This window comes from Pseudomonas kermanshahensis (assembly GCF_014269205.2).
GTDB classification, from domain to species: domain Bacteria; phylum Pseudomonadota; class Gammaproteobacteria; order Pseudomonadales; family Pseudomonadaceae; genus Aquipseudomonas; species Aquipseudomonas kermanshahensis.
Genome location: NZ_JABWRY020000001.1, coordinates 4,506,049 through 4,621,391, shown reverse-complemented (window position 1 = coordinate 4,621,391; position 115,343 = coordinate 4,506,049). Strand labels below are relative to the sequence as shown.

Annotated in this window: 96 protein-coding genes and 1 tRNA gene (2 of these 97 only partly in view); 41 read left to right on the top strand and 56 right to left on the bottom strand. The window is 62.1% G+C overall.

The genetic code is table 11. From position 1 onward, the window contains the following. Window positions 1–508: the 3' portion of a TPM domain-containing protein gene (locus tag HU764_RS20680; protein WP_186702534.1), read on the top strand. The gene continues 110 nt to the left of window position 1, outside the view; 508 of the gene's 618 nt are visible here — the last part of the coding sequence; its start codon lies beyond the left edge, outside the window; its stop codon occupies window positions 506–508. A 95-nt stretch (window positions 509–603) separates the two neighbouring features. Next, window positions 604–1,824: a class I SAM-dependent methyltransferase gene (locus HU764_RS20675; RefSeq protein WP_186677619.1), complete on the top strand. Its 1,221-nt coding sequence runs from the start codon at window positions 604–606 to the stop codon at window positions 1,822–1,824. 309 nt (window positions 1,825–2,133) lie between these two features. Here HU764_RS20675 and HU764_RS20670 read toward each other — a convergent pair whose 3' ends face one another. After that, window positions 2,134–3,144: a DUF4917 family protein gene (locus HU764_RS20670; RefSeq protein WP_186702535.1), complete on the bottom strand. Its 1,011-nt coding sequence runs from the start codon at window positions 3,142–3,144 to the stop codon at window positions 2,134–2,136. Window positions 3,145–3,278: 134 nt separating this feature from the next. On the opposite strand from HU764_RS20670, the gene HU764_RS20665 reads away from it, so the two are divergent. From HU764_RS20665 to HU764_RS20650, 4 genes are all read left to right on the top strand, one after another. Further along, window positions 3,279–3,818 (top strand): RNA polymerase sigma factor, encoded by a 540-nt coding sequence (locus HU764_RS20665; RefSeq protein WP_186677616.1) that lies wholly within the window; start codon window positions 3,279–3,281, stop codon window positions 3,816–3,818. Then, entirely contained in the window at window positions 3,811–4,773 is a 963-nt protein-coding gene (locus HU764_RS20660) for a FecR family protein (protein ID WP_186702536.1), read from the top strand. Before HU764_RS20665 ends, HU764_RS20660 begins: the two co-directional genes overlap by 8 nt. A gap of 72 nt (window positions 4,774–4,845) precedes the next feature. Continuing rightward, window positions 4,846–7,227 carry a TonB-dependent receptor gene (locus tag HU764_RS20655; RefSeq protein WP_186677611.1) on the top strand — a complete coding sequence of 794 codons (2,382 nt, stop codon included), beginning with the start codon at window positions 4,846–4,848 and terminating at the stop codon, window positions 7,225–7,227. Between the two features lie 7 nt (window positions 7,228–7,234). Continuing rightward, on the top strand, window positions 7,235–8,833 hold the full coding sequence (locus tag HU764_RS20650; RefSeq protein ID WP_186702537.1) for an alpha/beta hydrolase-fold protein: 1,599 nt from the start codon (window positions 7,235–7,237) through the stop codon (window positions 8,831–8,833). 154 nt (window positions 8,834–8,987) lie between these two features. On the opposite strand, the gene HU764_RS20645 is transcribed toward HU764_RS20650, so the two are convergent. From HU764_RS20645 to HU764_RS20620, 6 genes are all read right to left on the bottom strand, one after another. Then, window positions 8,988–10,688 (bottom strand): SulP family inorganic anion transporter, encoded by a 1,701-nt coding sequence (locus HU764_RS20645; protein ID WP_186702538.1) that lies wholly within the window; start codon window positions 10,686–10,688, stop codon window positions 8,988–8,990. Window positions 10,689–10,915: 227 nt separating this feature from the next. After that, a tRNA-Gly gene (locus HU764_RS20640) sits at window positions 10,916–10,989 on the bottom strand. A gap of 124 nt (window positions 10,990–11,113) precedes the next feature. Continuing rightward, on the bottom strand, window positions 11,114–11,998 hold the full coding sequence (locus HU764_RS20635) for an alpha/beta fold hydrolase (RefSeq protein WP_186677605.1): 885 nt from the start codon (window positions 11,996–11,998) through the stop codon (window positions 11,114–11,116). Window positions 11,999–12,494: 496 nt separating this feature from the next. Further along, window positions 12,495–13,187 carry a pseudouridine synthase gene (locus HU764_RS20630; protein ID WP_027594126.1) on the bottom strand — a complete coding sequence of 231 codons (693 nt, stop codon included), beginning with the start codon at window positions 13,185–13,187 and terminating at the stop codon, window positions 12,495–12,497. A 33-nt stretch (window positions 13,188–13,220) separates the two neighbouring features. Continuing rightward, a complete protein-coding gene (locus HU764_RS20625; protein ID WP_027594127.1) occupies window positions 13,221–13,442 on the bottom strand; it encodes a cysteine-rich CWC family protein in 222 nt (73 codons plus the stop codon). After that, window positions 13,435–14,925, bottom strand: coding sequence for a sensor domain-containing diguanylate cyclase (locus tag HU764_RS20620; RefSeq protein ID WP_085273583.1), 1,491 nt, complete (start codon window positions 14,923–14,925; stop codon window positions 13,435–13,437). The genes HU764_RS20625 and HU764_RS20620 overlap by 8 nt, the downstream gene beginning before the upstream one ends. 212 nt (window positions 14,926–15,137) lie before the next feature. On the opposite strand from HU764_RS20620, the gene HU764_RS20615 reads away from it, so the two are divergent. Then, a complete protein-coding gene (locus HU764_RS20615) occupies window positions 15,138–15,578 on the top strand; it encodes a hypothetical protein (protein ID WP_186702539.1) in 441 nt (146 codons plus the stop codon). 137 nt (window positions 15,579–15,715) lie between these two features. Here the strand turns inward: HU764_RS20615 and HU764_RS20610 are convergent, their stop codons facing one another. Then, window positions 15,716–16,822 carry an enoyl-CoA hydratase/isomerase family protein gene (locus tag HU764_RS20610; protein ID WP_186702540.1) on the bottom strand — a complete coding sequence of 369 codons (1,107 nt, stop codon included), beginning with the start codon at window positions 16,820–16,822 and terminating at the stop codon, window positions 15,716–15,718. Between the two features lie 126 nt (window positions 16,823–16,948). On the opposite strand from HU764_RS20610, the gene ung reads away from it, so the two are divergent. Beyond that, window positions 16,949–17,641, top strand: a complete 693-nt coding sequence (gene ung / locus HU764_RS20605; RefSeq protein ID WP_027594131.1) for a uracil-DNA glycosylase — start codon at window positions 16,949–16,951, stop codon at window positions 17,639–17,641. Between the two features lie 36 nt (window positions 17,642–17,677). On the opposite strand, the gene HU764_RS20600 is transcribed toward ung, so the two are convergent. The 5 genes from HU764_RS20600 to HU764_RS20580 form a co-directional block, all read right to left on the bottom strand. Continuing rightward, window positions 17,678–18,709: an AbrB family transcriptional regulator gene (locus tag HU764_RS20600; protein ID WP_186677592.1), complete on the bottom strand. Its 1,032-nt coding sequence runs from the start codon at window positions 18,707–18,709 to the stop codon at window positions 17,678–17,680. Beyond that, on the bottom strand, window positions 18,702–20,216 hold the full coding sequence (locus HU764_RS20595) for a tripartite tricarboxylate transporter permease (RefSeq protein WP_027594133.1): 1,515 nt from the start codon (window positions 20,214–20,216) through the stop codon (window positions 18,702–18,704). The genes HU764_RS20600 and HU764_RS20595 overlap by 8 nt, the downstream gene beginning before the upstream one ends. Window positions 20,217–20,219: 3 nt before the next feature. Continuing rightward, window positions 20,220–20,678 carry a tripartite tricarboxylate transporter TctB family protein gene (locus HU764_RS20590; RefSeq protein WP_027594134.1) on the bottom strand — a complete coding sequence of 153 codons (459 nt, stop codon included), beginning with the start codon at window positions 20,676–20,678 and terminating at the stop codon, window positions 20,220–20,222. Window positions 20,679–20,817: 139 nt separating this feature from the next. Beyond that, complete coding sequence (locus HU764_RS20585) at window positions 20,818–21,798, bottom strand: Bug family tripartite tricarboxylate transporter substrate binding protein (protein ID WP_016488839.1); 981 nt, start codon at window positions 21,796–21,798, stop codon at window positions 20,818–20,820. A gap of 32 nt (window positions 21,799–21,830) precedes the next feature. Then, window positions 21,831–23,120, bottom strand: coding sequence for an OprD family porin (locus tag HU764_RS20580; protein WP_186677586.1), 1,290 nt, complete (start codon window positions 23,118–23,120; stop codon window positions 21,831–21,833). A 200-nt stretch (window positions 23,121–23,320) separates the two neighbouring features. Here HU764_RS20580 and HU764_RS20575 point away from each other — a divergent pair, with 200 nt between their 5' ends. Both HU764_RS20575 and HU764_RS20570 read left to right on the top strand, forming a co-directional pair. Continuing rightward, window positions 23,321–23,992: a response regulator gene (locus HU764_RS20575; RefSeq protein WP_027594137.1), complete on the top strand. Its 672-nt coding sequence runs from the start codon at window positions 23,321–23,323 to the stop codon at window positions 23,990–23,992. Continuing rightward, window positions 23,985–25,364 carry a sensor histidine kinase gene (locus tag HU764_RS20570; RefSeq protein ID WP_027594138.1) on the top strand — a complete coding sequence of 460 codons (1,380 nt, stop codon included), beginning with the start codon at window positions 23,985–23,987 and terminating at the stop codon, window positions 25,362–25,364. Before HU764_RS20575 ends, HU764_RS20570 begins: the two co-directional genes overlap by 8 nt. 166 nt (window positions 25,365–25,530) lie before the next feature. On the opposite strand, the gene HU764_RS20565 is transcribed toward HU764_RS20570, so the two are convergent. Together HU764_RS20565 and ygfZ are read right to left on the bottom strand one after the other, a co-directional pair. Further along, the gene (locus HU764_RS20565; protein ID WP_027594139.1) at window positions 25,531–26,337 is read right to left on the bottom strand and encodes an HDOD domain-containing protein; all 807 of its coding nucleotides are present in this window, start codon (window positions 26,335–26,337) and stop codon (window positions 25,531–25,533) included. A gap of 55 nt (window positions 26,338–26,392) precedes the next feature. Further along, the gene (gene ygfZ / locus HU764_RS20560; RefSeq protein ID WP_186677583.1) at window positions 26,393–27,334 is read right to left on the bottom strand and encodes a CAF17-like 4Fe-4S cluster assembly/insertion protein YgfZ; all 942 of its coding nucleotides are present in this window, start codon (window positions 27,332–27,334) and stop codon (window positions 26,393–26,395) included. Between the two features lie 133 nt (window positions 27,335–27,467). On the opposite strand from ygfZ, the gene HU764_RS20555 reads away from it, so the two are divergent. Beyond that, window positions 27,468–27,722 (top strand): FAD assembly factor SdhE, encoded by a 255-nt coding sequence (locus tag HU764_RS20555; protein WP_027594141.1) that lies wholly within the window; start codon window positions 27,468–27,470, stop codon window positions 27,720–27,722. After that, complete coding sequence (locus HU764_RS20550; RefSeq protein ID WP_186677581.1) at window positions 27,706–28,170, top strand: protein YgfX; 465 nt, start codon at window positions 27,706–27,708, stop codon at window positions 28,168–28,170. The genes HU764_RS20555 and HU764_RS20550 overlap by 17 nt, the downstream gene beginning before the upstream one ends. 296 nt (window positions 28,171–28,466) lie before the next feature. Here HU764_RS20550 and nadB read toward each other — a convergent pair whose 3' ends face one another. Then, window positions 28,467–30,071 carry an L-aspartate oxidase gene (nadB, locus tag HU764_RS20545; protein WP_186702541.1) on the bottom strand — a complete coding sequence of 535 codons (1,605 nt, stop codon included), beginning with the start codon at window positions 30,069–30,071 and terminating at the stop codon, window positions 28,467–28,469. A 433-nt stretch (window positions 30,072–30,504) separates the two neighbouring features. Here nadB and rpoE point away from each other — a divergent pair, with 433 nt between their 5' ends. From rpoE to rdrB, 12 genes are all read left to right on the top strand, one after another. After that, window positions 30,505–31,086, top strand: a complete 582-nt coding sequence (gene rpoE / locus HU764_RS20540) for an RNA polymerase sigma factor RpoE/AlgU (RefSeq protein ID WP_003252049.1) — start codon at window positions 30,505–30,507, stop codon at window positions 31,084–31,086. Window positions 31,087–31,117: 31 nt separating this feature from the next. Next, window positions 31,118–31,711 carry a sigma-E factor negative regulatory protein gene (locus HU764_RS20535; RefSeq protein WP_027594143.1) on the top strand — a complete coding sequence of 198 codons (594 nt, stop codon included), beginning with the start codon at window positions 31,118–31,120 and terminating at the stop codon, window positions 31,709–31,711. Between the two features lie 8 nt (window positions 31,712–31,719). Beyond that, window positions 31,720–32,685, top strand: coding sequence for a MucB/RseB C-terminal domain-containing protein (locus tag HU764_RS20530; RefSeq protein WP_027594144.1), 966 nt, complete (start codon window positions 31,720–31,722; stop codon window positions 32,683–32,685). Window positions 32,686–32,894: 209 nt separating this feature from the next. Further along, entirely contained in the window at window positions 32,895–34,301 is a 1,407-nt protein-coding gene (locus HU764_RS20525; protein WP_371097684.1) for a DegQ family serine endoprotease, read from the top strand. 272 nt (window positions 34,302–34,573) lie between these two features. Then, window positions 34,574–36,373: a translation elongation factor 4 gene (gene lepA, locus HU764_RS20520; protein ID WP_024717450.1), complete on the top strand. Its 1,800-nt coding sequence runs from the start codon at window positions 34,574–34,576 to the stop codon at window positions 36,371–36,373. Between the two features lie 5 nt (window positions 36,374–36,378). Then, entirely contained in the window at window positions 36,379–37,233 is an 855-nt protein-coding gene (lepB, locus tag HU764_RS20515; protein ID WP_027594147.1) for a signal peptidase I, read from the top strand. 161 nt (window positions 37,234–37,394) lie between these two features. Beyond that, window positions 37,395–38,084 carry a ribonuclease III gene (rnc, locus tag HU764_RS20510; RefSeq protein WP_027594148.1) on the top strand — a complete coding sequence of 230 codons (690 nt, stop codon included), beginning with the start codon at window positions 37,395–37,397 and terminating at the stop codon, window positions 38,082–38,084. Then, window positions 38,077–38,979, top strand: a complete 903-nt coding sequence (era, locus tag HU764_RS20505) for a GTPase Era (protein WP_027594149.1) — start codon at window positions 38,077–38,079, stop codon at window positions 38,977–38,979. The genes rnc and era overlap by 8 nt, the downstream gene beginning before the upstream one ends. 149 nt (window positions 38,980–39,128) lie before the next feature. Continuing rightward, window positions 39,129–39,812, top strand: coding sequence for a DNA repair protein RecO (gene recO, locus HU764_RS20500; RefSeq protein WP_027594150.1), 684 nt, complete (start codon window positions 39,129–39,131; stop codon window positions 39,810–39,812). Window positions 39,813–39,873: 61 nt separating this feature from the next. Beyond that, window positions 39,874–40,596 carry a pyridoxine 5'-phosphate synthase gene (gene pdxJ / locus HU764_RS20495; protein ID WP_189662533.1) on the top strand — a complete coding sequence of 241 codons (723 nt, stop codon included), beginning with the start codon at window positions 39,874–39,876 and terminating at the stop codon, window positions 40,594–40,596. Window positions 40,597–40,653: 57 nt separating this feature from the next. Further along, window positions 40,654–43,317, top strand: coding sequence for an antiviral RADAR system adenosine triphosphatase RdrA (gene rdrA, locus HU764_RS20490; RefSeq protein WP_186702542.1), 2,664 nt, complete (start codon window positions 40,654–40,656; stop codon window positions 43,315–43,317). Next, complete coding sequence (gene rdrB / locus HU764_RS20485) at window positions 43,314–46,070, top strand: antiviral RADAR system adenosine deaminase RdrB (protein ID WP_186702543.1); 2,757 nt, start codon at window positions 43,314–43,316, stop codon at window positions 46,068–46,070. The genes rdrA and rdrB overlap by 4 nt, the downstream gene beginning before the upstream one ends. A gap of 4 nt (window positions 46,071–46,074) precedes the next feature. Here rdrB and HU764_RS20480 read toward each other — a convergent pair whose 3' ends face one another. Continuing rightward, window positions 46,075–47,457 carry a heavy metal sensor histidine kinase gene (locus HU764_RS20480; RefSeq protein ID WP_186702544.1) on the bottom strand — a complete coding sequence of 461 codons (1,383 nt, stop codon included), beginning with the start codon at window positions 47,455–47,457 and terminating at the stop codon, window positions 46,075–46,077. After that, window positions 47,454–48,128 (bottom strand): heavy metal response regulator transcription factor, encoded by a 675-nt coding sequence (locus HU764_RS20475; RefSeq protein ID WP_027594153.1) that lies wholly within the window; start codon window positions 48,126–48,128, stop codon window positions 47,454–47,456. Before HU764_RS20475 ends, HU764_RS20480 begins: the two co-directional genes overlap by 4 nt. Before the next feature lie 239 nt (window positions 48,129–48,367). Here HU764_RS20475 and HU764_RS20470 point away from each other — a divergent pair, with 239 nt between their 5' ends. From HU764_RS20470 to HU764_RS20455, 4 genes are all read left to right on the top strand, one after another. Continuing rightward, window positions 48,368–48,571: a hypothetical protein gene (locus tag HU764_RS20470; protein WP_186677555.1), complete on the top strand. Its 204-nt coding sequence runs from the start codon at window positions 48,368–48,370 to the stop codon at window positions 48,569–48,571. A 200-nt stretch (window positions 48,572–48,771) separates the two neighbouring features. Continuing rightward, a complete protein-coding gene (locus tag HU764_RS20465) occupies window positions 48,772–49,935 on the top strand; it encodes an alpha-xenorhabdolysin family binary toxin subunit A (RefSeq protein WP_186702545.1) in 1,164 nt (387 codons plus the stop codon). A 13-nt stretch (window positions 49,936–49,948) separates the two neighbouring features. Continuing rightward, on the top strand, window positions 49,949–50,944 hold the full coding sequence (locus HU764_RS20460; RefSeq protein WP_186702546.1) for an alpha-xenorhabdolysin family binary toxin subunit B: 996 nt from the start codon (window positions 49,949–49,951) through the stop codon (window positions 50,942–50,944). Window positions 50,945–51,013: 69 nt separating this feature from the next. After that, window positions 51,014–52,159: an alpha-xenorhabdolysin family binary toxin subunit A gene (locus HU764_RS20455; RefSeq protein ID WP_186702547.1), complete on the top strand. Its 1,146-nt coding sequence runs from the start codon at window positions 51,014–51,016 to the stop codon at window positions 52,157–52,159. Between the two features lie 3 nt (window positions 52,160–52,162). On the opposite strand, the gene cmoB is transcribed toward HU764_RS20455, so the two are convergent. From cmoB to HU764_RS20420, 7 genes are all read right to left on the bottom strand, one after another. After that, window positions 52,163–53,119, bottom strand: coding sequence for a tRNA 5-methoxyuridine(34)/uridine 5-oxyacetic acid(34) synthase CmoB (gene cmoB, locus HU764_RS20450; RefSeq protein WP_186677508.1), 957 nt, complete (start codon window positions 53,117–53,119; stop codon window positions 52,163–52,165). Continuing rightward, window positions 53,116–53,859, bottom strand: coding sequence for a carboxy-S-adenosyl-L-methionine synthase CmoA (gene cmoA, locus HU764_RS20445; RefSeq protein WP_027594159.1), 744 nt, complete (start codon window positions 53,857–53,859; stop codon window positions 53,116–53,118). The genes cmoB and cmoA overlap by 4 nt, the downstream gene beginning before the upstream one ends. Window positions 53,860–53,991: 132 nt before the next feature. After that, window positions 53,992–54,384, bottom strand: a complete 393-nt coding sequence (locus HU764_RS20440) for a protease inhibitor I42 family protein (protein WP_186702548.1) — start codon at window positions 54,382–54,384, stop codon at window positions 53,992–53,994. 108 nt (window positions 54,385–54,492) lie between these two features. Further along, window positions 54,493–56,913: an endopeptidase La gene (lon, locus tag HU764_RS20435; RefSeq protein ID WP_085273573.1), complete on the bottom strand. Its 2,421-nt coding sequence runs from the start codon at window positions 56,911–56,913 to the stop codon at window positions 54,493–54,495. A gap of 148 nt (window positions 56,914–57,061) precedes the next feature. Continuing rightward, window positions 57,062–59,473: a glucose/quinate/shikimate family membrane-bound PQQ-dependent dehydrogenase gene (locus tag HU764_RS20430; RefSeq protein ID WP_186677504.1), complete on the bottom strand. Its 2,412-nt coding sequence runs from the start codon at window positions 59,471–59,473 to the stop codon at window positions 57,062–57,064. 31 nt (window positions 59,474–59,504) lie between these two features. Continuing rightward, complete coding sequence (locus tag HU764_RS20425; RefSeq protein WP_186702549.1) at window positions 59,505–60,839, bottom strand: carbohydrate porin; 1,335 nt, start codon at window positions 60,837–60,839, stop codon at window positions 59,505–59,507. Between the two features lie 320 nt (window positions 60,840–61,159). Further along, window positions 61,160–63,211 carry a TonB-dependent receptor gene (locus HU764_RS20420; RefSeq protein ID WP_186702550.1) on the bottom strand — a complete coding sequence of 684 codons (2,052 nt, stop codon included), beginning with the start codon at window positions 63,209–63,211 and terminating at the stop codon, window positions 61,160–61,162. A 164-nt stretch (window positions 63,212–63,375) separates the two neighbouring features. Here HU764_RS20420 and HU764_RS20415 point away from each other — a divergent pair, with 164 nt between their 5' ends. Both HU764_RS20415 and HU764_RS20410 read left to right on the top strand, forming a co-directional pair. Beyond that, on the top strand, window positions 63,376–63,597 hold the full coding sequence (locus HU764_RS20415; RefSeq protein ID WP_027594165.1) for a VF530 family protein: 222 nt from the start codon (window positions 63,376–63,378) through the stop codon (window positions 63,595–63,597). Between the two features lies 1 nt (window position 63,598). Beyond that, window positions 63,599–64,240 (top strand): Pr6Pr family membrane protein, encoded by a 642-nt coding sequence (locus HU764_RS20410; protein ID WP_186702551.1) that lies wholly within the window; start codon window positions 63,599–63,601, stop codon window positions 64,238–64,240. Window positions 64,241–64,412: 172 nt separating this feature from the next. On the opposite strand, the gene HU764_RS20405 is transcribed toward HU764_RS20410, so the two are convergent. The 3 genes from HU764_RS20405 to HU764_RS20395 form a co-directional block, all read right to left on the bottom strand. Then, the gene (locus tag HU764_RS20405; protein ID WP_085273569.1) at window positions 64,413–65,174 is read right to left on the bottom strand and encodes a siderophore-interacting protein; all 762 of its coding nucleotides are present in this window, start codon (window positions 65,172–65,174) and stop codon (window positions 64,413–64,415) included. Further along, window positions 65,167–65,712: a PadR family transcriptional regulator gene (locus HU764_RS20400; protein WP_027594168.1), complete on the bottom strand. Its 546-nt coding sequence runs from the start codon at window positions 65,710–65,712 to the stop codon at window positions 65,167–65,169. The genes HU764_RS20405 and HU764_RS20400 overlap by 8 nt, the downstream gene beginning before the upstream one ends. 87 nt (window positions 65,713–65,799) lie before the next feature. Then, window positions 65,800–68,937, bottom strand: a complete 3,138-nt coding sequence (locus HU764_RS20395; protein WP_186702552.1) for a transglycosylase domain-containing protein — start codon at window positions 68,935–68,937, stop codon at window positions 65,800–65,802. 419 nt (window positions 68,938–69,356) lie between these two features. Between HU764_RS20395 and HU764_RS20390 the strand changes: the two genes are divergently transcribed. Further along, complete coding sequence (locus tag HU764_RS20390; protein ID WP_099455156.1) at window positions 69,357–70,775, top strand: amino acid permease; 1,419 nt, start codon at window positions 69,357–69,359, stop codon at window positions 70,773–70,775. Between the two features lie 38 nt (window positions 70,776–70,813). Here HU764_RS20390 and HU764_RS20385 read toward each other — a convergent pair whose 3' ends face one another. From HU764_RS20385 to HU764_RS20375, 3 genes are all read right to left on the bottom strand, one after another. Continuing rightward, a complete protein-coding gene (locus HU764_RS20385) occupies window positions 70,814–72,433 on the bottom strand; it encodes an FMN-binding glutamate synthase family protein (protein WP_027594171.1) in 1,620 nt (539 codons plus the stop codon). Window positions 72,434–72,759: 326 nt separating this feature from the next. Continuing rightward, window positions 72,760–73,707, bottom strand: a complete 948-nt coding sequence (locus tag HU764_RS20380) for an RHS repeat-associated core domain-containing protein (protein WP_186702553.1) — start codon at window positions 73,705–73,707, stop codon at window positions 72,760–72,762. A 175-nt stretch (window positions 73,708–73,882) separates the two neighbouring features. Continuing rightward, window positions 73,883–78,163, bottom strand: a complete 4,281-nt coding sequence (locus HU764_RS20375) for a DEAD/DEAH box helicase (RefSeq protein ID WP_186702554.1) — start codon at window positions 78,161–78,163, stop codon at window positions 73,883–73,885. A 127-nt stretch (window positions 78,164–78,290) separates the two neighbouring features. Between HU764_RS20375 and HU764_RS20370 the strand changes: the two genes are divergently transcribed. Further along, window positions 78,291–78,704 (top strand): NUDIX hydrolase, encoded by a 414-nt coding sequence (locus tag HU764_RS20370; RefSeq protein WP_186702555.1) that lies wholly within the window; start codon window positions 78,291–78,293, stop codon window positions 78,702–78,704. Here the strand turns inward: HU764_RS20370 and metR are convergent. Beyond that, complete coding sequence (metR, locus tag HU764_RS20365; protein WP_027594174.1) at window positions 78,688–79,605, bottom strand: transcriptional regulator MetR; 918 nt, start codon at window positions 79,603–79,605, stop codon at window positions 78,688–78,690. The two genes, HU764_RS20370 and metR, sit on opposite strands and share 17 nt — an antisense overlap. Before the next feature lie 196 nt (window positions 79,606–79,801). On the opposite strand from metR, the gene HU764_RS20360 reads away from it, so the two are divergent. Then, the gene (locus HU764_RS20360; protein WP_186677487.1) at window positions 79,802–80,797 is read left to right on the top strand and encodes an alpha/beta fold hydrolase; all 996 of its coding nucleotides are present in this window, start codon (window positions 79,802–79,804) and stop codon (window positions 80,795–80,797) included. A 36-nt stretch (window positions 80,798–80,833) separates the two neighbouring features. Here the strand turns inward: HU764_RS20360 and aauR are convergent, their stop codons facing one another. The 6 genes from aauR to HU764_RS20330 all read right to left on the bottom strand — a co-directional run bounded on the left by aauR (window position 80,834) and on the right by HU764_RS20330 (window position 87,340). Further along, window positions 80,834–82,162, bottom strand: a complete 1,329-nt coding sequence (aauR, locus tag HU764_RS20355) for a two-component response regulator AauR (RefSeq protein ID WP_085273564.1) — start codon at window positions 82,160–82,162, stop codon at window positions 80,834–80,836. Next, complete coding sequence (gene aauS / locus HU764_RS20350) at window positions 82,159–84,063, bottom strand: two-component sensor histidine kinase AauS (protein ID WP_186702556.1); 1,905 nt, start codon at window positions 84,061–84,063, stop codon at window positions 82,159–82,161. The genes aauR and aauS overlap by 4 nt, the downstream gene beginning before the upstream one ends. Window positions 84,064–84,130: 67 nt before the next feature. Beyond that, window positions 84,131–84,865: an amino acid ABC transporter ATP-binding protein gene (locus tag HU764_RS20345; protein ID WP_027594178.1), complete on the bottom strand. Its 735-nt coding sequence runs from the start codon at window positions 84,863–84,865 to the stop codon at window positions 84,131–84,133. After that, complete coding sequence (locus HU764_RS20340; protein WP_099455152.1) at window positions 84,862–85,533, bottom strand: amino acid ABC transporter permease; 672 nt, start codon at window positions 85,531–85,533, stop codon at window positions 84,862–84,864. The genes HU764_RS20345 and HU764_RS20340 overlap by 4 nt, the downstream gene beginning before the upstream one ends. Further along, a complete protein-coding gene (locus tag HU764_RS20335; protein WP_027594180.1) occupies window positions 85,534–86,280 on the bottom strand; it encodes an amino acid ABC transporter permease in 747 nt (248 codons plus the stop codon). A 142-nt stretch (window positions 86,281–86,422) separates the two neighbouring features. After that, on the bottom strand, window positions 86,423–87,340 hold the full coding sequence (locus HU764_RS20330) for a glutamate/aspartate ABC transporter substrate-binding protein (protein WP_027594181.1): 918 nt from the start codon (window positions 87,338–87,340) through the stop codon (window positions 86,423–86,425). 319 nt (window positions 87,341–87,659) lie between these two features. Here HU764_RS20330 and HU764_RS20325 point away from each other — a divergent pair, with 319 nt between their 5' ends. After that, the gene (locus tag HU764_RS20325; protein ID WP_186702557.1) at window positions 87,660–92,057 is read left to right on the top strand and encodes an NEL-type E3 ubiquitin ligase domain-containing protein; all 4,398 of its coding nucleotides are present in this window, start codon (window positions 87,660–87,662) and stop codon (window positions 92,055–92,057) included. 39 nt (window positions 92,058–92,096) lie between these two features. Here the strand turns inward: HU764_RS20325 and glpD are convergent, their stop codons facing one another. The 4 genes from glpD to HU764_RS20305 all read right to left on the bottom strand — a co-directional run bounded on the left by glpD (window position 92,097) and on the right by HU764_RS20305 (window position 97,447). Further along, a complete protein-coding gene (glpD, locus tag HU764_RS20320) occupies window positions 92,097–93,635 on the bottom strand; it encodes a glycerol-3-phosphate dehydrogenase (RefSeq protein ID WP_186677483.1) in 1,539 nt (512 codons plus the stop codon). 451 nt (window positions 93,636–94,086) lie between these two features. After that, window positions 94,087–94,842 (bottom strand): DNA-binding transcriptional repressor GlpR, encoded by a 756-nt coding sequence (gene glpR / locus HU764_RS20315; protein WP_186677481.1) that lies wholly within the window; start codon window positions 94,840–94,842, stop codon window positions 94,087–94,089. Window positions 94,843–95,044: 202 nt separating this feature from the next. Next, complete coding sequence (gene glpK, locus HU764_RS20310; protein WP_186702558.1) at window positions 95,045–96,544, bottom strand: glycerol kinase GlpK; 1,500 nt, start codon at window positions 96,542–96,544, stop codon at window positions 95,045–95,047. A gap of 51 nt (window positions 96,545–96,595) precedes the next feature. Further along, window positions 96,596–97,447 (bottom strand): MIP/aquaporin family protein, encoded by an 852-nt coding sequence (locus tag HU764_RS20305; protein ID WP_186702559.1) that lies wholly within the window; start codon window positions 97,445–97,447, stop codon window positions 96,596–96,598. Between the two features lie 303 nt (window positions 97,448–97,750). On the opposite strand from HU764_RS20305, the gene ybaK reads away from it, so the two are divergent. After that, the gene (gene ybaK, locus HU764_RS20300) at window positions 97,751–98,221 is read left to right on the top strand and encodes a Cys-tRNA(Pro) deacylase (protein WP_054899441.1); all 471 of its coding nucleotides are present in this window, start codon (window positions 97,751–97,753) and stop codon (window positions 98,219–98,221) included. 224 nt (window positions 98,222–98,445) lie between these two features. Here the strand turns inward: ybaK and HU764_RS20295 are convergent, their stop codons facing one another. Then, a complete protein-coding gene (locus HU764_RS20295; protein ID WP_186702560.1) occupies window positions 98,446–99,555 on the bottom strand; it encodes an ABC transporter ATP-binding protein in 1,110 nt (369 codons plus the stop codon). After that, a complete protein-coding gene (gene argF / locus HU764_RS20290; RefSeq protein WP_085273557.1) occupies window positions 99,552–100,472 on the bottom strand; it encodes an ornithine carbamoyltransferase in 921 nt (306 codons plus the stop codon). The genes HU764_RS20295 and argF overlap by 4 nt, the downstream gene beginning before the upstream one ends. A gap of 364 nt (window positions 100,473–100,836) precedes the next feature. Here argF and HU764_RS20285 point away from each other — a divergent pair, with 364 nt between their 5' ends. Beyond that, window positions 100,837–102,945, top strand: a complete 2,109-nt coding sequence (locus HU764_RS20285; protein WP_186702561.1) for a molybdopterin-dependent oxidoreductase — start codon at window positions 100,837–100,839, stop codon at window positions 102,943–102,945. Between the two features lie 91 nt (window positions 102,946–103,036). Then, window positions 103,037–103,372: a Grx4 family monothiol glutaredoxin gene (grxD, locus tag HU764_RS20280; protein WP_012313029.1), complete on the top strand. Its 336-nt coding sequence runs from the start codon at window positions 103,037–103,039 to the stop codon at window positions 103,370–103,372. Between the two features lie 56 nt (window positions 103,373–103,428). On the opposite strand, the gene bfr is transcribed toward grxD, so the two are convergent. Beyond that, entirely contained in the window at window positions 103,429–103,902 is a 474-nt protein-coding gene (bfr, locus tag HU764_RS20275; RefSeq protein ID WP_027594191.1) for a bacterioferritin, read from the bottom strand. 201 nt (window positions 103,903–104,103) lie between these two features. Then, window positions 104,104–104,322: a bacterioferritin-associated ferredoxin gene (locus tag HU764_RS20270; protein ID WP_099455144.1), complete on the bottom strand. Its 219-nt coding sequence runs from the start codon at window positions 104,320–104,322 to the stop codon at window positions 104,104–104,106. A 210-nt stretch (window positions 104,323–104,532) separates the two neighbouring features. Here HU764_RS20270 and HU764_RS20265 point away from each other — a divergent pair, with 210 nt between their 5' ends. Next, window positions 104,533–105,135, top strand: coding sequence for a peroxiredoxin (locus HU764_RS20265; protein ID WP_186702562.1), 603 nt, complete (start codon window positions 104,533–104,535; stop codon window positions 105,133–105,135). A gap of 177 nt (window positions 105,136–105,312) precedes the next feature. On the opposite strand, the gene rnt is transcribed toward HU764_RS20265, so the two are convergent. After that, window positions 105,313–105,924 (bottom strand): ribonuclease T, encoded by a 612-nt coding sequence (rnt, locus tag HU764_RS20260; RefSeq protein ID WP_371097688.1) that lies wholly within the window; start codon window positions 105,922–105,924, stop codon window positions 105,313–105,315. Between the two features lie 59 nt (window positions 105,925–105,983). After that, entirely contained in the window at window positions 105,984–107,030 is a 1,047-nt protein-coding gene (pyrC, locus tag HU764_RS20255; protein WP_186702563.1) for a dihydroorotase, read from the bottom strand. 130 nt (window positions 107,031–107,160) lie between these two features. Here pyrC and HU764_RS20250 point away from each other — a divergent pair, with 130 nt between their 5' ends. Together HU764_RS20250 and HU764_RS20245 are read left to right on the top strand one after the other, a co-directional pair. Next, window positions 107,161–108,117, top strand: coding sequence for an OmpA family protein (locus HU764_RS20250; RefSeq protein ID WP_186702564.1), 957 nt, complete (start codon window positions 107,161–107,163; stop codon window positions 108,115–108,117). Between the two features lie 487 nt (window positions 108,118–108,604). Next, on the top strand, window positions 108,605–109,822 hold the full coding sequence (locus HU764_RS20245) for an argininosuccinate synthase (protein ID WP_027594196.1): 1,218 nt from the start codon (window positions 108,605–108,607) through the stop codon (window positions 109,820–109,822). 69 nt (window positions 109,823–109,891) lie between these two features. Here HU764_RS20245 and HU764_RS20240 read toward each other — a convergent pair whose 3' ends face one another. Further along, window positions 109,892–110,326, bottom strand: coding sequence for a hypothetical protein (locus tag HU764_RS20240; protein WP_186702565.1), 435 nt, complete (start codon window positions 110,324–110,326; stop codon window positions 109,892–109,894). A gap of 367 nt (window positions 110,327–110,693) precedes the next feature. Here HU764_RS20240 and HU764_RS20235 point away from each other — a divergent pair, with 367 nt between their 5' ends. Further along, window positions 110,694–111,320: a response regulator transcription factor gene (locus tag HU764_RS20235; protein WP_027594198.1), complete on the top strand. Its 627-nt coding sequence runs from the start codon at window positions 110,694–110,696 to the stop codon at window positions 111,318–111,320. 43 nt (window positions 111,321–111,363) lie between these two features. Here the strand turns inward: HU764_RS20235 and HU764_RS20230 are convergent, their stop codons facing one another. From HU764_RS20230 to metG, 7 genes are all read right to left on the bottom strand, one after another. Then, complete coding sequence (locus HU764_RS20230) at window positions 111,364–111,540, bottom strand: PA3496 family putative envelope integrity protein (protein ID WP_027594199.1); 177 nt, start codon at window positions 111,538–111,540, stop codon at window positions 111,364–111,366. Window positions 111,541–111,644: 104 nt separating this feature from the next. Next, the gene (nth, locus tag HU764_RS20225; RefSeq protein WP_027594200.1) at window positions 111,645–112,283 is read right to left on the bottom strand and encodes an endonuclease III; all 639 of its coding nucleotides are present in this window, start codon (window positions 112,281–112,283) and stop codon (window positions 111,645–111,647) included. A gap of 4 nt (window positions 112,284–112,287) precedes the next feature. Next, complete coding sequence (locus tag HU764_RS20220) at window positions 112,288–112,800, bottom strand: Rnf-Nqr domain containing protein (RefSeq protein WP_186682755.1); 513 nt, start codon at window positions 112,798–112,800, stop codon at window positions 112,288–112,290. Next, entirely contained in the window at window positions 112,793–113,392 is a 600-nt protein-coding gene (locus HU764_RS20215; protein ID WP_186702566.1) for an RnfABCDGE type electron transport complex subunit G, read from the bottom strand. Before HU764_RS20215 ends, HU764_RS20220 begins: the two co-directional genes overlap by 8 nt. After that, window positions 113,389–114,372, bottom strand: a complete 984-nt coding sequence (locus HU764_RS20210) for an RnfABCDGE type electron transport complex subunit D (RefSeq protein ID WP_225935670.1) — start codon at window positions 114,370–114,372, stop codon at window positions 113,389–113,391. Before HU764_RS20210 ends, HU764_RS20215 begins: the two co-directional genes overlap by 4 nt. Beyond that, window positions 114,369–114,917, bottom strand: a complete 549-nt coding sequence (locus tag HU764_RS20205) for an Rnf-Nqr domain containing protein (RefSeq protein WP_186682751.1) — start codon at window positions 114,915–114,917, stop codon at window positions 114,369–114,371. Before HU764_RS20205 ends, HU764_RS20210 begins: the two co-directional genes overlap by 4 nt. An 87-nt stretch (window positions 114,918–115,004) precedes the next feature. After that, window positions 115,005–115,343, bottom strand: the final stretch of a protein-coding gene (metG, locus tag HU764_RS20200; protein WP_186702567.1) for a methionine--tRNA ligase. Its footprint extends 1,701 nt past the window's final position; 339 of the gene's 2,040 nt are visible here — the last part of the coding sequence; its start codon lies beyond the right edge, outside the window — the gene reads right to left on this strand; the stop codon is at window positions 115,005–115,007.

Genomic DNA, 115,343 nt, shown 5'->3' with positions numbered 1-115,343 from the left:
TTACGCCTACCTGCCACTGTTCTGGGCCGCGGTGCTGGCGCTGGCCGTGCCGGGCTTGCTGCAGATGCTGCTGGGCTGGCCCGGTATCCGTGGCCTGCTGGTGGCCAACGTCGTGCTGTTCATCGGCTTGTGCCTGCTGCTGCGCCACCCGCGCCTGGCCGGCTGGCTGATCCCGCGTGCCTGGCGCCGCTGGCGGGCGTCGAGCCTGGCCCGCCAGCAGTTTCGCGAGCAGAACCTGCAGCGCACCCGCGGTGCCACGGGGGTGCTGATTTTCGTCAGCGAAGCGGAGCGGCACGTGGAAATCCTAGTCGACCAAGGGGTGGAGCAATACCTCGATGCCAGTGCCCGTGCGGCCATCGTAGGGCGCTTTGCCGAACAGGTGCGTCAGGGCCGGACCTTGCAAGGCTTTGTCGATTGCATCGACACCTGCGGTGAGTTGCTCAGTGAGCACGTGCCGCGCACCCATGCCCGCAACGAACTGCCCAACCGTTTGGTGATTCTGGACTGACAAAAGCGGGCGTATGGATTGGGGGGCCAGCCTCACACCTGTAGAATGCGTGGCATTGCGCAACGCGCTCCCCGCAACTCGAGGCACCGTTTTTCATGTCCGCCAGTCCTTCCGCTTCCACCGCGCCAGAGGCGCGCGCCCAGTTCCTTGAGCTGCTGAGCGCTGCCCTGCACGGCAATACCTTGGTCAAACTGGTGCTGGCGCGCCATGTGGGTGCCGATCAGACCCTGCAGCGGATCATCGCCAAGCCACTGCAGGTCAAGGGCCAGCCCTGCCTGTCATTGGTGTATCGCCACCAGACCCGTGACATCACCCGCAACCTGCCACTGGAGCAGGCCGAAGCGCTGGTTGCCGAGCTGCTGCCTGACAGCTTTCGCAATGCGCACCTGTTCGATGCGGACGGCGAAGTGCAGCTGACCTTCAGCAAGAAAGGCAAGCCCATGCTCCAGCGCCACGGCGCCCAGGCGCCGCGTGATGCGGCTGCGAGCAGTGGCCATGACCGGGAGAAAAAGCGTTACCTGGAGCTGTCGCGGCCCTTTTTGCGTGACCTGGGCGTGACCGATGCGCAAGGTGCGCTGATCCCGTCGATGTCGCGCAAGTGGAAGCAGATCAACAAGTTCATCGAGGTGTTCGAGCACGCCCTGGCCAGCGCGCCGCTGCCGGCCGAACAGGCCCTGCGCGTAGCCGACTTTGGCTCGGGCAAGGGTTACCTGACCTTCGCCATGCACGACTACCTGCGCAACACGCTGGGCCGCGATGCCCAGGTGACCGGCGTGGAGCTGCGCCAGGAGATGGTCGACCTGTGCAACGCCGCGGCCTCGCGCCTGGACCACCCAGGCCTTGAATTCCAGTGCGGCGATGTACGCAGCGTGGTGCCCGAAGCCATCGAGGTGATGATCGCCCTGCACGCCTGCGACATCGCCACCGACTACGCCATCCACACCGGCATCCGCTGCAACGCCGCGATCATCATGTGCTCGCCGTGCTGCCACAAACAGATCCGCCCGCAACTGCACAGCCCAGGCTTGCTACAGCCGATGCTGCAGTATGGGTTGCACCTGGGGCAGCAGGCCGAGATGCTCACTGACAGCCTGCGAGCGCTGTACCTGGAAGCCTGTGGCTATGAAACCAAGGTGTTCGAGTTCATTTCGTTGGAACACACCAACAAGAACAAGATGATTCTCGCGGTGAAGCGCAAACAGCCGGTGGATAACGCGGCGCTGCTGGAGAAGATTGCGCAACTCAAGGGGTTTTATGGGGTGCAGGAGCATTGCCTGGAGACGTTGTTGCGGGGGGATGGGTTGATTGAGGGTTGAGGGGTGGGCTTTTGTGCGCATGCCGTGAGTACTGCAGCGGCTGTAAGACCGAGCGCCGCCCGCGCGGCGCTTCGCAGCACAAGGCTGCTCCTACAATCTGTTTCGGGCCAATTATTCCTGTGGCATGGTCGCGCGGCCCCTTCGTGCCCGCCTCAATATCGAGTCGGACCAAGAAGGCGTTCGCGCGCCGCCTTCACAGGCGTGACTGGCCCGAAACAGATGTAGGAGCAGCCTTGTGCTGCGAAGCGCCGCGCGGGCGGCGCTCGGCCTCAAAGGCGCCAAAAATGTTGTGGCGAACAGATACCTAACTCAACGCCGAGCAGCCGGCACGTCGATCGCCAAGTCAGCCAACCCCAACGGGTGCGTACTCGCATCGAAAAAGTGCAGCGCAGTCGCCGGTAAATCCCCGAACCGGTCGATGAAGTGCTGCTTCTGATTGATCACCGACGCCTCCCCCAACGGCCGAATGGCAATCGACAAATGGCGAGGGTGTGCCTGTCGAACCGCCTCGACGAGGTGCTGGTCACTGCTGTCCAGATGCTGCCCGAACAGGCATAGCCCCTGGCTCTCCTGCGCCAATTGCGCCAAGCACCAGCTGAGGTAGTCCGAGTGACGAATGGCGCGCAGCTTTTCGTCGCTGCGGTCTTCATTGATGAACAAGGGCACTTCACCCGGAATGTTCACGGCAAAGCCATCGAGCAACTCGGCGCTCTCTGCGCTGCGTTGGCGGGTGGTGCCATCCGGCAGTTTCAACAGGTGCAGGCCGCCATGCAGGTGCAGCACGCGGGTGCCTTCACTGCGGGTGCGGCGTACGTCGAAAAAGCCTTGCTCATCGAACAGCTCGGCAAAACCTTTGGGGGCGTGCTGCACGGCCCAAGGCACGATCAGGTCGTAGTTGCTGGTGTAGACGTTGCGATAGCCGCGCAAGGCCTGGTTCAACATGGCCAGCGTGGCGGCTGGCATCAAAGGCCATGGCAGGTGCACCGTGCGCACGGCATGAATCAGCGCTTCCTTGATCGAGTAGTAGCGGTTCAGCGGTGCCGTGGAGTTGATGGCCAGGGCCGCGTTGACCCGCACCGTGCTGTTGAGGGCACTGAGCACGGGCTCGAACAATTCGGTGGCGAGTGACTTGAACAAGGCTTGGTCGCTGATCGCCAGGCCTTTTTTGCGGCCCGCGCGCTGCGCTTCCTCGAACAGCGAGAAATAGCCAAACGGCTTCCACAGTGCACGGCTGGCGCCGTTGCCCAGCAGCAGGGCGTCGCAAGGGTGGCGTTGGTCGAGTTCTGGCCAGGGGGTGAGGTAAGCGTCAAGTGCGGGCATGCGGGGTCCGTTGGGCGGAGCGGAAAACGGGGCGACTGTAGCATGTCATTCAAGCGCGAGGTGATTGAGGCTGGCGAGGACAAGAAGTCATGTGTGAGAATGATACGGATTCCTATTAGCGACGCTCACCTTCAATGACATCCTTTTCCACACCCTGGAGCGGCCCTGCGCCGGCCTTGCAGGCGGTCGTCGATGATCTGCTGGCCAACTACAGTGACCTGCGTCGCTACCTCAGCGGGCGCCTACGCAACCCCGACGACGCCGCTGACATCGCTCAGTCCAGCTTTGCCCAGGCCTATGCTCACGCGCTGAATGCGCCGGTACTCAATGCGCGCGCGTTGTTGTTCCAGGCGGCGCGTAACTTGTGCATCGATCAGTACCGGCGGCGCAGCACCGAGTTGACGGCGCTGGAGGACTGGCTGGTGCGCGTCGACGGCTTGAGCCCCAGCGTCGAGGACATCCTGATCGCGCGCGAGCAGTTGCAGCAACTGATTGCACTGATCGAGCGCATGCCGCGCCTGCGCCGTGAAGTGTTCGTGCGGGTGCGGCTGTATGGCCAGAGCCACCGCGAAGTGTGTGAGGCGCTGACGCTGTCGGCCAAGTCGGTGGAATTGCACATCGCCCGCGCGGTGTTCGACCTCTCCGAACTGCGCCTGGCCAGCCGCCATGGCTGACCCGGTTGCCGCACGCAAGGTGCAACAGGCCTTGGTCTACCTCGCGGCGATGCATGGCGACGACCCCACGCGTGTGCGCGAAGCCAGCGGCCAGGCGCTGCGCTGGCGGCGTAAGAGCGACGAACATGAGCGCGCCTGGCTTGAGGCCGAGCAGCGCTGGCAACTGGTGCATCGCCTGGCGCCGCAATTGCGCGGTGCCCTTCAGCCGCAGCCGCATGACCCGAGCCGTCGGCGCCTGCTGCGCCAGGGCGGCGCGTTGGCGGTACTGCTGGCGGCAGGTGGCTGGCTGGGCTGGATGTGGCAGCGCACCGGCGCATTCCAGCAAGACCTGCAGACCGCGCACGGCGAACAGCCCCGCAGCCTGGCCTTGCCCGATGGCAGCCAACTGCTGGTGGCGGCCGAGAGCAACCTGCGTATCCGCTTCGACCATGGCCAGCGCCAGGTGATGCTGCTGCACGGCAATGTCTTCTTCGACGTCGCCCATGAGCACTGGAGGCCCTTCCATATCAGCACCCGTGTGGGCAGTGTGCAGGTGCTGGGCACCGCCTTCACGGTCAGCGACCGGGGTGACCGGGTGTTCGTGGCGGTGGCCCGCGGCCGGGTTCAGGTGCGTGACCTGCACGGTGGCGAGCGCACCCTTGGCGCTGGCGAACGCGTCTGCATTGATGGTCAGGGGCGCCTGAGCAACCTGCATGCGCAGGGGCAGCTCGGCCCGGACGTCGACCATTGGCAACGCGGTTGGTGGTCTTACACCGACCAGTCGCTGCGTGAAGTGATCGGCGAGCTCAATGCCTATCTGCCGCGGCCCGTGCTGCTGGCGCCGGAAGTCGCCGAACTGAAGCTGACCGGCAGCTTCCCCATCGACCAGCCGCAGAAACTGCTGGATGCGTTGCCACGCATTCTGCCGGTGCGCCTGAGCGAACGGCAGGGCAGGGTGGAACTGTTGGCGCGCTGAAAAAAGTTTTGAGGGGTAAGCCACTGGAGCGGCGTCATCAACGGTGAACCCCTCCAAGAGCAAGGACCCTTCATGTCGTTCGCCTCCACCCGTTTATCCGTGCCACTGCGCCACCTGGCCCTGGCCTGTGCCTTGGGCAGCCTGTTGTCGCCGGGCATGGCCCTGGCTGACAGCCAGCCACTGGCCCTGGATTTTCCGAGCCAATCGCTGGAAACCACGGTGCACGCGCTTGCCCGCCAGTCCGGTGTGGCCATTGCCGCTGACAGCCGGGTACTCGCGGGCCGTACTGCGCCAGCCCTGCATGGGCGCTTCAGCGTGCTGCAAGCCTTGCAGCAGTTGCTGATCGGCACCGACCTGGTGGCCGAGGAGCACAACGGCGTGGTGACCCTGCGCAGCACCGCCGAGGACGGCGCCTTGACCCTCGGCGCCACCAACGTCAACGCCGCCGGTTTCAACAGTGAACTGCCCGAGGCCTACAGCGGCGGCCAGGTGGCGCGCGGTGCACGGCTTGGCATGCTGGGCAATCGCGACATCATGGACACGCCGTTCAACATCACCGCCTACACCGCCAAGACCATCGCCGACCAGCAGAGCGGCACGGTTGGCGCCGTGCTGCGCAATGACCCGTCGATCCGCTTCAGCACCGGCGAAGGCCATGCCTACGAGAACTTCATGATCCGTGGCTACGGCCTGGAATCCTCGGAGCTGGCGGTAAATGGCTTGTACGGCCTGGCGCCGGATGGCCATGTGCCGACCGAATTCCTCGAACGGGTCGAAGTGCTTAAAGGCCCAAGCGCATTGCTCAGCGGCATGGCGCCCAATGGCGGGGTGGGCGGCAATGTCAACCTGGTACCCAAGCGTGCCGGCGATGCTCCACTGACCCGGCTGACCACAAGCTACGTTTCCGACGGCTACTTTGCCCAGCACATCGACGTGGCCCGACGCTTTGCGGATGGGCGCTTGGGTGTCCGCTTCAATGGGGTGTATGGCAGTGGCGACATGGGCGTCGACGAACAGTCGAAGGACCGCACGCTGGCCGCCCTGGCGCTGGATTACCGAGGTGACGACTTCAAGCTCGAATTGGATGCCTACGAGACCCATGAGAAACTCGACAACGGCAGCCCGATGATGGCGGGCTTCAGCGAGCTGGGATACGTGACCAAGGCGCCCAAGCCCGATACCAACGTGCTGGAAGGCATCTATGCCAAACAAGTCAGCAAGGCAGTGGTGCTGCGTGGCGAGTACCAGCTCAACGACGACTGGACGGCATTTGCCAGTGTGGGTGGGGCGCGCACGTACTACGACGGCTTCCTGAACGGCACCCGCATCCGAGTACAGGCGGCCGATGGCAGCGCCAAGGGGCAGACATACAACCAGGCCGGCTACACCCACAGCCTGGCCAGCGAGGCCGGCCTGCGTGGAAACTTCATGACGGGGCCGGTCACCCACCAGCTGGTGTTGACGACGTCGCTGCTGCACCAGGACATCGGCCGAGCGCCCACGGTCACCGGCGCCACCTACGACACCAACCTCTATCGCCCGGTCAAAGGGGTGATTGCCGGTGATCACGGCTCGAACGACAAGACCGGCGACAATACCTTGTCCAGCTTCGCCCTGGCCGACACCCTCGGTTTCTTCGACGAGCGTGTGTTGCTGACCCTGGGTGCGCGTGCCCAGCGGGTTCGGCAGAAGATGAGCAAACCAACGGCCTATGACGAACGCAAACTGACCCCGGCCTTTGGCATCGTGGTCAAGCCTTGGGATGCGCCGGTGTCGCTGTACGCCAACTACATCGAAGGCCTGACCCAAGGTGGCACGGTGACCGAGGTGGGGGCCCTGAACAAGGACGAGCAATTTGCGCCGTACGTGGCCAAGCAGATGGAAGCGGGCGTGAAGTGGGACCTGGGCACGTTCAGCCATACCCTGGCAGTGTTCCAGATCGAGAAACCCAGCATGGTCAAGAACACCCGCGGCGACACCTTCTGGTACACCGATGATGGCGAGCAGCGCAACCGTGGCGTGGAATGGAACATGTTCGGTGAAGCCGCCCCTGGCGTACGCCTGCTGGGCGGGGTGACCTACACCCGCGCCGAACTGAGCAAGACGGCCAACGGTACCCTGGATGGCAACACCGCCCGCGGTGTACCGGCCTGGTCGGCCAACCTCGGCGCCGAGTGGGACCTGCCCTGGGTCGATGGCCTGACCCTGACGGCACTGGGCATTCACAGCAGCTCGCAGTACCTGGACGACGAGAACACGCTGAAAATCCCACAATGGACGCGCTACGACCTGGGCGCTCGCTACGCCACCCGCGTGCTGAGCAAGGACGTGACCCTGCGCGCCAGCCTGGAGAACGTCGAGAATCGTGCCTACTGGGCGGGGGTGTTCAACCCGGGGTATGCCACCGTCAGCGAACCGCGCACCTTGAAGCTGTCCGCCAGCGTCGACTTCTGAGGTGCGCATGAACCGCATCTCTCTCATCCGTTGCGCCTTGCTGCTGGCGTTGACCAGCGCCGTGGCGCAGGCTGCAAGCGAAGCCACGCTGCAGCCCGGTCAGGCTGTCAACGGCCAGGCCATGTCCGCAGGCAGCACGGTCTGGCACGTTGGGCTCAAGGCGGGCGACCTGGTGCGCGGCCGGGTCGACGGCGACGTCAGCCTGCGCCTGCTGGACCCGCAGGGCAGGCCCTTGCGCCTGTTGATCGACGGCCAGGACCAGCCGCGCGCGTTCATCTTTGTCGCCGACAGCCCGGGGGCATACGGCTTGCGTGCAGAGCCACTGGACGGGCGCCCGGGCGCCCCTTTCAGCCTGCGCCTGGAGCAGGTACTGGCGCGTGCCGAGCAGCAGCAAAGCCCACCACGGCTGGCCAGCCCGGCCCTGGCCGAGTTGGCCGGGCAGCTTGCCCAGGGCGGTGATACCGAGGCGTTCTGGAACGCGCGAAAGGCCCAGGGCACGCCACTGGTCGAGCGGCTACCGGGCCAGCCGCAGCAGCGCCTGGTGACGTTTCTGTGGCGCGGCGCCCAGCACAATGTGCGGATGTTCGGCGCGCCTTCGGGCCGTCACGAAGCGCTGCAACGGCTTGGCACCAGCGATGTCTGGTACGCCAGTTTCGAGGTCCCGGCCAGCACCCGGCTCAGCTACCAAATGGCGCCTGATGTGCCACCGTCGGATGACCGCCGGGTGATTCTTGCCACCACGCGCCGCGACCCGCTCAACCCTGCCACCTTCGCCGACAGCAGCGGTGATGCCTGGCTGTCGCGTTCACGCCTGGAATTACCGGATGCGCCGCCGCAACCCTGGGTAGCCGAGCGGCCGGGTATCGCCCGTGGCACGCTCGAACGCAAGCGCCTGGCCAGCGACGAGCTGGGCAACACGCGCGATGTCTACCTGTACCGACCGGCTGGCTGGCGCCCGGGTGCTGCAGGCCAGGCCTTGCTGGTGCTGTTCGATGCCCACGCCTATACCCGCCAAGTGCCTACGCCGACCCTTCTCGACAACCTGATCGCCGATGGCCTGATCCCGCCCACGGCAGCCATCATCATCGCCAACCCCAGCGACCTCAGCCGCCAGCAGGAGCTGCCACCCAACCCACGGTTCGCCCGCTTCATGGCTGAAGACCTGATGCCCTGGGCGCGACAACACGGCTTGAGTGCACCCGCGGCCCGTACGGTCATCGCCGGCTCCAGCTACGGGGGGCTGGCCGCGTCCTACCTGGGCCTGATGCACCCTGAGCTGTTCGGCAATGTGCTGAGCCTGTCGGGGTCGTACTGGTGGGCCAAGGACGGGGAAGAGCCAGGCTGGCTGACCCGTGAGTACGTCAAGGCAACCCCCAAGCCGCTGCGTTTTTACCTGCAATCGGGGCTGTTCGAAGGCCCGACGATTCTGGATACCAACCGCCACCTGCGCGATGTGTTGCGTGCCAAGGGCTATGCGGTGGAAGCGGTGGAGTACCCCGCGGGGCATGATTACCTGCAATGGCGCGGGTCACTGCCGTGTGGCCTGGTGAGCCTGATCGGCAGGCCGGGTGAGGCCAGTTCCCAGGCGTGCGCTGAATACCGTTGATGCCCTGCATCCCCTGTAGGAGCAGCCTTGTGCTGCGAAGAGGCCAGCGCTAACAGCGAAGGGTATGTGTTGTCACTGGCCTCTTCGCAGCACAAGGCTGCTCCTACAGTAGAGGGTGATTGGCCTGGATTCAGCGTAAGCACGTTGACGCGTTTTACTCCGGCGTTGACACGTGGCGACTCCTGTTCCGCCATACCCGATACGCGCGGATCCCGGCGCGTACCGAGCCGAACAGCAGTTTGTCTTCCATCTCCCGTGCCATCCCTGAGCGCACCAGCATGCGCAGGAAGGTGCCGCGGGCGCGGGCGATGGCGAAGAAGATGCCTTGGGCAGCCAGGGTGTCGCGGACTTCGCGCAGCGCGGCAATGCCGCTGACGTCGATGCTGGTCACCGCTTCGGCATCGAACAGCACGACCTTGGGCTGGGCCTGGCTCTGCACGGCTTCCAGCAGGCGCATCTTGAAGTAGTCGGCGTTGAAGAACAGGATCGCGTCGTCGAAGCGGTACACCACCAACCCCGGTACGGTGCGGGCGTCCTTGAATTTGCGGATGTCGACTTGGCCCTCGGTGCCCGGCAGCCAGCCCAGCACTGCGTCGGTGGGCTGGTAGATGCTGTACAGCAGGCGCAGGATCGCCAGGGTCACGGCAAACACGATACCCGGCAGCACGCCCAGGCCCAGCACGCCGACCGTGGTCAGCAGGCAGAGCCAGAACTCGAAGCGGCTCAGGCGCCGGATGCTCTTCAACGACTTGATGTCGATCAGCCCCCAGCCCGCCATCAGCAACACGGCCCCCAGCGCCGCCTGGGGGATCCAAGCCATAGGGGCGGTGAAGAACAGCAGGATCAGGGCGATCACCAGCGCAGCGATGATGCCGACCAGTTGGCTCTTGCCGCCGACCATGTCGTTGACTGCGGTACGCGAGTCGGCGCCACTGATGGCAAAGCCTTGGGACATCCCGGCCGCCAGGTTGCTCACCCCGAGTGCCACGAATTCATGGTTGGCGTTGATGGCGTAGCCATGGCGTGCGGCAAAACTGCGCGCTGTGAGCATGGCGCTGCAGAAACTGACGGTGGCAATACCCAGGGCGTCGCGCAGCAGGCTTTTCATTTCTGCCAGGTTGCTCTGTGGCCAAGCCAGTTGCGGCATGCCGGCCGGTACCGGGCCGAGGATGGCGACACCGAAGCGGTCCAGGCCGAACAGGCCTACCACAACCGTGAACAGCGCCACCGCCACCAGCGCCGCCGGTAGCCGTGGGTAGCGCCGCGGTAGCCAGATCAGCAGCGCCAGCGCGGACAGGCCGATGGCCAGGGTCACCCCATGAATCTCGCCCAGGCGCTGGAGGAAGTTGACCAGGCTCAGGATGAACCCATCGCCCTCGATCTTGAACCCGACCACCTTGGACAACTGCCCGGCGATCAGGCTCAGGCCAATGCCATTGAGGTAGCCGATCAGGATCGGCCGTGAGAAGAAGCTGGCGATGAACCCGGCCCTGGCCAGGCCCGCCCCGATCAGCATCACGCCCACCAGCACGGTGACAATTACCGACAGCTCGGCAATACGCTGCGGGTCGCCCAGCGCCAACGGTGCCACGGCCCCGGCGATCATCGCGCAGGTGGCGGCATCCGGGCCGACCATCAGCTGACGCGAGCTGCCGATCAGCGCATACACCATCATCGGCAGCACGCAGGCATACAGGCCATATTGCGGCGGCAGGCCGACGATTTGTGCGTAAGCGATGGCGATGGGGATCTGGATAGCCGCCACCGAAAGCCCAGCCTGCAGGTCGGCATGAAACCACTCACGGCGGTAGTGCAACAGGTTGGCGAGGCCAGGTAGCCAGCGGGACAGAAACATGCGCGGTCCTTTCGAAATGTTTCACGAATCCCTCAAGCATATGCGCTTCAAGCCGTTTCGCTTGCAAGCGGATTCGCCGGCCGCGCATTCAAGCGCAACGGCTGGGAAGTGGCCATGGGCCAGATCAACAAAAGGGGCATGAAAACGAATAGGCAGAAACGAAAAAAGGAGCCGAGGCTCCTTTTGACAGCGATGACGTTACTGGAACGCCATGCGGGAATGCGAGGTGGAGCGGGTAGAGGGAATCGAACCCTCAACTAAAGCTTGGGAAGCTTTCGTTTTGCCACTAAACTATACCCGCGTCTGCGTTCGACTTTTTACCAGAACCCTCATTGAATTAGAAGCCCAAGTTATAAAAAGGGCTATAAAAAAGCTTGTCGGCGACCCATAGCCTGCGGGTAATGGGCTACAGGACGCCGAGGCGCTCAGATGGCCAGTGCATGCTGCCCCTGTACGTGCTGGTAGCGTTGACGTGGCTCACGCACGGTCGGCTTGAGGAAGCCGAGCAGCGCACTGCGGGTGTCTTCGCAGGCCGCCTTGGTCTCCATGTCGAGGAAGTGCCCAGCATCGCGAATCACGCTGAAGTGGCTCTTGCCCACATGGCGACCAAACTCGCGTGCATCTTCAGCCGTGGTGTACTCATCGCGGTCGCCGTTGATGAACAGCACCGGGATATCGATGTTGCGCGCACCACTCAATGCCCGTTCCAAGTCATGTTGCAGCACTTCGTTGATGTGGAAGTGCATCTGCGCGTACTCGTGGCTGTCCAGGCTGCTCACGTGGCGATAGTTGAAGCGCTTGAACAGCGACGGCAGGTGCTTGCCGATGGTGTCGTTGACCAGATTGCCGACCTGGTAGCGATCACAGGCGGCCAGGTACTGGCAGCCACGGTCGAGGTAGTCGCGCATCGGCTCGTTGATCACCGGCGAGAACGAGCTGACCACGGCCTTCTTCACTCGCCGCGGCTGGTGCGCCAGCGCCAGCAGCGTGCTCGCACCGCCCCACGAAAACGACATCACGTGATCGGCCTGGAAGTGCTCGATCAGCTCAAGGAGGATATGCGCCTCGGTCTCCTTGGTGATCAGCCGTTCCTGGCGGTTGTGCGGTTTGGATTTGCCGGCGTACGGCTGGTCGAACAGCACGACGTTGAATTGTGGGTGCAGGTTCCGCACTGTCTGGGCGAACGAGGCCGTGGTGGCCAGCGAACCGTTGATCAAAATGATCGTCTTCTCGGCTTCATCCGCGCGATGGAACTCCGTGTAAACCCGATACTGACCTTGGATATCAAGTACAGCGATTTCTGGCCTCATGTCATCGACTCCTGGCGCAAAAAGGGTATTCGCGTCACCTAGGGTGCACGTTCTTTATGACAGGTAGGCATTTGCCTTGAAGAGTAACCGCGGGCCCTGTGTCGATCCTTGGCACACATGTCGACGGTATTGTTTTTGGCGGGCAATTTGCCGTGCCCCAAGGCATCTAGGCGTTGGGTGGCCGGCAAAAAGGTGTCTTCGACTGCGGGCGTGACTAATGAGTCACATGCAGACTGACGATTTGGATTCAAGCAGTGGGCTGGGGATCCTGCAAGTGCCGTTTGGGGAAAAATGTGACTTGGGCCGCCGGGCGGTCGTGTGACACTGCCAGTGTTGCCTTTTCTGGCCTCTTCGCGGGCAAGCCCGCTCCCACAAGATCTCCACAGCGCTGGAAGCCTGTGCAGTACCTGTGGCTCCCACAGGACTCCACAGCTTTGGAAGCTTGTGCAGTACCTGTGGGAGCGGGCTTGCCCGCGAAGAGGCCAGTGCAAATACCCTAGACCGAGGCGATTTCCTCGGTCGTCAACGCCCTGAATGCCCCCGGTGCCAACGCCGGATCCAGGCGAATCGCGCCCATGCTTTCGCGGTGCAGCCCCACCACCTTGTTGTCGAAATGGCCAAACATGCGTTTGACCTGGTGGTACCGCCCCTCGACGATTGCCAACCGAGCCTGGCGGGGGCCCAGAATGTCGAGTTGGGCGGGCAGGGTGGTAAGGTTTTCGAAGGCGAAATACAGGCCTTCGTGGAACTTGGCAGCATAATGCTCGCCAATCTCGTCCTCGGTCTCGACCAGGTAATGCTTGGGCAGTTTGGTCGTTGGTTGGGTCAGGCGACGCGACCATTGGCCGTCGTTGGTCAGGATCAGCAGGCCGGTGGTGTTGAAGTCCAGGCGCCCGGCGATGTGCAGGTCGTCGCGCAGTTCGGCGGGCAGCAACTCGAGGACCGTGGGGTGTTGTGGGTCCTGGGTGGCGCTGACGCACCCGGTCGGCTTGTTGAGCATCAGGTAGCGCGCCGGCCGCCCGGCCTGCAGCAGTTGCTCATCCACTTCGACGCGGCTGAACTCACGCACGTCCGTCAACGGGTCGACCGCCACTTGGCCATCGACCCGCACGCGGCGCTGCACCAGCAGCAGACGAACGTGCTGTCGGTTGTAGCAGGGCAAGTTGGCAAGAAAACGGTCGAGGCGCATGGCGAAGGGGGCTGAAGTTAAAAGCCGCGCAGTCTAGCGCTTTGTGCCGGGCGGCGCTGCCTGCAGTTGCGCTTCGACCGCTGCGCAGCGCGGGCACAGGCAGGCCTTGTCACGCAACTCGGCGGGCAGGGCCTGGAGCACGGCGGGGTCGATGGTCACGCTGTAGCACCAACAGGCCTGCGTGGCGCTGCGGGGGTCGGCCAGGCTGCACTGGTTGAGGGCGCCGCAGGCGGGGCAGTGCTGGCTGTCATTCATGGTCGGGTCCGGAAACTTCGCTGCAGACGCGGTTGCGGCCGGCCTGCTTGGCACGATAGAGCGCACGGTCGGCGCGGGTCAGCAGGGCATGCAAGGTATCGCCCGGTTGCAGGCTGCTCAGGCCGATGCTGGTGGTCAGGCGCAACGGTCGGTCGTCGTAGCTGAAGGTCAGCTGTTCGGTGCGGCGGCGGATTTTTTCCGCCACTTCCACCGCTTGCCGGCCTTCTGCCTCTCGCAGCAGCACGATGAATTCCTCACCGCCCCAGCGGCAGAGTATATCCGACTGGCGCAGGCTGCCCTGCAGCACATTGGCGAACTGGCGCAGCACTTCGTCGCCGGCCAGGTGGCCATGGGTGTCGTTGAGCACCTTGAAGTGGTCAAGGTCGATCAACAAGGCCACCAGCGGGCCGCTGTCGCGCTGGGCCTCATGCAGGGCCTGGGCGGCCAGGAGGTCGAAGCTGCGCCGGTTGGGCAGGCCGGTGAGGCTGTCGAGGGTGGCCAGTGCCTCGGTGCTGGCCTGGTGGCGCTTGACCATCGCATGCACCAGTAACAGCACCACCAGGGTGATCATCGCGCAGATTGCCAGGTTCAGGTACAGCGAGTGGCGGATGCGGTCCAGGGTACCGGTTTCGCGCTTGTCCACCAGCAGGTACCAGTCCAGCTCGGGCAGGTGCCGCACATTGAGAAAGTGGCTGTGGTTGTCGCTGTCGCGGTATTCGTGGCTGCCTTCGCCAGGTACCGGTTGCTGTGCCAGCAGGTCGCTCAGCTCGGGGTTGTCGCTCAGCGGCTGGCCGACGCGCAAGCCGTGGGGGCCACCTTCGGAGCCGGTCAGCAGGACCTTGCCCTTGGCATCGGTGAACAGCACCGAGCGCTGGTAGCGGCGCTGGTACTCGTCGATCAGCTTGACCACCGACGACACACTCAAGCCCACCCCGGCCGCGCCGATGAAGCGGTGTTGGTAGTCCAGCACCTGGTAGTTGATGAACACTGTCAGGCTGTCCTGGTTGGCCATGTCCAGGTCGACGTTGATCTCATAGGGCGCCTTGAGGTCGCGCAGGCGAAAGTACCAGGCATCGCGCCAGCTGCCGGGCGTGATCTGCTTGAGTACGCCCTTGGCCTGGTAGTAGGTAAGGCTGCGGTCGGAGACGAAGAATGAGGTGAAGATGTCCTGCTTGCCCATGATCTCGCCCAGGTAGCGGGTGATGCGCTGGGTGTCCTGCTCACCGGACAGTACCCAGTCCCGCAAGAAGGTGTCCTGGGCCATCATCGAGGCGATCAGCACAGGGCGGATCAGGTCTTTCTGGATTTCCGAATAGACCGTGTCGGAGGTCAGTGGCAATTCGGTATTCACGATGCCATCGCGAATGGCACTGCGTGAGGCGAAGTAGCTGAGCAGGGAAGTGGCGAGAAAGCCGCTGGCCAGCAGCATCAGCAGGGTGACGATCAGCGAACGCTGCGAAAACAGAGCGGAACGTGCAGGCATGATCTTCCCGTGATGTGTGCCAAGGCGGTCATTCTAGTGAGATGACCGGTAAATGACTGCAAGTTTTTCAGGGTTATCGCACCTGTTTCAAATTATTGCAAAAATGGCACTGCACCTCGGTATGGCGGTCTTATTCGGTGTCGATGAACGCGTTTTGCATCGACGCTCGCCAGCGCCGCTGTTCGGGCACTCCAGCGGTCCAGGAGGCCGCCATGTCCTATCGAATACTGTTGATCGCCCTGTTGGGTCTGATGACGTCTGCCTGCGCCCCTTACTACGGCGGCGGGGGCTACTACCGATCGGATTACTACGCCACCGACCGTTATGTGTCGCCGGGGTATTACCGATACGACCGCTACTATGTAACGCCGCAGCCGCGTTACTACTACCAGCCTGCTCCACGTTATTACCGCCCGGCGCCGGTGCCGCAGTACAGGCCCCACCCGCAGCCAGGCATGAACCAGTGGCATGGCAACCCGCGGTATGACTACGGCAATCGCCAGCGCTATGACTATGGGCGTGACCGTGATCGCCATGACTATCGTGATGGCAGCCAGCGGTATCAGAATGATCGTTGGCATTCCAATGGGCGAGGGGACCGTGACCGCAGGCCAGATGGCGGCCGGGGGCAGGGCCGCAACTGGCAGCGGTGATGAATTGGGGCCGCTGTGCGGCCCAATCGCCGGCAAGCCGACTCCCACCCGTACTGTATAGCCTCCAAGGCTAGCGCCGCACCTGTGGGAGCCGGCTTGCCGGCGATTGGGGTGCGCAGCGGCCCGGTTGCAGATAATCAATCCAAATCCGCCAGTGGATGGCGCCCCTCCCAGACCTTGGTAAAATGCGCCTCGACCACCGCCGCTGGTACCTGCGCCACATCCGGCCAGTGCCAGCGCGGCTGATTGTCTTTGTCCAGCAGGCGCGCGCGCACCCCTTCGCTGAATTCCGGATGACGGCAGCAATTCAGGCTCATGCCGTACTCCATCTGGAATACCTGCGCCAATGACAGGTGCCGGGCCCGGCGGATCTGTTCCCACACCAAGTGCGCGGTCAACGGGCAGCCCTCATGCAGGCGTCCACCCGCTTCGGCCAGCAGAGGGTCGTTGTGATATTTCAGGCCTTGCAGCGCATGCCACGCGCCGGCGGGGTCGGCGACATCAAGCAGCTCATCGATCACTTGGCGCCGGGGCAGCCATTGTGCCTCGGGTAGCTCCTCGCAGGCGCGATGCTGCTCAGCCTTGAGCAGGCTGTTGAGCTGCAACTCGGTCTGCTCCTGCCAGTTCAGCTGCAACAACTCTTCGATCAGCTCCTCCTGCTGGTGCTCGCCGAAGCAACGATCGGCGAGCCCCAGGTCGAGGGCATCGCGGGCATTGATCGGGGCACCGGTCAGCCCCAGGAACAGCCCCAACTTGCCCGGCAGGCGGGCGAGGAACCAGCTGGCCCCGACGTCGGGGTAGAGGCCGATGCTGATCTCTGGCATCGCCAGCCGGCTGCTGGGCGTGACGATGCGCACATTGGCGCCTTGCAGCAGCCCCATGCCGCCACCCAGCACATGCCCGTGCCCCCAGCACAGCAGCGGCTTGGGGTAGGTGTGCAGCAGGTAATCGAGGCGATACTCGGCCGCGAAGAAGGTGGCGGCCAGCGGCGGCACGCTGCCCGGGTGATCGCGGCAAGCCTGGGCCAGCGCCCTGACGTCGCCCCCGGCACAGAACGCCTTGGCGCCATTGCCTCGCAGCAGCACGCAGACCACACCAGGGTCGCGGGCCCAGGCGTGCAACTGCTCGCCGAGCACTTCGATCATTCTCAGGTTCAGCGCATTGAGCGCCTTGGGTGCATCCAGGGTGGCGATGCCGATACAGGCGCCATCGGCACCGGTGAGTACCTCGCAATGAATAGACATGGACTACCTCTCGCAGGTCATCGCACAAGTATGGCCTGCCTGCGCGATCATGCCGGTCGTCGGTCGGATCGTTTGACAAGCGGAGGAGGCTTACCTAGTGTCGCGCCATTGTTTACGGATGGCCCCATGACTGACGACGATCGCATCAAACTCGAACCCAGCTGGAAAGCCGCATTGCGCGACGAATTCGACCAGCCCTACATGCATCAGCTGCGCGAATTCCTGCGCCAGGAGCACGCGGCCGGCAAAGAGATCTACCCCCCAGGCCCGCTGATCTTCAATGCCCTTAACTCGACGCCGTTGCAGCAGGTCAAGGTGGTGATCCTCGGCCAGGACCCGTATCACGGCCCAGGCCAGGCCCATGGCCTGTGCTTCTCGGTGCAGCCGGGCATCGCCACGCCGCCGTCGCTGGTCAATATCTACAAAGAGCTGCAGCGCGACCTGAACATTCCGATCGCCAGCCACGGCTACCTGCAGAGCTGGGCCGAGCAAGGCGTGCTGCTGCTCAACACGACCATGACCGTGGAACGCGCCAATGCGGCTTCACATGCCAAGAAGGGCTGGGAGTTCTTTACCGACCGGGTCATCCAGGTGGTCAGCGAGCAGTGCCCGAACGTGGTGTTTCTGCTGTGGGGCGCGCATGCCCAGGGCAAGCAAAAGCTGATCGATGGCACCAAGCACCTGGTGCTGAAGTCGGTGCATCCGTCGCCCTTGTCGGCGTATCGAGGCTTCCTCGGTTGCGGGCACTTCAGCCGGGCCAACAGCTTCCTCGAACAGCGTGGGTTGGCACCGATCAACTGGGCCTTGCCGCCGCTTTGATGGCATGAAACACCGCGAAGCAGGCGACGCGGTGTTTCAGGCTTTTCCTGCATTCCAGCGCCGGAACAGCGGCTCTGCCAAAAACAACACGAGCAATAAGCGCATTACCTGCAAGGCCGTCACCAACGGCACCGACAGCTGCAGGGTCTCCGCCGTCAGGCTCATCTCCGCAATCCCGCCGGGCATCATCCCCAGGGTCAGCGAACGCAGGTCTAGCGCCGTCATCACGCTCAGCGCCCACGCTGCGCTGCCGGCAATCAACATGCACAGCGCCGTGGCCAGCAACGTACGGCCCAAAAACGAAGGTGCGCGGCGGAAAAACGCGCGGTTGAAGTGGCAGGCCAGGCCGCTGCCAATCAGCCACTGGCCGATTTGACTGGCGCCATCAGGCAGGCCGATCTGCAGGTTGCCCGCCAGGCTAACCGTCGCCGCCACCAGCAGCGGCCCGAACAGCCAGGGGTTGGGCTGGCGCAGCCGCTGCCAGATAAAGCCCGCGGCTATACCCAGCGGGGCGATCAACGCTAGCCAGCCCCAGCTCACACTGCCGGCATGATTGAGCGGTACGCCGTTACCCATCAAGAACTTGAACAGCGCCGGCACGCACAGCACCACTGCCAACACACGCAGGCTTTGCGCTGCCGCCACCTGGCTGAGCACCGCGCCATTGCGCGCGCCCAGGTTGACCATCTCACCCGAACCGCCCGGCATGCTGGCGAAGAAGGCGGTTGCGCGGTCTTCGCCGGTACGTCGCAGCAACCACACGCTGATCACGCTGGACAGGGTAGTGAACAGCGCGCCAAAGAAGATCAGCAGAAAATGGCTGCCCACCTGTTCGATCACGGCGGGGGTGAAGTGCAGGCCGATGCCCAGGCCGATGATGCATTGCCCGCATTTGCGCCCATTGGGGATTTCCGACAGCTGCCAGGGGGTCAGGCAGCGCACCAGGATGATCGCCAACAACGCGCCGACCATCCAGGGCAAAGGCCAGCCGACCTTGCTGGCGAGATACCCGCCAGCAAGGCCGACCAGCCCGGTCGCCCAATACAGGGGCAAGGACCGATCAGGCATCAGCCATGGCCCGGCGCTGCAGGCTGCGCTTGCGCCAGATACGCAGCAGCGGCAGGCACAGCATGCACACCACCAGTACCCACACGCCCATGCTGATCGGGCTCGACCAGAGGATGCCCAGCTCACCGTTGGAGATCGACAGCGCACGGCGCAGGTTTTGCTCCATCAGTCCGCCGAGGATGAAGCCGAGCAGGATCGGCGACAGCGGGAAGTCCAGCTTGCGCAGGATGTAGCCCATGATGCCGATGCCGACCATCAGGAACAGGTCGAAGGTGGTGGCGTGCACGGCATACACGCCGATCCCGGTGATGATCGCGATCACCGGCACCAGCGCCCAGTTCGGCACGGCGAGGATGCGGGTGAAGATGCGGATCATCGGGATGTTGAGGATTACCAGCATGATGTTGGCGATGAACAACGAGGCGATCAGGCCCCAGACGATGTCTGGCTGCTGTTCGAACAACAGCGGGCCGGGGGTGATGTTGTACAGGGTCAGTGCGCCGATCATCACCGCGGTGGTGCCCGAACCTGGCACGCCGAGGGTCAGCATGGGGACCAAGGCGCCGCAGCAGGAGGCGCCGATAGCGGTTTCTGGCGCGGCCAGGCCACGGGCATCACCCTTGCCGAACTTGCCGCTTTCGCCAGCGATACGCTTCTCGGTCATGTAGGCCACGGCACTGGCCAGGGTCGCACCGGCACCTGGCAGCACGCCCATGATGAAGCCGAGCAGGCCGCAGCGGATGTTCACTGCGAACACCGAAGCCGCTTCCTTGACGTTGAACAGCATGCGCCCAGTGGCCTTGACCGCCTGGTGGCCATGGTGGGTCTTTTCCAGCAGCAGGAGGATTTCGCTGATCGAGAACAGCCCCAGCACCAGCACCACGAACTGGATGCCGTCGGCCAGGTGCACGCTGTCACCGGTGAAGCGGTAGACGCCGCTGTTGGCGTCGATGCCGACCGCCGACAGGAACAGGCCGATCAGCGCAGCGATGAAGGTCTTCAACGGTTTGTCGCCGGCCATGCCGCCCAAGGCGACTATGGCGAACACCATCAGCACGAAGTATTCCGCCGGGCCGAAGGCGATCGCCCACTTCGCCAGCAGCGGGGCGAACAGCACCATGCCGCAGGTGGCGATGAAGGCGCCGATGAACGAACTCCAGGCAGACAGCGACAAGGCAACGCCTGCCAGGCCCTGGCGGGCCATCGGGTAGCCGTCGAGGGTGGTCATCACGGTCGAAGCTTCGCCCGGGATGTTCAGCAGGATCGAACTGATGCGCCCGCCGTATTCGCAGCCCAGGTACACCGCAGCCAGCAGAATCAGCGCCGACTCAGGCGGCAGGCCCAGGGCAAAGGCGATGGGGATCAGCAAGGCCACGCCGTTGATCGGGCCCAGGCCCGGCAACAAGCCGACCACGGTGCCGATCAGGGTGCCACTGAGGGCGGTGACCAGGTTGTACGGGCTCAGGGCGACGCCGAAGCCCTGGCCCAGGTAGCTCAAGGTATCCATGTGTCAGTTCTCCAGTACGCTCAGCAGGCCAAGGGGCAGGGGCACGTCCATCACGCGGTCGAACAGCCAGTAGAGGAACAGGCTCATGCCGACCACGACGATGGCGCTGTGCAGCCAGCGGCCGCCGTACAGCCGAGCCATGGGCAGGCCGACCAGGATGGCGCTGAGGATGAAGCCCAGCGGTTCGAAGGTGGCAGCGAAGACGATCAGCAGGCCGACGCAGGCGGCGATCTTGATCAGGGTTTCGCGGTCCAGTTCTGGCTCGTCATCCTTGCGCACGATGGGCGTTGGGCGGATGGCCAGGTAAAGCAGGCCCAGGCCCATCAGGCCGAGCATCAGCAGCGGATAGGCCCGTGGGCCAACCGGTTCGTAGGAAAACGCAGCCTGGTACGGCCAGGCCATCACGGCCAGGGCGGCGCACACCGCCAGCAGGACCAGGGCGAAGAGGCGTTGCAGGATCATCGGGGAATCCTCGTTGGACGCGGACTCTGTGGGAGCGGGCTTGCCCCGCGAACACCGGCAAAGCCGGTGCCATGCACCGAGGTGCCAGCTTCGCGGGGCAAGCCCGCTCCCACAGGGATCTGTTCAGGTAGTCGGCGAGTTACTGAATCAGGCCGAATTCCCTGGCCAGTGCCTTGTAGTCAGCCACCTGCTTCTTCACATAGCCGTCCAGCTCTTCGCCGGTCATGGCGAACGGGAACAGCTCGCGCTGGTCACGCAGCTTGGCGAAGTCTTCCGAGGCCAGCATCTTGTCGAACGAGGCCTTCCACCAGGCGTAGTCCTCGTCGCTCACCTTCGGCCCCAGGTAGAAGCCGCGTACCACCGGCCAGACGATGTCGTAGCCCTGCTCCTTGGCGGTAGGGATGTCTTTCATCTCTGGCTCGTCCAGGCGGTTTTCGGAGAACACCGCGAGGATGCGCATGTTGCCGCTCTGGATGTGGGGCATGGAGTCGGAGATGTCGGTGGAGCCGACCTGGATGTGCCCACCCAGCAATGCAGTGGCAATTTCACCGCCGCCTTCCAGGGCCACGTAACGCAGGTCACGCGGGTTGATGCCGGCAGCCTTGGCGATCAGCGCGGTTTGCATCCAGTCTTGGCTGCCGACCGTGCCACCGGAGCCGATCACGACCTTGCTCGGGTCTTTCTTCAGGGCAGCAACCAGGTCGTCCAGGGTTTTGTAGGGCGAATCGCTCTTCACGGCGATGGCCCCGTAGCTGGTGCCGACGGCTGCCAACCACTTGACCGCGTTCTCGTCGAAGCGGCCGAACTTGCCTTGGGCCAGGTTCAGCAGCGAGCCGCTGGACCACGCCACCAGGGTGCCGGCATCCGCTGGGCGCTGGGCCACCACGGCGTTGTAGGCCACCGCGCCGACGCCGCCGGGCATGTAGGTGACACGCATGGGCTTGCTGAGGATCTTCTCCTGCACCAAGGCGCTCTGCACCAGTTTGCAGGTCAGGTCGAAGCCACCGCCGGGCGAGGCAGGGGCGATGCATTCGGGGCGTTTCGGTTCGGCAGCGAGGGCGTTGCCGGCCAGCAGCAGGCAGCCGGTAGCGAGGACGAGGCGGCGCAGTGAAAAGGTCATCGTCAATCTCCGTGAGCGTTGTTGTTATTGGGTTACCACAGGGCCACGCTGTAGCTCACCAGCAGCCGCACTTCGTCGGCGTCGCGGGCAAAATTCGAGCGGAAGGTGGCGTTGCGCAAGCGCACGGCGACGTTTTTCAACGGGCCGCTTTGTACCACGTACTTGAACTCGGTGTTGCGTTCCCACTCCTTGCCCTCGCTGCCATCGGCGCGGCTGACGTTGTCGCCGCTGATGTAACGGGTCATGAAGGTCAGGCCGGGGATGCCCAGGGCCGCGAAGTTGTAGTCGTAGCGCATCTGCCAGGAGTGCTCGTCGGCACCGGCGAAGTCGTTGATCTGCACGAAGTTGACCAGGTACGGGTCGGCGCCATCGATGTAGGGGAAGGCGCTGTCGCCGGACAGGTGCTGGTAGGCGGCACTGACCTTGTGCCCGCCCAGGGCGTAGCTGAGCATGCCGTTGACGGTGGTGTTGTCGATGTTGCCGGCCTTGGCGGCGCCGGCATCGTCACTCACGGCAAGGCGCAGGTCAGCGCCCAAGGTGCCCGGCCCCCACGGCTGGGTGGCGACCATGCCGAGGAAGTGCTGGCGGTAGATGTCGTCGAGTTGGGCGAAGTGGTAGCTGCCGGTGATGCGATCGGTGAACTGGTAGTCCAGGCCCGCGAGGTCGAGGTTGTCGGCGGTGAAGGTGCCACCGAAGCGGCCGTTCTTGTTGTTGAGGGCCAGGTCTTCCCAGTTGGTATCGTTGCGGTCCTTGGCCTTTTCCAGGCGCCCGCCGGTGAAGGTCAGGTGGCTGATTTCTTTCGAGGTGAGCAGGCCGCCTTCGAAGGTTTGCGGCAGGATGCGCCCGTCGTTGGGCTGCAGGGTCGGCAGCTCGGGGATCAGCGTGCCGATCTTCAATTCGGTCTTGGACACTTTGACCTTGCCGGTCAGGCCGAGCTTGGCGTACTCGTCGGCGGCCTTGCCGTCGTCATGGGTCGGCAGCAGGCCGGTGTCGGTGCGGTCGGGGCTGGAGTCGAGCTTGATGCCCAGCATGCCCAGCGCATCCAGGCCAAAGCCCACGGTGCCGTCGGTGTAGCCAGACTCGAAGTTGAGCATGAAACCCTGGGCCCATTCGTCGCGCTTGGATTGCTGCGCGCTGGTGCCGTCGCGAAAGTCGCGGTTGAAGTACATGTTGCGGGTTTCGAAGGTCGCCGTGCTGTCTTCGAAGAAGGCGGCCTGGCTCATGGGCGCGACACCGGCGAGCGCAAGGGCGCTGGCGATGGCAGAAGGGCGTGCGGCAAAGGAACGGGTAGGCACGAATGCCTGCGGCTGCGATGACAGCATCGTCGATGACTCCGTTTATTGTTCTTATTCGTTGCACCTTGCTGGTGCTTTTTTCGGCGCGTGGGGCGACCGTGGTGCGATGCTAGGTAACGAACCTTTCGCTAACCTTTCAGCGTGAAAGGTTTGTCAGAAGGGGCTTCACAGGCCGGTCGACAGCGGTACACTCCGCGCCACCGCCCCACCCGAGCAGGGAGAATCCGATGCGTGTGCTGCTGGTCGAAGACCACCTGCAACTGGCCGAAAGCGTGGCCCAGGCCTTGAAAAGTCACGGCCTGACCGTGGATGTACTGCATGACGGCGTGGCTGCCGACCTGGCCCTGGCCAGTGAGGAATATGCCGTTGCCGTGCTCGATGTCGGCTTGCCGCGCATGGATGGCTTCGAAGTGCTGGCGCGTTTGCGTGGCCGCGGCAAGACCCTGCCGGTGCTGATGCTGACCGCGCGCAGTGACGTCAAGGACCGGGTCCACGGGCTGAACCTGGGGGCTGACGATTACCTGGCCAAGCCGTTCGAACTGACTGAGCTGGAAGCCCGGGTCAAGGCCTTGCTGCGCCGCAGCGTGCTGGGTGGCGAACGCCAGCAGCGTTGCGGGCCGTTGGTGTACGACCTGGATACCCGGCGCTTCAGCCTGGGCGAGGACAACCTGACCCTGACCTCGCGTGAACAGAGCGTGCTTGAAGCGCTGATCGCCCGCCCAGGCCGGGTGATGAGCAAGGAGCAACTGGCCGCCCAGGTGTTTGGCCTGGACGAAGAAGCCAGCCCCGACGCCATCGAAATCTACATCCACCGCCTGCGCAAAAAGCTCGACGGCCACCCGGTGGCGATTGTCACCTTCCGTGGCCTGGGGTATCTGCTCGAGCATCGCGATGCGTGACAACGGTAGCTTGCGCGGGCGGCTGTTGGGCAACCTGGCACTGTTGCTGGTGGTGCTGATGCTGGCCAGCGGCCTGAGCGCCTACTGGAACGGCCGCGAAGCCGCCGACACGGCCTACGACCGGACCTTGCTGGCCTCGGCACGGACCATCGCCGCGGGCTTGTCGCAACGCGACGGCTCGTTGAGCGCGGACGTGCCCTATGTGGCGCTGGATACCTTCGCCTACGACAGTGCCGGGCGTATCTACTACCAGGTGCTGGACATCAAGCAGCGCTTGATCTCGGGCTACGAGAACCTGCCAGCGCCGCCGCCTGGCACGCCGCGCACCGACGACTACCCGGCGCTGGCGCGGTTCTACAATGCGACGTACCTCGGCCAGGACGTGCGCGTGGTCAGCCTGCTCAAGCCGGTCAGCGAGCCGAACATGAACGGCATGGCGGAAATTCGCGTGGCCGAGACCGAAGAAGCGCGGGTGCGCATGGCGCGCGGGCTGATGGCCGATACCCTGCTGCGCCTTGGGATGCTGGCACTGGGCGCCTTGGTGATGGTGTGGTTTGCGGTCAGTGCCGCGCTACGCCCGCTGGAGCGCCTGCGCACCGCCGTGGAAGAGCGCCAACCCGATGACCTGCGGGCTTTGCCGGTGGTGCAGGTGCAGCGCGAACTGGGCCCACTGGTGCGGGCCTTGAACCACTTTACCGAGCGCTTGCGCGGGCAGTTCGAGCGCCAAGCCCAGTTCATCGCAGACGCCGCCCACGAGTTGCGCACGCCCTTGGCGGCGCTCAAGGCGCGGGTCGAGTTGGGCTTGCGTTCATCCGAGCCGCAGGAGTGGCGGCAGACGTTGGAATCAGCTGCCCAAGGCACGGACCGCTTGACCCACCTGGCCAACCAGCTGTTGTCATTGGCACGGGTCGAGAATGGCGCCCGGGCAATCGCCGAAGGTGGCGCGCAGCGCCTGGACCTCAGCCAGTTGGCCCGCGAACTGGGCATGGCCATGGCGCCCTTGGCGCATAACCGTGGCGTGGCATTGGCCCTGGAGGCCGAGGCGCCCGTGTGGCTCAAGGGTGAGCCGACCTTGCTCAACGAACTGCTGAGCAACCTGGTGGATAACGCCTTGGCGCATACCCCGGCCGGTGGCAACGTGATCCTGCGGGTGCTGGCGCCGGCGGTGCTGGAGGTCGAGGATGACGGCCCGGGTATTCCCGAGGATGAGCGCGAACGGGTGTTCGAGCGCTTCTACCGCCGCAGTGCCCAAGGCAGTGGGCTGGGGTTGGCGATTGTCGGCGAGATCTGCCGCGCGCACCTGGCGCAGATCAGCCTGCACGATGGCGAGAAGGGCGGCTTGCGGGTGCGGGTGAGCTTCATCGCTGACTAGGGTTTTACTGTCTATTGGCCCGTCGGCACCGTAGGAGCAGCCTTGTGCTGCGAAAGGGCCAGTGACTGCAGCGAAGATTTGCTGTGCTGTTACCGGCCTCTTCGCAGCACAAGGCTGCTCCTACCTGAATCGCGCAGGAGGGTAGGTGTAGCGGGCTTTCGGCGGCCTAGCGCAACAGGCTCCGCGCCTCGAGCAGCTCTTCGACTTCCAGTTCGGTGCCGAACGGCAGCCCCAGGTGTCGGTACGCCGGCAACGCGGCCAGTGGCCGGCTACGCCCACGTTGGCTGATGCAGCGGGCGATCTGCACGACGTCGATATAGTCGACCTTGTCGGTCTGCCGGTCGAGGTCCTGAACCTGGCTCGGCAGGTTGACCAATTGCTCGGGAAACTCCCACGCCTTGAGGATCTTGTCACCCAGCACGGGCTGTATCTGCTCGATCACGTAGTGCAGGCAGACCGGGTCGGACAGCAGCTCGTTGTGTTCTTCGGCGTAAATCAGCACCGGCAGGGCACCGATCTGGTTGACCAGCCCACCGAGGGTCGCCTGGTCGGGTTTGAGGTGGGTGAAGCGGCGGCAGATTTCGTAGCTGATGCCTGCCACTTCCAGGCTGTTGACCCAGATATCGCGCAGCTTTTGCTCAACAGCCGGCGAGCGAGCATGAAAGATCTGTTCGATCACCAGGCCGATGGCCAGGTTGCAGCTGTAGTTGATGCCCAGGCGAGTGATTGCGGTATGCAGGTCGGTGACCTCGACCGCAGCGCGCAACAGTGGGCTGTTGACGACTTTGATCAGGCGCGCCGAGAGGGCCGCGTCGCGACCGATCACCTTGCTCAGGGCCGACACGCTGATCTCGCTATCCTCGGCGGCCTCGCGGATGCTCAAGGCAACCTCGGGCAGGGTCGGCAGGACCAGGTCATCCTTTTCGATGGCATCGAGCAACTGTGCTTGAACCATCTCGGCCAGCTTGTTCATGGACTTCTCTACCGCAGTGGTGGTGCGGCCCCGTCACGCGGACGGGGCAGGCTGGTCAGCGCTGGATTTCCCGGTCGCGGTCCAGTTCGTAGGGCAGGCTCAGCACGTGCAGGCGTGGCCCTTCCAGGCTGCCCAGGTGCAGGTTGTCGTCGGCCACCGCATCGGCGCTGATTACCGCGAGCAACTCGCAACCGGTACCCGTATTGGCCGCCATCACCACTTCACCGACCGACGAGCCATGGGTGGGTGAGAAGATCTCGGCACCTGGCGCGGGGATGTCCTGCTGATCGAGCGCCAGGCGATACTGACGGCGCTTTAGCTTGCCCAGGTACTGCATGCGGGCAACGATTTCCTGGCCGGTGTAGCAGCCCTTCTTGAAGCTGACGCCGTCCACGGCCTGCAGGTTGATCATCTGCGGGATGAACAGCTCGCGGGTAGGGCCCATGACTTGGCCAATACCTGCGCGGATCTGGCCCAACAGCCAGTCGTTGAGGCTGCCCTCAGGCAGGCTGGCGGCGAGTGCCGCGCCTACGTGGGCGGCCTGCTCGGCAGGTACCCACAGCTCGACGCGGCCTGCGGACACGGCGATGGCGATCAGGCCCTCATGGCGCACGGTGGCGCCCGCTTCGACCGGCGGCGTCAAGCCCAAGGCTTGCAGAGCCGCCTCGCCACCCTGCAGGCCAAAGCGCGCCCAGGCGGCGCTCTCGTCGCTTAAGGTGGCCTTGGAGAACACGGCGTACTTCTTGAGGTCGGCCAATTGGGCATCGAGCAGCTCACTGGCCATGGCCAGCAGGTAACCGTTGCCTTCGGGCACGATACGGAAACTCGACTGCATGCGCCCTTTGACCATGCAGCGGGCACCGAGGCTGGCATGTTCCTGACTGAGGTAGTTGATGTTGCAGGTCAGCTGGCCCTGCAGGAACTTGCCTGCGTCGGAGCCGCGGACGGCGAGGATGCCCTCGTGGGACAGGGGGCTGAAGAAAGCGGAATCGGCCATGGGTCATCGCGGTGGCTAAAGACTGGCGGCCATCATAGAACGCCAGTAACAAAATAGGTAGGTGACTAGACCAACGCCCTGTGCCGCTTCGCTCGCCTGGCTGTATACTGGCGGGCCATTCGAGGAGGGCCCCATGGTCGAACAAACTGAACTCAACCGGCTTTTCTGGCACAGCCGCCGCGGCATGCTGGAACTGGACGTACTGTTGGTGCCTTTCACCCAAGAAGTCTACGCCACCCTCAACGAAGCCGACCGCGAACTCTATGTACGCCTGTTGAGCTGCGAAGATCAGGACATGTTCGGCTGGTTCATGGAGCGTACCGAGTCTGAAGACCCGGAGCTGCAGCGCATGGTCCGCATCATCCTGGACCGTGTCCAGCCCAAGTGAGTTTTTCGAAAGCCGTTGGCAAGGCTCGCGCCTGCTGCTGACGGCATACTTGAGTTGCCAGGTGCTGGCGCTGTTCGCCGTATGGGTGAGCGCGTTGCCCTGGTGGCTGTCCCTGGCGGCCACTGCCGCGTCTGTCGCCCACGCCTGCTGGGCCATCCCCCGACGGATTTTGCTCACGCATCCGCATGCGGTTACCGGGCTGCGCCGAGACCTGCTTGGTTGGCGGGTGTTCACCTGCGCCCAGGGTTGGCAGCCGGTGCGTTTGTGCCGGGACAGCGTTGCGTTGCCGGGGATGGTGGTGTTGCGGTTTGTGCGGGAAGGGCGTTGGCTGGGGGAGGGGCAGTGCGTTCCCTGGGATGCCCTCGGGGCTGATGAGCATCGGCGGTTGCGGGTAAGGCTGAAGTTCAGCCGGCGCAGGTGGGCTGAGGTGGGAGCGATTCAGGGCTGAAAGGTTTTCACCGTGGCAGGTTCAGTGCCTGTGAGATCGAGCGCCGCCCGCGCGGCGCTTCGCAGCACAAGGCTGCTCCCACATCTGTTTCGGGCCAATTATTCCTGAGGCATTGGCGCGCGGCCCCTTGGCGCCTGACACGATATCGAGTCGAACAAACAAGGCGGTCGCGCGCCTCCCTCACAGGCTTTACTGGCCCGAAACAGATGTGGGAGCAGCCTTGTGCTGCGAAGCGCCGCGCGGGCGGCGCTCGATCTCACAGGCGCTGCAACTTTCAGACCAGACCGCTGCAGCTTTCAGACCGGGCTGAGGATGGTGTCTTTAGCCTCGTCCAGCATCCCCGGATAATCCAGCGTGTAATGCAACCCGCGGCTTTCCTTGCGCTGCATCGCCGAACGAATCATCAGCTCCGCCACTTGCGCCAGGTTGCGCAGCTCGATCAGGTCGCGGCTGACCTTGTAGTTGCTGTAGAACTCGTCGATTTCGTCGAGCAGCAGGCGGATGCGGTGTTCGGCGCGCTGCAGGCGCTTGCTGGTGCGCACGATGCCGACATAGTCCCACATGAAGCGCCGCAGCTCGTCCCAGTTGTGCGCGATGATCACATCCTCGTCCGAGTCCGTTACCTGGCTGGCATCCCAGCCGGGCAGGGCTTTGGGCATGTCGACCTGTTCCAGGTGCGCCTGGATGTCGGCGGCAGCGGCGCGGCCATAGACGAAACATTCGAGCAGCGAGTTGCTGGCCATGCGGTTGGCGCCATGCAGGCCGGTAAAGCTGGTCTCACCGATGGCATACAGCCCAGGCACATCGGTATGCCCGCGGTCGTCCACCACCACGCCGCCGCAGGTGTAGTGGGCTGCGGGTACTACCGGGATCGGCTGGCGGGTGATGTCGATGCCGAAGGCCAGGCAGCGTTCGTAAACGGTGGGGAAGTGGCCCTTGATGAAATCGGCCGGCTTGTGGGTGATGTCCAGGTACACGCAGTCCACGCCCAGGCGTTTCATCTCGTGGTCGATGGCGCGGGCCACGATGTCGCGTGGGGCCAGTTCCTCGCGGGGGTCGAAGCGCGGCATGAAGCGCTCGCCGTTGGGCAGGCGCAACAGGGCGCCTTCACCGCGCAGTGCCTCGGTGATCAGGAAACTCTTGGCTTGGGGGTGGTACAGGCAGGTCGGGTGAAACTGGTTGAACTCAAGGTTGGCCACCCGGCAGCCCGCGCGCCAGGCCATGGCGATGCCGTCGCCGCAGGCACCGTCCGGGTTACTGGTATACAGGTAGACCTTGGCTGCGCCTCCGGTGGCGAGCACGGTGAAGCGCGCCCCGTAGGTGTCTACTTCGCCCGTATTGCGGTTTAGCACATAGGCACCCAGGCAGCGCTCGCCGGGCAGGCCCAGGCGGCGCTCGGTGATCAGGTCGACTGCCACGCGCTGCTCCAGCAGCTGGATGTTCGGGCGTAGGCGGGCCTGGGCCAGCAAGGTGGTGAAGATCGCGGCGCCTGTGGCATCGGCGGCGTGGATGATGCGCCGGTGGCTGTGGCCACCTTCGCGGGTCAGGTGGAACTCGAAGCCCCCATCGTCGACGCCGTGATGCTCATCCCGGGTAAAGGGCACGCCTTGCTCGATCAACCACTGGATGGCTTCGCGGCTGTGCTCGACGGTGAAACGCACGGCATCTTCATGGCACAGGCCGCCGCCGGCATTGAGGGTGTCCTCGACATGCGACTGTACGGTGTCGGTGTCGTCCAGCACAGCGGCCACACCGCCCTGGGCCCAATAGGTCGAGCCATTGGCCAGGTCGCCTTTGCTGAGCACGGCGATACGCAGGTGGCTGGGGAGGTTCAGTGCCAGGCTGAGACCGGCGGCGCCGCTGCCGATCACCAGGACATCATGTTGGAATTGTTGGCTCATGTCGGGACACTAGTAATCTACGGAAGGGGCACGGCACAATAGTCACGCGCCGATGGCATTGTGAAACTATCGTTAAACCAGGCCGGGTTGCCTTTATAGCAGCCCCGGGTGGCCAATTTCCATGCCACTTGCCAGGAAGCAGCGACCTTGTGGGAACTTTCCGACAGCTACGGAAATCCTATGAAGGCTGCCCGCACGCCACAAATGTCGCGGCGACGCACGGCGGCAGCTCTATTCGGGCTGACACCTGCGTATTCGAAACCTGATTATTGACGTTGCCGGCCGTGACCGCGCCGCGTCTTCCGTGCGAGCCGACCAAGGGCTGCAGGAAACTTGCTTGGAGGGGAGAACTTTTGCGCAAAGCCCGAGTCTATGTTTGCAAGCCTGAACGATGGCTGTTGCAACGCTCCTTCGAGTCTACCGAGGAGTGTTCATGCTAACCCAGGAAGAGGATCAGCAGCTTGTCGAGCGCGTGCAGCGCGGTGACAGGCGAGCTTTCGATCTGTTGGTGCTGAAGTATCAGCACAAGATTCTCGGGTTGATCGTGCGGTTCGTTCACGATACCCACGAGGCCCAGGATGTGGCACAGGAAGCCTTTATCAAGGCCTACCGTGCGCTTGGCAATTTTCGCGGAGACAGTGCGTTTTATACCTGGCTGTACCGCATCGCCATCAACACGGCGAAGAACTACCTGGTGTCCCGTGGAAGACGGCCACCAGACAGTGATGTGAGCTCCGAGGATGCGGAGTTTTACGACGGCGATCATGGTCTCAAGGATCTCGAGTCCCCAGAGCGCTCGTTGTTGCGGGATGAAATCGAAGGCACGGTCCATCGCACCATCCAGCAACTGCCCGAAGACCTGCGCACGGCATTGACCCTGCGCGAGTTCGACGGATTGAGTTACGAAGACATTGCCAGTGTCATGCAATGTCCGGTGGGTACCGTGCGCTCTCGAATCTTCCGCGCTCGGGAGGCCATAGATAAAGCCCTGCAGCCGTTGTTGCAGGAAACCTGAGACAGCGGCTACAGCCAAGAGAGGAACCGCCATGAGTCGTGAAGCGTTGCAGGAATCGCTGTCCGCGGTAATGGATAACGAAGCGGACGAACTGGAATTACGTCGGGTACTGAGTGCCGTCGACGATGCCGAAACCCGTGCCACCTGGTCGCGTTACCAGGTCGCTCGCGCAGCGATGCACAAGGAACTGCTGCTGCCCAACCTCGATATCGCCTCGGCGGTGTCGGCAGCGTTGGCCGACGAAGCGGTACCGGCCAAGGTCAATAAAGGCCCATGGCGCAGCGTCGCTCGCCTGGCAGTCGCTGCCTCGGTGACGGTTGCCGTGCTGGCGGGTGTGCGCATGTACAACCAAGATGAAATCACCGGTGCAGAGCTTGCTTCCCAGCAACCGCAGCAGGGGCTGAGCGTGCCACAAACTCAAGGCCCGGCGGTATTGGCAGGCTATAGTGAAAGCAGTGAGCAACCGACCGGGCCGATGGCCAACGGTGTGCTGCAGAACCAAGCCGGCTGGGATCAGCGTCTGCCAGGCTACCTGCGCCAGCACGCCCAGGAATCTGCGCTCAAGGGCAGCGAAACCGCGTTGCCGTATGCCCGCGCCGCCAGCCTGGATAACCCCGCTAAGTAAGGAGGATCATGCGCGCGCTACCTCTCCTGTCGCTGCTGATAGGCAGCTGCATGACGGTGCCAGCGTTGGCGGCCAATTCTTCGCCCGAGGCGAATGAGTGGCTGAACAAGCTGGCACAGGCCGAGCAAAAGCAAAGCTACCAAGGCTCTTTCGTCTACGAGCGTAACGGCAGCTTTTCTTCCCACGATATCTGGCACAGGGTTGAGGACGGCAAGGTCAGCGAGCGGCTACTGCAGCTCGATGGCACTGCCCAGGAAATCGTGCGCGTGGATGGCAAGGTTGCATGCGTCAGTGGTGCCTTGGTCAACGGCGTTACGACGCCGCCCGATGCGGCGCCGCGTGCGCTGGATCCCCTCAAATTGATGGGCTGGTACGATCTGGGTGTGGCGGGCAAGTCACGTGTCGCCGGGCGCGACGCGGTGATCGTCACCCTCACACCGCGCGACCAGCACCGTTATGCGTTCGAATTGCACCTTGACCGCCGCACCGGCTTGCCGCTGCGCTCGTTGATGCTCAACGACAAGGGGCAATTGCTTGAGCGCTTCCAGATGACCCGCCTCGATACCGATGACCTGCCTACCGCGGATGACTTGCGCCCCAGTGCCGCTTGCAAACCGGTGGAACGTGGCACCAGCACCGGCCAGGAAACCGTCGCCGGATGGCGCTCAGACTGGCTGCCGCCGGGTTTTGAGCTGGTCAACAGCTCGGTGCGCCGCGACCCGGCCCGCAACAGCACAGTTAGCAGCCTGATGTATGACGATGGTCTGGCGCGCGTTTCGGTATTCCTCGAGCCGGTCAACGACAACTCAGGCACCGATACACGCGTGCAACTCGGGCCAACCGTGGCGGTATCGCGCCGTCTGAACACGCCGAAGGGCAAGGTTCTGGTCACTGTGGTAGGTGAAATACCCCTGGGTACTGCAGAGCGCATTGCGCTGTCGATGCGGCCTCAGGATGCCCAGGCGCGGCAATGATGGCGTGCGCTTTTCAGGTGGTTTCCGGCGTGAGAGACATGCTCCTGAAATGAAATTAAAGCATTGTCATTTGCAATCTTTCCGTAAATTTTCTATAGGTCAGGCTTCTTGGAGCCTGGCCTTTCCTGCTTGTGCAGGGGCCTTACGCTAACCACGCTCGTTGTGACGGGAGCCGTATGTCTATACCACGCTTGAAATCCTACCTATCGATGTTCGCCGCCGTGCTCATGCTCGGCCAGGTGCTCACCGCCCAGGCCGAGGAAGCCCTGCCGGACTTCACCACGCTGGTCGAGCAAGCCTCGCCGGCCGTGGTCAACATCAGTACCAAGCAGAAGCTGCCGGACCGCCGCATCGCCGCTGGGCAGATGCCGGACCTCGAAGGCCTGCCGCCGATGTTCCGCGAATTCTTCGAGCGCAACATGCCGCAACAGCCCCGCTCGCCGCGCGGTGATCGTCAGCGTGAAGCCCAGTCGCTGGGTTCGGGTTTCATCATTTCCAGCGATGGCTACGTACTGACCAACAACCATGTGGTGGCCGACGCCGACGAGATCATCGTTCGCCTGTCGGACCGCAGCGAGCTGCAAGCCAAGCTGGTCGGCACCGACCCGCGCACCGACGTCGCGCTGCTCAAGGTCGAAGGCAAGAACCTGCCGACCGTCAAGCTGGGCGACTCCGAGAAGCTCAAAGTGGGTGAGTGGGTGCTGGCCATCGGTTCGCCGTTCGGCTTCGACCATTCGGTGACCAAAGGTATCGTCAGTGCCAAGGGCCGTACCCTGCCTAACGACACCTACGTGCCGTTCATCCAGACTGACGTTGCCATCAACCCGGGCAACTCCGGCGGCCCGCTGTTCAACATGCAGGGCGAGGTCGTGGGTATCAACTCGCAGATCTTCACCCGCTCGGGCGGCTTCATGGGCCTGTCGTTCGCCATCCCGATCGATGTGGCGATCGATGTATCCAACCAGCTGAAAAAAGACGGCAAGGTCAGCCGTGGCTGGCTGGGCGTGGTGATTCAGGAGGTCAACAAGGACCTGGCTGAGTCCTTTGGCCTGGACAAACCGGCCGGTGCCCTGGTGGCCCAGGTGCTGGAAGATGGCCCAGCCGCCAAAGGTGGCCTGCAGGTGGGTGACGTGATCCTGAGCATGAACGGCCAGCCGATCGTCATGTCGGCCGACTTGCCGCACCTGGTCGGCAGCCTCAAGGACGGCGACAAGGCCAAGCTCGAGATCATCCGCAACGGCAAGCGCCAGAACCTGGACGTGAGCGTCGGTGCGCTGCCGGACGATGACGCTGACATTGGCACCGGGACCGGTGCAGATGGCAGTGCCGAGCGCAGCAGCAACCGTCTGGGCGTTTCGGTCGCTGACCTCAGCGCCGAGCAGAAGAAAGCCCTCGAACTCAAGGGTGGCGTGGTCATCAAGGAAGTCCAGGATGGCCCGGCCGCATTGATCGGCCTGCGCCCAGGTGATGTCATCAGCCACCTGAATAACCAGGCCATTGGCTCGGCGAAGGAATTCACCGAGATCGCCAAGGACCTGCCGAAAAACCGCTCGGTGTCCATGCGCGTGCTGCGCCAGGGGCGTGCGAGCTTTATCACCTTCAAGCTGGCTGAATAAGCGGGTCTTCAGGTAGGAAAAGGGGCAGCGTTGGCTGCCCTTTTTCGTGGAATCTACGGAGAAATGGGCTGGTCCGATCGCCGGCAAGCCGGCTCCCACAGGTGGGGTGGAGCTTTCAGGTACGGCACTGCGGCGTTACGAAGCGGCTTGCCAGCGACACTGTCGGCACAGACAGCCGATCAGGAATCTCCCATATCCCTGCTGCTTGAGGTACAATTCCCGGCTATTTTTCGGCGGGCGTCCCGGCTCGCAGCCTTTTCGAGTGTTGACCCGTGAGTGATTTGAGTCATATCCGCAATTTCTCCATCATCGCCCACATCGACCATGGCAAGTCGACGCTGGCCGACCGTTTCATCCAGATGTGCGGTGGCCTGTCTGCGCGCGAAATGGAAGCCCAGGTCCTCGACTCCATGGACCTGGAGCGCGAACGCGGGATCACCATCAAGGCCCACAGCGTCACGCTTCATTACAAGGCGCAAGACGGCAAGACCTACCAGCTGAACTTCATCGACACCCCCGGCCACGTCGACTTCACCTATGAAGTCTCGCGCTCGCTGGCCGCCTGTGAAGGCGCACTGTTGGTGGTGGACGCCGGTCAAGGCGTCGAAGCCCAGTCCGTGGCCAACTGCTACACCGCCATCGAGCAAGGCCTCGAGGTCATGCCGGTGTTGAACAAGATGGACCTGCCCCAGGCTGACCCGGACCGCGTCAAGGACGAGATCGAGAAGATCATCGGCATCGACGCTACCGACGCCGTGGCGTGCAGTGCCAAGAGCGGCATGGGTGTCGACGAGGTGCTCGAGCGCCTGGTGCACACCATCCCCGCGCCGGAAGGCGAGATCGACGCGCCGCTGCAGGCGCTGATCATCGACTCCTGGTTCGACAACTACCTGGGCGTTGTCTCGCTGGTGCGCGTGCGCCAGGGTCGCGTCAAGAAAGGCGACAAGATCCTGGTCAAGTCCACCGGCAAGGTGCACCTGGTCGACAGCGTCGGCGTCTTCACCCCGAAACACACCCAGACCGCCGACCTCAAGGCCGGTGAAGTGGGCTTCATCATTGCCAGCATCAAAGACATTCACGGTGCACCGGTCGGTGACACCCTGACCCTGTCCTCGACCCCGGAAGTCGAAGTGCTGGCGGGCTTCAAGAAGATCCAGCCACAGGTCTACGCCGGCCTGTTCCCGGTCAGCTCGGACGATTTCGAGGACTTCCGCGACGCGCTGCAGAAGCTGACGCTCAACGACTCCTCGCTCCAGTACATGCCGGAAAGCTCCGACGCTCTGGGGTTCGGTTTCCGTTGCGGCTTCTTGGGCATGCTGCACATGGAGATCATCCAGGAGCGCCTGGAGCGTGAGTACGACCTGGACTTGATCACCACTGCGCCTAGCGTGATCTACGAGCTCGAACTGAAAACCGGCGAAACCATCATCGTCGACAACCCGTCGAAGCTGCCGGATGTTTCGTCCGTCACCGACTTCCGCGAGCCGATCGTCACCGCGACCATCCTGGTGCCGCAGGAGCACCTGGGTAACGTCATCACCCTGTGCATCGAGAAACGTGGCGTTCAGCGCGACATGCAGTTCCTCGGCAGCCAGGTTCAGGTGCGTTACGACATGCCGATGAACGAGGTGGTACTGGACTTCTTCGACCGCCTCAAGTCGACCAGTCGCGGTTACGCGTCGCTGGACTATCATTTCGATCGCTACCAGTCGGCCAACCTGGTCAAACTGGATGTACTGATCAACGGCGACAAGGTCGATGCCCTGGCGTTGATCGTGCACCGCGACAACGCGGCCTATAAAGGCCGTGCGTTGACCGAGAAGATGAAGGAACTGATCCCTCGGCAGATGTTCGATGTGGCGATCCAGGCAGCCATCGGCGGCCAGATCATCGCGCGGACAACCGTCAAGGCGCTCAGAAAGAACGTACTGGCCAAGTGCTACGGTGGTGACGTCAGCCGTAAGAAAAAACTGCTGGAGAAGCAGAAGGCCGGTAAGAAACGCATGAAGCAAGTGGGCAACGTGGAGATTCCACAAGAGGCCTTCCTTGCTGTGCTCAGGTTGGATAGCTAGGTCCTATGTCGCTAAATTTCCCGCTGTTGCTAGTCATCGCCGTAGCTGTCTGCGGCCTGTTGGGCTTGATCGACCTGCTGTTCCTGGCCCCGCGCCGGCGAGCGGCAATCGCCAACTATCAGGGGCGCGTCAATCCGCCCGAGATGGCGGTGGTCGAGCGCCTGAACAAGGAGCCGCTGCTGGTCGAATACGGCAAGTCGTTCTTCCCGGTGCTGTTCATCGTGCTGGTACTGCGCTCGTTTTTGGTCGAGCCGTTCCAGATCCCTTCGGGGTCGATGAAGCCGACCCTGGAAGTGGGCGACTTCATCCTGGTGAACAAGTTCTCGTATGGCATTCGCCTGCCGGTGATCGACAAGAAGGTCATCGAGGTGGGTGACCCGCAACGCGGCGATGTGATGGTGTTCCGCTATCCGAGCGACCCGAACGTCAACTACATCAAGCGTGTCGTTGGCCTGCCGGGCGACCAGATCCGCTACACCAACGACAAGCGGCTGTACGTCAATGGCCAACCCATTGCCGAACAACTGGTGGGCACCGAACCGGGCACCTTGGGCAGCGCCGAGCTGTACAAAGAGAAGCTGGGCGAGGCCGAACACCTGATCCGCAAGGAAATGAGCCGTTACCGCATGCCGCCGGACCAGCAATGGACCGTACCGGCTGGCCATTACTTCATGATGGGCGACAACCGCGACAACTCCAACGATAGCCGTTACTGGGATGACCCGAACATTCCCAAGGAACTGCACGGCATGGTTCCGGACCGGAACATTGTCGGCAAGGCCTTCGCGGTCTGGATGAGCTGGCCAGAGCCCAAGCTCAGCCATATGCCCAACCTGTCGCGGGTCGGCCTGATCCATTGATACCCTTCGGCGCTGTCCAGCAGACAGCGCCGAATGCATTTCTGACATAGGCTGTGTTCTCAGGGATCGAGAGTTTCGCCGCGTACAGCGGCGGACCACAGCCAAACAGTCTTTCAGGATGTTGATTTGAACAACGCGTTGAACAACGAACGGGTGGCCGCATGAGTGCTTCCCTCGCCGCACTGGAGCGAAAGCTCGGTTACACCTTCAAGAACCAGGACCAGATGCTTCTGGCCCTGACCCATCGCAGCTACGCCGGGCGCAATAACGAACGCCTGGAGTTTCTGGGCGACGCCATTCTCAACTTCGTGGCCGGCGAGGCGCTGTTCGAGCGCTTCCCGCAGGCCCGTGAAGGCCAGTTGTCGCGCTTGCGTGCGCGCCTGGTCAAGGGTGAGACCCTGGCCCGCCTGGCGCGAGGCTTTGATCTGGGCGAGTACCTGCGCCTGGGTTCGGGGGAGCTGAAAAGCGGCGGTTTCCGCCGCGAATCGATCCTGGCCGATGCCCTGGAGGCGCTGATTGGCGCCATCTACCTGGACGCGGACATGCAGACCGCCCGGGAGCGTATCCTGGCCTGGCTGGCCGATGAATTCGAAAGCCTGACCCTGGTCGATACCAACAAGGACCCCAAGACCCGCCTGCAAGAGTTCTTGCAGTCGCGCAGCTGTGAGCTGCCGCGCTACGAGGTGGTGGATATCCAGGGCGAACCGCACTGCCGTACCTTCTTCGTCGAATGCGAAGTGGTGCTGCTGAACAACAAGAGCCGTGGTCAGGGTGTGAGCCGGCGTATCGCTGAGCAAGTCGCCGCTGCGGCTGCATTGATCGCCCTGGGCGTGGAGAATGGCAATGACTGATAACAACCCGACTCGCTGCGGCTACGTGGCCATTGTCGGCCGCCCCAACGTGGGCAAGTCGACCTTGCTCAACCACATCCTCGGGCAGAAGCTGGCGATCACCTCGCGCAAGCCGCAGACCACCCGCCACAACATGCTCGGCATCAAGACCGAGGGTGATGTGCAGGCGATCTACGTCGACACGCCGGGTATGCACAAGGCCAACGACAAGGCCCTGAACCGTTACATGAACCGTAACGCTTCGGCCGCCCTGAAAGACGTCGACGTGGTGATCTTCGTGGTTGACCGTACCCGCTGGACCGACGAGGACCAGTTGGTGCTCGAGCGCGTCCAGTACGTCAGCGGCCCGGTCATCCTGGCGGTCAACAAGACCGACCGCCTGGAAGAAAAAGCCGATTTGATTCCACACCTGCAATGGCTGCAGGAGCAACTGCCGAACGCGGAAGTGGTACCGATCTCCGCGCAACAGGGGCATAACCTCGAAGCGCTGGAAGGCCTGATCGCCAAGCACCTGCCGGAGAACGAGCACTTCTTCCCGGAAGACCAGATCACCGACCGCAGCAGCCGTTTCCTGGCCGCTGAACTGGTGCGCGAGAAGATCATGCGCCAGTTGGGTGCGGAGCTGCCGTACCAGATCACCGTAGAGATCGAAGAGTTCAAGCAGCAAGGGCACGTGTTGCACATCCATGCGCTGATCCTGGTCGAACGCGATGGCCAGAAGAAGATCATCATCGGTGACAAGGGCGAGCGTATCAAACGCATTGGCTCCGACGCGCGCAAGGACATGGAAGTGCTGTTCGACGCCAAGGTCATGCTCAACCTCTGGGTCAAGGTCAAAGGCGGTTGGTCCGACGATGAGCGCGCCCTGCGCTCGCTGGGCTACGGCGACCTGTAACCCCTGCTGTATGGGCTTGGGGCTGCCTTGCAGCCCATCGCCGGCAAGCCGGCTCCCACACAACCGCAGCGCTACCGAGCCCTGTAGGAGCCGGCTTGCCGGCGATGGGCCGCATAGCGGCCCGATTGGCCTTGGGACAAGTGATTGCCATGGAACAACCTGTCGGCCAGCCGGCCTATGTGCTGCACAGTCGTGCCTACAAGGAAACCAGCGCACTGGTGGACTTCCTCACGCCGCAAGGCCGTGTGCGGGCCGTGTTGCGCCGTGCGCGGGGCAAAGGTGGCAGCCTGGTGCGGCCGTTCGTGCCGCTGGAAGTGGAGCTGCGCGGGCGCGGCGAGCTGAAGAATGTTGGCCGCCTGGAGACGCTCGGTATCGCCGCCTGGTTGCACGGCGATGCGCTGTTCAGCGGGTTGTACCTCAACGAGCTGCTCATGCGTTTGCTGCCCGCCGAAGCCCCTCACCCTGCGCTGTTCGAGCACTACACCCTGACATTGCAGGCGCTGGCCGCCGGGCGCCCCCTGGAGCCGTTGTTGCGTTCTTTCGAATGGCGCCTGCTGGACGAGCTCGGTTATGCGTTTTCGTTGCAGCATGACGTGAACGACTTGCCGATCGCCGCCGATGGCCGCTACCGCTTGCGCGTGGATGCCGGGCTTGAGCGGGTCGAGTTGCTGCAGCCCGGGTTGTTCCTGGGGGGCGAGCTGTTGGCCCTGGCGCAAGCCGACTGGGAAGCCCCGGGGGCGCTGCTCGCAGCCAAGCGGTTGATGCGTCAGGCACTGGCCGTTCACCTGGGCGCCAAACCCCTGGTCAGCCGGGAACTGTTTCGCAAGCGTTGATCACGTCGTATGCTGTGGGGCTCAATCTTCAGGAGAGCCTTTCGTGACTCACAGCAACCGCATGCTTCTCGGCGTAAATATCGACCACGTGGCGACGCTGCGCCAGGCCCGGGGCACGCGTTACCCTGATCCGGTCAAGGCTGCCCTGGACGCCGAAGAAGCGGGTGCCGACGGCATCACCGTGCACCTGCGCGAAGACCGCCGGCACATTCAGGAGCGCGATGTGGTGGTGCTCAAGGATGTGCTGCAGACCCGCATGAACTTCGAAATGGGCGTCACCGAAGAGATGATGGCCTTCGCCGAGAAGATCCGCCCGGCGCACATCTGCCTGGTGCCCGAGACCCGTCAGGAACTGACCACCGAAGGCGGCCTGGACGTAGCGGGGCAAGAGGCACGGATCAAGGCAGCAGTCGAGCGCCTGGCCCGCACCGGTGCCGAAGTGTCGCTGTTCATCGACGCCGACGAGCGGCAGATCGAAGCCTCGCGCCGCGTAGGCGCGCCGGCCATCGAGCTGCACACCGGCCGTTACGCCGATGCACAGACGCCGACTGAAGTCGCTGAAGAGCTCAAGCGCATCGCGGACGGTGTCGCGTTCGGGGTGGGCCAAGGGCTGATCGTCAATGCCGGCCATGGCCTGCATTACCACAACGTCGAGGCAGTCGCGGCGATCAAGGGCATCAATGAGCTGAACATCGGCCACGCGTTGGTGGCCCATGCGCTGTTCGTCGGCTTCAAGGCTGCGGTGGCGGAGATGAAGGCGTTGATCGTGGCGGCTTCGCGCTGATCGAAACGTAGGCTGAAAGTCGTCAGCTTCAGGGTATTTTTAAAAGGAAGTATTGAAATGGGCGACCTAAGCCGCCGTTTTATCCCAATTGACCAAGCTGAAAGTGCCTACCAGGCCGACGCACAGAACCTACTTGCCCGGGAAGTTTATGAAGATTTATTGACGTTCATCGGCGAAGCGCAAAATAGATCTAAACTTGCTAGTGCCCAAAATCTTAAACTTGATCAATGCCGACTTCACAGTGCCATACTGCTCGATGGGAAGCGGGGGACTGGAAAAAGTTCAATACTTGTTAACTTGCCAACATATCTTGCGTCTAGTAAAGCGGATTGGATTGCCAGGGTTCACATACTTAAGCCTGTGGATCCCACTTTGCTTGAAGATCATAATGATCTTTTCTTGAATGTCATTGTTGCTGCTGTGCTTTCAGATAAACATATTCAGGCTGCACAAGAAGGGAGTGAGAGACATCGCAAAGAACTCGCGCTTCAATTACAAAGGCTAGGGCACTCGCTCGAAAAAATGCAATCCCAGGATGACACAAAGGGCTTAGATAAACTGCGAGCCTTCATGGGGAATCAGCAGTTGGTAGAAGAGGTGCACAATTTCTTCGAGCTTGCGCTTAAGATCATAGATAAAGATCTTCTAGTGCTGACTATTGATGATGTTGATACCTCGTTGAGTAAAGCGTTTGAAAATCTTGAAATTGTTCGAAGGTATTTGACAACACCCAAGGTGCTGCCAGTAATTAGTGGAGATGGTCGTCTGTATGATGAGTTGACCTGGCGAGACTTCCATGGGCGTATTTTGCAAGATTCCAATTATCGTCGCGCCGATGCCTATGAGCATGCTTACGATTTGGCAACTGAATATCAACGTAAAGTTTTGCCACTCCAATATCGTCTGAGAATGCCTGATGTATCAAGTTATCTTGCTGATCCATTAGTTTTTCTGTTGGATAGAGGGCGCTCGGGGCAGCAGCTTCAGTTGAGAGCATTTAGTGAATGGATTAACGTTTTTTTATCCGGGCCGGTTAATGGTTTGGAAAATAGCAAGTTAGTAGTTCCGTTAGGCTCGATTCGAGCGCTGACGCAGCTAGTATATCGCTGTCGTGAGTTGATTTCGTCCCTGCCTGAACGGTTTTATGATTATCGTGAGAGTGGGGATCTAGCACATTTCTACCAGATGCCAAATATACCACGCGATGTGATTGAGCAGTTTGCGGCGAGCTATGCTGAAATTCGTACTCATCATAAGCGAGAATATCTTCCAGCTTATAGAGTGTTCTTAAATGCGTTTGAGCGTATAGAAGGGGATAGTAATTCGACTTTAAACTTGATGCCTGGTATAGATGAAAGTGCATGGTGCTCTGCACTGCAGAGGCACTTTTATTATGATTCATATGGCGGGCCTGCGTATTTGGTTCTGACCGCAAAAAAGGACTGGGCTGAAAGGCTGGGGGGTATGGAGAGTGTTTTTGAAACCCCTCTGTTTCAGCCGAGAATGCATGAGGCCGCAGAATACAATTCATTTAAAAACCAAGCTGATCTTGAAACTTGGCACCGAGTGCTTAATGGGAAACTCCCGGAAGATTGGATAAAACGTCTGCCGAGTAAATCGATTTTGCCATATCCTGTGCCGGAAGTAGGTGGGAGTTTAGGGCGTATTGGTTGGTCTGCGCGAGGAAGTAGTCCGCGACAGGGCCTGGTGCTAGCGTTGATGCTGCATAGGAATTACTATTCAAGCTCACTTCGTGGCCGCATGGTGGGCGTGGGGCGAATAATAGAGCTAGTAATTTCAAGTCTTTTGCGAGAAGTTGAAGTTGACGAGATTGTTGGGTTATTGTCACGTGCCCCTTTTTACTCTACGGCAGCAGTTGCTGCAACTAAGGTGCGTATTGAAGTCTCGGGCGAAGAGGACTATCTCGAATCTTTTGATGGTCTTTTCAATCTCGGTGATTATGAGGTGGAGATTGAAGAACTTTCGTCGCAAATAAAAGAATGGCGTAAGCGACATGGTTTAGAGACGTTTAGGTTGTCGCCTTGGCTTGTATATAACGTGTTCAATAAAACTTTGAATCAAGCTGGTTTTTTCAATCCGTCATCTAAAAACTCACTTGGTTTGATTGATGTGGTCGAGATTTCGCAAAGTGCTTTTAATAGTTTGTGGGCGGCTTTTGGCAGCTTCGAAAAAGGTCGATTGTTTGGTTTGCCACCACTCGTTGCAACGGTAAATATCGGTGCGCCTAAGTTTTTTGAAAGTACGCAAACTTATACACAAAATATTTTGCCGTTTTATCCTAGGGCGAACTCGACTTTTGGCGTCAAGGAGGGCGATTTTTTAAGTAATGAGTCTGCTTCAGCAAAAGCGGTAGCTTGCTTCGGTAAAGTCACGAAAGCTGTTACGTATTTCTTAGGTGATCACCCACTGCGTGGATTGCTAGCTGTTGTAGCGAGTGAAGTGTTAGCTGAGGGGAAGGCTGAATTACCTAGCGGGCAGCAAGTCTCAGACTGGATTTCTCAACAGTTGGGTATTGAAAGTAATCGTATTAATATAAAAAACATAGAGCAAGGGTTGCGTGAAAAGTTCGATACCTATGATGAGCTAGAGTTTTTCAGTGAGGAGTTTCGCGAACGTTTCCCTAAAGTGCCTGCGGTTTATGAAATGCAAGTGTCATCCGCTATTGAAAGGCTCAAGAAAACCAAGAAGTATAGGTCATGATTAAACGCTCTCTCCTCGAGCTCGCCACAAGTGAGATGTTCACCAGTCCCATTCAAATTGATCTGTTACTGGATTTCCTTAGGGGGAAAGTGAAGTTCGCTCCCGCTGATGATTTCAATAATTGGCACGCGCAGCGTCTTGAGGGACTGGCCAAGTCACTGGACATTAATCACTCGCGACGTTTCCGACGCACCGATCTAGACCACGCTTTCGGCGGCTTGGTGCCGCAGGATATGTTCGAGTCGCCCAAACTGCCGATGTTGGACGCGCTGTTCGATAAGTTGATGGTGCGCAACGGCGACTATTTGCATTATCGCGACGATCAAGTTCAAGCCTACGCAAGATTGGCGGCCGATCTGGATCCCCTCTTGCTCACAGGCTGGCATATGGCTGGCTGGCTATCCAGATATGAGCATCTTAAGCCGTCTGACTTTCGCCGTATCGTTAATGGCCAGCGGCTGTTCCAAGCTCCAGCCAGCATCAGCAATAAGCCGTTCGCCGAGGGTCATGTGCACCTAGGCGGTATCGCGTTTGATAGTGTTGTACTTATAAGCAGCCTGTTCGCGGTGGACAGCGAATCAAGCTCCGACCGGGACACCTTGAGACGCTTGCGCCGTATCTTAGCGCAACTGATCGAGCGGGATCAGGGACAGCATATACCTCGCGACAAGGGTATTATCAAGAAATTGAAAATAGCCAGTGGCGATGAACCGTTTGAACCACCAATGCCCTTGAATTTGTATTGGCACTACTTTCAGTACAGTAGAGGCTCCGATCAGGCTATCGATGGTCCATGGTTGCTCAAAGAGGTAGCCAACGCGTTGAGGCCTCAACCCTCGGGCTCGCCACGTTATGCGGAAGGCTGGGCTTGGTTGGTCATCTGGCTATGGTATAGCTACCGCCATGAAGAAACTCCGCTTACTGTCCGTGTGGCCATATTCTACCTGTTCAGTGAACTGATGAGTCTTCGTAAACAGCTGATCATGGATGGCCAAGGGCTAACTAGGTTTGCCGACGACTATGCGCATGCTTCATTAGCTACGACCGCCAAAAATAGTGGGAACGCCGAGAACATCGCTCGAATGCTTTCTGCTCCTGGCGATCTAGTGGAGTTCAAAGTTTCGTCGAGTATGATCAAGCCTGAGCGTTTCTCGGAAATGGCCATTGCGATAGGAGCGGCTCAAGGGTCTCCTCTACCGGACGAGACGGGAGCCTTTGGATTTCCTGATTATCGCCAGATGGGGCCAGCGCACGAAAAGTACCTTCAAAGCAATGAGCGTTGGCACTTTTGCATGCATTTCTCACGTAGTTCTGCTGGAAGAAGGAAAAATAAGCAAGGGCGTCGATTGACCCCCGAGCACGACGCAAAAAAATGCTGGAAGATTGCCGAAGATTTATTAAGTGCACTCGATTCTGAAAACCATACCGATCACTCGGCATTCTTAGGCGGCGTGAATAACCCCAATTTCCATTTCCAGCCCAGCCGTTGGCTGCGTGGCTTAGATGTCGCGGGTGATGAAAATGCCCTGCGTATTGAATGGTTCTCACCTGTGCTGCGCTGGATACGCACTCATGTCCATGCCCATCGCGAGGGTAACATGGCCACGCCGGGCTTTCACCTGAGTATCCACGCTGGAGAGGATTATGCCCACCCGTTGTCCGGCTTGCGCCATGTCGATGAAACCGTGCGTTTTTGCCAGATGCGCAGCGGCGATCGATTGGGGCATGCGCTAGCTCTGGGAATCCCTCCGCGCGACTGGTGCATCCGCCAGGGCGATATGATTCTAACGGTTGATGAGCATTTAGATAACCTCGTGTGGATGTGGCACTACGCCTGTGAACTAGGCGGTAGAGTAGAGTTGGCCAGCCGTATCATCAGTAGATTGGAACGCCGCATTGCTCGCTTTGCGAGAGTGGTTGGCTGGTGTAACGACCTTGAAGACATGGAGTTGCTGGCACCATTAACAGATGATGGGGAGGTAGCCTTATTGGCAGGTGCTCGGTTAGGGCCTAGCCCTGGTCTATTGTTCCAAGCCTGGCAACTACGGCAAAACTGCCACTTCCAGTTCGAGCAGAATCATCCTCTCGCGGCACCTGAGCACAAGCTGACCATCGCGGTGCCAGATTATGACTACTTGGCCCGAGGGAAAAATTCGCTGATTGGCGGCCAAAATGTTGCATCGGCCGTGGGCTTGTATTTACTACGCCATATGCTGATTAGAGCGGGGCGGACCAAGCCGCCGCGCACGGTAATTGTCGAGGTGGCGGGCGATGGTAAAGGTCCCCGATTGCATGAGTGTCATGACGGGGGGGAGGATATGCCGTTGCGTGACATAGATACTCTGGAAGAACTAGAGTTCATGCATGCCATTCAAGACTATTTATTGGACAACTATGACCGTAAAGGCCTAATTATCGAAACCAACCCTACCTCAAACGTATACATTGCTCGTCTTGAGCACCACGGTGAGCATCCGATCTTTCGTTGGAGTCCTCCCGATGATAGAGAGCTACACGCAGGTGGCGAGTTCAATCGTTATGGGCTGCGCAGAGGACCGATGCGCGTGCTGATAAATACCGATGACCCAGGAGTCATGCCTACTACGCTTCGCACTGAGTTCGAGCTTATGCGCGAGGCTGCTATTGATTTGGGCTATTCACGCACAGTTGCCGAGGATTGGCTTGAACGCTTGCGTCAATTTGGTGTCGATCAGTTCCATCGAAACCACCACCAGGTGTTTACCTCAATCTGATATCTCAGGGGCATTTGAATATCAAAGTAAAGCATGTCGGGCCTTCAGGTCGGCTGCTTACTTCGACTTTTCCACCATGCAACTGCATGATCGACTTCACGATCGCCAGCCCCAACCCGGTGCCCCCCTCAAGCCGAGAGCGCCCAGCGCCCACGCGATAGAAACGCTCGAACAACTGCGGCTGATGCTCTGCGCCAATCCCTACGCCCTCATTTTCCACCCAGACCCTGACATCGCTTGCGTGGCGCTCGATACCGAGGTCGATGCGCGTGCCTACCGGCGCATGCCGAATGGCATTGCTCAACAGGTTCGACAACGCACGCTGGAACATCAGCCGATCACCCAAGGCCGTACCCCAGCCTTGAAGGTGAAGCTCAATGTCCTTGAGCTCCGCGCTGATGGCAAACAGCTCCACCACCTGTGCAGCCTCATCGGCCAGCGCCAGGGGCTTGAGCGCCACCTGCGCCTGAGGCTGGCTAACCTGGGCGAGAAACAGCATGTCGTTGATGATGCGGTTGAGCCGGGTCAGCTCTTCGATGCTGTCCTCCAGCACTTCCCGGTAGTTGGCGTTGTCGCGCTCGCGGCTGAGGGTGACTTGGGCCTTGCCCATCAGGTTGCTTAGCGGCGTGCGTAGCTCATGGGCAAGGTCGTCGGAAAACTGCGACAACTGTTGCACGCCTAGGTCGAGCCGGTCGAGCATCACGTTGATGGCCCTGGCCAGCTCGCCCAGCTCTTGTGGCAGACCTCTGTCGGGCAGGCGGTGGCTGAGGTCCTGGGCCGAAACCTGGCCGGCCACCCGGCGAAAATGGCGCAAGGGTTTCAGGCTGCGTTGCACCAGTTTCCAGGCGCAGATGCCGATCAGTATCAACAGCAAGGGCAGGGCGATCAGGGTCGAGTGCAGGTAGGCCTGGAGCAGGGCGTTGTCGTCGGCGCGGTCGAGCGTCATCATCACCCGTACTGGTGTCTCGTCGCGCAAGCGCATCTGGCGTGTCGCAGTGAGCATTTGGTTACCGCGGCTGTCGCGCCATACGTGAAACGTCAGCCGGGCGCCGGTCGCCAGCGCGCCCACGCTCGACTCCAGGGCTGGGCCCAGGCTGAGCAGGTGCGGGTGGCGGCCCTCGAGCGCGAGCACGCTGAGGCTAAGGTTGTCGTGCCCCATGACCAGGTCGAGCAGGGGGTGGGCGCGGCTGCCCAGGTCCTCGCTGCGCAGGTCGACACGCAGGTTATGTTCCACCTGCAACATCTTGCGCGCGAGGTCCTTGCGCGCGCGGCTGTCGAGCTCGTGATCGAGCGCCAACACCGCCAGGCAGGCCAGTAGTAGCACTAGCAGGGCGCCCATCAGGGTCACGCTCAGGCCTAGGCGCAACGACAGGCTGGCAGTCTTCAATGGCGCGCCTCGAGCACATAGCCGACACCGCGCAGGGTATGGATCAACTTGTCTTCGAAGGGGTCGTCGATCTTCGCCCGCAGGCGCCGGATGGAAACCTCGACGACATTGGTGTCACAGTCGAAATTCATATCCCAGACCAGCGAGATGATCTGCGTGCGCGACAGCACTTCGCCGCTCTGGCGCATCAGCAGGTGCAGCAGGGAAAACTCCTTGGCGGTCAGGTCGATGCGCTTGGCGCCGCGCCAGGCCCGATGCCGGCCTGGGTCGAGTTCGAGGTCGGCGACCCGCAGGGTGGTGGGTTGCAGCGGCTGCTCGTTGCGCCGCAGTAGGCTGCGGATGCGCGCCAACAGCTCGGGGAATTCGAACGGCTTGAGCAGGTAGTCATCGGCGCCCAGGTCGAGGCCCTTGACCCGGTCCGCCAGGCGACCGTGGGCGGTGAGCATCATGATCCGCGTGGCGGATTCGGCGCGCAGCCGCTGGAGCACGCTCCAGCCGTCCAGCTCGGGCAAATTGACGTCGAGGATCACCAGGTCGTAGGCCTGTTGACGGGCCAAGTGCAGGCCGTCGATGCCGGTGTGGGCGCAATCGACCACGTAGCCGTTCTCACGCAGCCCCTGCTGCAGGTAATCGGCGGTGCGCAGTTCGTCCTCGATGATCAGTAGACGCATGATAGGGCTCGGTTGAATGAAAGACGGCGATTCTCGGCCCTGTAGCGGGAACAGGGTCAAGCGCCGGAATGTTACGCCATGCGGGCGCCGGACATCGCTGGATAACAGATTTGTAATCATGTCGCCATGTGCCGGACAGCTGCCGCCCAGCTTGCAGGACTGTAATGTGCGCCTCACCTTGGTGTTAGCTGGCGTGCCCCAGGATGGCCTCATCTGAACCACTCGATGAGGTAACCCTGATGAACCTGACTCGGTATGTGTTGTGGGTGCTACTGGCGCTGGGCAGCACCAGCGCGCTGGCGGAGGGCGGCGCAGAACGCTCGCGGCAGTTCTGGGAGGCGTTCCGCGAAGACCAGCAACGCCTGCATGGCCAGCCGGACCAGGCGCTGGCGGAACGCCAGCGCAAAACCCAGCAAACCACCGAGAAGCTGGCCAAGGACTGACTTCGACCTCCGCCTTTGCGTGCTCCCGCAACGACGGTTCGTTTGGCGCCCCAGGTGGGCGCCTGTTTTGCGTGTGCCAGGCGCAACGCCCGGTGCACCGCTGCAAATGGCGGAAAAACTGCCCGCTGCTGTGCGTCCTGTCGCTGCCTTAGCGTGGTCGGACCAAGCCTTCCCAGGGCTTGATTCGAGGAGACACGACCATGAGTACACAAACGGCTGAGTACGATCAGCTACAGGCGGATGCGGCAAAGACACCGGCCAAGCTGATCCAGGCCATGGCCGAGCGCGATGGTGAGGATGAAGGCGGGCTGACCCTCAGCCGCGAGCACATCATCACCCTCAATCGGTATGTCAATTTTGTTTTCGGCCTGCCATCGACCCCCGACAACCTGCAGCGCTGGCTGGGCTACACGCAGATCGACGAACCCGAACTGGCCCCCGCCGGCATGACCGCGCTGTTCGATGCGTTGCGTGGCCATGCGCGCAGCTGGGGCCCGCTTTCCGACAGCAACAAGAAGCTCGCCAGCGAACTGGCCTCCACGGCCGCGTCGATCAACGCTGCCGGGGAAACAATCGTCGATGAGTGCCGGCAGATTCGCGCGTTGGGCTCCGACATCAAGGCGTGGGACAAGGTCGTGCTGGGTACCCCGGTGAAACTGGACCGTGCCGACCAGCGGGCGGTTTCGTCGCTGGTCGATTACCTGCAGATCCTTCAGGAGGATGTGCAGCGCTACGCGGTGCGGGTCGCCACCGTGCGCGGCGAAACCGAGACGTTCCGCGACGCCGCGCGCTTCAAGCTGATCCCGGCGGTGAAGCAGAAGGGGCAAGCGGTCGAGCGCACCAAGGGTGATGGTGAGGTGGAGCGCCTGCGCGTGAAGCTCAAGGAGCTGGACGACGATATCGCTGGCTTGAGCAAAGAGTATGACCAGTACGTCAAGCAGGCGCTCAGCGGCCTGGCCGCAGGGCCGATCGGCGCGGTGATCACCGGCGGCATCTACGGGAGCAGGGCCGAGAAGGTTCGCAAGGAGCGCAAGCGTCGCCAGGCAGAGCGGCGTGCTACCAGCGAGCAACTGCGCGTACGGGTGAATTTGGAAGGCCGCATGGAAGAGATGGCGACCTTCGTCGACGAGCTCGATACCCGCTTGCAGGACGTGGTGACTGCGGCGTCCCACCTGCAGACCGCCTGGGAAATCGTCGGCGCGTACATCGACGCGTCGATCGGCAAGCTCGAACAGATCTCCGACAACCGCGCCTTGGCCAGGTTTGTCATTTATTTCCGGCAGTTCCTGGCGCAGTGGATACAGATCGAAAAGACCTCCCTGCAACTGACCCGCATTTTCGACGACGCCGCTTCGGCCCACTAACAGGTGAACGACCATGAATGACAATATCAGTGTGCTGCATACCCGCGCCAATCCGCCTGAATTGGGCAGCGTGTTGGGTGCAACGCGAAGCTTCACCGAAGCCTGGCAGCGCGGCGAGTTGAAATTTCAGCCGGTGATCCACGAGTCGCTGGAGCGCCACATGAAGCTGTTCATCAACTGCGCCGAGGTGATGGCGCGCAACGCCCAGCGCGTTGTCGCGGAGATCGCCAACGATCCACTGCGCGATATCCTCGACGCCCTGGAGGATGGCGATGATGAGGATGTGCTGGCAATTGCTGGAGAAGTCGCCAACACGGTGAAGTCTCTGTTGGCCACCCAGGTGGCCCACCTGGGCAAGGAACAGCAGGCGCTGGCCACCCTGGCTGCGCCCGCTTGGTCCCGTGACGAACAGCGGCTGCTCAAGCAACAGCAGGATCAGGCCAACCTGCACACCCAGGTAAGCGCCGAGCATGATCGCGAGAAGCACAGCCAGTCGGCGATCGAGCAGGCCATTGCCACCCTGGAGGCCCAGGGCCTGCAGACCCGCTTCGGCGGTGTCGTACCTTCGGCGCAAGACCTGGCCAAACTGGCCGTACCTGGCGCCGAAGCCGCGGCGATGGCCGACGCCGTGAACACGGCGGTGGAGCAGCTGCAAACCCTGCTCGGCGATGTCGTCGAAGGCATGCGCTACGCCCAGTTGCAGCAAGAGCGGCGGGCTGCCCGCGAGAGGGTGGCGAACCTGGCGCGGCAAGTGCGCGAACTCGATCAGCGTCAGCAGGTGGTGAGCGCGCAACTGGCGGCACTGCTAACGATGCCGCGTTTGCATGAGCAACGCATCGAGTGGGACGCCGGCATCAATGTCGTGCGCCAGGCCCTGGCCAACTTCGTGCCGCGAATAGGCACTGCGGCCCCCAGCAACGTTGCGCAGGTGCAAGCCCTGGACGACACCTTCAAGCAACTGCTGGCCTATCAGCGACAACTGCTCGAGCAGCACCGTCGCGGGCTGTAACGGATCAGGCCGACCGTGCTCATCAGGCGCGGTCGGCTGCGCCATATCCAAGTGGATGAGAGTCGAACAATGAATCCCCGGACATTGAGTTTCCAAGAGCAGCAACAAAAGGCGATTGTCCTGCCTGGCGCCTTGATTGGCGCCATGGACGACCGTGACGGACAGGGCCGGGCGGGCCTGATCCTGACCCGTGAATCACGCCAGACCCTCAGCGACTACAGCCTGCGCATGCTGGCGCTGCCGGGCGATCGCACGCAGACCTTGCGCTGGCTTGGCTACACCAGCATTTCCGAGCCAGAGTTGACGCCTGATCGTATGCTCGCCATGTTCAAGCGGTTGCGGGCGCACGGGCAAAGCTGGAGCCATCTGGAGCGCAGCACCCAGGCGGTCACCCTTCAGCTCAATGCGCACGCCAGCCAGGTCGAGGATTGCGGTGCCGAGGTCGTGCAACTGGTCGCGCGCACACGTGCGCTGGGGCCCAATCGACCTTCGTGGGACAACCTGCGCGAGGCGCCCGATGTACCGCTCGATGAGCATGACCGCACGTTGATCAGTTCGATGGCTGACCGGCTGATGGGCTTGCATGCCCTGATCGACGACTTTGACCTGCAACTGGATGGCGTGCGGCTGGGCTTCGAGCGCTTTCGCGACGAGGCGCGCTTCAAGCTGCGCCCAGAAGTGGTCGAGAAGTGCCGAGCGGCAGCGCGCTTTTCACAGGCCCCGGATGGCGAAAACCTGGCCTGGGAACTGGCCAGCCTGGATGAGGACATCAAAGCGGTGCGAAGTGAGTATGAGCGTTACTCCAGGCAATCCTCGCTCGGCTGGGTCGGCGGCCCTTTCGGCGCATTGATCGGTAATTCGATCTATGGCGCCAAAGCCAAGTCAGCGCGCGCCGAGCTTCGTCGCCTGGAGCATCGGCGCAGCGCCGTCAGCCAGCAGTTGAGCGAATTTCGTCAGGTGGAAGGGCGCGTACAGAAGGTGAACTCCACCATGGGCGAGCTGGAGTTGGACCTGTGGGATGTGGTGCTTGCGGCGGGTCACCTGCACACGGCCTGGCAAACCATCGAGGCCTACCTGGAAAGCGCGGCAGGCCACCTGGGCAAGATGAACACCCGCCAGCAACTGGCGGTGTTCATTTACTACTTCAGGCAGTTTCTCGCCCAGTGGGCAGGGATCCGCGAACATTCCCGGGAGATGGCAAAGATCTTCAACTAGGCGCTACTTGCGCGCCACGATCGTCGCCCGCCGTGGCGCGGGCAGGCCTTCGATGGTCAGGCTTTGGTCATTGGGGTCGAGGAAGTCGCTCAGCGACTGGTAGCGCATCCAGTCGGTGCTGCGCTGTTCTTCGATGCTGGTGACGCTGACATCGACGCAGCGTACATCGCTGAAGCCGGCACGGCGCAACCAGCGTTCTAGGGCGGGTACCGAGGGCAGGTACCAGACGTTGCGCATTTGTGCGTAGCGGTCTTCTGGGACCAGCACCTGTTGCTCGTCGCCTTCGACCACCAACGTCTCCAGCACCAGCTCGCCGCCTTTGACCAGGCAATCCTTGAGCGCCAGCAGGTGCTCTATGGGGGAGCGGCGGTGGTAGAACACGCCCATGGAGAACACCGTGTCGAACCCTTCAAGGTTGGCTGGCAAATCTTCGAGGGCGAACGGCAAGTGCCAGGCTGGCAGGTCGGGCAAGTACTGCTGCACCGCCTGGAACTGGCAGAAGAACAGCCAGTTGGGGTCGACCCCGACCACCATATCGGCACCGGCGCCGAGCATGCGCCATTGGTAATAACCGTTGCCGCAGCCGACATCGAGCACGCGCTTGCCCTTGAGGTCCAGGTGCGGGCTGACCCGCGACCACTTCCAGTCCGAGCGCCATTCGGTGTCCACGTGCACGCCGAACAGGTCGAACGGCCCTTTGCGCCAGGGCGACAAGCCCATCAGCGCCTCACGCATTTGCGCGCGGGTGGCATCGTCGCAGTCACAATCCAGGCGCAGCCCGTTGACCAGGTCGATTTCGCTGGGTTGCAGGGCGGGAAGCGCATCCAGCGCGCCGCGCCAGCGATCGAGGTCACCGTGGCCTTTTTCCAGTTTGGCTTCCAGTTGCGCTTGCAGGCCTTGTGACCAGGAAGCCAGGGGGGTGCCCGCCAGGCGGCGGACCAGAGGGGACAGATCGATCATGGCAGGGCTATCAGCGAGGCGAAGTTGAGGCATTGGAACCACGGTACGACCTTGGAGAAACCCGCAGCGCGCAGGCGCGCCTTGTGCGCATCCAGGGTGTCGGGCTTCATCACGTTCTCGATGGCACTGCGCTTCTGGGCAATTTCCAGTTCGCTGTAGCCGTTGGCCCGTTTGAAGTCCAGGTGCAGTTCATTCAGCAGGTTTTGCTCGTCATCGTCGGCGAAACGCAGTTTTTCCGAGAGGATCAGCGCGCCGCCCGGTAGCAGGGCCTGGCGGATACGGCCGAGCAACTCAAGGCGTTGGTCGGGTGCGATGAATTGCAGGGTGAAGTTCATCGCCACTACCGAGGCCGGCTCGAAGGGCAGGGCGAGAATATCGGCTTCCAGCACGTTGACCGGCAGCAGCTCCTGGAACATCGAGTCCTGCGCGGTGAGGTACTGGCGGCAGCGCTCGACCATCGCAGCGGAGTTGTCCACGGCGATTACACGGCAACCGTCGCTGCGTACATGACGGCGCAACGACTGGGTGACAGCGCCCAGTGAGGCACCCAGGTCGTACAGCGTACTGTTCGGCTGGGCGAAGCGTGCGGCCAGCACGCCGAGGTTTTCGACGATGGTCGGGTAGCCTGGCACCGAACGCTTGATCATGTCCGGGAACACGCGCACCACGTCTTCGTTGAAGGCGAAGTCGGGTACCTGCTCCAGAGGTTGGGCGAAGAGGCGGTCGGGTTGTTTGCTCACTGCGGGCTCGATACGGGGTGAAACGGAGACGCATTTTAGCCAAAGGCGGAGCATCTTGCCATGGCAGTGCTTCGGGGCCAGTGCACGTACCAGCAGGTAGTCAAGGTTGCCAGCGACGGGCGTTAAGCGCGGTCAGCGGACGATGACCTTGCACTCGAAGCTCTGCACCGGTGCTACTTCAGCCTCCCAGGGGCGTTGATACACCAGCACCAGGTGGGCTTCTCCGGCACTGCTGGCAAGGTAGCGCCAGGTGGACGAGCCAGCACTGCCGACCACGTCGGTGTCATCGGGGGCACTGTAGACCTCGGGGCCGAGGCTTTTCAGGATGCTTGCGGCAGGGTTCTCAATGCGCCAGCGGTAGCCCGTTGAGGGGTTTCCTGGAAGGGTCAGGGTCAGTGCCTGGCCCACCTTCAGACGCTGGGGGCATTCGCTTTCGGCGTCCAGTTCGACGGTTTGCAGGGGGTGCTGGGCGCAGGCAGCAAGCAGGGTAAGGCTCAGAGGAACGAGCAGACGAGGGGCGGTCATGTTGGCTCCGTGGGCTGGCGATGACCTGAGGATAACCGAAGCACGTGCAAATTTGTGCCACCGGTACAGGCCTGTTCACGGCGAATGCCGCAAACAGGCCAGGACTGATCAGAACAGCACTTTCGCCACGTCGGCAAAGCGCTTGGCAAAATGCACCGTCAGCCCTTCACGCAGGTAGTCTGGCAATTCTTCGAAGTCGCCGCGATTGGCCTCGGGCAGGATCAGCTCGAAGATCTTCTGCCGCTTGGCGGCAATCACCTTCTCACGCACCCCGCCAATGGGCAGCACCTGGCCGGTCAGGGTCAGTTCACCGGTCATGGCCACGCCCTTTTTCGGCGCCTGGTCCCGCGCCAGTGACAGCAGCGCGCTGGCCATGGTCACCCCCGCGCTTGGGCCGTCCTTGGGCGTAGCACCCTCTGGCACGTGCAGGTGGATGAACGCCTCGTTGAAGTAGCCTGGGTCACCGCCAAACTGCTTGAGGTTGGAGCTGACGTAGCTGTAGGCGATCTCGGCGGACTCTTTCATCACATCCCCCAGTTTGCCGGTCAGCTTGAAGCCGCGGCTGAGGGTATGAATGCGGGTGGCCTCAATCGGCAGCGTGGCGCCGCCCATGCTGGTCCAGGCCAAACCCGTTATCACGCCTTTGCCGGCCAGCACCTGCTCGCTGCGGAATACCGGCATGCCGAGCGCGGCCTCCAGGTCTTTGCTGCCAATCTTGAGCTTGGCATCCGGGTCCTCCAGCAACTTGACCACGGCTTTGCGCACCAGTTTGCCCAGTTGCTTCTCCAACTGCCGCACCCCAGCCTCACGGGCATAGCCCTCAATCACGGTGCGCAGTGCGCTGTCAGTGATGCTCAGGCTGGTCTTGGCCACGCCGGCCTTGTCCAGCTGCTTGGGCCACAGGTGGCGCTTGGCGATGGCCAGCTTTTCTTCGGTGATGTAGCCGGAGAGGCGGATCACTTCCATGCGGTCGAGCAACGGCCCGGGGATTGAGTCGAGGGTGTTGGCGGTGCAGACGAACAGCACCTTGGACAGGTCCAGGCGCAGGTCCAAGTAGTGGTCAAGGAAGTCGACGTTCTGCTCGGGGTCGAGGGTTTCCAGCAGCGCGGAAGCCGGGTCGCCCTGGTAGCTCTGGCCCATCTTGTCGATCTCGTCGAGCATGATCACCGGGTTCATCACTTCGACGTCTTTCAGCGCCTGCACCAGCTTGCCCGGTTGGGCGCCGATGTAGGTGCGGCGGTGGCCCTTGATTTCCGCTTCGTCGCGCATACCGCCGACGCTGAAGCGGTAGAACGGCCTGCCGAGCGATTCGGCAATGGACTTGCCAATACTGGTCTTGCCCACACCTGGCGGGCCCACCAGCAGCACGATCGAGCCGCTGATCTCGCCTTTCCAGGCGCCCACGGCGAGGAATTCGAGGATGCGTTCCTTGATGTCATCAAGGCCGGCGTGGTGCTGGTCGAGCACCTTGCGCGCGTGCTTGAGGTCGAGCTTGTCTTTGCCGTAAACGCCCCACGGCAGGGCGGTGGCCCAGTCGAGGTAGTTGCGGGTCACGGCGTATTCCGGCGAGCCGGTCTCGAGGATCGCCAGCTTGCCCATTTCTTCGTCGATGCGCTTCTGCGCCTGGGCGGGCAAGGTCTTGCCCTCAAGGCGCTGCTCGAACTGTTCGAGGTCGGCGCTGCGGTCGTCCTTGGTCAGGCCCAGCTCCTGCTGGATGACCTTGAGCTGCTCCTTGAGGAAGAACTCGCGCTGGTGCTCGCCGATCTGGCGGTTGACCTCGGCCGAGATCTCGTTCTGCAGGCGCGCCACTTCGACCTCTTTGCGCAGCATCGGCAGGACTTTTTCCATGCGTTTGAGCATGGGCACGCAATCGAGCACTTCTTGCAGCTGGCTGCCGGTGGCCGACGTAAGGGCCGCGGCAAAATCGGTCAGCGGTGACGGGTCGTTGGGGCTGAAGCGGTTGAGGTAATTTTTCAGCTCTTCGCTGTACAGCGGGTTGAGCGGCAGCAGCTCTTTGATCGCATTGATCAGCGCCATGCCGTAGGCCTTGACCTCGTCGGTAGGCTCGGTGGGTTGGCGTGGGTATTCCACTTCGACCAGGTAGGGCGGGCGATGGTGCTTGAGCCAGGTACGGATGCGCACCCGGGTCAGGCCCTGGGCCACGAACTGCAGCTTGCCGTTCTCACGGCTGGCGTGGTGCACCTTGACCAGGGTGCCGTACTCCGGCAGGGCGGAGGTGTCGAAATGGCGGTGGTCTTCGGGCGGGGTGTCCATGAAGAACAGCGCCAGGCAGTGGTCGGGTGACTTGGCGACCAGGTCGAGGGTTTCTGCCCAGGGCTCTTCATTGACGATCACGGGCAATACTTGTGCCGGGAAGAACGGGCGGTTGTGAATCGGGATCACATAGACCTTGTCCGGCAGCTGCTGGCCGGGCAGGGCGAGGGCGTGGCCGGGGGCGGCCTGGGTGTCGGTGTGCTCGACTTCGCTGTGTTCGTCGGGGTGTTCGGGGAAATCCTGCTGGTTGCTCATGGGGCACCTGCGTGAATGACTATGGTGCTTAGATGGGGCGCGGGGGGATGGGTTTCAAGCTTTGCGTTAGAAGCTGCAAGCGGCAAAAAAAAAACGGGGCCCTGCAGGCCCCGCTTTCTCTTGTGGCTTGTAGCTTGCCGCTAGAAGCTTAGTCGGCGAGTTTGTAAGCGATGATGTAATCACCCATCTTGGTGCCCAGCGAGCCGTGGCCGCCAGCGGTCACCAGCACGTACTGCTTGCCGTCCTTGCCGCTGTAGGTCATCGGCGTGGCCTGGCCACCGGCCGGCAGGCGGGCTTTCCACAGTTCTTTACCGTTGTTGGTGTCGTAGGCACGCAGGTACTGGTCCAGGGTGCCGCTGAGGAAGCCGACGCCGCCTGCGGTAACGATCGAACCGCCCATGCTCGGCACGCCTACCGGCAGGCCGATTGGCACAGGTGTGCTGTCGCGGGTGGTGCCGTTCTTGTGCTTCCACACGACCTTGTTGGTGAACAGGTCGATGGCCGCCACATAGCCCCAGGCAGGCGCCTGGCACGGTACGCCCAGCGGCGACATGAACGGGTGCATGGTCACCGCGTACGGTGCGCCGGTGTTGGGTTGCACGCCGCTGGTCTCGCTTTCGCGCTTGCTGCCGGCGGCCACTTGCTCGCGCGGCACCATCTTCGACACGAAGGCCATGTAGTTGGGCGAGGTGAACAGCAACTGGCGTACCGGGTCGACCGACACGCTGCCCCAGTTGAACACGCCGACGTTACCTGGGTAGATCAGCGAACCCTGCTCGGACGGCGGGGTGTACTGGCCTTCGTAACGCAGTTCGCGGAACTGAATGCGGCACAGCATCTGGTCGAACGGTGTGGCGCCCCACATGGCCTGTTCGGTCAACTCAGGGCCGAGCAGGTTGAGGTCGGAGCGGGCCTGGGTCGGCGAGGTGTGGTCACCTTTCACGGCGCCTTGCGGGGTCGGGATTTCACGGATCGGCACGATCGGCGTGCCGTCGCGGCGGTCCAGCACATACAGGCTGCCCTGCTTGGTCGGCACGATGATCGCCGGCTTCACGCCATCGGCGGTCTTCAGGTGGACCAGGGTTGGCTGGCTGCCGACGTCCATGTCCCACAGGTCGTGGTGCGTGAACTGGTAGTTCCAGCGGGCCTTGCCGGTGGTCAGGTCGAGGGCGACAACACCTGCGCTGTACTTTTCCGCACCGGGGGTGCGGTCGGCGCCCCACTGGTCTGGGGTCTGGTTGCCCAGCGGCAGGTAGATCATGCCGAGGTCTTCATCGACACTGGCGATCGACCACATGTTTGCCGAGTTGCGGCTGTAGGTCTTGCCGGGTGCCAGAGGCTTGGTGTCGTCCGGGTTGTTGCTGTCCCAGTTCCACACCAGGTGGCCGTCGTGCACGTCGTAGGCGCGGATGACGCCGGAGGGCTCGTTGGTCGACTCGTTGTCGGTGACATGGCCGCCGATGATCACCAGATCACGGGTGATCGCCGCCGGCGAAGTGGAGTAGTAGCCGCCGGCGGTGAACGGGCCGATGCCGGTGGTCAGGTCGATCACGCCCTGGTTGGCGAAGCCTTCGCAGACCTTGCCGTTGTCGGCGTTGATGGCGATCAGGCGGGCGTCGGCGGTAGGCAGGTACAGGCGGCGCGGGCAGGCCTGGGCGACGGCTTGGCCGGCATCGGTGATTTTCGGTGCTGGGCTGCCATCACGGCTGACGTAGTTGTTCTCGTCATAGTACGAGACGCCGCGGCAGGTCATGTGGGCGAAGCCCTTGAAGGTCCCGACCGGGCTCTTGACCTGCGGGTCGTAGCGCCAGATTTCGGCGCCGGTGTCCGGGTCCAGGGCCAGCAGCTTGCTGTGCGCGGTGCAGGCGTAGAGCATGCCGTTGACTTTCAACGGGGTGTTCTGGTTGGTCAGCTCCACCGGGTCGTTGTCGGTCGGCAGGTCGCCGGTACGGATGCGCCAGGCTTCTTCCAGGCGGTAGGCGTTCTGCGGGGTGATCTGGCGCAGCGGCGAATAGCGGTCACCATGCTCGGTGCGGCCGTAGGCTTGCCATTCGCCGTCGGGCATGGCCGGCGCGGCGCTGGCCATTTCACTGCTCTCGCGGCCCAGTTCGCCGAACACTTCACCCGGGTGGGTGAACTGGCTGCCCAGGGCGCAGGCACCAGAGGCGACCACGGCGACGCTGAGCAGCGCGGTGTTGGCCTTGGCGGCCGGGCCGATCAGTGGGCGACGTGCCCAAGGCAGCAGCAGGACCACGCCAATGGCGAACCAGATGGCCAGGCGCGGCACCAGTTGCCACCAGTCCAAGCCCACTTCCAGCAATGCCCAGGCGGTGCTGCCGAGCAGCACCAGGCCGTACAGCCCGAGGGCGATGCGGCGCTGGGCCAGCAGCAGGATACCGGACAGGGCAAAGCCGATGCCGGCGATCAGGTAATACAGCGACCCCCCCAGCTGGCTCAGCTTGATGCCGCCAGCCAGCAGCGCCAGGCCCATCAGCAACAGCAGCACGCCCAGAAGGCGCGGTAGCCAGCGGGTTCCATTCTTGGCACTGTCAGTGCTCATCGTAGGTTCTCCGTTATGTCAAAAAGTTGATTCAGAAAGTGCTTTGGATCTTCAGGCCGCCGATCAGCGCATCGTCAACCTGCGACACCCCGCCCGGGTGGCGGATGTACTGCAGGTTGGGGCGCACTGTGAGCCAGTCGGCCAAGTGAATGCCGTAGTACAGCTCGGCGCTGTACTCCGTGTCCTGCACGGGCAGGAAGCCAGGGTTGTCGTAGTCGTCGAGGCCGGCGGCCTGGTTGGCCAGGCGGGCGTTCTTGCGGTAGGCCGGGTTGACGTGCACGCGGGCGAGGGCGAAACCAATGTCGTCCTTGGCGCGGGCATCGAAGGGCCCTTTGTATACCAGTCCTGCCTGAACATAGTTGTCGATGGCATTGGTCTTCTTGTCGTGCAAGGTGGCGTTGGCGAACAGGCTCAGGCCACGCGACTGGTCGGATGCCAGCGAGGTGACCTGCTGCTGGGCGCCGAGCCACATGCCGTGCTTGCTCGAACGGCTGCGGTAGGCGGCGCCACTGAGCGCGGCCGGCTGGCCGTTGCTGTCGTCGAGCACATCGTGTGCCTTGGCATTACTGTAGTAGTAGCCGGCGCGATATTCCCCTTTCAGGCCATTGACCTGTGGGCTCCACACCAGTTCGACCGGCAAGATGGCGCCCTGGGTGCCGCTGCCACTGAGCTTGAAACCGTTACCCGACTCCAGGTTGGAGGGGTTTTGCTCGTACACGCCGACCTGGGCATAGAGTGCGTCGGTGAGGTTGTAGCGCACGCGCAGGGCCCATTGGCTGACAGGCCAGTTGTACCAGATGCCACCCACCCAGTTGCCTACCTGCGAGCCACAGAAGGCCAGGTTCTGGAAATCGCAGGGGAAGCTGTTGAAGTCTTCGCCTTCGCCGAAACGGCCGAATTTGACGTCCAGCGCGCCGTCGAAGTACTTCTGCTTGACCCACAGTTGCGTGAGCCGCCAGGTTTCACCGCGGCCCCAGACTTCCTGAGCAGAAGTGAAGCCGCCGACACGCGGGTCGTTGATGCGGTCGTTGCTGATGTTGTCGCCGTGGCGCTCGGTGAGGGTCAGCTGGAATTCGGTGTCGTTCCAGCCGAGGATCTTTTCCAGGTCCAGGTGGCTACCGAAGGTGAACTGATCGCTGTAGCGCGCGGTACGGTCGTGGTCGAAGCCGCCGTGCAGGTTGCTGCCCATCTCGCCGGTATAGCCGAGGGTGAAGTCGTAACCTTTTGCCAGTAATTCACTGCGGGTGCCGCCCCAATCGCCCAGCATCCACGGGGAATCGCTGGCGAACATTTCGCTGGCGCTGGCAGGGGTTGCACAGGCGGTGAGGGCAAGGCCGATGAAACAGGTTTTGGGCAGCTGGAACATGAGATAGCGCTATCTTTTGATTATTGAACAAACGACAAGGGCATCGAAGGGCGGGCCCTTCAATGGAGTAGACAACAAGGTGGAGTCGATGAAGCGATTCAGCTTGCGGCGGGGAGGATATAGGGGAAGTTGTAAGAAAAAAAGACAAATTGTCGCAGTTGATTGTTGTCGATCCGGTAACAGTGCCGTTTGTAGGAGCAGCCTTGTGCTGCGAAGAGGCCGGTGAAATCAGTGAAGATTTGCTGTGTTATCTCCGGCCTCTTCGCAGCAGAAGGCTGCTCCTACACGCGAATGGGGGCGCAGGGCGCCCCAATGGCAGCTTAAAACGTCGTACGCAGCCCCACTTCCACACTGCGCCCCGGCGCTGGCGCAATATCCCGCAGAATCGAACTGGCATAGCGCACCGTCTGATCCGTCAGGTTTTCACCCCGCACGAAGGCCAGCCACTCGCTTTGCCCGATGTCGAAGCGATAGCCAACACTCGCGCCCAGCGTGGTGTAGCCATCGGTGCTGGTTTCGTTGGCCGGTGTGCGATGTTGCGACGCGGCATGCTGCACATCGACCCGCGCCTGCCAGCGGTCCAGCGCCCAGACCAGGCCGCTGTTCAACCGCAGCGGTGCGATTCGTGGCAATGGCTCGCCACTGTCGAGGTTCTTGGCCCGGGTGTAGTCGCCCGACAGCTCCAGCGCGAAGCTGCCATAGCGGTTCTCGACCAGTTGCCAGCGGTCTTGCGCCTCGATGCCATAGAAGCGCGCCCGCACGCCCTGATACTGGTATTCCGGGAAGCCGTCATGGTCGTGATCATGATCGTGGTCATGCTCGTCCTCGCCATGGTCGTGGTCATGGCCCTCACGCAGGTTGCCTGTGCCGATCAGGCCAATGTAGTTGCGAAAGTGGCTGTAGAAGACCCCGACGCTGCCTTTGTGAGTGCCGTTGTCGAAGCGCAGGGCCAAGTCACCGGAAATGGCCTTTTCCTTGTTCAGGCTGGCATCGCCCACCTCGTAAGCCCCGGTGGCCACATGCGCACCGTTGGCATACAGCTCATAGAAGGTTGGGGCGCGCTCGGTGTAGCCAAGGTTGGCGGCCAGTGCCCAGACCGGGTCGAGCTGGTACACCGCCCCGGAGGACAGGCTGAAAGCATTGAAACTGCTGGCGCTGTCGGCCGCGGCAAACGTCTCGTTGCCCTTGGCATCCGGGTCGACGCGGGTGTGCTCCAGGCGCGCGCCCAGGCTCAGGTTCAGGCGCTCGGTGGCCTGCCATTGCTCAAGCATGAACAGCGCCAGGCTGTCGGTATCGGTATGCGGGACGAACGCTTCCTCCCCCAGTGCCGAGAACTCGTTACGGCTGACCTGGGCACCGATCACCCCTTCAACCGGCCCGAGGGGCTGATGGCGCGCCTCGATGCGTGCCTCGTAGCCCTTGTTCTTGAAGGTGGTGTGCACCTCGCCTTCTTCGATTTCGCTGTGCTCGTAGTCGGTATAGCCGGCATCGACCTTGACCGAGCTGAACGGGCCTTCGAGGTCACGCAGTTCAGAGGCGAATGCGTAGTGGTCTTGCTGCATGTCCAAGCGTACGCCGGGTTCGGCCACCGAGCCGTAGTTGCTGTCGTAGCGGCTGTAGGACAGGCCGGCATAGCCATGGTCCCACTGGTAAGAGCCGCCGACGGCGCCCCCGTCCTGACGCCCGTCGCTGTTCTCCAGGCGGTGTTTGCTGCCCGGCTCGTCGGCGTCACGCACCTTAGAGCTGTGCGCGTAACCAGGGATGCGCAAATCGTTGAACTGGCGGCTGTTGGCGTCCAGGTGCAGGGCGAAGGCGCCGTTGCCGGCTTCCAGTTTACCGGCGCTGCTGCGGGTGGTGTCGGCGCCGCCATAACGCAGCTCGCCCGCCCCGTGGATGCCTTCGATCGGCGCATCGGGGATGCGGTTATCGAAGGTATTGACCACACCGCCAATGGCATTGCCGCCGTAGAGCAGGGCAGCGGGCCCGCGGACGATTTCGACCCGCTCCACGGTTACCGGGTCGAGCGGTACGGCGTGATCGTAGGACAGTGACGAGGCATCCAGTGCACCGACGCCGTTGCGCAGGATGCGGATGCGGTCGCCGTCCAGGCCGCGGATTACCGGGCGGCTGGCGCCAGGGCCGAACCAGGTAGAGGCGACGCCGGGCTGTTTGTTCAGGGTTTCACCGAGGCTGCCGTGTTGCTGTTGCAGCAGGTTGTCACCTTCGAGGACCGTACTCGGGGCGGCCAGTTGGCGATTGCCCAGCGGGTTGGCAGTGATGACCTGGGGTTCGAGTTCAACGGCCTGGCTGGGTGATGAGGCCAGCCACAGCGCGACGGCGAGGGGGGAGAGGCGGAGCGGGATGTACAGCATGGGGATGGGGCGTTCCTTGGCAGAGGCTTTTGTATTGTTACTGTATAACATTTCTATTTCAGCATAAGGCTTTCGCCTCTGGCCAGCGGTTTTTCAAGCGACCTGAGTCCCCTGGCCACTACACTCGTGTAAGGTGCGCACCTTTCCCACGCTGGAGCACTGGCATGAGTACGGCCCAACACAACGCGCTGCACGGCAAGACCCTGGAGCAGATCCTCACCGAACTGGTGGCTCACTACGAATGGCAGGGCCTTGCCGAGCGCGTCGATGTGCGTTGCTTCAAGAGCAACCCGACCATCAAGTCGAGCCTGACCTTCTTGCGCAAGACGCCCTGGGCGCGGGAGAAGGTCGAACAGCTGTACGTGAAGCTGCAGCGCAAGGCCTGAGGTGCGGCGCCATCCGTGGCTGAGCCTGGCCGCCGTGCTCGGTTGGTTCGGCCTTGCGGTGCAGGTCTATCTGGTGCTGTTGGCGCGCTGGCAGGAACAGGCCAGCCTGATTGGCGGCCTGGTCAACGTGTTCGGTTATTTCACCGTGCTGACCAACACCTTGGTAGCAACGGTTTTGAGCTATGCCGCGTTTGGCCGGGAGGGCAGCGCCAGGCGCTTCTTTCTGTTGCCGTCGGTCAGCTCCGCCGTGGCGGCCAGCATCGTGCTGGTGGCATTGGCCTACAGCGTGCTGCTGCGCCACTTGTGGCAACCCGAGGGCTGGCAATGGCTGGCAGACGAGTTGCTGCATGATGTGATGCCGGCGTTGTTCGTTCTGTACTGGTGGTGCGCGGTGCCCAAGGGCCATTTGCGGCTGTGGCACCTGGCGGGCTGGGCGCTGTACCCGGTGGGGTACTTTGCCTATGCGCTGTGGCGGGGCAGTGAGATTGGCGTGTATGCCTACCCCTTCATCGATGTGGCGAGCCTCGGGTATGGGCGGGTGATGCTCAATGCCCTCGGGGTGTTGGCGGGGTTCTGGGGTATCGGGCTGGTGTTGCTGGGGTTGGACCGCTGGCGCGGCCGGCAGTTGGCGGTCAGCGTGTAGGAGCAGCCTTGTGCTGCGAAGAGGCCAGTGGTACCTCTGAAGAACTGGGGTGATGCTACTGGCCTCTTCGCAGCACAAGGCTGCTCCTACAGAAAGCTGAGCTGCGCCCCAGATGTTGGGCACCCGTCCATTATCTGGGGCGAAGCTCGAGCGCGTTAGGCGAGAGCGGCGCTTACTCGTCGTCCGCAGTACCGTCCGCCCGCCAGTAGGCTGCTGCCTTCAAGGCATCGTCAGGCACGCCTTTTTCCAGCAGCAACGCCTTGGCCTGGCGGGTCAGGGCTTTTTCCAGCGCCACCCAGCCGTACAGCCTGCCTTGTGGCAAGGTCAGGTTCTTCAGCAGGGCGAGTAGGTCCTCTTCCTGGCGCCGGACCCAGATCACATCTACCTGCGCCTTGCTTGGCAGCGGCTGGCGTTCCTGTTCGTCTTCGATCTGGATTACCGCCAGCACGTGCCGGCCCGCGGGCAGTTCTTCAAGGCGGCGGCCGATAGCGGGGATCGCCGTCTCGTCACCGATCAGCAGGTAGCTGTCGAAGATATCCGGTACCACCATCGAGGCCCGTGGGCCGGCGATGTTCAGGTGTTGGCCTGGCGCAGCCTGGGCGGCCCAGGTGGAGGCAGGGCCATCACCGTGCAGGACGAAGTCGATGTCCAGTTCGTTGGCCACCAGGTCAATGCGCCGTGGCGTGTATTCGCGCATGGTGGGCCGTGCGCCGCCGTCGCGGCCCAGGTTACGGGCGTCGATGGCCTGCTGTTGTGCTGGCGTTTCGGCAAACAGCAGCTTCACATGATCGTCGGTACCGACGCTGGTAAAGCCCGCCAGTTCCGCACCGCCCAGGGTGATACGGCGCATGCGTGGGGTCAGGTCGGTGACGCGCAGCACGTCAAGGCGGCGCTGGCGGATTTCGTGGTTGACGCGGTGAATAGTGTCACTCATGGGTGTTCTCCGTAACGGCATCGTCCGGCCCGGAGGCAATGGCCTTGGCCGTGTTGTTGAGCAGGTCGCGGACCCGTTCGATTTCTTCTGGTGTCCAGCGCCCGCTGTGCATGTGCAGCGCATGGCGCAGGTTGCCGACCGCTTCGTGGATCTCGGGTGGGCGGTCGTGCCCGCGCAGGGCGCGTTTGCTGACTTCAATGCGCATGCGCACGCCGTCGAGGGCGACCGCTTGCTCGGCCAGGGCGGTGCGGCCGGCATCGGTGATGGCGTACAGGCGTTTGCTGCCCTGGACCTGGCCGCTGATCAGCTCGGCCTCTTCAAGGAAGTTGAGGGTCGGGTAGATGACGCCGGGGCTTGGGCTGTAGCTGCCGTCGAACAGGTTCTCGATCTGGCGGATCAAGTCATAGCCGTGGCCAGGTTGCTCAGCCAGCAGGGCCAGCATCAGCAGCTTGAGGTCGCCGGGGGCGAATACGCGAGGGCCGCGTTCGCCGCGGCCGGGGCGGCGCTCGAAAGGATCGTGGGGTGCAGGGTCGCGCATCAACATGGGCTCCGTCTTGTGCGATATATCTTAAGATATTACTCAAGATATATCTAAAGACAAGCCTTTAATGCCAATGATTATCATCTAAATGTTAGATGAGTCACTTCCGTGCATCGCAACCTGCGGCGCTTTACATTCATTCGGATTGCCCGGCTGCAGGTACGGCATGAGGATCGGCGCCATGCCCTTGAGCACTTGCACGGGCAGCGCCGAGGTGAATTTGAACGCTTCAGCCGAGCGCCCCGGCACGAATGCGGTCAAAGTGCCGAAGTGGTTATCGCCCAGGAAGAACACGAAGGTGGCGGTGCGGTTCAGCGAACGCGAGCCGATCAAGCGACCCCCGGCACCGAAGCTTTCGATGCGGTTGTCGCCGGTACCGGTCTTGCCGCCCATCACCAGCGGTGTACCGTCCTGCAGCTTGAAGCTGCCAGAAATACGCCGCGCAGTCCCCGCGTCGACCACTTGCGACATGGCGCCTTTGAGGGCCCGCGCGACCTCTACCGGGAGGATCCGCTGGCCGCGATCGGGGTCACTTACCAGCTTGGTCTCGTAGGGGGTGTTAGCGGCGAAGTGCAGGGTGTCGATGCGCAAGGTCGGCAGGCGCACGCCGTCGTTTTGAATGATGCCGACCAGTTCGGAGAGGGCGGCCGGGCGGTCACCCGAGCTGCCGATGGCGGTGGCCAGCGACGGCACCAGGTGGTCGAACGGATAGCCCACGCGCTTCCAGCGCTGATGGATGTCGAGGAACGCTTCAATCTCGACCATGGTGCGGATACGGCTGTCGCGTGCGCCCTGGTGGCGGCTCTTGAACAGCCAGCCATACACCTCCTGGCGTTCGAAGCGGCTGGCATTGACCATTTCGGTCAGCGTGGAGCTTGGGTGCTTGAGCAGGTAACCGAGCAGCCACAGGTCCAGCGGGTGGACCTTGGCGATGTAACCCTGGTCGGGCAAGTCGTACTTGCCCGGGCCGTAGGCGTCGTACATTTCCGACAGGCGACCGTCGGTGAGTTTGCCCAGGGCACTCTTGTCGTCCTTGCTGTGCGCGCGTACGAAGGCGTTGAAGGTTTCCTGGCCGGCTTCGGGGAACAGGTAGCGGTGCACCGCCGCCAGGCGCTGCGGGGTCACGCGCATGCTGTCGAGGAAGGTGTCCAGGCGTTGTTGCGAGGTTTTGCGCTGGTACTTCTTCCAGAAGCGCATCAGGTAGTTGGTGCCCTCCTTGTCGGCGAAACGGGCCAGGTATTCCTGGCGGCGGGGGTCGGCGTCGTCCTTGAGCAGCGGTACCCGATTGAACGGCTGTTGATAGGTGACGTAGCGCACCAGGTCGCGCATCAGGCGGATGAACGGCAGGTTGATCGATTCGCGCAGGGCGATCTTCAGCGTTGGGTTGCGGCTGTTGTCTTCCTTGCGGAAGTTGTTGAACACGTGCATGCCACCCCCGGTGAAGAAGGCTTCGCCGGTGTTGGCCGAATACTTGCGTTCCAGGGCGGCGTCGAGCATGGCATCTAGGTTCTGGTCCTTGCTGTTCTGCATCAGCCATTCCAGTGACCACTGGGTGATGCGGTCCAGTTCGGCCACCTCGACCTTCTTCAGTTCGGCAACGGGCTTGCCGGCATACTTGTCGTGCAGCTCGGCGATGATTTCCAGGTAGGTGGTGAGCACCCGCAGCTTGGCCGTCGAGCCCAATTCCAGCTTGCTGCCTTCGTTGATGTCGAACGGCTGGTCGGTGCTGTCGGTCTGCACCCGCACCCTCGAGCCATCGGCGGTGCGCTCGAACAGTGTGAAGCTGTAGCGCACTTGGTCGGTGGTCTTGGTGGTCAGCAGGCGTTCGCCGATCAGCCCGATCTGCGCCGCGAACTCAGGGTCCGAGAGGTTCTTCAGGTACTGGCTGACCTGCATCTGCAGGTCGGCCTGCAGGGTGCTGGTGGCCGACAGGTCGAGGCGGTCGAGGTCGTACAGCGGGCGGTTGAGCATGGCCGCCAGGCGATTGCGGGCCAGGCTGATGCCCTTGTTGGTGATGATCGGCACGATGGTCGGTTGTGCCACCCAGTCGCGATACACCGCCTTGCTGGCCAGCGCCGCATCGGCCAGCGGCTGGTCGATGACTTTGTTGGCGGCGAGCACACGCACATGGGAGTCGGTGAGTTCGGCCAGTTCGACCCGGCCTTTGGACAGGTAATGCGAGGGGCGGCGCTGGGCGATCATCAGCGACAGTACCTGGCGCAGGGCAAGGCCACGCGCGGCCAGGCTTTCGGGGTCGCTGGCGGTCGACAGCAGGGCCTGGTTGACCTGGTCGAAATCGGCGCCGTACCACACCCGCAAGCCTTCAGCCATGCCATGCACTTCACCGTGGCCGGGCACCGCCGAGAGCGGCACGCTGTTGAGGTAGTCGCGCACGATGCGCTGCCGGGCCTCGGTGGTGTCCGGGCCGCCCTGGTAGGCACGCACGCTGGCGGACACCATCTGGCGGATCTTCTCGGCGCCGGACACGGTCAGGCCGTCCGGCGAGTGGCGGTACTTCTCCAGCTGCGTCGCCAGGGTACTGCCACCGGCCGACTGGCCGGGCAAGGCAAAGTACTTGGCCACCTGGCTGTAGGCGGCCTTGGCGAAGCGCGGCCAGTCGACGGCCGGGTTGTTGCGCGGGTCGGTGGTGTCGAGCAGGTCGCGGTTTTCGATGAACAACAGGCTGTTGACCATCACCGGCGGGATCGCTGCAAAGTCCGGGTACAGGTGTTGCGGGTAGTTGTACTGGTAGAGCGTGTCGCCACGGCAGTCGGTAATCGACAGGCCAGCCTGAATTTTCTCGATATAGGGGGCGAACAGGCCGTGATCGACGTAGTCCATCAATGCGGGCGAGAACTGCACCTGTTCGCTGATCAGGTAGTCGCGTTTGAGCAGCCGCGGCAGGAATTCGCCCAGCGCGCTGTAGCCCAGGCGTTTGTCGAACGGGCCTTCACCGGGGTAGACGATGGCACCGCTGGGGCCTGGCTGCAGCGAGTAGGTCAGGGTGGTGGCGAGCTTGCTGAACTCCCGCGATTGCAGGTTGGAGGTGCGGAATTCGTCATAGGCGGCAAAGCCCAGGGCGATGAGGGCCACCAGCAGGATCAGAATGATCAGCCGCCACCAGAGCCGACGCTGACGTGGGGACTTTGCAGGTGGCGTCTCGGCCGGAGGGGTTGCGGGTGCTTCCGTTCTGGTTGGTTCCGATTGCCACAGTGCGCCCATAGTCTTCAATCCGGCCAGGTATTTTCGTCTTGCTTGTCTGAAGCTTAGACGTTGACCGGGTTAGGTGAAAAATTTGTAGGAAGGCGAGAAAAGTAGCGTAGGGATATGCGGCTTTGGTGTGGGTTTCGGGGCCAGGTGATGTTGATAAGGTGTCGCCCTGAATCTGCGGCGTGTAACAGCCTCAGAACCCTATCAGCGGTGAAATAGACCCGAGATTTCTCGCCAAATTTCCCCGTTTATACAGTGAAAATCCCTACAGGTAGCTTCCTATACTGCTCGCCCCTTCGGCCTGCCGGACGCTCTACTTCGGCACACGGGCCGGCCCACAAGGCCAGCCCGGCCAGGTCACCGCCCCGCCTATCGGCGCGGCAGTTGCGGCACGAAGGTCAAATCCAATAACAAAATGAGGTTGTATTGCTATGCCAGTCGGCAACCACCCTGCCCATGCCGAGACCGCACAAGGCGGCCCTCTCAAGCGTGAACTGGGCGAACGGCACATCCGTCTTATGGCGCTGGGCGCCTGTATCGGTGTCGGTCTCTTCCTCGGTTCGGCCAAAGCCATCGAAATGGCCGGCCCTGCCATCATGCTTTCCTACATCATCGGTGGCCTGGCCATCCTGGTCATCATGCGCGCCCTCGGTGAGATGGCCGTGCACAACCCCGTTGCCGGCTCGTTCAGCCGCTACGCCCAGGACTACCTTGGCCCATTGGCCGGTTTTCTCACCGGCTGGAACTACTGGTTCCTGTGGCTGGTGACCTGCGTGGCGGAAATCACCGCGGTGGCCATCTACATGGGCATCTGGTTCCCCGACGTACCCCGCTGGATCTGGGCCTTGGCAGCGCTGGGCAGCATGGGCGCGGTCAACCTGATTGCGGTCAAGGCATTCGGTGAGTTCGAGTTCTGGTTCGCCCTGATCAAGATCGTCACCATCATCGCCATGGTCCTGGGGGGCATCGGCATCATTGCCTTTGGCCTGGGCAACGACGGCGTGGCGGTGGGTATTTCCAACCTGTGGAGCAATGGCGGCTTCATGCCCAATGGCGTGACCGGTGTGCTGATGTCGCTGCAGATGGTGATGTTTGCCTACCTGGGCGTGGAAATGATCGGCCTGACCGCCGGCGAAGCGCGCAACCCGCAAAAAACCATCCCGCAGGCCATCGGCTCAGTGTTCTGGCGCATCCTGCTGTTCTACGTGGGCGCGCTGTTCGTGATCCTGTCGATCTACCCATGGAACGAAATCGGCAGCCAGGGCAGCCCGTTCGTGATGACCTTCGAGCGCCTCGGCATCAAGACTGCGGCCGGCATCATTAACTTCGTGGTCATCACGGCGGCCCTGTCGTCGTGCAACGGCGGTATCTTCAGCACTGGGCGCATGCTCTACAGCCTGGCGCAAAATGGCCAGGCCCCGGCGACCTTTGCCCGCACCTCGAAAAACGGTGTGCCGCGCAATGCGTTGCTGCTGTCGATTGGCGCGCTGTTGCTGGGCGTGCTGGCCAACTACCTAGTGCCGGAAAAAGTCTTCGTCTGGGTGACCTCGATCGCCACTTTCGGCGCGATCTGGACCTGGGTGATGATCCTGCTGGCGCAGCTCAAATTCCGCGCCGGGCTGTCGACTGCCGAGCGCAAGGCGTTGAAATACCGCATGTGGCTGTGGCCGCTGAGCTCCTACCTGGCACTGGCTTTCCTGGTGCTGGTGGTGGGGCTGATGGCGTATTTCGAGGATACCCGCGTGGCGCTGTACATCGGGCCGGCGTTCCTGGTCTTGCTGACCGCCTTGTACTACACCTTCCGCCTGGCGCCGAAGGAGGCGCAAGGGGTAGCGAGCACCGCATCCTGATGTGAACTGGCTGGGGCCGCAGAGCGGCCCCAGCCATGTCAGGCTGCCACCTCACTGTTCGGCTCGAAGCTGTCCGCCCTGGCCAGCTGCCACATCCGCGAATAAAACTGCCCATTCACCTCGCCGGTCAGCAACTCGCCCGGCTTGAGGAATACGTGCATCTGCGAGAACAGCTTGATCTCCGTGGCCGAAACGCGCCGCACCAGGTGCTTGGCCTCCAGTTGCGCGGGGTGGTCCAGGCCGGCCGCTGCCAGCATTTCGGCCAGGGCGCGCAGGGTGTTGTGGTGGAAGTTCAGCACCCGCTGGGCTTTGTCCGGCACCACCAGCGCACGCTGGCGCAACGGGTCTTGCGTGGCCACGCCAGTCGGGCACTTGTTGGTGTGGCAGCTTTGCGACTGGATGCAGCCAATGGCGAACATGAAGCCGCGCGCCGAGTTGGCCCAGTCGGCGCCGATGGCCAGCACGCTGGCGATATCGAACGCGCTGACGATCTTGCCGCTGGCGCCAAGCTTGATCTTGTCGCGCAGGTTCAGGCCCACCAGGGTGTTGTGCACGAACAGCAGGCCTTCGCGCAGCGGTACGCCTATGTGGTCGGTGAACTCTACCGGCGCAGCGCCGGTGCCGCCTTCCTTGCCGTCGACGACGATGAAGTCGGGCAGGATGCCGGTTTCCAGCATGGCCTTGGCGATACCCATGAACTCCCACGGGTGGCCCAGGCAGAACTTGAAGCCGACCGGCTTGCCGTCCGACAGCTCACGCAGTTGGGCGATGAACTGCATCATTTCTATCGGGGTGGAGAAGGCGCTGTGGCGTGACGGCGAGATACAGTCCTCGCCCATGAGCACGCCGCGGGTTTCGGCAATCTCCTGGGTCACTTTGTGCTTGGGCAGAATGCCGCCGTGGCCTGGCTTGGCGCCCTGGCTCATCTTGATCTCGATCATGCGCACCTGCGGGCTGCGAGCCTGGGCGGCGAAGCGCTCGGGGTCGAAGCGCCCGTCAGGCGTGCGGCAGCCAAAGTAGCCGCTGCCCAGCTCCCAGACCAGGTCGCCACCGTGTTCCCGGTGGTAAGGGCTGATGCTGCCTTCGCCGGTATCGTGGTGGAAGTTGCCCAGCTTAGCGCCCTGGTTGAGGGCGCGGATGGCGTTGGCGCTGAGTGAACCGAAGCTCATGGCGGAAATGTTGAAGATCGACGCCGAATACGGCTGCCGGCACTGCGGCCCGCCGACGATGACGCGGAAGCTCGCCGGGTCGGTCAGCGGTGCCGGGCGCATGGAGTGGCCGATGAATTCGAATCCGGACTCATACACGTCGATCAGGGTACCGAAGGGTTTGTCCGAGGCTTCGTTCTTGGCCCGGGCATAGACCAGCGAGCGTTGCGCGCGGGAGAAGGGCAGGGCGTCGCTGTCAGCTTCGAGCAGGTACTGGCGAATCTCTGGGCGAATGCCCTCGACCAGGTAACGGATGTTGCCGAGGATCGGGTAGTTGCGGCGTACAGCGTGGCGTTGCTGCAGCAAGTCGAACACACCGATCAGGCTGAGCACGGCAGTGGTCAGGGTGAACGGCCACAACCATTCATGGTGGGTGAACGGCAGGCTCGCCAGGGTGAACAGTACACAGGCGGCGAAGAAGGCGTAGCGGCTGAGAAGTGACAGGCTCATACGGGGTCCTTGCGATGGCGCGGTCAGGCTCAGGGCCTGGGGCAAACCCCGACCATAGCCCGGTTGGGCGATGCTGAAAATGAAAATCGGGGTATCGAAAATCATTCGTATGCCGGTTCGTCATCTGCGTGGTCTCCCCCAGCGAACTCCTTCGCGTCCTAGTCATCCCCACTTATATCTGCCTAATGCACAGGCTCACCTCCACTGTGACACAACCTGAATGAGGGACATTAGAGTCTTTGGGATACGCGAAATTTTAAGGTCATTAAACAGGGTGGTGTAAAGATGCGCTGCACATTTGGGAGTAAGGTGTTCCCCTTGAATAATTAATCCCTAATATTTCGATGCTTCTGACGAATGCTAACTTGTTCAAGGGGGGCGTGGCGTGGCATAAGTGCTTCCAGGCTATCGTTAGGATACAGTTCTTTTAGCTTGGCCTCAAAAGGTTTATAGTTGTCTGAAGCGTACTGGTAGTTGATAAAAATACGCCACTTGTTCTTGTCAACATGGTCTATCTGCCTATTGTGTTTGGTTGCAAATTCCGAAGTTTTTGTTGACAGGGTTGGTATGGTCGGAAAGGGCTCGTTATCGGTGATGCGCTTGTCGATTCTGCTCACTGCATCTCTTGTAGGGTTATAGTTTTTGAGCTCTCTAGGAGGTCTGTCAAATAGAGTGGTGTCAGTGTCAAGTATTCTATCTAAGTAGTTGTTTATTTTGGCGACTGCAAAGTTATGGCGATTAATTTCATTAATTTTGTCAAACGTTTTTATTGTTTTTCTATGTTTCAGGTTTGAGATGTATTTGGATAGTGCGGAAAGGGCGTGGCCAGTTGGGTCAATATTATTAATGGGGTCTCCGCCGCAATAGGCATAAGCATTTAATCCGCCGGCGAGAAAAGGGCTTAAATTGTCAGCGGAATGAAAGCGCATAAGGGGCGGGCTATACGTCCGATAGCCATTACCCAACAGGTAGGTACCGCTAATCGTCGGAGGTTCACAGTTAAATGCTAAGAGTGAACGTGCTAGCCCATCAGCAGGCTGGTGTCCGTAGGGGGTATAGACACCTGTGTGAGCCCCGGCTCGGGTGTGGATGCCTAGAATTGAGCCTTGGGTGTCGATAGCCAAAAGTGCGTCACTACTTTCGCTTTTTTTTAGCTCTGCTAGAGCGGTGTGCTGATGGCGAAATACTGCGCTATGGTGGTCTCGTAGTTTCAGCGTGCTTAGTCTATTGCCCTGATAAAAGTATAAATGGGTCCCCGGTGGATTTGAGTTCATCGTCTGCTCGCGTGTGATAAAAAGATGCCGAGCTTCAGTGTCAGACACCGAACTCAGGAGCACAACTGGCAAAAATGATAGGTCAATGCTTATCTCCTACACGTATTCGAGTCCTCCAGATTGTCCGGAACATAAGGTAGTGATCGGCAGGGTAGGAGAAGTAATTGGGGGCGCTTCAGCGTGCATCGCTCAACAACCTGCGGCGCCAGGTGTCCTGTTCCTCCACCGAGGCCTCGATGAGAAACTGGTAACGCCCGGCGACTCGCACCGCCACCGGCACGCCATCGCGGTACAGCAAGCGGTTACCGCTCACCGCGGGTAGTTTCGCCCCTGGCAGCAATGACCCGACCACATTGAGCGGGTCGCTGGCGCTGACCATCACCAGTGCTCCCTCCGGCTCACGCCGGCGCACTTGCCGCAACAGGCCCACAGCCTCTGGCAAGGCGAACTGCTCACCGGCCAGCCCAGCAATGAAGCGCCCACCCCGGATTTCGCCGCGGGCCTCCAGGCGGTGATAGCAACGCAGCAATTCGCGCCAGGGCGGCAATACATCACTTTCCCGCTCCAGCAGCCGCCAGCAGATCACCCCATAGCGGCGCAACAGGGCGCGGGCGATGTGCTCCAGACGCTGGCTGTCGTCTATTGCAGCAGTGCCCCTGCGCAACAGCGCCCAGCGGCCGGCGTGGGCCATGCTGGTGGAGAGGGGGGCATGGCCGCGCCTGCTGTTGCGCGAGGTGCGTTTAGCCGCTGGCGTGATCAGGCTGCGCAGCCCGGTGAAGCTGTCGGCACCCACCAGGCCAAAGCCCACCAGTGCCTGCAATGCGGTTTCCAGTTCGCTGGGCAGCAGGTGGGCTTCCTGCGTCAGTTCATCGAAGAACAACGCCCCATGCGCCTGCAACACGTCATGCACGCGTTGCGCCCGCGGGCCGAGCTCGTCTACTGCCGGTACGGGCGCCAGGCTGCGCCAGAGGCCCAGGTGTTCGCGCGGCAGCAGCACCAGCGGTGTACTGGCCAAGGTCGTGCTGGCCACCGTGGTCGCCAGCCGGCTCCAGACAAACCGCCCGCTGCGGCAGGTGTCGTCGAGCCAGTGCGGGCTGTAGTCCTGGATGCGTGCCGGCAGCAGCTCCGCCTCCCAGGCGCCGGCCGCAGCGGGGAAGCCCTGCAACTGTGCCAGCACTTCAGCTACGGCCTGTGGCCCGCGCAGGCGCTCATCTGCGGCCAGGTGCTGCCAGTCGAACAGAAAACGCATGAAGTCTTGCAGGCTGACCGGTTCGATCTCCCGGCGCAGGCGTTTGACCGTGTAGCGGTGAATGCGCGCCAGCAAGTGCCGTTCGCACCACTGCAGCTGTTGTTCCGCAGGCCTGAAATAGCCGCGCAACACGTAGCCCTCGGCCTCCAGGCGGGCCAGGGCCTGTTCGATGTCTGGCTGCGGCTTGCCTAGAGGGGTGGCGATCTGCGCCACGGTTTGCGGGCCGTGGCCACTTAAGCGGGCACGCAGCAGTTCGCTTAGCGCATCGTCCGCCTCGATGGCCTGCTCGAAGCCTGGCAGCACGTTCAGCGCAGGTTCGGTGACTGAACCTGGATACACACGTTGCAGCAGGCTCAGGCGTTCACGCGCGAGCCACAGCTGTTGATCCGGCAGGCGCAGGGCGCGCCCCGCTTTGGCCAGTTGCCGAAGCAGTAAATCCCAAGGGGCGTTGGCCTGCACTTCATGGACAGTGATGGCCCCCAGGCTCATCAACGCTTCGTGCATCTCGTCGGCGTTAGCCGCTTGCGGCCAGGCCTCGCTCTCTACGGCGGCGATGGCATCGGTGTCCAGCGCGCCCAGCTCATCCGCGCTGTGCAGTTCGTTCCAGCGCCGGTTGAGCACGGCCTGGGTGCGTCGCTCTTCCAGGGGCGCATCGTCAAGAAAGGCGTAGGGCCTGGCGTTGAGGATGGCCGAGGCCAGTGGCGACGGGGCCGGCAGGTCACGGCTGAGCAAGCGTACCTCACCGCCTTCGATGCGGCGCAGCAAGGCCAGCCAGCCTTCGCTGTCCATGGCTTCGTGCAGGCAGTCGTCGAGGGTCTGCTCGACCAGCGGATGATCCGGAATCTGCCGTTCGCCGGCGATGTTTTCCAGGCAGGCGATCTGGTCGGGGAACACCGAAGCGATCAGGTCCTCGCTTTTCATCCGCTGGAGCTGCGGGGCCACCTTGCGCCCACCGACGAAGCGCGGCAAGGCCATGGCCACGGCAGCGTTCCAGCGCCAGCGCACGCCGAACAATGGCGCATCGAGCAGGGCCTGGATGAGAAGCTGTTCGGCGCTGCGGCTGGACAAGTAGCGCCACACCTCGTCCAGCGTAAAACTGTGGCTGGTGGACAGCGACAGGACGATGGCATCTTCGCTGGCCGCCGCCTGCAGTTCAAAATTGAAGGTACGGCAAAAGCGCTTGCGCAGGGCCAGGCCCCAGGCACGGTTGATGCGGCTGCCGTAGGGCGAGTGGATGATCAGCTGGGTACCGCCGGACTCATCGAAGAAGCGCTCCATGATCAGCGTCTGTTGCGAGGGCAGGGCGCCCAGCACGTCGCGGGTGCGCCCCAGGTAATCGAGCAACTGGCTGGCGCTGTCTTCGCCCAGCTCGAAGGTGCGCTGCAGCCAGCCCTGCACGGCGGTACTGTCGGCGCCGGGCAACCCCAGTCGCTCATCAATGCGTGCCTGCAGCCGAGCGACCGCGGCGGACAATTCGTCACTGCGCCCCGGTGCTTCGCCCAGCCAGAAAGGGATGGTCGGCGGCAGGCCGTGGGCGTCTTCTACCCGCACCCGGCCCGATTCGACGCGCAAGATCCGGTAGGAGGCGTTGCCCAATTGGAAAATATCGCCGGCAATGCTTTCCACGGCGAAGTCTTCATTGACGCTGCCAATGTTCAGTGCCTGCGGCTCGAGTAGCACCGCGTAGTCGGCGGTTTCGGGGATGGTCCCGCCACTGGTCAGCGCAGTCAGTTGGCTGCCGCGGCGGCCGCGCAAGGTGCCGCTGACCGCGTCGCGGTGCAGGTAGGCGCTACGGATGCCCTGGCGGCCGTTATAGCCTTCGGCGAGCATGCGCAGCAGCGCCTGATAATGGTTGACGTCGAGTTCGGCGTAAGGCGTTGCCTGGCGCAGGCAGTCGAACAGCGCTTGTTCCTGCCAGGGCTGATTACTGGTTTCGGCGACAATCTGCTGGGCCAGCACGTCGAGGGGCGCAGTGGGAATGTGCAGTTGGTCGAGCTCCCCGTGGCGCACGCAGTCCAGCAGGGCGATGCATTCGATCAAGTCGTCGCGCGAAGTGGGGAACAGGCGCCCTTTGGGGATGCCCTCGACTTGGTGCCCGGAGCGCCCAACGCGTTGCAAGAAGGCCGCGATCGAGCCCGGTGAGGCGATCTGGCAGACCAGGTCGACATCGCCGATGTCGATGCCCAACTCCAGTGACGCCGTGGCCACCAGCACCTGCAACTGGCCGGTTTTCAGGCGCTGTTCCGCATCCAGGCGCAGTTCCTTGGCCAGGCTGCCGTGGTGAGCGGCCACCGCGTCCTTGCCCAGGCGGTCGCTGAGGTGACGGGTCAAGCGTTCGGCCAGGCGCCGGGTGTTAACGAACACCAGCGTGGTGCGGTGCTCGCGGGCGAGGGTTGCCAGGCGGTCGTAGACCAGGTTCCACACGTCCGTGGCCATGACTGCGCCTAAGGGCACGGGCGGCACCTCGAGGGCCAGGTCGCGCTGGCGGGCGTGGCCGATGTCGACGATCGCGCAAGGGCGCTGATGGCCGACCAGAAATTGCGCCACGCGCTCCACCGGCCGCTGGGTGGCCGACAGGCCAATACGACGTAACGGCCGCCCGCTCAGCGCCTGCAGGCGCTCCAGGGTCAGTGCCAAGTGTGCCCCCCGTTTGTTGCCGGCCAGGGCATGGATCTCATCGACGATCACTGTGTGCACGCTGGCAAGGCCCGCGCGGCCCGAGGCCGAGCCCATCAGCACATAGAGTGATTCCGGCGTGGTCACCAGGATATGCGGGGCCAGCTTGCGCATGGCTGCACGTTCTTTTTGCGGTGTATCGCCGGTGCGCACTGCGGTGCTGATGCGGGGCGGCTTGAGGCCCTGGTCTTCCAGCGCCTGGCTGATGCCTTCGAGCGGCGCTTGCAGGTTCAGGCGAATATCGTTGGACAGCGCCTTGAGCGGCGAGACATACACCACTTGGGTGCACGCGGGCAGTTCGCCGCCGTGTTGGAGGCCTTGGCAGAACAGTTCATCGAGCACGGCCAGAAAGGCGCTCAAGGTCTTGCCGGAGCCGGTCGGTGCGGCCAGCAGCATCGACTGGCCGCCGTGAATCAATGGCCAGGCACGCGCCTGGGCGTCGGTGACCGTGGCGAAATGGCGACGGAACCAGGTGCCGACGGCGGGGTGGAACAGCGCCAGCACCGGGTGCTGTTGGGCGGGTAGGCTCATGTGTTGGTTATGGCGGGTGGGCGGCGGATTGGCAAGGGGCCGTTCGTCTGTGAGGGCAGGCTGCACCGACCTTGTCAGGCGATCAACCCCATGGGATCCTCTCAGGCTTTTCCAGCGAGCCCATCCCATGCCCAACACCCTTCGCATCGCCGCCGCCCTGCTGATCGACCCCCAGGGCCGCACCTTGCTGGTGCGCAAGCGCGGCACCGTGGCCTTCATGCAGCCCGGCGGCAAGATCGATGCGGGTGAGCCGCCGGTAGAGGCGCTGGTGCGTGAGCTGCATGAGGAACTGGGCCTGCGCATCGACCCCGCCCAGGCCATCCACCTCGGCCAGTTCAGCGCGCCGGCTGCCAACGAGCCAGGCTACCAGGTGCAAGCCGAACTGTTTCGCGTCGACAGCGCCGAAGCCGTGACCCCGGCGGCGGAAATCGAAGAAGTGGTGTGGCTGGCGGCGGACCAGGCGCCTGCGCTTGAGCTGGCGCCGCTAACCCGCGACCTGATCCTGCCGTTGTACCGCCAGGCCGTCAGCGTACCGCGCTGACCCCATCGAGGGTAGCGAACGAGGTGTCCTTGGCGGTCAGCAAGAAATCGCGCATGTACGGCGCATCGAGCATGTCGGTGCGCACCGCCGCATAAAGTGTGGCGAACAGGCCCTTTTCACCCAGGCGCTTGCCTTTCACGTAGCCCCGCGAGCTGTACTCGTGCAGTGCCCAGTGCGGCATGCCGCACACGCCACGGCCGCTTGCGACCAATTGCATCATCATCACCGTCAGCTCCGAGGTACGCACGGCGGCTGGCTCGATGTCGGCCGGCTCCAGGAAGCGGGTGAAGATATCCAGGCGATCGCGTTCCACCGGGTAGGTGATCAGGGTCTGGTCGAGCAGGTCTTGCGGCACCATGTAAGGCTTGCTGGCCAGCGGGTGCTGGTTGGCCACGGCGAGCATGGCTTCATAGGTGAACAGCGGCACATAGGTGATACCGGCCAGGTCCAGCGGGTCGGAGGTGACCACCAGGTCCAGGTCGCCACGGGCCAGCGCGGGCAGGGGAGCGAAGGCGAAACCCGAGGCCAGGTCCAGCTCGACTTCCGGCCAGGCATCGCGGAACTGGTCGATGGTCGGCATCAGCCATTGGAAGCAGCTGTGGCATTCGATGGCCATGTGCAAGCGCCCGGCGGTGCCACCGGCCAAGCGCGCGATGTCACGCTCGGCGCCGCGCAGCAGCGGCAGGGTGGCATCTGCCAGTTGCAGCAAGCGCAGGCCGGCACTGGTGAAGCGGATCGGTTTGCTCTTGCGCACGAACAGCGGCAAGCCCAGGCGCTCTTCCAGCTCTTTGAACTGGTGCGACAGCGCCGACTGTGTCAGGTGCAGGCGTTCGGCGGCCTCTACCAGGCTGTCGGCCTCGCGCAGGGCATGAAGGGTTTTCAGGTGGCGGATCTCCAGCACTGCTGACTCCGAGGGTTGAATGCCAAAGGGAAAGAATTGAGTTGAGTTTCGCTCATGTTGCCCAGGCTGTCGACTGGACCGTTGGCCACACCACTCAGCGGGGGTCATCAAACTGTCACTGAACTGTGGCAGCGCGCCCGGCAGAAATTCATCAAACTCGCGCTCTACTGGGGATTTGCATTCTGGTGTTTCTTTCATGCGGGCTTTGCTGCTGTTTCTCTTCTTCCTTTTCAGCGTGCCGGCGAGTTTCGCCGACCAACGCTGTGACACGCAGGTAGCGGTACAACGGGCTGAACTGGGTGATTTGAGCCTGGTTTACCAAAGCGTCGGTGCGCCGCGAGACCCTGCATTGCTGCTGGTCATGGGCCTGGGCGGGCAACTGATCCATTGGCCGGACGACGTGGTCGAGGCTCTGTGCCGCCAGGGTTTTCGGGTCATACGCTACGACAACCGCGATGTCGGCCTGTCGCGCTGGAACCAACTGCCACCCTCGGCCAACCTGACGGTCGAGCTGCTGCGCTACAAGCTCGGCCTGCCGGTTTCCGCCCCCTATACGCTCACTGATATGGCGGGGGATGGGCTGCGCTTGATGGATTCATTGGGCATACGCCAGTTTCATGTGCTGGGTGTCAGCATGGGCGGGATGATTGCCCAGCACCTGGCGGCAATGGCGCCGGCGCGGGTCCGTAGCCTGACACTGGTGATGTCCAGCTCAGGCGCGGCAGGGCTGCCGGCGCCGGCCCCTGCCCTGGTGCAGCTGTTGGCCCGGCGCAGTGCGCCCAACCGTGAGGTAGCGATCGAGCAGCAGGCTGATTTGCTGGCGGCACTGGGCAGCCCGCAGGTGCGTGATGATCGGGCCGTCTTGTTGCAGCAGGCGGCGGTGGCCTATGACCGGGCATTCAACCCGGATGGCGCCAAGCGCCAGATCATGGCGATCCTGGCCGAACCGAGCCGGGTGGCGTTGCTCAACCAGCTGCGCGTGCCGACGCTGGTGGTGCATGGCACGGCCGACCCGTTGTTGCCGGTGATGCATGGGGTGCACTTGGCGGCGCATATCCAGGGCAGCCAGCTGCGCTTGATACCGGGGCTGGCGCACCGCTTTCAGGAGCCGTTCAAGGCGCCGTTGCTGGGGGCGGTGCTGCCTTACCTGCAATCGCATCGGCAGGATGTGACGCATATTGCGGGTCTGTGAGATTGGCATTGCCCGCGAAGCAGGCGCCGCCGTTTCTCAGCCCAGCCCGTACTTTTTCACTTTGTCGAACAGCGTGGTCTTGGCCATGCCCAGCTCCTGGCTGGCCTGGCTGAGGTTGCCGCCGGTGCGTTGCAAGGCATCGCTGAGCAGGTTGCGTTCAAACGCCTCCACCGCCTCGGAAAAGCCCAGGCCCTGGCTCGCGCCGCCACTCGGGCCCTTCTTGAAGGCCGGTAAGCCCAACGCATGACGCTCGGCAACGTTGCGCAGCTCACGCACGTTGCCCGGCCAGTCATGGGCCATCAACCGCGACAAGGTCTGGCTGTCCAGCGTCGGTGCTTCACGGTCGAAGCGCAGGGCCGATTGCTGCAGGAAGTGTTCGAACAACTGCAGGATGTCTTCGCGGCGCTCACGCAGGGGGGGGAGCTCCAGCGTCACCACGTTCAGCCGGTAGTACAGGTCACTGCGAAACTGCCCGTTCTGCCCCATGGCATCGAGGTCGGACTTGGTCGCGGCGATTACCCGGCAATCCACCGCGATGCTCTGGTTCGAGCCCAGCCGCTCCAGTGTGCGCTCCTGCAACACCCGCAGCAGTTTGATCTGCAGGTTGATCGGCATGCTCTCGACCTCGTCGAGGAACAGCGTGCCGCCATTGGCGTGTTCGATCTTGCCGATTCGGCGTTTACCTGCGCCGGTAAAGGCGTTGGCTTCGTGGCCGAAAATTTCGCTCTCGAACAGGTTTTCGGGCAGGCCGCCGCAGTTCAGCGCCACGAAGGGTTGGCCCTGGCGGCGGCTGAAATCGTGCAGGCAGCGGGCGACCAGTTCTTTGCCGGTGCCGGTCTCGCCTTCGATCAGCACGTTGGCCGAGGTGTCGGCGACGTTGGCGATCAGTTCCCGCAGGTGCTCCATGGCCGGCGAGCGGCCAATGATGCGGCCCTCCAGGCTGCTCTGTTCGGCCAGCTGGCGGCGCAAAGCAACCACCTCGCGGGACAGGCCGCGCTGTTCGAGGGCGCGGCGTACCACGTCGACCAGGCGCTCGGGCGAGAAGGGCTTCTCCATGAAATCGTAGGCGCCGTTGCGCATGGCGCCTACCGCCATGTCGATATCGCCGTGGCCGGTGATCAGCACCACTGGCAGGCTGCGGTCGCGGGCCTTGAGGCGGTTGAGCAGCTCAAGGCCATCGATGCCTGGTAAGCGAATGTCGCTGACGACGATGCCGGCAAAGTCGTCGCCGATGCGTTCCAGGGCCTGTTCGGCGCTGCCGACCCCTTCGCAGGCAATGTCTTCCAGGGCCAATGCCTGCTGGCAGCCGAGCAGCACATGCGGGTCGTCTTCGACAATCAGGACGGTGAGAGGCGCTTGGTTCATGGGTGCTCTGCCGGTTCGCTAGGGGGGGATACCAGGGGCAGGACAAGCACAAAGGCCGTGCCGCCACTGACAGGATGCTCGACGTTCAGGCTGCCCTTGGCAGCGGCGGCAAGGCTCGCCGACAAGGTCAGCCCCAGGCCCAGGCCATGTTCGCCCGGTTTGGTGGTGAAGAAGGGTTCGAACAGATGCTTGCGTGCCTCGGCGTCGATGCCATGGCCGTTGTCGCGCACCCGCAGGCGATACTTGTCACCCTGCAGTTCGCCTTCGAGCCACAGCTCTGGTAGGGGCTGGGTCGCCATGGCGTCGATGGCGTTGCCGATCAGGTTGACCAGGATCTGCTCCAGGCGGGTCTGGTCGATGGCCAGTTGATGGTCTTCGAACTGGTTGTGCAATTGCAAGTGGCAGCCACTGATGCGGTTGGCCAGTACTTGCAGGGTGGCGTCCACCGCCTTGGCCAGCGAGGCCTGGCCACCGTCGTCGCCACGGCGGGCGAATGAACGCAGGCTGGCGGTGATACGGCCCATGCGGTCGATCAGGTCGTTCATGGTACGCAGGTTGGTGCTGGCCGTTTCCAGCGCGCCGCGTTCGAGGAAGCGTACGGTGTTGCCGGACAACGTGCGCAGCGCGGCCAGCGGCTGGTTGAGTTCGTGGGCGATGCTGGTCGACATTTGCCCGATGGCAGCCAGCTTGCCCGCCTGCACCAGCTCATCCTGGGCATGGCGCAGGGTTTGCTCAGCATGCCGGCGCTCGCGGATCTGCCCCTTCAGCCGCTCATTGCTGGCGCGCAAGTCGGCGGTGCGTTCGGTGATGCGGCGTTCGAGTTGGCTGTTGGCTTCCTGCAGCGCCTCACGGGCAGCCAAGCGGGTGGCGATGACTTTGCGGCGTTCGTTCCAGGCGATGCCCAGGATGGCCAGCAGGGCGAATGCCACCCCGACCAGGATGCCTTGCACCATCGATTCTCGGCGCAGGTCTTGCAGCGGGGTCAGCAGGGTGAAATGCCACGGGGTGTCGACCAGGCGACGGGTCTGGGCCAGGTAGGCCACTTCATGGGCCTTGCCTTGCGCTGTTTCGCTGTTGGCCGGGAAGGTCAGCTTTTCAACACCATCGGCGAGGGTTTCCCGCGCCAGAGGTTGCAGCTCGTTCAGCGGCCACCAGTAATACTGCAGGCTACGCGCCAGGCGTTCCTTGATTTGCGGGGTCAGCGGGCGCACCGACTTCAAGCGCCGGGCCGGGTCACTGGACAGAATGATGATGCCGTTCTCATCGCTGACGAACGCTTCCAGGCGGGCACGCTGCCAACGTTCTTCGAGGGTGTCCAGGCGTACCTTGATCACCGCAACGCCTATGATCTTGCCGTGTTCTTCCAGGCCATGGGCCAAGTAGTAGCCGGCCTCGCCGGTGGTGCTGCCGATGCCATAGAAGCGCCCGGGTTCGCCGCGCACGGCAGTCTGGAAGTAGGCCCGGAACGACAGGTCTTCACCCAGAAACGAATCGGCATCGCGCCAGTTGCTGGTGGCCTGCACCCGGCCGTTGGTGTCGAGCACGAAGATTGCCCGGCTGCGGCTGCGCCGGTTCAGGCCTTCGAGGTATTCGTTGACCGCCTGGCGGGAGCCGCCATCGGGCTCGGTGAGCAGGTGCGAGACGCTGTCTTCAAGCTCCAGCAGGCTGGGCAGGTAGGTGTATTTGCTGATCTCGCTCTCGACCGTGCGCGCGTGCAGCTCCAGCTGACGCTCGCCGTTTTCGCTCAGGCTGCGGATGCCATTGCTCTCGCTGACCAGGTAACCGGCCATACCGAGGCCGACCATCAGCAGGATGATCAGGGGGGGTAACAGCAATTGACGAATCAGGCGGGAATTCACGGCAGGTCTGGCAGGGAGAAGAAGCGAAGGATCGCATTTCATCACAGTGGCCTTGTCACGACCAGCGTCCGCTGCCCGATGGGGGCGGGCAGCGGAGGCTGAGGCCGGCTTAGTGTTGCAGGATCTTGCTGAGGAAGTGCTGGGTGCGTTGGTCGCGGGCGTTCTGGTCGCCGAAGAACTCTTCCTTGGTGCAGTCTTCGATGATGCTGCCTTTGTCCATGAAGATGACCCGGTTGGCGACCTTGCGGGCAAAGCCCATCTCGTGGGTCACGCACATCATGGTCATGCCCTCGTTGGCCAGCTGAACCATCACATCGAGCACTTCACTGACCATTTCCGGGTCCAGTGCCGAGGTGGGTTCGTCGAACAGCATGACGATTGGGTCCATGGCCAGGGCGCGGGCGATCGCCACCCGTTGCTGCTGGCCGCCGGAAAGCTGGCCGGGGTGTTTCTTGGCATGCGCGCTGAGGCCGACGCGATCGAGCAGGGCCAGGCCTTTTTTGGAGGCTTCTGCCTCGCTGCGGCCGAGCACCTTGCGCTGGGCGATGGTCAGGTTTTCGGTGATGGTCAGGTGCGGGAACAGCTCGAAGTGCTGGAACACCATGCCCACCCGCGAGCGCAGTTTCGGCAGGTTGGTCTTTGGGTCGGCAATCGAGGTGCCATCGACCACGATGTCGCCCTTCTGGAACGGCTCCAGCGCGTTGACGCACTTGATCAGGGTGGACTTGCCCGAGCCCGACGGCCCGCACACCACTACCACTTCACCCTTCTTGACGTCGGTGCTGCAGTCGGTCAGTACCTGGAAGTCGCCGTACCACTTGTTGACGTTCTTGATGGAAATCATACGGTGATCCTTTTTTGCAGGCGCTTGACCAGCCACGAAGCGGAGAAGCTGATGAGGAAGTAGACGACCCCGGCGAAGATCAGGAACTCATGAGAGCGCCCGATGATGTCGCCGTTGGAGCGTGCCGAGTTGAGGAAGTCGACCAGGCCCACGGTGTACACCAGCGAGGTGTCCTGGAACAGGATGATACTTTGCTGCAGCAGCAAAGGGGTCATCTTGCGGAAGGCCTGGGGCAGGATGATCAGGCGCATGGTCTGGGCGTAGTTCATACCCAGCGCTTGCGCGGCGCCCATCTGGCCCTTGGAGATCGACTGCACACCGGCACGGACGATTTCGCAGAAGTAGGCCGCCTCGAACATCATGAACGCGACCACGCAGGAGGTGAACGCACCGACCGGCGTGTCTTCACCGGTGATCCAGCGCAGCACGAACGGCACTGCCAGGTAGAACCAGGTGATCACCAGCAGCAGCGGGATCGAGCGGAAGTAGTTGACGTAAGCGCCCGCCACCCTCGACAGCAGCTTGCTTGATGACAGGCGCATCAGCGCCAGGACGGTGCCGAGTGCGATACCGCCGACCACGCCCATGACCATCAGTTGCAGGGTCATGATCATGCCTTCCCAGAGGGCGGGCAGGGCGGGGATGATTTCGCTGAAATCCATGTCCATTTACTTGCCCCCCACGGAAATCAGGCCAGGTACTGCGACTTTTTTCTCGACCAGGCGCATGAGCAGCATCAGGCCCATGTTCAGGGTGAAGTAGATCAGCGTGGCCAGGGTGAACGCCTCGAACAGGTTGGCAGAGAACTCTGCGGTCTGCTTGGTTTGTGCCAGCAGCTCCATCAGGCCGATCAGCGAGGCCACCGAGGAGTTCTTGAACACGTTGAGGAACTCGGACGTGAGCGGCGGAATGATGATCCGGTAGGCTTGCGGCAGCAGCACGTTGGTATAGATCTGCGGCAGGCTGAAGCCCATGGCGCGGGCTGCGGATTCCTGGCCGCGGGGCAGCGCCTGGATGCCGGTGCGCACTTGTTCGCAGACACGGGCCGCAGTGAACAGGCCCAGGCACACAACCACGCTGATCAGCGCCGAGGTGGTCGGGTTGAGGTCCTGCTTGAACCATTCCTGCAGGCCTTCGGGCAGCAGGTCCGGTACCAGGAAGTACCAGATGAACAGCTGCACCAGCAGCGGCACGTTGCGGAACAGTTCCACATAGACAGTGGCGATGCCCGATACCAGGCGGTTCGGCACGGTACGCATGACGCCAAGGACAGACCCCAGCAGCAGCGCGATGATCCAGGCGGTGATGGCGATGGCGATGGTCCAGCCCAGGCCGGTGATGTACCAGTCCAGATAGGTTTCGCTGCCCACGCCGGTGGACTTGAAGAACACGCCCCAGTCCCAGTTGTAATTCATCGGGATTTCCCCTCAGACGGTTGTTTCACGGGCACCTTCGAGCATCCGGGGGCGCTTGGCGCCCTCGGATGAAAGGTTAGACACTAATGAGTGGCCTGCAGAATTGATTCGTGCGCATGCGCACCAGGCCACTATCTGAGGATCAGGACTTCTTCTCGTCCGCCGCTTTGTCGGTCGGCTCGGCGATCAGTTTTTTCAGCTCGTCGCTCATCTGGAACTGCAGGTTCAGACCCTTTGGCGGGATTGGCTGCATGAACCACTTGTCGTAGCTCTTGTTGACTTCGCCCGACTTGAAGTAAGCCACGATGGCCTCGTCGACCGCTTTCTTGAACGCAGCGTCTTCCTTGCGCACCATGCAGCCGTAGATTTCGTACGACTGAGGGGTACCGGTGATAACCCAGTCGGCCGGTTTGCGAGCCTTGGCCATTTCACCGGCCAGCAGGGCGTCGTCCATCATGAAGGCCACGGCGCGGCCGCTTTCGAGCATGTTGAAGGCTTCACCGTGGTCCTTGGCGGAAATCACGTTCATCTTCATTTGCTTGTCGGCGTTCATCGCCTTGAGGATGCGCTCGGAGGTGGTGCCGGCGGTGGTCACCACGTTTTTGCCAGCCAGGTCCGGGAAGTCTTTATAGGAAGGCTGACCGTCCTTGACCTTGGTCAGCAGGCGGGTGCCGACTTCGAAGATGCCGACCGAGAAACCGACTTGCTGCTGGCGCTCGACGTTGTTGGTGGTGGAGCCGCACTCCAGGTCGACGGTGCCGTTTTGCACCAGCGGGATGCGGGTCTGGGAGGTGACGAGGTTGTATTTGACCTTGATGTCGGTGCCCAGTTGTTTTTTCAGGGCCTCGACCACGGCCAGCTGGATGTCGTGGGAGTAGCCCACGGGCTCCGGCTTGCCTGCCAGGTAGGAAAATGGAATGGAGGAGTCGCGGTGGCCCAATGTGATGGTGCCCGAGTCCTTGATCTTCTTCAGGGTGCCGGTCAGCTCCTCGGCCATGGCCGGCGAAGCGATGACTGCAGCCGCGATAGCGGCGCCCAGCAATTGACGAACGATACGCATCAAATTTTCCTCGACATGTTTGTTTTTTTTATGGAGCCGTTGGCGGACTCTTTCGTTCAACGAATACAACATGAAGCGGGTGCATTCGGCTAAAGAGTGTAGAGCATGAGTCGTGCCAAGCTTCCTTCTTGATCATAACGCCCCGAAATTACGGGGTATCGATCTTTTTTGACAGTAAATCGACAGCATGTGTTGTCCGTGATTCCGAATGGGTTGGCTTTTGGTGTTCGGAAACCCGAATGAATGGTGCCTTGATTTAGTTACCGCAGGTGACGGTTTGCCGTGTGGTCTGTTAGCGGTTTTTACGGATCTCACTGCCATGACCCATTCTGCCGATGAAGCGCCTGCTTCGATTGACGCCCTGATTTCTCAACGTTTGCCGGCCTGGCTCACGTCTGCCCCGGTCGAACAGCAGCGTGCGCTTCACCAGGCCCTGCGCCAGCAGCAGGACAGTGCCGAGCGTGTCCGGCAGGTGTTAAGCCGCATTCCGCCCCTGGATGATTTTGCTGCGACGTTGCTGCAAGAAGCGTTACGACAGCGTTTTCGGGTAAACACTGATGTACGCAAGGCAACGCTGCGCAAGGTGGTGCAGATCATTCTGGCGATGCCCATTCCGCCGACCCCATCGCCGAACATCACCCGTATTTCGACTCAACCCCTGTTGACGACGGCACTGCACAATTTCACCCAGGCGCAAACCAAGCCAGGCCCGTTCACGCAGGTCTCGTTGCGTGACGTGTCCGGCGTCACCCTGGCGGTATCGTTCGAGCGCTTCGCCAAGCTGTGCCGCACGCTCGATCTGGGTGGCCGCTACCAGGTCTTGCTGCGTGAGCATCTGTTACCAAAAGATCGGCCAGGGGATGAAGCTGGCCAGGCCCTTCGCGAGGTCGAGGCATTGCTGGAGGAGGCCCTGCGCTCATCGATGGAAGCGGCTGTACGCCTGGCAGCCCTCAAAGGCGAGATCAGCCATGCCCACTTCCTGCAAACGCTGCCGATCTTCGCCAAGCCAGCCGTAGTACCTGCCTACCCGGTAGTGTTGAGTACCCGCCAGGTGTACCTGTTGGGCAAGTGCCTGCACGGGGTGGTGGCCATCGAGATCCAAGACCGGGATCAGGCTATTCTGCGGGGCATCATGCTCTGGATTCCCGGGGACCCCTTGCAACCCGTGCAGGTATTCGAAACCTGGTGGGCGTTTTATCAGGCCATGGGGCTGCGCCTGCGTGACCCTCACTATGCGGCGTTTATTGCGCGGTTCATCGCCGAGCGCGACCGGGTCGCATTTTTTGGCACCTTGAGGCGCTTACTGTCGTCGAGCACCGAGGGCGCAGTACTGAAGCTCGATGGTCGTGACTTCGCTATCACTCAACCATTGTTTGCCTTTTTACGCGCCGCGCGCATCGAGAAGATGCTCGACGACGCCCGCGTGTTGGCCGTTCCGACGGCCGATGAGGACAGCGCGGCGCGGGACGAGCGGCTCAAGGGGTATCAGCAAGCGGGGCTGACGTTATTGAACCTGGCCGGGTTGTTCATGCCGGTAGTGGGGGAACTGATGCTCGCGGTCGCTGCCGTGCAGATTGCCGATGAGGTCTACGAGGGTTACCAGGATTGGCAACTGGGCGATCGCCAGGGGGCGCTGGAACACGTGTTCGGTGTCGCTGAAAGCGTCGCACTGGGGGCCGCGATAGGGGCTGGCACTGCAGTGGCGGGGCAAGTGCTCAAGCGTATTGCGTTTGTCGATGAACTGTCGCCGATTTGCACCGATGCCGGTCACGTCAAGCTCTGTGCCCATGATCTGGCTGCCTACCGGGTAAAGGAGCGGGGCGTGACGGTTGGCGAGCTGATCCCGGAGAATGACCAGTGGCAGTTGAAGTTGCACGAAGCCAGTTTTCAGTTGGCGGGCTACAAGGATGGCGAGCACCTGTTCATCCGTCATCCTCAGCGCAGCGAGGCTTTTCAGCCGATGCTCGAGCATAACGGCACTGGCGGCTGGCGGCATGCGCTGGAACGTGCAGAAGAGTGGGCGGAGCCTGCGCGCTTGATGCGGCGGTTGAGCGCTGAACTGGCCGACGTCAGCGATGAAGAAGTACGCAGGGTGCTCGACAGCACGGGCCTAGATGACGCACAGCTGAGGCGTCTGCACCTGGAAAATGCCCCACCTCCCGCACGGTTGCTCGATGCCTTGGAGCGCTACCGCTTGCATGAGCAATTCCCCACCGTGCAGGGCGAAGCGTTCGAGTTTCTGGTCAGCACATCGCAAGACAATGAGGAATTGGCCAGTGTCGTGCTGCGTCGGGACTTTCCTGGCCTGTCGCAACGCGGAGCCCATGAAATTGTCCAGCAGGTCGACAGCCAGCAGGTCGAGCAGATGCTCGCCAGTGATCGCGTCCCCTTGGCCTTGGCTGAACGCGCGCGCTGGTTTTTACGTGACAGCCGCCTTGACCGTGCCTGTGCAGGTTTACGTCAGGCTTCGGCAGCCAATGCCGACACCGCGAAATTGGCCGTTGGCCTTATCGAACATTTGGCGCCGTGGTTGGAGCCGTATGCCGTCGAAGTGCGAGCCGACAGCCGCGCAGGGGCGGTATTGGCACACGCGGGCCCGGATACCGCCGCTCAGCGGTTCAGTATCGTCAAAACCCCAACAGGCTACAGCGCCTATGCTGCGACGGGCGAGCCGTTGGCAGGCTCTGCTCCAACTGACAGCCTGCTGCAGGCACTTTCGTTGACTTTGAGTGAAGCGCAAACAGGCGCACTGGGGACCCGCACGCTGGACACGCAAACATTGAGCGACCTGCTGGCCGAACACGCCCGCAGCCATCGCGACTTGGCCGCGCAGTTGATCGGCCAGGCGCCGATAGGCGGTGGCGTGCGGCCACCGGTGCGGTGGGGCGACGGGCGCCTCGGTTACCCTCTGAGTGGCCGGGGCGAAAGCCGCGGGCAGGCCAGCCGGCGTGGGATGCGGCAAATATTCCCAACCCTCGGCGAGAGCCAGTTGCAACGCTATCTGCTGGACCTGATTGCGCGCGGGGTCGACCCATGGCAGCACTACAGTGAACTCAGCCAGCACTTGTCGGGCCTGCGCCAGGTCCTGCGGCGATGGCGCATGGAACACTCTGGCGTGCTGGACCTGCTCCGGCGTGGCCGGGTAGCCAATAGTATCCGTCGTTGCTGGCGCTGCAAGACAGGCTTGCGCAGCGATGGTACTTACGCGCTGGACATTCGCGGTGAGCGTGTCGGCAGCTTGCCAGTACTGGAAGGGGGAGTCAGTTTCCCACATGTCACGCGCTTGACCCTGCGCGACATGGATTTGTCAGACATTGACCCCGACTTCCTCGCTCGCTTCCCTAATTTGCGCGAGCTTGACCTGCGCGAGAATCATCTTGCCGCCATCCCGCCGGGAGTAGAGCGCCTCACGCAACTGCGGGGGCTGCAGTTGGACCACAACCGGATCATCATGGACGTCGCCGGCAACCGCCGGCTCAATACCTTGACCCATCTACAAACGCTGGAACTCAATTACAACCCACTTGGGTTTGCCCCCGATGTCCGTGGGTTGATTCACCTCAGGCCCTTGGGGCTGCGTTCGACTGGCATCAGAGCATTCCCGTCGCGCCTGCAGCAGGTGCCGTTGCGGGGCATCGCCGACCTGCGCAACAACCAGATTCGCCAAGTCAATCGGGACTTGCACGGCCTTCGCCAACGTCTGCAACGCATGGCCCTGCATGACAACCCCTTGGATGAAGCGAGCGAGCATTACCTGGAGCAACTGCCTGGCCCATCAGGTAGCCACCATCACGAAGTCGTACATAGCCCGTCGTTCCGTCATCATCTAGTGCAGGCAAACGAACGCGAACAATGGTTGCTCGGCTCGACGGGCATGCAGCGCAGCGAGCGCGAGATGCAGTGGCGTAACCTGCAATTGGAAAGCACGTCCCGGCCTTTCTTCAACTTTATCCGCGACTTCGCTCGATCCTCCGACTTCGCGCAGCGGCCAGCCTATTACCGGGCCAGGGTCTGGAACATCATTGAGGCCTGCGAGCAGAACACTGAGCTGCGTGAACAGTTGTTCATCATGTCGGGCGGCAACGCTTCCTGCCAGGACCGCCTGTTGTGGCTGTTCAGCCAGATGGAGGTGAGGGTGTTGATCCACCGGCACACCTCGGGGATGTCCATTGCGCAAAGTGAGGTTGAGCTGATGCGCCTGAGCCGCTCACTGTTCCGTCTGGACGCGCTTGACGAGATCGCGACGCGGCGTATCCAGGGGATTCGCGCAGCAGGGCACGACGTGGACGATATCGAAGTCTATCTCACTTACCGTGTGCGGTTGGCGGGCCCGCTGCGCTTGCCGGCCCAACCTGCAGCCCTGCATTACGAAGCCTACGCCGGTCTAACACCTGCCGACCTGAATAACGCCAGGATCGAGGTACTGCGCGCAGAGACCCCAGAACGGTTGACTCAGGCGCTGGCTGATCAGGCGTTTTGGGAACATTACGTGCGAGACCGCTACGAGCGCCGCTTCACAGCGCTGGTGGACGCGTTCCGGGCTCCAGAAGAGGCCTACCGCGAGCGTGCAGAAGCGGGAGAGGTCACTGAGGAGCAGTACCTGACGTACTGCGAAGGTATCGTGCAAGCCATACAGGAGGGCGAGCGCAGCTTGATTCTAACGTTGGCCCGTGAGGCGTTTGACCGTTGGTTCAGCATCGGCGGTTTATTACCGTGAGCGGGTGCCGCTAAGGCGGCACTGGCTTCAACGTCGGCTTCAAGCGGCCTTGAACGATATCTGGCTTGCTGGTGCTTTCTCCAGGTAGTCGTGCAGCGCCTGCTGTTCCGCCGGTGATGTGAACAGGCCCAATTTAGTGCGGCGCCACAGGATGTCGGCGGCATCTACAGCCCACTCTTCGCTGCGCAGGTAATCGACCTCGCGGCTGAAGAGACCGCCGCCAATGGCCTGGCCCAGGTCTTCCGGGCCCTGAATACCATCAAGCAGGCGCCATACGCGGCTGCCGTAGGTCACTGCCCAGCGTTTGGCGATGTCCACCGGCAGCCACCCGTACTGCGCCAGAATGGCGTCAGTCAGTGCCTGCGCAGTCGTCATATCTTCCCCGCCTGGCAGCGGCGCTGTAGCGGTCCAACTGGCGCGCATCTGGGTGAAGTATGGCTTGAGCTCGGCCATGGCCGATTCGGCCAGCTTGCGGTACGTGGTGAGCTTGCCGCCGAACACCGACAGCAACGGCGCCTGGCCTTCACCTGCCGACAGCGCCAGGGTGTAGTCGCGGGTCACGGCCGACGGGTTGTCCGACTCGTCGTTACACAGCGGGCGTACGCCGGAGTAGGTGTGCAGGATGTCGGCTCGGCTGAGCTGATGATTGAAGTGCGCGTTGACCACCTTGAGCAGGTAGTCGGTCTCGGCTTCGGTGATTTTCACCTGGGCCGGGTCACCGCTGTATTCACGGTCGGTGGTGCCGATCAGGGTGAAGCGGTCCAGGTAAGGGATGCAGAACACGATGCGCTGGTCTTCGTTCTGCAGGATGTAAGCGTGCTCGCCTTCGTAAAGGCGCGGGACGATCAGGTGGCTGCCCTGAATCAGGCGGATGCCGTAAGGCGCATCCAGCTTGAGGTCATCCTTGATGAAGCTGGCTACCCATGGGCCAGCAGCATTGACCAGGGCGCGGGCACGAATGCTCTGCAGGCTGCCGTCGGCATGCTGCAGTTCGACCTGCCACACGCCATCGACACGCTCGGCACGCAGGCAGCGGGTGCGGGTGACGATGTGCGCACCTTTTTCGCGGGCTGCCATGGCATTGAGCACGACCAGGCGGGCGTCGTCCACGGCGCAGTCAGCGTATTCGAAACCGCGGGTGATGGCCGGTTTGAGCGGGTAGCCAGGGCCAAAGCGCAGGCTGCGCGAAGCGCCCAGGCGCTTGCGCTTGCCCAAGTGGTCGTAGAGGAACAGGCCGGCACGGATCATCCAGGCCGGGCGCAGGTGCGGGCGATGGGGCAGCACGAAGCGCATCGGCTTGACGATGTGCGGCGCCTTGGCCAGCAGGACTTCGCGCTCGGCCAGGGCTTCACGCACCAGGCGGAACTCGTAGTGCTCCAGGTAGCGCAGGCCACCATGGATGAGCTTGCTGCTCGCCGACGATGTGTGCTGCGCCAGGTCGTCCTTTTCGCAAAGGAACACCTTCAGGCCGCGCCCGGCGGCGTCGGCAGCAATGCCCACACCATTGATGCCACCGCCGATCACGGCGAGGTCATAGCAGTCGGTGAGGGGGGGCTGGGACGAAACGGACTGGGACACGGGCAAGGCCTCCTGGGGCTGTTCACATCGAATATGAACATTGATGTTCGTTTCCGAAAATACTAGCGCAACAGAAGGCGGGTATCCAGTCAGTCTTTATAGAAAATACTGATCGGATGACAATAAAGTGAACATTTACGAAAATTCGGGTGTAGGGCTTGATTCATTAGGCGTTGTCGAAATCGAGCGCCGCCCGCGCGGCGCATCGCGAGCAAGGCTCGCTCCTACGTTTGTTTCGGGCCAGTCACGCCTGTGCCAGCGCACGCGACCGCCTGGTTGGTCCGACGCGACATTGAGGCGGGCGCCAAGGGGCCGCGCGCCAATGCCACAGGAATAATTGGCCGGAAACAAACGTAGGAGCGAGCCTTGCTCGCGATGCGCCGCGCGGGCGGCGCTCGATCTTGAGAGCGATAAAAATCTCAATCCATACGCTTCAGTCCCACAATCTGCTTCACACCACGTCGAGGCGGATCTTGTACTGGTTAAGCAAGTGGGCGAGGGCAGGCGTCGGCGTCTGGTCGGTCACCAAACAGTCCACCAGGCTGATCGAGCCCAGGCGGACCATGGCATTGCGCCCGAACTTGCTGGAGTCGGCGGCCAGGATAACCTGGCGTGCATTGGCGATCAGGGCCTGGGAAACCCGTACCTCCTGGTAATCGAAGTCCAGCAGGCTGCCATCTTCGTCGATGCCGCTGATGCCAACCAAGGCGAAGTCAACCTTGAACTGGTTAATGAAATCGACGCTGGCCTGGCCGACCACACCGCCATCGCGGCGCACCGTGCCACCTGCCACCAGTACTTCGAAATCGTCCTTGGCCGCCAGGATCGAGGCCACGTGCAGGTTGTTGGTAATCACCTTCAGGTGGTTATGGTTGAGCAGCGCGCGGGCGATCGATTCGGTCGTTGTGCCGATGTTGATGAACAGCGAGGCATGGTCGGGAATCTGCGAGGCCACGGCTTCGGCGATGCGCTGCTTCTCGTCGCGCATCTGGTCGGCGCGCATGGCGTAGGCGGTGTTCTCGATGCTCGAGTCATACGCGGCACCCCCGTGGTAGCGGCGCAGCAGGTTGAGCTCGGCGAGCTGGTTGATGTCGCGGCGGATGGTTTGCGGGGTGACGACGAACAACTGCGCCATTTCTTCGATGCTGACGTAGCCGCGTTCGCGGACCAGCTCGAGGATTTGTTGTTGGCGGGGGGGCAGATTCATGGGCGGTCCTTATGGGCTGCCGGACAAATTCTGCAATGATGCCGTAGGAAGCGGATGACGGCCAGTGGAGTATCGGGCCGCTACGCAGCCCATCGCCGGCAAGCCGGCTCCCACACCGATCAGCTCTGCTGCATAAAAAGGAGCTGTGACCGTGGGAGCCGGCTTGCCGGCGATGGGCTGCGCAGCGGCCCCTGACCCCGGATCAGGCTTCGTGATCTTCCCAGTCGCGGGTACGGTCGACGGCCTTCAGCCACCCGGCGTAAAGCTTCTCTTTCTGCGTCTCGTCCAGCTGCGGGCTGAACTCGCGCTCGATGATCGCCTTGTCGCGCAACTCGTCCAGGCTGCTCCAGAAACCACAGGCCAGGCCTGCCAGGTAGGCGGCGCCGAGGGCTGTGGTCTCGCGCATTTTCGGGCGCTCCACGCAGGTGCCGAGGATGTCGGCCTGGAACTGCATGAGGAAGTTGTTGGCCACCGCACCGCCATCCACGCGCAATTCGGACAGGCGATAGCCGCAATCCTGTTGCATGGCGTCCAGCACGTCACGGGTCTGGTAGGCGATCGATTCCAGCGCTGCACGAATGATGTGGTCGACCTTCACCCCCCGCGTCAGACCGAACAGGGCGCCACGGGCATAAGGGTCCCAATAGGGGGCGCCCAGGCCAGTGAAGGCGGGCACCAGGTACACGCCGTTGCTGTCCTTGACCTTGCTGGCGAAGTACTCGGTATCGAGTGCGTCGTTGACGATCTTCAGCTCGTCACGCAGCCACTGCACGGTAGAGCCACCATTGAACACCGCGCCTTCCAGTGCATAGGCCACTTCACCTCGCGGGCCGCAGGCAATGGTAGTGAGCAGGCCGTGGGACGAGTTGACGGCCTTGTCGCCGGTGTTCATCAGCAGGAAGCAGCCGGTGCCGTAAGTGTTCTTGGCCTGGCCGGGCTCGACGCACATCTGGCCGAACAGCGCAGACTGCTGGTCGCCAGCGATACCGGCGATGGCAATGCCGCTCTTGGTGTGGCCGTAGACTTCGGAGGAGGGGCGAACCTCGGGCAGCATCTGGCGTGGGATGCCGAGGATTTCCAGCAGTTTTTCGTCCCATTCCAGAGTGTGAATATTGAACATCAGCGTGCGCGACGCGTTGGTGTAGTCGGTGACGTGCACCTTGCCGCCGGAGAATTTCCAGATCAACCAAGAGTCGACGGTACCGAACAGCAGCTCGCCACGTTCGGCGCGTTCACGGGCGCCTTCGACATTGTCGAGGATCCACTTGAGCTTGGTGCCGGAGAAGTACGGGTCGGTGACCAGGCCGGTGGACTCGCGGATGTAGTCTTCATGGCCATCACGCTTGAGCTGCGCGCAGATTTCGGTGCTGCGGCGGCACTGCCAGACGATGGCGTTGTAAACCGGGCGGCCGGTTTCCTTGTCCCACACCACCGTGGTTTCACGCTGGTTGGTGATGCCCAGCGCAGCGACCTGGGCGTGGCTGATGCCCGCCTGGGCGAGGGCCTCGACCAAGGTGGCGCTCTGGGTGGCGAAAATTTCCATCGGGTCGTGTTCGACCCAACCCGCCTGCGGATAATGCTGGGCGAATTCACGCTGGGAGGTGCCGACCACATTGGCGTCGCGGTCGAAAATGATGGCCCGCGAACTGGTGGTGCCCTGGTCCAGGGCGATGATGTAGTGCTTATCCAGGGTGTCTGTCATGGTCGTAGGCCTTGCAAAAATGGGAAGTCAGGGCTTGGGCGTGAGGCCACATCAGTTGACTTGAGTATCGCCCTGGCGATTGTCGTTTGTCTCAGCGCTTGCGGTTGGCGCGACTGGCAGGTTGCGGGCGATCAGGCCGCGATACGCTGCGGCGCCCAGGCATGCGCCAAGGATCGGTGCGAACACCGGTACCAGGAAATAAGGAATGTCCCGTCCGCCAGTGAAGGCGATTTCGCCCCAACCGGCCAGGAAAGTCATCAATTTTGGCCCGAAATCGCGGGCTGGGTTCATCGCAAAGCCGGTCAGCGGCCCCATGGCGCTGCCGATCACGGCAATCAGCAGGCCGATGAGCAGCGGCGCCACAGCGCCACGTGGCAGGCCATTGTTGTCGTCGGTCAGGGCCATGATCACGGCCATGAGGATGGCGGTGATGACCACTTCCACCAGGAACGCCTGGCCAGTAGACAACGAGGGGTGCGGATAGGTGGAGAACACCGACGCCAGCTCCAGGCTTTCGCTGCTGCCTCGTAGCATGGCGTGGGCTTGTTCGAAATCGAAGAACAGGTTGCTGTACAAGGTGTAGACCAACGCTGCGCCGCAGAAGGCGCCGCATACCTGGGCCAGCATGTAGAACGGCAGTTTGCGCTTGTCGAAGCCGGCGAACAGGGTGAGGGCGATACTCACGGCCGGGTTCAGGTGCGCGCCGGAAACACCAGCGGTGAAGTAGATCGCCATGCTCACGCCGACGCCCCAGATAATGCTGATTTCCCACAGGCCGAAGCTGGCACCCGCGACTTTGAGCGCGGCGACGCAACCGGTGCCGAAAAAGATGAGCAGGGCGGTGCCAAGAAATTCGGCCAGGCATTGGCTGGACAAGGTGGATTCGCGTAGAGCAGTCGTCATGTATGACCTCGTTTTTTTTGTTGTGAGGCGCGTGGCGCTCGACAGCAAAGCCCGGAGTCGATCCCCATTGACCCCAGGCAGATACAGGAAATGCACCTTAAATGTGCACCATTTCTTCAGAAACGAAAAAATATAGACAAGAAACGCTTATGTCAAAGGTCGAAAGTGAACGGTCAGTCACGTTTTGGACGTAGTGTGGGGTCGCGAAACCGCACGCTAGACAGGTGCGTAGCCTCCGAACTGGCTGGGATGTGGGATATGTCCTAAAGTAGCCGCCGACTTGTCCCTGACCGGAGCCTGCGCATGACCCCCGCCCTAGACCTGTTGAAAAAAGCCCGCGCCGAGCATCGTGTGCACAGTTATGAGCACGATCCTAAATCGGCCTCCTATGGTTTGGAGGCAGCGGAAAAGCTCGGGCTTGATCCGCAGCAAGTGTTCAAGACCTTGCTGGCGAGCAGTGAGAAAGGTGAGTTGCTGGTGGCCGTGGTGCCGGTGGTGGGCACCTTGGACCTCAAGGCACTGGCCCATGCGGCGGGTGTGAAGAAGTGCGAGATGGCCGACCCGGCGGCGGCCCAGCGGGCTACGGGGTATCTGGTCGGTGGCATCAGCCCGTTAGGCCAGAAGAAGCGCTTGCGCACCTTTATTGATGACTCGGCGCAGAACTTTGCAACCATCCATGTCAGCGCCGGGCGGCGTGGGCTGGAGGTGGAGTTGGCGGCGGCGGTGCTGGCTGAGCATACCCAGGGCACGTTTGCCGGTATTGGCAGGGGTTGAAATCGCAGGGGCCGCTGCGCAGCCCATCGCCGGCAAGCCAGCTCCCACCCGAACTGTGTAGCCTCCAAGTCTAGCGCCGCACCTGTGGGAGCTGGCTTGCCAGCGATGAGGCCAGACAAGCACCACAAGACAGTTGCTGGAACGGTACCACTTTCAGGGTTAGCACTGTACCTGTGGGAGCCGGCTTGCCGGCGATGGGCCGCTAACGCGGCCCCAGTTTTCGGTCAGGTCGCCGAGCTGTAGCGGCGAACGCCATTTTCCTGCCGTGGCAACTGCGCCGCGACACTGCCCGGCACTGGGAACAGCACCAGGTGATCGGCCGCCACGGCAATCCCTACACCCTCACCGACCTGATGATCGATATGGCTTGGGAAAATCGCCTCCAGTTGGCTGCCGGTTGGCAGTTGCAGGCGATACAGGGTCGAAGCCCCCAGGAAGCTCTTGCCCACGATACTGGCGCGCAGCAGGCTGTCTGGCGCATACACGATATCGTCAGGGCGCAGCAGCACATCCACCGAGCTGCCTGGCGCCATGATGTAGGCGCGGTTACCGCGCAATTCGCCAAGTTCGGTATTGACCGCCTCGTGGCTGCTCATCTGGCCGCGGATGAAGTAGCCCTGGCCAATGAAGCTGGCCACGAACGGCGTCTGCGGCTCGTGGTAGAGGTTGTAAGGCGTATCCCACTGCTCCAGGCGACCTTCCTTGAACACACCCACCTGGTCGCTGACGGCAAACGCTTCCTCCTGGTCGTGGGTCACCAGAATGGCGCTGGTACCCCGGCTCTTGAGGATGTCGCGCACCTCATGGCTCAAGCGGCGGCGCAGTTCCACGTCGAGGTTGGAGAACGGCTCGTCGAGCAGCAGTAACTGAGGCTCTGGCGCCAACGCGCGGGCCAGGGCGACCCGTTGCTGCTGCCCACCGGACAGCTCGTGCGGATAGCGACCGCCCAAGCCGCCCAGCGTTACCAGTTCGAGCATCTCTTCGACCACCTCACCCTGGCGCGGGTGCTTGGCGATGCCGAAGGCGATGTTCTGGGCCACTGTCAGGTGCGGGAACAGGGCGTAGTCCTGAAACACCATGCCGATGCGGCGTTTTTCCGGAGCCAGGGTGAAGCCGGCACGGGAAATGACCTCGCCCGCCAGTTGGATCTCGCCTTCATGGATAGGCTCGAAACCGGCGATGGCGCGCAGGGTGGTGGTCTTGCCGCAACCGGATGAACCCAGCAGGCAACCAATGTCGCCTGCGTTCAGGTGCAGGTTGAGGTTCTGGACGATGCGCTGGTCGCCGTAGCCGCAGGCGAGGTTGCGCAGGTTGAGCAGTAGGGGTTGACTCATGCGTGGTGGTAAGCCGGTTCTACAAGGAATTCGAGAAGGGCCTTCTGTGCATGCAGGCGGTTTTCAGCCTGGTCCCAGGCGACCGAACGAGGGTCGTCGAGCAGGTCATGGCTGATTTCCTCACCACGGTGGGCGGGCAGGCAGTGCATGAACAGGGCGTCGGGTGCCGCCAGGTCGAGCAGTTCGCGGGTGACCTGGTAAGGCGCGAAATGCGCCAGGCGGCGTGCAGTTTCCTCCTCCTGGCCCATGGAAGTCCAGACATCGGTGGTCACCAGGTGGGCGCCGCGCACGGCTTCCTTCGGGTCGCGGATGATCTGCACGCGATCACCGCCCAGCGCCATGAAGCGTGGGTCCGGGTCGTAGCCTTCTGGGCAGGCGATGCGCAGCTGGAAATCGAACTGCTGGGCGGCTTCGATATAAGAGTTGCACATGTTGAAGCCATCGCCGATCCACGCCACGGTCTTGCCCTGGATCGAGCCACGGTGTTCGACGAATGTCTGCATGTCGGCCAGCAGTTGGCACGGGTGCGACTCATCGGACAGGCCGTTGATCACCGGTACGCGCGAGTTGGCGGCGAACTCGGTGAGGGTGCTGTGGGCGTGGGTGCGGATCATCACCACGTCGACCATGCTCGACAGCACGATGGCGCTGTCGCTGATTGGCTCGCCACGGCCCAGCTGGGTGTCGCGAGGTGACAGGAAGATGGCCTGGCCGCCGAGCTGGATCATGCCTGCCTCGAACGACACGCGGGTCCGGGTCGAGGACTTTTCGAAGATCATGCCCAGCACGCGGTTTTTCAGCGGCTCGAACAGTACGCTTCGCTTGCGCAGGTCCTTCAGCTCGATGCCGCGGCGGATCACCCCGAGCAATTCGTCGGTGGTGAAGTCCAGCAGGGAGAGAAAGTGCCTAGCGCTCATGTTTGACTACCTTATCTGCAACGGTATGCAGGTCGACCGTATGGTTTTTTTTGACAACGGGAGTGACCTGCGGCGTAAGCCGCACGGGGCGGACGAAATAGGGAAAGGCGCAATACTATAATTAAATGTCGCCTGAAACCAAGAGGGGAAACAGCAGCTCTGTTGCAAAGGGTGTCGTTACCCCTTGAGCGTGCGCTGTTTTTTATTTGCTACAGAGGTTGTACACGGCTTGCCCGCAATTTGGCAAATACGTGTCGCGAATCGTTTGCCTGATGTCGGGGAATTCACAGCGCAAAGTGCGCTGGCGAGGGCCGTAGGCCGGGCGCATAGTCGTGATCGGACCCATGACAACGCAGAGGCGGCCATGACCAAGACCCTGCATCACCGTGCCTGTCACCTGTGCGAAGCCATTTGCGGGCTGAACATCGAAGTCAGCCATGAAGACGATGGCCGGGCGCTGATCAGCTCGATCAAGGGCGACCCCGATGACCCGTTCAGCCGTGGCCATATCTGCCCCAAGGCGGTGGCCTTGCAAGACATCCAGAACGACCCCGACCGCCTCCGTCAGCCGCACCGTCGGGTTGGCGAACGCTGGCAGGCGATCGGCTGGGACGAGGCCTTCGCCCTGGCGGCCGACAAGCTGTGGGCCATTCAGCAGGCGCATGGTCGCAACGCGGTGGCGGTGTATCAAGGAAACCCCAGCGTGCACAACTACGGGCTGATGACCCACAGCAACTATTTCCTCGGCCTGTTGAAGACCCGCAACCGATTCTCGGCCACCTCGGTGGATCAGTTGCCCCAACACCTGGCCAGCCACCTGATGTACGGGCACGGTCTGTTGTTGCCGATCCCGGACATCGACCACACCGACTTCATGTTGATTCTGGGCGGCAACCCGTTGGCATCCAATGGCAGCATCATGACCGTGCCAGATGTGGAGAAGCGCCTGAAGGCCCTGCGTGCCCGGGGCGGTCAACTGGTGGTAGTGGATCCGCGGCGCAGCGAAACCGCGGCCATGGCTGACCGCCACGTGTTCATCCGCCCCGGCGGCGATGCAGCATTGCTCAGTGGCCTGCTCAATACCCTGTTCGACGAAGGCCTGACCCGCGCGTCTCACGTGCCGGTCAAGGGTGTTGATCAGGTGCGCAACGCAATTGCCCCGCTGACCGCTGAAGCCATGAGCCCGCTGTGCGGGATTGCCGCTACCGATATTCGCCAGCTGGCGCGTGATTTTGCGGCTGCCGACAAGGCCGTCTGCTATGGCCGCATGGGCGTATCGACCCAGGCCTTCGGCACCGTGTGCCACTGGCTGGTGCAACTGATCAACCTGGTCACCGGCAACCTGGATCGCGTGGGCGGCGCCCTGTGTACCGAGCCTGCAGTCGACGTGGTGGCGAGTACCTCGGGTGGGCATTTCAATGCCTGGCAAAGCCGGGTTTCGGGGCTGCCGGAGTACGCCGGCGAGCTGCCGGTGGCTGCACTCGCCGAAGAAATGCTCACGCCCGGTGACGGCCAGGTGCGGGCGCTGGTGACCGTGGCGGGCAACCCGGTGCTGTCCACGCCCAATGGTCGACAGCTGGACGAGGCGCTGGAGGGGCTCGAGTTCATGCTCAGCATCGACCTTTACATCAACGAGAGCACCCGCCATGCCGATTTGATCCTCCCTTCCACGTCGGCGCTGGAGAACGACCACTACGACAGCACCTTCAACTTGCTGGCGGTACGCAACGTGACACGCTTCAACCGCGCGATCCTCGCCAAGCCAGAAGGCGCGTTGCACGATTGGGAGATCTTTGTCGGCCTGGCCAAGGCCTTTGCCGAGCGTGCGGCATTGGAGCTCAAGCCGACCCTGCCCCCGGCGCAGATGATCGATTGGGCTTTGCGCAAGGGGCGCTATGGTGATGAATCGGCCTGGAAGCTCTCGATCGAAACACTGGATCGACACCCCCATGGGCTCGATCTGGGGCCGCTAGGCGCCAATCTGCAAGCGCGCCTGCGCACCGCCAGCAAGGCCATCGAGGCGGCCCCTCAGGTGCTGCTCGACGACTTGACCAGGGTTGCCCGACAGGCACCGTTGGCCGCTGGGGCGTTGTTGTTGATTGGCCGCCGCCACATGCGCAGCAACAACTCGTGGATGCACAACTTCCACCGGCTGGTCAAAGGCAAGCCGCGCCACCAGCTGTTAATGCACCCTGATGACCTGCTGCAACGGCAACTGCAGGATGGCCAGCGCGTGCGCATACGTTCGCGTACCGGCACCCTTGAGGTTGAAGTGCAGGCGTGTACCGACATGATGCCGGGCGTGGTCAGCCTGCCACACGGCTACGGCCATGGGCGCCAGGGCGTGCACCTGCAGGTCGCCCAGGGGCAACCCGGGGTCAGTGCCAATGACCTCACCGATGAGCGCTTGCGCGATCAGGTGTTGGGCAATGCCGCCCTCAATGGCGTGCCTGTGCACGTCGAGGCCGCCTGAGCAACGGCAAGGCCGAGCATACCGCTCGGCTTTCCGATACAATGCGTCACCGTGCCGACCATCGAGTCGGAAAGTTCAGACGAGGTGTTCCATGGATATCATCGAAACGATCAAAGAGCAGATTGCCAACAACACCATTCTGCTTTACATGAAAGGCTCGCCGAATGCCCCGCAGTGCGGGTTCTCGGCCAAGGCATCGCAAGCTGTGATGGGTTGTGGCGAGAAGTTCGCCTACGTCGACATCCTGCAGAACCCGGAAATCCGCGCCAACCTGCCCAAGTACGCCAACTGGCCAACCTTCCCGCAACTGTGGGTAGCAGGCGAGCTGGTCGGCGGTAGCGACATCATGCTGGAAATGTTTGAAAACGGTGAGCTGCAAACCCTGATCAAGGATGCTGCTGCCAAGGCGAAGGCTTCTGAAGCCTGATCCTCGAACGCCCATAAAAAAACCCGCTCATGGCGGGTTTTTTTATGGGCCGGATTTTACTCTTCGCCCATCTGCGACTGCAGGTAGTTCTCGATGCTGATCTTGTCGATCAGGCTCAGCTGGGTTTCCAGCCAATCGATGTGCTCTTCCTCGGACTCGAGGATGTCTTCGAGCATTTCACGCGAACCGAAGTCGCCAACGGTTTCACAGTGAGCGATGGCGGCTTTCAGGTCGATCAGGCCTTTCTGTTCGATCTTCAGGTCGCACTCGAGCATTTCTTTGGTGTGCTCGCCGATCAGCAGCTTGCCCAGGTCCTGGACGTTCGGGATGCCTTCGAGGAAGAGAATACGCTTGATCAGTTTGTCAGCGTGCTTCATCTCGTCGATGGATTCCTTGTACTCGTGCTTGCCGAGTTTGTTCAGGCCCCAATCTTCGTACATGCGTGCGTGCAGGAAGTACTGGTTGATCGCGACCAGCTCGTTTCCGAGGATCTTGTTGAGATGCTGGATGACGCTTACGTCGCCTTTCATGACGGGTTCCTGCCCTGTAGAAGTGTGCCAATACAGAGAAGTTTGAGCCTGATACTTAGGGCTGTCAAACCTAAGTTATTGAATAATAAGTGAAAATGAATAGGAATAAGAATGTTTGTGAAGCGCGTTGGAGTGCTAAGTTATTGAATTGCGGGCATAAAAAAACCGGACGCTAGGTCCGGTTCTTCAAAATAGGGGGTTTCAAGCGGCGGTAAATTCTACCGGATAGGGCAGGGCAGCCTGGCTGACCTGAAGATCGGTCAAGGTCTCGCGGACCACTTGCTTGGCAAGGCAGGCACATTTACCGCATTGGCTGGCGACGTTGGTCGCGGCTCGAACTTCCTTGTAGCTGCAGCATCCGTCATAGATCGCATCGCGGATCTGTCCGTCGGTCACGCCGACACAAAGACACACATACATAAAGTCGGACCATCGCTGGTTGAGATGGTCTGGAGCTTAATGGTAATGAGAATGCTTGTCAAAAGTCTTTCTGAGAGGGGGGGGCTTGAGCGACCGGCGGTTGGATTCGGTCTGTCATGAGAAGCCGTGTATGATGGTCGGCCTTTGTTGGATGTCGGGCAAGCCCGTCTGGCCCGGCAAACGGTTTTTCACCCTCATCAGGAGATAACAATGAGCGTACTCGTTGGTAAACAAGCCCCCGACTTCACCGTTCCCGCTGTACTGGGCACTGGCGAAATCGTCGACAGCTTCAACCTGGCCTCGGCCATCAAGGGCAAGTACGGCCTGGTGTTCTTCTACCCGCTGGACTTCACCTTCGTCTGCCCGTCCGAGCTGATCGCCCTGGACAACCGCATCCCAGACTTCCAGGCTCGCAACGTTGAAGTGATCGGCGTTTCGATCGACTCGCACTACACCCACAACGCCTGGCGTAACACCCCGGTCAACAACGGCGGCATCGGCCAGGTGAAGTACACCCTGGCTGCCGACATGACCCACGAAATCTGCAAAGCCTACGACGTCGAGTCCGAAGGTGGCGTGGCCTTCCGTGGTGCCTTCCTGATCGACACCAACGGTGTTGTCCGTTCGCAGATCATCAACGACCTGCCACTGGGTCGTAACATGGACGAGCTGCTGCGTCTGGTTGACGCCCTGCAATTCCACGAAGAGCACGGCGAAGTCTGCCCTGCCAACTGGAAGAAAGGCGACAAAGGCATGAACGCTTCGCCAGAAGGCGTTGCTGCATACCTGAGCGAGAACGCTGGCAAGCTGTAATTGCCAAGCGCATAAAAAAACCGGCCCTGGTGGCCGGTTTTTTTATGCCTGGAATTTGAGTCTTCCAGTGTCTGTTCTGCTCTCATCGCTGGCAAGCCAGCTCCCGCAGGTACCCCACAATATTCAAGCCTGTGGTAATCCTGTGGGAGCCGGCTTGCCGGCGATGAGGCATTCAACTCAGTCGTTGAAATCGCGCCAGCCGCCCATTTCCTTCCAGCGGTTGACGATGCCGCAGAACAGCTCGGCCGTCTTCTCGGTGTCGTAACGCGCCGAATGCGCCTCACGCCCGTCAAAGTCGATGTCGGCACTCTGGCAGGCCCGCGCCAGCACGGTCTGGCCATACGCCAAGCCCGCCAGGGTGGCGGTGTCGAAGCTGGAGAACGGGTGGAAGGGGTTGCGCTTGAGGTCGTTGCGGTTGACCGCGGCATTGAGGAAGCCCAGGTCGAAGCTGCTGTTGTGGCCGACCAGGATTGCGCGCTTGCAGCCGTTGGCCTTGAGCGCTTTGCGCACGCCGCGGAAGATATCGGTCAGTGCGCTTTCTTCACTCACTGCCATGCGCAGCGGGTGGTCCAGCTTGATGCCGGTGAACTCCAGTGCGGCAGCCTCGATATTAGCCCCCTCGAACGGCTCTACCCGGTGGAAGTAGGTGTGTTCGGGGAACAGGAAGCCTTTCTCGTCCATGCCGATGGTGACGGCGGCAATTTCCAGCAAGGCATCGGTGGCGCTGTTGAAACCGCCGGTCTCGACATCCACCACCACTGGCAGGTAGCCACGGAAGCGCTCAGCCATCGGGTGGCGCGAGCCGCTGCCGGCCTGGCCGTCCTGATCGTCTTCGTAGAGGTCTTCGCTCACGCGTTTTCCTCCAGCAGGCGCCAGCGCAGCGTCTCGCCGGCACGCAGCGGTACCACGGTCTGCTCGCCAAACGGCAGGCTTTCAGGGGCAGTCCACTCTTCGCGGACCAGGGTGATGGTGTCGGTGTTCGCCGGCAGGCCATAGAAGGCCGGGCCGTGCAAGCTGGCGAAGCCTTCGAGTTTGTCCAGCGCGTTACGCTGCTCGAACGCTTCGGCGTACATCTCGATGGCCGCGTACGCGGTGTAGCAACCGGCGCAACCGCAGGCCGCTTCCTTGGCGTGACGGGCGTGAGGGGCCGAGTCGGTGCCGAGGAAGAATTTCGGGCTGCCACTGGTGGCAGCATCCAGCAGCGCCACCTGGTGGGTGTTGCGCTTGAGGATCGGCAGGCAGTAGAAGTGCGGGCGGATGCCGCCAACCAGCATGTGGTTGCGGTTGTACAGCAGGTGCTGGGCGGTAATGGTGGCACCGACGTTGGCCGAGGCCTCGGTGACGAACTGCGCGGCATCGCTGGTGGTGATGTGTTCGAACACCACTTTGAGCGTCGGGAAGCGTTCGACCACACGGCGCATGTGCTCGTCGATGAAGCGCTTCTCGCGATCGAACACGTCGATCTCGTTGCGGGTCACTTCACCGTGCACCAGCAGCGGCATACCAACCTCGGCCAGCGCTTCGATAGCGGGGAAGATGTTGTCGATGCTGGTCACGCCTGAATCGGAGTTTGTCGTGGCGCCGGCCGGGTACAGCTTGGCGGCGTACACGATACCGCTGGCCTTGGCCGCGCGGATGTCCTCGGGGCTGGTGCGGTCGGTGAGGTAAAGCACCATCAGCGGTTCGAAGCGGCTGCCGGCCGGGCGCGCGGCAAGGATGCGCTCACGGTAGGCGCCAGCTTCGACAGCATTGCGCACCGGCGGTACGAGGTTGGGCATGATAATGGCACGGGCGAAGGTACGCGCCACATCGCCAACGGTATGGGGCAGGACGGCACCATCGCGCAGATGGATGTGCCAGTCGTCGGGACGCAGGAGGGTCAGGCGATCGGACATTGGGGATTCCAGGCGGGTCGAACTCAAGGCCCAATGCTACCGGAAAACCCTGGGCCGAGCACGGCTATCAAGTTTTTCAGGTGGCGTCCGATACCCTGCAGGTAAGCCGTCAGAATTTGTGGAGCCGCCCGTGCGCCAGCGTTACCTAGCCCTGTTGACCCTGTTCGCCAGCCTGCCGGCCGGTGCACTGACTTTCCAGACGCGCATGGAGAACATTGCCTGGCAAGTCGAGGGCGACCAGTTCCAGTGCCGCCTGATCCAGCCGATCGACGGTTTTGGCAGTGGCGAGTTCGTGCGCCGGGCCGGTGAGCTGCCGGTATTCCAGCTGCGTTCGTACAGTAACGCGCTGGGGGCTGGGTCTGCGACGTTGCTGGCCGCGGCGGCGCCTTGGCAGCCGGGGCGTGGTGATATCAACCTGGGTGTGGTGCGGATGGCGCGTAGCGGCGTGCTGTTCAGCTCGTCCCAGGGGCAGGCCGGCCGACTGATCAATGGTTTGCTCGATGGCCGCAGCACGGTGGTGCGCAACTACAACGGTGAGGCAGGGCGGGCCATGGAGGTGCGAGTACTGCCGGTGAGTTTCGCCAAGGCCTACAGTGACTACCAGGCCTGTGCCAGCAAGTTGCTGCCGATGAATTATGACCAGGTGAGGCAGACGCAGGTGGGCTTCCCGGGGGGCGGCATCGATCTGGACGATTCGGCTCGGTCCCGGCTGGACGTTGTGCTGGATTACATGAAAGCCGACCCGACGGTTAACCACATCCAGCTCGATGGGCACTCCGACAACAGTGGAAACCGTCTGACCAACCGTGACCTGTCGCGCCGCAGGGCAATGGCCGTGGCGGACTACTTCAAGGCCCATGGCGTGCCCGAAGCGCAAATCACCGTGCGCTTCCATGGCGAGCGTTACCCATTGGCGAAGAACAACAATGCCGCTAACCGGGCCCGCAATCGGCGGGTGAGTATCGAGCTGGACCGGGTCGCGATGGTTGAAAAACCGGTGGAGAAGCCGGTTGAGCAAACCGTGCCAGCTGCTGCTCCGGCGCCAGCTAGCCCGGCTGCCGTGGCGCCGGGGGCGAAGCTACCCTGAGGTCGTGGGGGCATGGCAGGTGATTGCTTCGGGGCCATTGGGGGTTCGCCACAGCATATTCAGCGCCTGTGAGATCGAGCGCCGCCCGCGCGGCGCATCGCGAGCAACGCTCGCTCCTACGTTTGTTTCGGGCCAGTAAAGCCTGTGAGAGAGGCGCGCGACCGCCTTGTTTGTTCGACTCGATATCGTGTCAGGCGCCAAGGGGCCGCGCGCCAATGCCACAGGAAAAATTGGCCCGAAACAAACGTAGGAGCGAGCGTTGCTCGCGAAGCGCCGCGCGGGCGGCGCTCGATCTGACAGGCGCTACACCTCTCAAGCCATGCCCCCGCATGCCCAGACCGCAATACCTCCCAAGCATCCATTCAGGCAACGTCGCGCCCTCGACAATTACTGTCGCTTTGTCGTCAGAAGCTGTCGCCCCACTGTAAATTTTTCCATAACGCCGTTAGAATCGACCCCTTTCCGTACAACCCCGTGGAGTGATGGCATGGCGGACGTAAATAAGGTCGTACTGGCGTATTCCGGCGGCCTTGATACTTCGGTGATTCTCAAGTGGCTGCAGGATACCTACAACTGCGAAGTGGTGACCTTCACCGCTGACCTGGGTCAGGGCGAAGAGGTCGAGCCGGCCCGTGCCAAGGCACAGGCAATGGGTGTGAAAGAGATCTACATCGACGACCTGCGCGAAGAATTCGTGCGTGACTTCGTGTTCCCGATGTTCCGCGCCAACACCGTCTACGAAGGCGAGTACCTGCTGGGTACCTCCATCGCCCGTCCGCTGATCGCCAAGCGCCTGATCGAAATCGCCAACGAAACCGGCGCCGACGCCATTTCCCATGGCGCGACCGGCAAAGGCAACGACCAGGTGCGTTTCGAGCTGGGTGCTTACGCGCTCAAGCCGGGCGTCAAGGTCATCGCCCCATGGCGTGAGTGGGACCTGCTGTCCCGCGAGAAGCTGATGGACTACGCCGAGAAGCACGGCATCCCGATCGAGCGTCATGGCAAGAAGAAATCGCCGTACTCGATGGACGCCAACCTGCTGCACATCTCCTACGAAGGCGGTGTCCTGGAAGATACCTGGACCGAGCACGAGGAAGACATGTGGCGCTGGAGCGTCTCCCCGGAGAACGCCCCGGACCAGGCTACCTACATCGAACTGACCTACCGCAACGGTGACATCGTTGCCATCGATGGTGTCGAGAAGTCTCCGGCTACCGTCCTGGCTGACCTGAACCGCATCGGTGGTGCCAACGGCATCGGCCGTCTGGACATCGTCGAGAACCGCTACGTCGGCATGAAGTCGCGTGGCTGCTACGAGACCCCTGGCGGCACCATCATGCTGCGCGCCCACCGTGCGATCGAGTCGATCACCCTGGACCGCGAAGTCGCTCACCTGAAAGATGAGCTGATGCCGAAGTATGCCAGCCTGATCTACACCGGTTACTGGTGGAGCCCGGAGCGCGTGATGCTGCAGCAGATGATCGACGCTTCGCAGGTCAACGTGAACGGCGTGGTACGCCTGAAGCTGTATAAGGGCAATGTCACCGTTGTCGGCCGCAAGTCGGACGACTCGCTGTTCGATGCCAACATCGCGACCTTCGAAGAAGACGGCGGCGCCTACAACCAGGCCGACGCTGCGGGCTTCATCAAGCTCAATGCACTGCGCATGCGCATTGCCGCCAACAAGGGCCGTTCGCTGCTCTAAGTACTGGCAAGCGTTGCACGAACCCCGGCTCAGGCCGGGGTTTTTTTTTGCGGCGTCATGCAACTGGCCTCAAACCCTGTGATTGACGACGTCCTCTTGGAGCGCACTGATAGACAGGCGTGCGCATTGGCGCTTGTCCAGATTAAGGAATTGCCACGTGCGTGTTGATTCAGGCGCGTGTGCGAGTGCCACGAGGATATGCTGTTCCAGCCTTTGTTGTGCATCGGGGCCAGTAAAGATAACGGTCACAGGTTCAGGCGATTCAGTTTCTGGGTGGTCGGTTTTTACTTTTTTTATGGCAGGGTTATAGAACGACTTGTAATTGAAGTTCAGGGTTAGAAAGAACAGTGCTGTAAGGAAAAACGGAAAGCCGACCAGAAACCAGGTATAGAGACTCTGGCTGGATTCGCTGAGAAACGGCAGCGTTGCAAGGGCGGATGCTTCGATGATCCCCGCGAAGATAGCAATGATCGTCAGCGGGGCGACAGGTTGTACGTCGGGCATGATGGCTGTCTCCTGCGGTTTTGCTCATCATTACCGTACTGTTATGCTCAACTAAAGGCTGTAGTGTTTCCCGACTGTGCCTTGCTGGCGTAACAGCGGGTGTCTGATTTTTTCGCGCATTTAAAGTGGAGTATTCGTCGCGCTGAAGTTTGTTTTCAACTGGTTCAGTCGATTGGGTCAGTGCTACGTTTCTTGCGAGACATGAATACTCACGATTAGCGTGCTGCAGGGTTTTGTGTAGGAAATTTCTGTAAGTGTTGTAGGGCTCGTCTATTCATGAGTTTCATTGACAAATCGCCGCGCCATTAAGCGTTCTGTCGGTTATCGTGGCGTGCCACAGCAAAAATAATGAATGAATGGATATCACATGAATAAAGTCCTTATCGTGGATGACCATCCGGTCATACGCCTGGCCGTGCGCATGCTGATGGAGCGGCATGGGTATGACGTCGTTGCGGAAACCGATAACGGCGTGGCTGCCTTGCAACTGACGCGTGAGCACCTGCCGGATATCGTGGTGCTGGATATCGGGATTCCCAAGCTCGATGGCCTTGAGGTCATCGCCCGCATGGCGGCATTCAGCCCCAGCAGCAAGGTGCTGGTGCTGACCTCCCAGGTACCTGGGAACTTCTCGATGCGTTGCATGCAGGCGGGTGCGGCGGGTTATGTGTGCAAGCAGCAGGAGCTGACCGAGCTGCTAAGCGCCATCAAGGCGGTGTTGTCAGGCTACAGCTATTTCCCTAATCAGGCCTTGCATGCCTCGCGAGGCAGGGGCAGTGGTGGCAGCGAGACGGACATGGTCAACCGTCTCTCGGCCCGGGAGATGACCGTCTTGCAGCAGCTGTCGCGCGGGCGCTCGAATAAGGAAATTGCCGACAGCATGTTCCTCAGCAACAAGACTGTCAGCACCTACAAGTCCCGTTTGCTGCTCAAGCTCAACGCCCGGTCGCTGGTAGACCTGATCGAGCTGGCACAGCGCCACGGGTTGAACTGACCGCTGCGCTGCAAAGCCTCCCGCTGGGAGGCTTTGCAAGGGTCTATAAGTCGTAGTCGAAATCGGCCAGTTGCTTCTGCAGGCGTCGCTCTTCCAGCAGGTTGTCGATGGTGCGACGTTTACTGAGGTTGGTCTTTGCAGTCTCTACCTGGGGCTCCGCTTCATCATCTGCGGCAACAAAATCATCTTCGATTGACAGGTCGTCTTTATCAGCACTCATGAGTCGCTCCAAGCCAAGGGGCCGTTGGCCGTCCTTATAACCAGAAAGCTGACGCTGGTAAAAAAGATTTTTTCAATCGCCCGGGGTGGTTTTTAACTATCGGCTCAATCGTCAGACGTCTTGTGCTTGTATTCGCACAGGTCTTCGATTCGGCAGCTCCCACAGCGGGGCTTTCGCGCCTGGCATACATAGCGCCCATGAAGGATGAGCCAGTGGTGGGCATCGAGCAGGTAGGGCTTGGGTACGAACTTGATCAGCTTCTTCTCGACTTCCAGCACGGTTTTACCGGGTGCGATACCGGTGCGGTTACTGACCCGGAAAATATGCGTGTCTACCGCCATGGTCGGCTGCCGGAACGCCGTGTTGAGGACCACGTTGGCCGTTTTGCGGCCCACACCGGGCAGTGCTTCCAGCGCTTCGCGGGTTTCAGGCACCTGGCTGCCATGGCGCTCGATCAAAAGCCGGCAGGCTTCGATCACATTCTTGGCTTTGCTGTTGTAGAGCCCGATGGTCTTGATGTATTCGCTCAGCCCTTCGACGCCCAGGGCGTAGATGGCCTCCGGGGTATTGGCGACCGGGAACAGCCGGGCGGTGGCCTTGTTGACGCCTACGTCGGTGGATTGCGCTGAAAGGGTCACGGCGACAAGCAACTCAAATGGCGTGGTGTAGGCCAGTTCCGTTTTCGGGTCAGGGTTGTCTTCGTGCAGCCTGCGAAAGATCTCCAGGCGTTTTGCGGCATTCATGGACTCAGGGCTTTCCTTGACGACGTGGGTGGGCAGGGCCCGGACGCAGGTGATTGTACAGGGCCAACAGCAGTCCGAGCAGTAGCAGTGCGCCCGGGGCGAGGTTGGCAAGTTGCACGCCCAGCCCTTGGCGACAGGCGCCGAGCACAAGGTATGCAGCCAGCAGGCCACCCAGGTGCAGTAGCAATGAGCGCCATCGACCTGCTTCCGGCAGCAGCCGGTCCATTGCCAGGCACGTCAGGCACAACAGGGCGGGGTACGGGCCCAAGAGCAGCGCCATGGGCAGCAGCCAGGCACGCAGGGCCAATTGCAGGCAACTGGCCAGGCCAGCGAGTATCAGCAAGCTTGCCAGCACGTAGGCCGCCCCATGCAGGCGGTTGCGCAATGGCATCAGCAAGGCTTGATGCAGGCCAACCATCAACACCGCGCACCCGCCCATGACAGCCGCCATGGGCAGCGTTTGCGTCGTCCCTAACAGCGGGGCGAGGGCGGCGACCAGCACGTAGTCCCTATTCATGGGGGAAGCCCTCAAGGAGTGCGTGACGATGCTCATCGAAGTAGCGCAGGGCATCTTGCAGCGCCTCGATCACTGCCCGCGAGGTGACTGTTGCGCCTGCCAATTGGTCGAAGTCGCCTTGGTCACGCTTCAGTGCCCAGTGATCACCCAGGCTGCGATTGGCAAACTGCGTCAGCCAGTGCATCTGCGGGTCGGCAAGGCGCCCGCCGAGCCCGGGGCTTTCCTGCTGCTCGACCACCTGGCTGCCCAGCAGGCGCCCGTCAGGCGTGATGGCGATGGTCAAGACGATCGGCCCAGCATAGCCCTGGGCCTGGGTGATCAGGACGACCGCTGCAGGTGTGCCCGCCAGCGTTGCCCGATAGGCCGACACGATGCGGCTGTGCGCAAGTTGTGCGTCGGGCGTTGGCAGGGGGGTATCCAATGGGTGATTGTCGTAACTGGCCTCGGGGAGCACTGCCAGCCGCTGGCGGCTCTGCAGCTGTTTTTCGGCTTCGCCGATAGTGGGCGTGGTCCATGTGCGCCAGATCAGCGTCGTCGACAAGGCCAACGCCGCTGTCGCGAGCAACACTGCCGCCTGCGCGAGGGGCTTCATCGGGCAGCCTCTTGGCGGCGCAAGGCCAGCCGTTCAAGGCTGGGGACCATGAGGTTCATCAGCAGGATGGCGAACGCCGTGCCATCGGGGTAACTGCCCCAGGTACGGATCAGGTAGATCAGCAGGCCTGTGCCAAAGCCGAACAGCAGCTTGGGCCACTCGCTTTTGGGGCTGGAGACAGGCTCGGTGGCAATGAAAAAAGCCGCCAGCATGGTCGACCCAGAGAACAGGTGTAGCAAGGGCGAACCGTTGGAATCGGAGCCTGAGCCGTTCCAGCCCAGCAGGCTGAACAACAACAGGCCAGCCAGCAAACCCACTGGCGCGTGCCAGCTGAACACTTTGCGCTGGAGCAGAAACAACCCGCCCAGCAGAAACGCCAAGTTGACCCATTCGCTGCCGCGCCCACCGATGCTGCCGAACCCGGGGTGGCTGGCGAACAGTTCATCGATGGTCAGGCTGCGGTTGTGGCGCAGGCCGTCGAGTATTGTCGGTTGTGCCCAGGCATCAATGTGCTCGCCGCCGCCCACTACCTGTTGCAGGCTCTCGAACAACCCAGGCGCGTGCCCTGGCCAATGGTTCATCTGTAACGGGAAACTCAGCAGTACGAAGGCGTAGCCCACCATGGCTGGGTTGAACAGGTTGCGGCCGACACCGCCGAAGGCCTGTTTGCCAACCCCGATCGCCACCCCAGCAGCGACCATGGGCAGCCACCAAGGGGCCAGCGCAGGAAGGGCGGCCGCCAGCAGCACCGCAGTGACCAGCGCACTGCCGTCGCTCAGCGTCGCACCTACAGGTTGGCCGCGCAGGGCCAATAGCAGCGCTTCGCAGAGCAACGCTGCACTGGCACACAGCAGCAGGTTGCACAGCAGCCCCCAGCCCTGCACCCACAGCAGTGCTAGCAAACCGGGGGCACAGGCCAGTAGCACCAGGCCCATGCTGGTACGCAGGCGTGGGTCAGGCTTTGCCTTGGTCGGGGTCATTGCGCAAAAAGTCCGTTGAAACCGGAAAATGCCAAGGCCATGATGCCCGCACCGAGCAATTCGACTGGCAGGCCACGCAGGGCAACAGGTATGTCGGCATGGGCGCTGCGCTGGCGCAGGTCCGCGAACAGGGCCAGCGCAAGCCACAAGCCCACGCCGGCCAGCAGGCCTTTGCTCAGCGTCGCGAGCCAGGCCGTGCCAGCGCTTGTCTCCTCCAGGGCCAACCCCAGCACGGCGACGTTGCTCAGCAGCACTGCAGGCAGGTCTGCCACGGGCCAGTCGGCGCGTAGCCTGGCCAGCGCCGATGGCACGCCGTAGGCCAGCAATGCCAACCAGGGCAGCAACAGGAACAGGCTCAGGTCGTGGAGCTGCCAAGGGTCGAGCACCAGCCACCTGAGCAGGTGAGCGCCGATCATGGCGAGTGCCACGGACAAGGCGCAGGCCAGGCCGAGCACATGCACGCGCAGCCACGATATTGGCTGTTGCTGCAGGCACAGGTGATTGATCAGGGTGGCGCTGATCAGGACCAGAAGGTAGTCACTCATGACATGACGATAGCCGGGAATCGTGTCGATTGTCCGGCATTCAGCGGGTGATAGAACAGCCCCGGCACAGAGGCCGGGGCTGGGGGCTTACTTGATGCGTTGGCCTGGCTTGGCGCCACTGTCCGGGCTGAGCAGGTAGATTTCTTCACCGCCAGGGCCGGCAGCCATGACCATGCCTTCCGACACGCCAAAGCGCATTTTCCGAGGCTTGAGGTTGGCGACCATCATGGTCAGGCGGCCTTCCAGCTTGGACGGGTCGGGGTAGGCCGACTTGATGCCGGAGAACACGTTGCGGCGTTCGTCACCGATGTCCAGCGTCAGTTGCAGCAGCTTGTCGGCACCTGGTACGGCCTCCGCCTTGACGATCAGGGCCACGCGCAGGTCGACGGCGGCAAAGGTATCGAATTCGATTTCCGCCGACAGCGG

Bases quoted from the DNA above. Each gene is read 5' to 3' on its own strand.
- HU764_RS20675 (WP_186677619.1), top strand. From the start codon at position 604: ATGTCCGCCAGTCCTTCCGCTTCCACCGCGCCAGAGGCGCGCGCCCAG.
- HU764_RS20670 (WP_186702535.1), bottom strand. From the start codon at position 3,144: ATGCCCGCACTTGACGCTTACCTCACCCCCTGGCCAGAACTCGACCAA.
- HU764_RS20665 (WP_186677616.1), top strand. From the start codon at position 3,279: ATGACATCCTTTTCCACACCCTGGAGCGGCCCTGCGCCGGCCTTGCAG.
- HU764_RS20660 (WP_186702536.1), top strand. From the start codon at position 3,811: ATGGCTGACCCGGTTGCCGCACGCAAGGTGCAACAGGCCTTGGTCTAC.
- HU764_RS20655 (WP_186677611.1), top strand. From the start codon at position 4,846: ATGTCGTTCGCCTCCACCCGTTTATCCGTGCCACTGCGCCACCTGGCC.
- HU764_RS20650 (WP_186702537.1), top strand. From the start codon at position 7,235: ATGAACCGCATCTCTCTCATCCGTTGCGCCTTGCTGCTGGCGTTGACC.
- HU764_RS20645 (WP_186702538.1), bottom strand. From the start codon at position 10,688: ATGTTTCTGTCCCGCTGGCTACCTGGCCTCGCCAACCTGTTGCACTAC.
- HU764_RS20635 (WP_186677605.1), bottom strand. From the start codon at position 11,998: ATGAGGCCAGAAATCGCTGTACTTGATATCCAAGGTCAGTATCGGGTT.
- HU764_RS20630 (WP_027594126.1), bottom strand. From the start codon at position 13,187: ATGCGCCTCGACCGTTTTCTTGCCAACTTGCCCTGCTACAACCGACAG.
- HU764_RS20625 (WP_027594127.1), bottom strand. From the start codon at position 13,442: ATGAATGACAGCCAGCACTGCCCCGCCTGCGGCGCCCTCAACCAGTGC.
- HU764_RS20620 (WP_085273583.1), bottom strand. From the start codon at position 14,925: ATGCCTGCACGTTCCGCTCTGTTTTCGCAGCGTTCGCTGATCGTCACC.
- HU764_RS20615 (WP_186702539.1), top strand. From the start codon at position 15,138: ATGTCCTATCGAATACTGTTGATCGCCCTGTTGGGTCTGATGACGTCT.
- HU764_RS20610 (WP_186702540.1), bottom strand. From the start codon at position 16,822: ATGTCTATTCATTGCGAGGTACTCACCGGTGCCGATGGCGCCTGTATC.
- ung (WP_027594131.1), top strand. From the start codon at position 16,949: ATGACTGACGACGATCGCATCAAACTCGAACCCAGCTGGAAAGCCGCA.
- HU764_RS20600 (WP_186677592.1), bottom strand. From the start codon at position 18,709: ATGCCTGATCGGTCCTTGCCCCTGTATTGGGCGACCGGGCTGGTCGGC.
- HU764_RS20595 (WP_027594133.1), bottom strand. From the start codon at position 20,216: ATGGATACCTTGAGCTACCTGGGCCAGGGCTTCGGCGTCGCCCTGAGC.
- HU764_RS20590 (WP_027594134.1), bottom strand. From the start codon at position 20,678: ATGATCCTGCAACGCCTCTTCGCCCTGGTCCTGCTGGCGGTGTGCGCC.
- HU764_RS20585 (WP_016488839.1), bottom strand. From the start codon at position 21,798: ATGACCTTTTCACTGCGCCGCCTCGTCCTCGCTACCGGCTGCCTGCTG.
- HU764_RS20580 (WP_186677586.1), bottom strand. From the start codon at position 23,120: ATGCTGTCATCGCAGCCGCAGGCATTCGTGCCTACCCGTTCCTTTGCC.
- HU764_RS20575 (WP_027594137.1), top strand. From the start codon at position 23,321: ATGCGTGTGCTGCTGGTCGAAGACCACCTGCAACTGGCCGAAAGCGTG.
- HU764_RS20570 (WP_027594138.1), top strand. From the start codon at position 23,985: ATGCGTGACAACGGTAGCTTGCGCGGGCGGCTGTTGGGCAACCTGGCA.
- HU764_RS20565 (WP_027594139.1), bottom strand. From the start codon at position 26,337: ATGAACAAGCTGGCCGAGATGGTTCAAGCACAGTTGCTCGATGCCATC.
- ygfZ (WP_186677583.1), bottom strand. From the start codon at position 27,334: ATGGCCGATTCCGCTTTCTTCAGCCCCCTGTCCCACGAGGGCATCCTC.
- HU764_RS20555 (WP_027594141.1), top strand. From the start codon at position 27,468: ATGGTCGAACAAACTGAACTCAACCGGCTTTTCTGGCACAGCCGCCGC.
- nadB (WP_186702541.1), bottom strand. From the start codon at position 30,071: ATGAGCCAACAATTCCAACATGATGTCCTGGTGATCGGCAGCGGCGCC.
- rpoE (WP_003252049.1), top strand. From the start codon at position 30,505: ATGCTAACCCAGGAAGAGGATCAGCAGCTTGTCGAGCGCGTGCAGCGC.
- HU764_RS20535 (WP_027594143.1), top strand. From the start codon at position 31,118: ATGAGTCGTGAAGCGTTGCAGGAATCGCTGTCCGCGGTAATGGATAAC.
- HU764_RS20530 (WP_027594144.1), top strand. From the start codon at position 31,720: ATGCGCGCGCTACCTCTCCTGTCGCTGCTGATAGGCAGCTGCATGACG.
- HU764_RS20525 (WP_371097684.1), top strand. From the start codon at position 32,895: ATGTTCGCCGCCGTGCTCATGCTCGGCCAGGTGCTCACCGCCCAGGCC.
- lepB (WP_027594147.1), top strand. From the start codon at position 36,379: ATGTCGCTAAATTTCCCGCTGTTGCTAGTCATCGCCGTAGCTGTCTGC.
- rnc (WP_027594148.1), top strand. From the start codon at position 37,395: ATGAGTGCTTCCCTCGCCGCACTGGAGCGAAAGCTCGGTTACACCTTC.
- era (WP_027594149.1), top strand. From the start codon at position 38,077: ATGACTGATAACAACCCGACTCGCTGCGGCTACGTGGCCATTGTCGGC.
- recO (WP_027594150.1), top strand. From the start codon at position 39,129: ATGGAACAACCTGTCGGCCAGCCGGCCTATGTGCTGCACAGTCGTGCC.
- pdxJ (WP_189662533.1), top strand. From the start codon at position 39,874: ATGCTTCTCGGCGTAAATATCGACCACGTGGCGACGCTGCGCCAGGCC.
- rdrA (WP_186702542.1), top strand. From the start codon at position 40,654: ATGGGCGACCTAAGCCGCCGTTTTATCCCAATTGACCAAGCTGAAAGT.
- rdrB (WP_186702543.1), top strand. From the start codon at position 43,314: ATGATTAAACGCTCTCTCCTCGAGCTCGCCACAAGTGAGATGTTCACC.
- HU764_RS20475 (WP_027594153.1), bottom strand. From the start codon at position 48,128: ATGCGTCTACTGATCATCGAGGACGAACTGCGCACCGCCGATTACCTG.
- HU764_RS20470 (WP_186677555.1), top strand. From the start codon at position 48,368: ATGAACCTGACTCGGTATGTGTTGTGGGTGCTACTGGCGCTGGGCAGC.
- HU764_RS20465 (WP_186702545.1), top strand. From the start codon at position 48,772: ATGAGTACACAAACGGCTGAGTACGATCAGCTACAGGCGGATGCGGCA.
- HU764_RS20460 (WP_186702546.1), top strand. From the start codon at position 49,949: ATGAATGACAATATCAGTGTGCTGCATACCCGCGCCAATCCGCCTGAA.
- HU764_RS20455 (WP_186702547.1), top strand. From the start codon at position 51,014: ATGAATCCCCGGACATTGAGTTTCCAAGAGCAGCAACAAAAGGCGATT.
- cmoB (WP_186677508.1), bottom strand. From the start codon at position 53,119: ATGATCGATCTGTCCCCTCTGGTCCGCCGCCTGGCGGGCACCCCCCTG.
- HU764_RS20440 (WP_186702548.1), bottom strand. From the start codon at position 54,384: ATGACCGCCCCTCGTCTGCTCGTTCCTCTGAGCCTTACCCTGCTTGCT.
- lon (WP_085273573.1), bottom strand. From the start codon at position 56,913: ATGAGCAACCAGCAGGATTTCCCCGAACACCCCGACGAACACAGCGAA.
- HU764_RS20430 (WP_186677504.1), bottom strand. From the start codon at position 59,473: ATGAGCACTGACAGTGCCAAGAATGGAACCCGCTGGCTACCGCGCCTT.
- HU764_RS20425 (WP_186702549.1), bottom strand. From the start codon at position 60,839: ATGTTCCAGCTGCCCAAAACCTGTTTCATCGGCCTTGCCCTCACCGCC.
- HU764_RS20420 (WP_186702550.1), bottom strand. From the start codon at position 63,211: ATGCTGTACATCCCGCTCCGCCTCTCCCCCCTCGCCGTCGCGCTGTGG.
- HU764_RS20415 (WP_027594165.1), top strand. From the start codon at position 63,376: ATGAGTACGGCCCAACACAACGCGCTGCACGGCAAGACCCTGGAGCAG.
- HU764_RS20405 (WP_085273569.1), bottom strand. From the start codon at position 65,174: ATGAGTGACACTATTCACCGCGTCAACCACGAAATCCGCCAGCGCCGC.
- HU764_RS20400 (WP_027594168.1), bottom strand. From the start codon at position 65,712: ATGCGCGACCCTGCACCCCACGATCCTTTCGAGCGCCGCCCCGGCCGC.
- HU764_RS20395 (WP_186702552.1), bottom strand. From the start codon at position 68,937: ATGGGCGCACTGTGGCAATCGGAACCAACCAGAACGGAAGCACCCGCA.
- HU764_RS20390 (WP_099455156.1), top strand. From the start codon at position 69,357: ATGCCAGTCGGCAACCACCCTGCCCATGCCGAGACCGCACAAGGCGGC.
- HU764_RS20385 (WP_027594171.1), bottom strand. From the start codon at position 72,433: ATGAGCCTGTCACTTCTCAGCCGCTACGCCTTCTTCGCCGCCTGTGTA.
- HU764_RS20380 (WP_186702553.1), bottom strand. From the start codon at position 73,707: ATGAACTCAAATCCACCGGGGACCCATTTATACTTTTATCAGGGCAAT.
- HU764_RS20375 (WP_186702554.1), bottom strand. From the start codon at position 78,163: ATGAGCCTACCCGCCCAACAGCACCCGGTGCTGGCGCTGTTCCACCCC.
- HU764_RS20370 (WP_186702555.1), top strand. From the start codon at position 78,291: ATGCCCAACACCCTTCGCATCGCCGCCGCCCTGCTGATCGACCCCCAG.
- HU764_RS20360 (WP_186677487.1), top strand. From the start codon at position 79,802: ATGCGGGCTTTGCTGCTGTTTCTCTTCTTCCTTTTCAGCGTGCCGGCG.
- aauR (WP_085273564.1), bottom strand. From the start codon at position 82,162: ATGAACCAAGCGCCTCTCACCGTCCTGATTGTCGAAGACGACCCGCAT.
- aauS (WP_186702556.1), bottom strand. From the start codon at position 84,063: ATGAAATGCGATCCTTCGCTTCTTCTCCCTGCCAGACCTGCCGTGAAT.
- HU764_RS20345 (WP_027594178.1), bottom strand. From the start codon at position 84,865: ATGATTTCCATCAAGAACGTCAACAAGTGGTACGGCGACTTCCAGGTA.
- HU764_RS20340 (WP_099455152.1), bottom strand. From the start codon at position 85,533: ATGGACATGGATTTCAGCGAAATCATCCCCGCCCTGCCCGCCCTCTGG.
- HU764_RS20335 (WP_027594180.1), bottom strand. From the start codon at position 86,280: ATGAATTACAACTGGGACTGGGGCGTGTTCTTCAAGTCCACCGGCGTG.
- HU764_RS20330 (WP_027594181.1), bottom strand. From the start codon at position 87,340: ATGCGTATCGTTCGTCAATTGCTGGGCGCCGCTATCGCGGCTGCAGTC.
- HU764_RS20325 (WP_186702557.1), top strand. From the start codon at position 87,660: ATGACCCATTCTGCCGATGAAGCGCCTGCTTCGATTGACGCCCTGATT.
- glpR (WP_186677481.1), bottom strand. From the start codon at position 94,842: ATGAATCTGCCCCCCCGCCAACAACAAATCCTCGAGCTGGTCCGCGAA.
- glpK (WP_186702558.1), bottom strand. From the start codon at position 96,544: ATGACAGACACCCTGGATAAGCACTACATCATCGCCCTGGACCAGGGC.
- HU764_RS20305 (WP_186702559.1), bottom strand. From the start codon at position 97,447: ATGACGACTGCTCTACGCGAATCCACCTTGTCCAGCCAATGCCTGGCC.
- ybaK (WP_054899441.1), top strand. From the start codon at position 97,751: ATGACCCCCGCCCTAGACCTGTTGAAAAAAGCCCGCGCCGAGCATCGT.
- HU764_RS20295 (WP_186702560.1), bottom strand. From the start codon at position 99,555: ATGAGTCAACCCCTACTGCTCAACCTGCGCAACCTCGCCTGCGGCTAC.
- argF (WP_085273557.1), bottom strand. From the start codon at position 100,472: ATGAGCGCTAGGCACTTTCTCTCCCTGCTGGACTTCACCACCGACGAA.
- HU764_RS20285 (WP_186702561.1), top strand. From the start codon at position 100,837: ATGACCAAGACCCTGCATCACCGTGCCTGTCACCTGTGCGAAGCCATT.
- grxD (WP_012313029.1), top strand. From the start codon at position 103,037: ATGGATATCATCGAAACGATCAAAGAGCAGATTGCCAACAACACCATT.
- bfr (WP_027594191.1), bottom strand. From the start codon at position 103,902: ATGAAAGGCGACGTAAGCGTCATCCAGCATCTCAACAAGATCCTCGGA.
- HU764_RS20270 (WP_099455144.1), bottom strand. From the start codon at position 104,322: ATGTATGTGTGTCTTTGTGTCGGCGTGACCGACGGACAGATCCGCGAT.
- HU764_RS20265 (WP_186702562.1), top strand. From the start codon at position 104,533: ATGAGCGTACTCGTTGGTAAACAAGCCCCCGACTTCACCGTTCCCGCT.
- rnt (WP_371097688.1), bottom strand. From the start codon at position 105,924: ATGGCTGAGCGCTTCCGTGGCTACCTGCCAGTGGTGGTGGATGTCGAG.
- pyrC (WP_186702563.1), bottom strand. From the start codon at position 107,030: ATGTCCGATCGCCTGACCCTCCTGCGTCCCGACGACTGGCACATCCAT.
- HU764_RS20245 (WP_027594196.1), top strand. From the start codon at position 108,605: ATGGCGGACGTAAATAAGGTCGTACTGGCGTATTCCGGCGGCCTTGAT.
- HU764_RS20240 (WP_186702565.1), bottom strand. From the start codon at position 110,326: ATGCCCGACGTACAACCTGTCGCCCCGCTGACGATCATTGCTATCTTC.
- HU764_RS20235 (WP_027594198.1), top strand. From the start codon at position 110,694: ATGAATAAAGTCCTTATCGTGGATGACCATCCGGTCATACGCCTGGCC.
- HU764_RS20230 (WP_027594199.1), bottom strand. From the start codon at position 111,540: ATGAGTGCTGATAAAGACGACCTGTCAATCGAAGATGATTTTGTTGCC.
- nth (WP_027594200.1), bottom strand. From the start codon at position 112,283: ATGAATGCCGCAAAACGCCTGGAGATCTTTCGCAGGCTGCACGAAGAC.
- HU764_RS20220 (WP_186682755.1), bottom strand. From the start codon at position 112,800: ATGAATAGGGACTACGTGCTGGTCGCCGCCCTCGCCCCGCTGTTAGGG.
- HU764_RS20215 (WP_186702566.1), bottom strand. From the start codon at position 113,392: ATGAAGCCCCTCGCGCAGGCGGCAGTGTTGCTCGCGACAGCGGCGTTG.
- HU764_RS20210 (WP_225935670.1), bottom strand. From the start codon at position 114,372: ATGACCCCGACCAAGGCAAAGCCTGACCCACGCCTGCGTACCAGCATG.
- HU764_RS20205 (WP_186682751.1), bottom strand. From the start codon at position 114,917: ATGAGTGACTACCTTCTGGTCCTGATCAGCGCCACCCTGATCAATCAC.